The organism is Kineosporia sp. NBRC 101677 (assembly GCF_030269265.1).
Taxonomy (GTDB): domain Bacteria; phylum Actinomycetota; class Actinomycetes; order Actinomycetales; family Kineosporiaceae; genus Kineosporia; species Kineosporia rhizophila.
Map to the genome: position 1 here is coordinate 1 of NZ_BSTA01000009.1, position 115,343 is coordinate 115,343.

Consider the following 115,343-nt stretch of genomic DNA (forward strand, 5'->3'; position numbering starts at 1 on the left):
CTGCCCTGTTTCCAGGGGCAGCAGAGGCTCGATAACCGCCCACGCCTTATCCGTCAGTTCTCCACGTCCAACCACGAATCCATCATTTGCACACGATCATGAACAAGATCCGCAGGACACGCCCTAGCCCGGAACGACGCAGGCGGCACCCAAGCCCCCGGAAGGGATGAGTGCCGCCTGCGACGACCGGGCTGCGTCGACCGGGCTGTGCTGATCGGGCTGGGCCGACCGTCCAGCCTCGCCCGAGCGTCAGCTCGCGGTCGGCTCCGTCTCGCGCAGCGTGACCTCCACCTTGGCGTCGGCCTCGTCGACCGCCACCGTGACCAGCTCGGCCACCGTGCCCGCAGCCCGCAGGTCACCGATGACCGCCTGCACGGCCGTGATCCGGGCGGCGGTGTCGGACACCACGACCTTCTCGACCTCGGCGCGCACCGACTTCTTGGCGTCGGACTTGGTCTTGCGGATCTGACGCAGCACGTCGGCCGCGACCGCCAGCACCGACAGCTCGCCGGCGGCCGGTTCGTCCGAGCCCTTCAGCAGGTCACGGATCTCGACCGGGGCGGGCCAGCTGGACCGGTGGATCGAGCCGGCGCCGAAGCCCGGCAGCCGCTGCCCGGACCCGGTCGAGGCCATCGACCAGGCCTCTTCGGTGACGTAGGGCAGGAACGGCGCGAACAGCCGCAGCAGCACCGAGACCGCGGTGCGCAGCGCCGTCTGGGCCGAGACGGCCCCGGGGCCCTCACCGTAGGCTCGATCCTTCACCAGCTCCAGGTAGTCGTCGCAGAACTGCCAGAAGAACTCCTCGGTGAGCTTGAGCGCCCGCGAGTAGTCGTAGGCCTCGAACGCCGCGGTGGCCTGCTCGACCAGGGTGATCAGCTGGGCCAGCAGGGCCTCGTCGACCGGATCGGTGATCGCGCCCTCGGCCCCCGCGCCCTCGGCCGAGCCGAAGCCCAGCGCGAACTTGGAGGCGTTGACGATCTTCAGCGCCAGCCGCCGGCCGATCTTCATCTGACCCGGGTCGAACGCCGTGTCCACGCCCAGGCGGGCGCTGGTGGCCCAGTACCGCACCGCGTCGGCGCCGTGCTGTTCCAGCAGGTCGGACGGCACCACCACGTTGCCCTTGGACTTGGACATCTTCTTGCGGTCCGGGTCGAGGATCCAGCCGGACAGGTTGGTGTGCGTCCAGGGCAGGCTGCCGTGCTCGTAGTGGCTGCGCACCACGGTCGAGAACAGCCATGTGCGGATGATGTCGTGGCCCTGCGGGCGCAGGTCCATCGGGAAGGTGCGGGCGTGCAGGTCCTCGTCCTCGCTCCACCCGGTGACGATCTGCGGGGTCAGCGAGGAGGTGGCCCAGGTGTCCATCACGTCCGGGTCGCCGGTGAAACCGCCCGGCTGGTCGCGCTGTTCGGCGGTGTACCCGGCCGGCACGTGCGACTGCGGGTCGACCGGCAGCTGCGCGTCGTCCGGGACGATCGGCTTGTCGTACTGCGGTTCGCCGTCGGCGTCGAGCGCGTACCACAGCGGGATCGGCACACCGAAGAAGCGCTGACGGGAGACCAGCCAGTCGCCGTTCAGGCCCTCGACCCAGTTCTCGTACCGGTGCCGCATGTGCTCCGGCGTCCAGTGCAGGTCTTTACCGCGGGCGATCAGGTCGTCGCGGACCTGCTCGGAGCGGCCACCGTTACGGATGTACCACTGCCGGCTGGTGACGATCTCCAGCGGCCGGTCACCCTTCTCGAAGAACTTGACCGGGTGGGTGATCGGCCTGGGGTCGGCCAGCAGGTCGCCGGAGGACCTCAGCATCTCCACGGTGGCCTGCTGGGCCGCGAAGACCGACTTGCCGGCGATCTGGGCGAACGCCTCGCGGCCGGCCTCGGTGGCGAGCCAGGCCGGGGTGTCGGAGGTGACGCGGCCGACCTTGGTGATGATCGGCCGGGTGGGCAGATCCAGCTCACGCCACCAGATGACGTCGGTCAGGTCACCGAACGTACAGATCATGGCGATGCCGGTGCCCTTGTCGGGCTGCGCCAGCCGGTGCGCCACGATCGGCACCTCGACCCCGAAGACCGGGGTGGTGACGGTGGTGCCGAACAGCGGCTGGTACCGCTCGTCGTCCGGGTGGGCGACCAGCGCGACACAGGCCGCGAGCAGCTCCGGCCGGGTGGTGGAGATGGTCACCCCGTCGCCGGAGGCGCCCGAGACAGAGTGGAAACGCAGGTCGTGGTAGGCCGCCGGACGGTCGCGGTCTTCCAGCTCGGCCTGGGCCACCGCCGTCTGGAACGTGGTGTCCCACAGGCTGGGCGCCTCGGAGGAGTACGCCTCGCCGCGCTCGAAGTTCTTCAGGAAGGCTCGCTGGCTGATCTTCTGCGAGTACTGCGAGACCGTGGAGTAGGTCAGCGACCAGTCGACCGAGAGCCCGAGCGTGCGCCAGAGCTGCTCGAACACCTTCTCGTCGGTGGCGGTGAGCTGCTCGCACAGCTCGACGAAGTTGCGCCGGCCGACCGCCACGAAGTCCTGCCGCTTGGACGGGACCTTGGCCGGGGGCGTGAAGTCCTCGACGTAGGGCACCGACGGGTCGCACCGCACGCCGTAGAAGTTCTCCACCCGGCGCTCGGTGGGCAGACCGTTGTCGTCCCACCCCATCGGGTAGAAGACCTCGCGGCCGCACATGCGCTGGAACCGGGCGATCGTGTCGGTCTGGGTGTAGCTGAAGACGTGACCGACGTGCAGGGAGCCCGATACGGTCGGCGGCGGGGTGTCGATGGAGTAGATCTCGGAGCGCTCACGGGTCCGGTCGAACCGGTACGTACCTTCGCGCTCCCAGGTCTCGCCCCAGCGGGCTTCGAGACCGTCGACGGCAGATTTCGGGCTTCCCATGGATCCGACTCTATCGGTTCGGCGCGACCCCGTTTCCCGCCTGTGGACAACCCCGCTACGCCTCGCGGACCAGCAGCGTCGCGTCCGCGGCGATCGCGGCCAGGGCCAGCGTGCGGTATCCCACCTGCTCGAACAGCACGGTGATCCGGTCGGCCTCGTCGCGCATCACCACCCCGGGTCCCCACTCCCGGTGCCGGACGCGTTCGTTGGTGTCGAAGCGCACCGCCGCGATCTCCGGCGGCAGATCCTCGGCCTCGGCCTCCTGCTCGGCCACCAGACCCGACTTGCAGGTGTCGCAGTTGCCGCAGCCCGGCTCGTCCCCGGTGTCCAGCTCCTCACCGAAGTAGCCGAGCAGGAACTCCCGCCGGCACCCGGTGGTCTCAGCGAAACCGCGCATCATCTCCACCCGGGACTTGTCCATCCGGGTGTGCTCGGCATCCACCTCGGCCGCGGCGGCCACCGCGGCGGCCGCCGGGACGCTCACGTCCGTGTAGGCCAGCGCGTCGTCCTGCACCTGTACGGCCCCGGCCTGCTCGAGCAGGTTCACCGCGTTGGTGAGCTTGGTGTGGGTGAGGTCCAGCTGCTCGCGCAGCTCCCCCACCGGCACCGGGCCCTCCTTCTTGGTGTGCTTGCGCACCGCCCCGGCCACCTGCGTCAACGTGTCCTCGTCGGGGCCGCCGGAGGCGAAGAAGTTGCGCAGCGACAGGTCTTCGGGGCGGTAGTAGAGGCAGGCCAGCGCCGGGTCTCCGTCACGGCCGGCCCGGCCGATCTCCTGGTAGTAGGAGTCGATCGAGTCGGGCACGTCGGCGTGCAGGACGAACCGCACGTCCGCCTTGTTGATCCCCATCCCGAACGCGTTGGTGGCCACCACCACCTCGACCTCACCGGCCAGGAACGCCTGGTGCACCTCCTCGCGCTCGGCCACCTTCAGCCCGGCGTGGTAGGCCCGGGCGCTGCGGCCCTCGGCCCGCAGCGCCTCCGCGTACTCCTCGGTGGAACGCCGGGTGGCGGTGTAGACCAGCCCGCTGCCCTTCAGCTCGGCCACCCGCTCGACCACGGCCTTCTCCTTGTGCCGGGCCTCGACGAACCGCCGGACCTCCAGCTCCAGGTTGGGCCGGTCGAAACCGGTGACCAGCTGCACCGGATCGTTCATCCGCAGCCGTTCGGCGATCTCCGCCCGCACCGGCGGGGCCGCGGTGGCGGTGAGGGCGACCACCCGCGGCCGCCCGAGCGTCTCCACCACGTCACCGATGCGCAGGTAGTCAGGCCGGAAGTCGTGCCCCCAGGCCGACACGCAGTGCGCCTCGTCCACCGCCAGCAGCGAGACCTTCAGCTCGGCCAGCCTTTCCAGGACTTCCTGGTTGGCCAGCTGCTCCGGGGCAAGGAACACGAACTCCGCATCGCCCGTGGTCAGTGACTCCCAGGCCTCGTCGGTGCGGCCCCGGCTCTGCGCCGAGTTCACCGCCACCGCGCCGAGCCCCGCGTCCTCACCGTGCCGGGCCAGGTTGGCCAGCTGGTCGCGCTGCAGGGCGATCAGCGGCGAGACCACCACGGTCGGCCCGTCCAGCAGCAGACCGGCCAGCTGGTACACCGCCGACTTACCCGCCCCGGTGGGCATCACGACCATCACGTCCCGGCCGTTCGCCAGGGCCTTGACTGCCTCGAGCTGCCCGGGGCGCAGTTTGGCCAGGCCGAGCCGCGTTCGGGCCAGCTTACGGATGCGGGTCGAGAGGGGTACCAACTTCACACGCCTATCCTGGTGGAAACCGGGACGGAGGGCACGCCCGGCGCGATTCACCACCCACCGTGGTGCAACGGTCACGCTACCGGTCGCGGCAGATTCCGCCAGATCACTTGTCGCCGAGGACGGTTTGGCCCGAATGAGCTCGCCGTCCGGGCGCCACCGGAACGCGATCGAGGCCACGTCCTCCACCAGGCGGGCAGGTGTTCCCGCATGAGGCGGGTCGAACCTAGGGTGAGGCCATGCCCTTCCCCGCACCCCGCCGGCGTCCGACCTCTGGCCAAGGCCTCACCCGACGAGCCGGACTGGCAGCACTGGCCCTGGCGGGGTTGACCGCCTGCGCCGGAACCTCGCGCGCCGAGTCCACGCCTCCGGCCACCAGCACTCCTTCGAGTGAGCCGGGCCACATCAAGCACGCCGATCTGGCCTACGCCGAGGCGGTGGGCCGGGCGCACCTTCTCGACCTCTACGTGCCCACCGGCGTCCAAGGCCCCTTCCCGGTCGTGCTTTTCCAGGCCGGCTCGGCCTTCGGCAGCGACGACACCAAGTCCACCACCTCCGACCTGAGCGGCACCGTCGGCGCCGAGAACCTGGCCGGCCTCTGGGCCCAGCACGGCTACGCCGTGGTCGGCCTGAACGTGCGCAGCTCCGCCCAGGCCAAGTTCCCGGCCCAGGTGCACGACGTGAAGGCGGCGATCCGCTGGCTACGCGCCCACGCCGACGAATACGGCCTGGACAAGCAACGTTTCGCCACCATGGGCACGAGCAGCGGCGCGTGGGGCGCGGTCATGGCCGGGGTCTCGGCCGGGAACGCCTTCCTCGAGGGCGATCTGGGCAATCCCGGGGAGTCCAGCGAGGTCCAGGCCGTCGTCGACCTCTTCGGCCCGACCAACTTCCTGGCCATGGACAAGCACCGGCTTCCCGAGGGCCAGAAGCACAATCCGGGCTCGTCGCCCGAGTCGCAGCTCATGGGTTTCCCGATCCAGACCCGCCCCAAGGCCACCCGCCGCGCGAACCCGGCCACCTACGTCACCGCCGAGGCCCCGCCCATCTGGATCACCCACGGCACGGCCGACCTCCTGGTGCCCTTCAACCAGTCGCAGATCCTGTTCGGCGCCTACCACGACGCCGGTGCCCCAGCCACTTTCAGCCTGGTGCAGGACGCCGGGCACACCGATGCCTACCTGACCGGCTCCGCCCCCACCCCGCAAGTGGTCGTCCACACCACCGAGGGCGGCAACCTCACCCGCACCGACCAGCCCGCCCCGACTTTCGAGACAGTACGCGCGTTCCTCGACCAGAACCTCGCCCGCTGAGCTCAGTAGAGGCCGTGCTGGGCGTCCAGCGCGAGCATGTCGTCGATCAGCTTCGCCTCGACCTCGAGCTCGCGCTGGCTCTTGGCGATCTGCCCGCCGGTCGGCACGTCCCGGCGGCTGGGCCAGGTGGCGGCGTCCCAGAGGCTCGAGCGCACGAAAGCCTTGCTGCAGTGCGAGAACAGCTCCTCCACCGCCACCTCCACGCTCAGGTGGGGCGCGGATCCCTTCACCGTCATCCGGTCCAGGTAGGGCGCGTCGGTCACGATCCGGGCCCGGCCGTTCACCCGGATGGTGTCGCTGATCCCGGGCACCACGAACAGCATGCCCACCCGGGGCGACTGCAGGATGTTGCGCAGACTGTCCAGGCGACGATTCCCCCGCCGGTCGCCGAAGGCGATCGTCTTCTCGTCCAGCACCAGCACGTTCCCGGCCGGGTCACCGCGCGGTGAGACGTCGCAGGTTCCGTCCTCGGCGGTGGTGGCCAGCAGGAAGAACGGGCTGAGCTCGATGAAGCGCCGGGACTCGGGGTCGATCCGGCCCACCGCCTTGGAAGCGATGTCCGGATGCGGCAGCTCGACGATCTCGCGCAGCTCCGCCTCGTTCGTGATCACTCGGCTCATCTGCCGCGACACCGCACCGTCTCGTCGTCCACTGGTTCGCCCGCCAGGTTAGGCAAGCCTCAACTGGCGTCGCAACCAACCGTGTCGAGCACCACGGAAAATTGCGGTGGCGCCGGACCGGCCCGCTGTTGCACGATGTCCGACTGCCCAAAAACAGGGCACGGAGTGGAGGTCGTCGACATGGACGTTCGGGAGCTGCTGACCGAGCCGGTGCTGGAGTACGGGGACCGGACGGTGGCCGAGGCCGGCCAGATCCTGCGCTGCACGGTGGGCTCCGGGCTGCACGGCATCGCCATCGCCGGCACCGACGACCACGACGAGATGGGCCTGTTCGTCGAGCCTGCCCGCTGGCTGCTCGGGCTGGGCTACACCCGTGACAGCTACGTGGCCCGTTCCCAGGCCGAGGGAGCCCGGTCCGGGCCGGGTGACACCGACCTGGTCATGTACAGCCTGCGGAAATACCTGCGGCTGGCGGTGAAGGGCAACCCCACCGCGCTGCTGCCGCTCTTCGCGCCCGAACCGGATCTGCTGTTCTGCAACGAACTGGGGCACGAACTGCGGGCCCTGCGGCAGTCCTTCCTTTCGCAGGCCGCGGCCACCCGCGTCCTGGGGTTCATGCAGGCCCAGCGCAAGGCCCTGGTCAACGGCGGGCGGAAGGTGCCGAACCGTCCTGAGCTGGTGGAACGGTACGGATACGACACGAAGTACGCCTCGCACGCCCTCCGCCTGGCCATGCAGGGCCGTGAACTGGCGCAGCACGGCCGACTGACCCTGCCGATGCCCGAGGCCGAGCGGCAGCGGGTGCTGGAGGTGAAGTCCGGGCAGGTGAAAGAGCTGCAGACCGTGCTGGACGAGATCGACGCGGTGGCGGCCGAGGTGGTGCAGGCGCTGGAGTCCGGCCGCACTCCCCTGCCGCAGCGGGCCGACACGGCCACGATCGAGGAGTGGGCGGTCAACGTGCACCGCCGGTTCTGGGACTGGGCTTGAACTCCGGCTCGCTGGGCCCGATGCTCGCCCGAGGTGCCACAGCGGCGTAGACGAAGGGGAGACATGGCGGACGACAACGGCAAGCGCCGGTCCGGTTCGTCCCAGAAACCCCCTGACCCACGCGGCAGCTGGCCCGCTGTGTTCTCGGCGCTGGCTGTCGCGGGTCTGCTCTTCGCCGGGGCGATCGCCCTGCACTACGGCAAGCTGCCGGCCTTTCTGGTGCCAGCCACCGAACTGGGCGAGGAGGCGACGGTCGAGGGCCGGCTGACCCAGGGCCCGGCCTCGACCGCCGTCACTCTCGTGGTCTCGGTACCGGCCGAGGCCAAGGTCTCCGACCTCAAGGCCAAGACCGACCAGCAGGTGGCCACGGTGGCGGTGAAGGTGCAGAACACCTCCGACCGCCCCGTGCCCGTGCCGGGTGCCGACCAGTCCCTGCGCACCGACCTGGCCCGCTCCTACGACAGTCGCACCGACGACGCCGTCGAGGTGGCCGCGGGCAAGACCCGCACGGTCGAGCTGCAGTTCCTCATCCCGGCCGACGAGGAACCGGACACCCTGAACCTGAAACTGGCCGGCGAGACGGTGAAACTGGACGTGCGCTGAGCCGGTCCGTCAGATCAGCTCACCACCGGCCAGTTCGAGGAGTCCCAGGTCAGCCGGTTGATCCCGAGCTTGGCCACACCGTTGTCGGCGCCGTCGTAGTAGTGGTACACGAGCACGTCGCCGTCACCGTCCTGGATCAGCGACTGCCCGCCCGGGCCGACGATGCTGCCGTGCGTGCCCAGGATCTGGGTGCCCCCGCCGGCGGTGAGCAGCTTGCCCGGCCGGTCCTTGTACGGGCCGGTGATGGTCTTGGAGCGGCCGACCATGATCTTGTAGGTGCTGTCCTTGCCCTTGCAGCAGTTGTCCCACGAGGTGAACAGGTAGTAGTAGCCGGCGTGGTAGATGATGGCCGGCGCCTCGATCGCCGTGCTCCCGGTGCGGGAGGCCAGGCTGTGCACCGTGGAGCTGCTCGAGATCCGCTTGCCCGTGGTCGGGTTCAGCTCGATCATCTTGATCCCGGTCCAGAACGAGCCGAGCGAGAGCCACCACTTGCCCTGCCGGTCGACGATCAGGTTCGGGTCGATCGCGTTGTGGTTGCTGCTGGTCGTGGTGGAGTAGATCTTGCCCTGGTTGGCCCAGCTGCCGGGCTTGCCGGTGGTGCTGGTGGCCAGGAAGATCGCCGACTTGTTCTTCCCGAACGACGAGGCCGAGTAGTACAGGTAGAACTTGCCGTTGCGGTACGAGAGGTCCGGCGCCCACAGGTTGGCGTTCGACTGGCCGGTGTACTCGTCCGTCCAGGAGGCACCGTTGGGGAAGGCCAGCCCGGTGTAGGTGAACTTGGTGCGGTCGGTGGAGGTGCGCAGCGCGATGCCGGGGGCCGTGGCCGCCATCAGGTAGGTGCCGTCCGGCCCCTTCACCATGGTCGGGTCGTGCACCGCGATGTTGCCCGAGACCGCACCCGGGCCGGGGTAGTTGGCCGCACCGGCAGAACGAAGGTGCAGGGTCGCCGGAACGACCGCCGCGGTCACGACCGCGGCGGCGAGCAGCCACGCCAGCCGGATCCGGCCCTTCCGGGCTCCCGACCGCACTGAGAAGACGCTGGACATGGCACCTTTCCTGGTTCGACGGTGCCGGCGGGTCGCCGGCCGACGCCAGTGAGGTCGGTTCCGGGCGCTCTCAGGTTGCTTTCGGGACCTTCAAATCGAGGTCAAGTTCCCGGGGGCACGTCCGGCTCGGTCTTCTTTTGGACGATCGACGCGGCGGGCGAGGGAGCGTCGGTCCGGGTGGGGGCCGGGTTCTCGGAACGGGTGTACCGCGCGATCTCCTCGTCCGCACTGAAGATCAGCGTGTCGTCCTCGACCCGCACAGTGGTGGCCCGGTCGAGCACGTCGTAGTGCGGCACGTTGGCGCAGCCGATCTCGGTGGAGGCCATCTCCTTCTGCTCGAACGCACCGCCGGCGTCGAGGTCGTAGGTACCGCGCAGGCCGTTGCACCCGTCGCTGCCGGTCCATTCACCCTGGTCGAACTCCAGATAGGCATCGGCCCAGGAGTCCGCGAACACCGGATCCAGGCGGTACCCCTCGATCCGCAGCGGATACCACCGGCCCACGATGTCTTCGGCCACGTTGGACCCGACCAGCGCGGTCCCCTCGGCCACGGGCTCGCCCTGCTCTCCGCAACCCGTGACCAACAGGACGGGCAGGACCAGGCCGACCACCGCCGTCCTCAATTTCTGGCTCATCGAAATACCTCCCTCACCAGTGCCGAACCTTGGACGGCCCGCCGCCCGGATTGGTTCCCCATGCGGCCTTGACGGAGCGAAGAGCTTGGGCGACGCTGATGTTAATTGATTAACACCGTCGGGAGGAAAGATGGGACCGCGCCCCACCCTCAAGTCCGTGGCCGCCGCCGCGGGGGTGTCCACGGCCCAGGTCTCCTACGCCTTCAACCGCCCGGATCGGCTGTCTGCCCAGGCCAGAGTGCGCATTCTCGAGGTCGCCCGGCAGCTGGGCTACTCCGGGCCGAACGCCGCGGCCCGCTCGCTGCGCACCGGCAAGGCCGAGGCGATCGGAGTCCTGTTCACGGTCGGTCTTTCCCAGGCCTTCAAGGACCCCTATCTTCTGGCCATGCTCGGGGGTCTGGCCGAGATCACCGAGCAGACCGGGACGGGCCTGGTCCTGATCCCGTTGGCGGCCGCTGGCTCCGGCCCCGACGAGCTGCGTAAGTCGCTCGACGCCGTGCAGCGCGCGGTGATCGACGCGGCCGTGGTGGCCGACAACCTGACCGACGAGCATCCGGCGGTCCAGGTCTTGCGCGACCGCCACATTCCGATGGTGCGGGAGTCGATCAACGAGTCCGGACCGTTCGTCGCCATCGACGACCGTGCCGCCGCCCGCGAACTTGGTTCACATCTGGCCGGTTTCGGGCATCAAAACGTGGTCTTCGTGGTTTACAGCCTTCACCAACAATGGACGTCGGTGAGCCTCGACGACGAAAGTCACCTCACGCGCTACTCCAGATTGCGTCTGGCCGGGCTGCGCGAGGGCCTGGGCCCACGAGCTCGCGTGCGCGTCGTCAGCGGCGGCAAGAATTCGCCTTCGCCCGACGCAGCTGGGTTTTTCGACCAACCCGACATGCCCACAGCGATCGCCGCCGACAGTGACGTCATGGCCACCGGCGTCCTCAAGGTTCTTCAGCAGAGGGGACTTCGGCCCGGGCGCGACATCTCGGTCACCGGGTTCGACGACATTCCCTCCGCAGCCACCCTCGGGCTCACCACGATTCGGCAGCCGATCCACGAAAAGGGCCGCCTGATGGGCCGTCTGCTGCTCGACCCCACCTACACCGAGGAACAGGTAGTACTCCCGACCCACCTCGTCGCCCGTTCCAGCACCGGCCCCGCACCCCTCGTCCGCAATCATCGCCCGGAAGGAACCGCACCCGTGACCACCGAGTGGCAGAGCGAGAACCTCGATCTCGAAGCCTATCTGAAGCGAATCGGACACACCGGACCACTGGAGAGCGACGAGAAGACCCTGGCCGCCCTGCACCGCGCCCATGTGGCCAGCATCCCGTTCGAGAACCTCGACGTCATCCTGGGCCGCGGCATCGCCGTCGACCTGGAGCACGTGCAGGCCAAGCTGGTCGATCGGCAGCGCGGGGGTTACTGCTACGAGCACGGCATGCTGTTCGGAGCCGTCGCCGAACGGCTGGGCTTTCAGGTCACCCGCATTCTGGCCCGCGTCGGCGACCCAGCCGAAATCGTCCGCTCCCGATCCCATCTCGTGCTCCGAGTGGCCACCCAGGAGCAGCAGTGGCTGGCCGACGTCGGGTTCGGTTCCGGCCTGCTCACTCCCCTGCCATTCACTTCAGGTGCAGCGCAGCAGCAGGGCGTCTGGCAGTACGAGCTTCAGCAGACCCCGGACAACGTCTGGCACCTGCGTGAGTTCGGCAAGACGATCCAGACCTTTGCCGAAGAACTGCAGTACTTCGTCGATGTGGAGGCCGCCAACTTCAACACCTCGACCAACCCCAACTCCCCCTTCACCCATCGCCCCATCGTCGTGCGTAAAGACGAAACTTCGGTGCGGGCCCTGCGTGGCCGCACCTACAGCATCGAACGCCCCGGCCAACCCACCGAACAGCGCGAACTCAGCGACAGCGAGTTCACCGACCTCCTGCGCTCAGACTTCGCCCCCACCCTCACCGATGCCGAGATCTCCGCCCTGGTCGCGTCTCTTTCTCCCCAGAAGGAGGCCGGCCATGAGTGACCTGGGCCAGCTCGCCGTCATCATCGCCAGCGTGCGCAAAGACCGCCTCGGCCCCACCGTGGCCACCTGGTTCCTCGATCATGTCCCGCCCGGCACCGACGTCATCGACCTGGCCACGCTGGACCTCCCCGACCACCTGGCCGGCGGCGGCGACACCGAACTCTTCACCAAGCGCATCGAACGCGCCGACGCCGTCGTGGTGATCACGCCCGAATACAACCGCGGCTACCCCGGAGCCCTGAAGACCGCGATCGACACCGTCGTGGCCGAATGGCAGGCCAAGCCCATCGGTTTCGTCTCCTACGGCGGCATCTCGGGCGGGCTTCGCGCGGTCGAGCAGCTGCGCCTGGTCTTCGCCGAGCTTCACGCCGTCACCGTGCAGGCCGCGGTCAGCCTCCCCCATGCCTGGGATCGGTTCGACGAGCAGGGCAAGCTGCGCGAACCCCGGCATCCGGACTCGGCGGCCGCAACGATGCTGGGGCAGCTGGCCTGGTGGTCGGAAGCACTACGGCAGGCGCGGGCGACCAGCGCGTTCGCTCTCTAGTCGGCGTTCCGCTCATCCGGCCGCTCGAGCCTGGGCGATCTGGGTCAGGTTGGCGGTGACCACAGCCAGGTGGGTGGCGACATCGGCGTCCCGGGGCCGGGCTGCGACCTTCAGCCCGGTCCGCGGCACATCGCCGAGCGCCTTGACGGTGTCCGCGATCTCGTTCGGACCGAGGAGAGACGCGGCCGCCGAGGCCAGAGCGGCGTCCGAACCGTGGGCGGGGATGTGCATGTCGGTCCAGGCCGGCCCCCAGGCCGTGTCCTCACCGGTCGCACCGGAGAAGATGTAGGCCCGTAGCAACTCCGCCTCGTTGACCGCGGCGATGTGCTCGAGGGCGAGATCCGGGCCATGCCCCTCGATGGCCGAACGGCCCCAGTTCAGGCTCATTCCCAGCACGTCGGAGGGCAGGCCGAAAGACTGCACGGCCGCGATCTCGTCCGACAGCTGGAAGAACCCCTTGGCCGGAGTCTGATCCGGAACGTAGGCGTCGCAGTGCTCGACGAGCAGTTCGGCGCCGGCGAGATCCCATTCCAGGATCTCGGTGAGGGAGCGTTCGAACGCCGACCGGGAGCCACCTCGTGGCCCCGGAGCGCTGTGCACCTCGATGGCGGCGACCCGACGGGTGCCGTACTCGTCGGCCAGGGTGCGAGCCAGGTCGCGGGCCCGGGCGACGTCGGCGAGCGCCTCGCGGCGGTGGGTCTCGTCGTCGGAAGCCAGCCCGTACAACGGGTTCTGGCCCAGCGCGACCATCATCGAGGGCACCAGCGAGACCACCAGGTCCCAGTCGGGCCGGACGTGCTGCCGGATCCAGGCCGGTTCCAGGGTGCGCGTGCCGGCCGGGGCCAGGGCGAACTCGAGGCCGCTGAGCCCCAGCTCGGCAACGCCGTCGAAGAACGCGTCCTCCCCCGCCGGGTCGGCGGGTGCGGTGATGTAGGCGGCCAGGAAGAGCCCCTCGAGGCTGGTCATCTGATTCCTCCGTCGTAGCGCGTAACGGACCTTGCGGGCGATTTGTGGGGGTTGACGCATTTCTGGCGAGCAATTAAGTTCCGTCTAACGAAACTCGGTTCCATAAACAGTCTGACACCCGCGTAGGTGGCCCGGCAACAGCCGTCCCGAATTTTCAGCCCCCTACTGCAGGCGCCGTCCCGAACCGCTCCCGAGCAGCCCGCGCCGCTCGCCGGAGGTCTGCTTACGCAGCCCGAGAAGGAGTTTCACCATGATGCGAAACAAAGCCGTTTCCGTCACCGCCGCCCTGGCCGTCGCCGTTCTCGCCCTCACCGCCTGCAGCGCCGGTGACGGCACCCGCACCGGTGCCGCGGCCGAGAAGGAGTCCGGCGACAGCGCCGAGACGACGTTCAAGCTCGCGTTCAACCAGCAGCCGAACCATCCACAGTTCGTCGCGCTGGACGCCATGGGCGACCGTCTCAAGGAACGCACCGGCGGCAAGTACGACATCGAGGTGTTCCCGAACGAGACGCTGGGCACCCAGAAGGACACCATCGAGCTGGTGAAGGCCGGCACCATCGAGATGTCGATGGTTGCCGGGCCGCTGATGGAGAGTCTCAACCCCGACTTCGTCGTGTTCGACCTGCCGTTCACCTTCGACTCGCAGGAGCACCAGCGCACGACCACGAACGACCCGGCGATCGTCTCCGAGCTGTACTCCTCGCTCGACGACCAGGGCCTGCACGTGCTGGGCTCGTTCCACGGCGGGGTCCGGAACATGTACACCTCGAAGGGACCGATCACCAGGCCCGAGGACATGAAGGGCCTGAAGATCCGGGTCATCGAGTCGGACACCAACATCGAGATGATGAAGATGATGGGCGGTAGCCCGGCCCCGATGGGGATGGGCGAGGTCTACACCGCGATCCAGTCCGGAGTGCTCGACGGCGCCGAGAACAACGAGCTCACGTACGCCAACGTGAAGCACGCCGAGGTCGCGAAGTACTACAGCTACACCCGGCACCTGATGCTCCCGGACTACCTGCTGATCAACCCCAAGGTCACGGACGAGATGTCCGAGGAGCACCGCAAGATCTTCCTGGAGGAGATCGCCACCGCGATCGAGGAGGAGGGCGAGCTCTGGGAGCAGGAGATCCCGAAGTCGAAGGCGCTCGCCGAGCAGGCCGGCACCGAGTTCAACGAGGTCGACGCCGACGCCTTCACCGCCCTGATCGCCCCGCTGACCCAGAAGAAGCTCACCAACGACACCGTCCGCGACATCCACGCCAAGGTCCGGGCGGCGGCGGAGGGGCTGGAGCCGTGACCGCGCTGAAGAGCGTGCTGGACCGCGTCCTGACCTGGATCTGTGTGGTGCTGTTCGCGGCCCTGGTGCTCGACGTCGGCTGGCAGGTGTTCGCCCGGCAGGTGCTGAACGCGCCCAGCGGCTGGTCCGAGGAACTGGCCAAGTACCTGTTCATCTGGGTCGGACTGCTCGGCGGGGCACTGGTTTTCGGCGAGCGCGGGCACGTGGCGGCCGACCTCGCGGTGCAGCGGGCGCCGGAGAAGGTGCAGCGGGTCACCGCGGTGCTGGTCCAGATCGCGATCCTGGCCTTCGCGATCCTGGCCCTGATCTGGGGCGGCTACCGGGTGGTGCACCTGACCTGGGACCAGACCCTGACCGGCCTGCCGGTGAACGTGGGCTGGATGTACCTGGCCCTGCCGATCTCGGGCGTGATCACCGTGGTCTACACGATCTATCACATGATCCACATCAGCACGGGCGACGAGATCGCGATCGATCCCGACGCCGAGACCTCGCTCGCGTAGAGGGAAGGAGGAATCATGGACGCCGGAGTTCTTGCCGGGCTGATCCTGGTCGCCGGGATCGCTCTTCTGCTCCTGATCGGAGCCCCGATCAGCATTGCCGTGGGTCTGGCCTCGACGCTGGCCATGTTCGTCGTGGTCGGCGCCGAGAACGGGGCCCTCACCTCGGCGCAGCAGATGTTCCGGGGCATCAACTCGTTCGCGCTGCTGGCCATACCGTTCTTCGTACTGGCCGGGGTGATCATGAGTAGTGGCGGGATCGCCATGCAGCTGATCAACGCCGGCAAGGTGCTGGTCGGCCGGGTCCCGGGCTCGTCCGCCCAGACCACCGTCGCCGCCAACACGCTGTTCGGAGCGGTCAGCGGCTCCTCGATCGCGGCGGCCGCCGCGATCGGCACGACGATGGGTCCGGTCCAGGCCAAGGAGGGCTACGACCGCAACTTCTCCGCGGCCGTCAATGTCGCCTCCGCGCCGGGCGGGATGCTGGTCCCGCCGAGCAACCTGATGATCGTGTACTCGCTGGTCTCGGGTACCTCGGTGGCGGCGCTCTTCATGGCCGGGTACCTGCCCGGGATCCTGTGGGCCATCGCCTGCTCGGTCATCGTCTACCTCTATGCCCGCAAGCGCCCCGAACTGAAGGAGACCCAGCGGATCGGCTTCGCCGAGGGAGCCCGGATCCTGCTCGTCGCGACGCCGTCGATCCTGCTGGTCGCGGTGGTCATCGGCGGCATCCTTCTGGGGTACTTCACCGCCACCGAGTCGGCCTGTATCGCAGTGTTCTACGCCGCGATCCTGTCGGCGATCTACCGCACCATCAAGCTCCGGGACATCCCCGGGATCCTGATGGAGTCCACCCGGATCACGGCCGTGGTGATGTACCTGGTCGGCGTCTCGACCATCATGGGGTTCGTCCTGTCGTTCTCGAAGATCCCCGAACTCGTGTCCGACACGATGTTCGGGTTCAGCGAGAACCCGGTCGTGCTGCTGCTTCTGATCGCGTTGATCCTGCTGGTCGTCGGTTGTTTCATGGACGCAACCCCGGCCATTCTGATCTTCACCCCGATCTTCCTGCCGATCGTCACCAGTTTCGGGGTGGACCCGATCCACTTCGGCATCATGGTGATCTTCAACCTCAGCATCGGCACGATCACCCCGCCGGTCGGGACCGTGCTCTTCGTCGGGGCGAAGGTCGCGGACGCACCGATCGAGGGCGTCGTCCGTCAGCTGCTGCCCTTCTTCGGTGTCCTGGTCGGCACCCTGATCATCGTCATCTTCACCCCCAGCCTCTCGCTCTGGCTGCCCGAAGTCTTCGGCCTGATGCCCTGAGATCCGCTACGCCTGAAGGAGACCCATGGAACAGCGCTTCGCCACCAGTCCCGAGCACGTCCCCGGAATGAGCACCACCGAACTGCGCGACCGCTACCTGGTACCCGGTCTGTTCGTGGACGACGACGTCCAGGCCCTCTACACACATCACGACCGGGTGGTGGTGGCCGGCGTGAAGCCGGTGACCGGGCCGGTCGCCCTGCCGACGTTCCCCGAGATCGTCAGCAAGTACTTCTTCGAGCACCGCGAAGCCGGGATCGTCAACGTCGGCGGCCCCGGCACGATCACCGTGGACGGCACCAAGTACGACGCCGAGCACGGCGCCTGCCTGTACGTCGGGCGGGGTGCTGTCGACGTGGTGTTCGAGTCGGCCGACGAGACCGGTCCGGCCCGGTTCTACGTGTTCTCGGCCCCGGCGCACACCAGCTACCCAACGACGTTTGTCGCGCCCGGAGAGGGAACGGTCCGGGAACTCGGCGACCCGGAGCAGTCGAACCGGCGCACCCTCAACCAGTACATCCACGAGCAGGGGGTACGCAGTTGCCAGGTGGTGATGGGCGTGACCACCCTGCACACCGGAAGCATGTGGAACACGATGCCGGCGCACACCCACGCCCGGCGGACCGAGGTTTACCTGTACTTCGACCTGCCGGCCGAGGCCCGGGTGGTGCACCTGCTCGGCGAACCCGGCGAGACCCGGCACCTGGTGGTCGGCAACGAGGAGGCGGTGATCGCGCCGAGCTGGTCCGTGCACTCCGGGGTGGGCACCGCCAGCTACAGCTTCGTCTGGGCGATGGCAGGAGAGAATCAGTCGTTCGACGACATGGATGGTTTCGCCATCGCCGACATGCGCTGAGGCGCCCGCCTAGACAGGTAGATCCGACATGGCCGAGAAGACTGCCCAGCTGAGCCCGCCCGAGCCGCTGACCGGCGGCGCGAACGCGAGCGAGAAGACCCTGCTGGTGCTGGAGGCGGCCATGACCCACGGCCGGTTCTCGGAGGTCGTGGAGGCCACCGGTCTGGCCAAGGCCACCACCCACCGGATCCTGGCCACGCTGATCGAACGGCGGTTCGTCACGGTCGCCGCCGACGGCAGCTATCTGCCCGGGCCGAAGATCCTCTCGCTGGCCGGGCAGGCCCTGCAGCGGATCGACATCTCGGCGATCGCCCAGCCTTTCGTGGACGCGCTGGTCGACCAGGTGCACTGCACGGTCCACGTCGGCGTGGCCAACGGTGACGAGATCGTCTACCTGATCCGGGCCGACTCCGACAAGCCCTACCGGATGCCCTCGCGGGTCGGCCTGGCCATCCCGATGCACACCTCAGGCATCGGCAAGGTGGTGCTCAGCGGCTACACCGACCACGAGCTGGAGCGGTTCGTGGCCCGGGCCGGACTGCCGGCCCGGACCCCGAACACGATCACCACGCTGAGCGGGCTGCGCACCGAGGTGGCCCGGATCCAGCAGGTCGGCTACAGCCTCGACCGTGAGGAGAACGTGCCCGGCGTGACCTGCGTGGCGGCGCCGATCCTCGACTCCACCCGCCGGATCAAGTACGGGCTGAGCATCTCCACCCTGACCCTCGAGCACACCCCGGAGGAGGTCGAGCAGATGGCCCCACTGGCCATCGAGACCGCCGCTCAGATCTCGAGCGCCCTCGGGTACACCCCCTGAACCTTTCCGCACCCTTTCCGCACCACCAGGAGAGAGCCCCGCCATGACGAACCCTGCCACCAGCCCCGCCGCCTACCTGACCCGCAGCTTCACCTTGGAGGGCAAGCTGGCGGTGGTGACCGGTGCCAGGCAGGGGATCGGGCTGGCGATTACCGAGGCGCTCGCCTCGGCCGGTGCCGACATCATCGGCGTCAGCAACGACCTGCCGCTGGGAGAGAGCGCCGCCCGCACCACGGTCGAGCAGGTGGGCCGCACCTTCACCCCCCTGCGCGTCGACCTCTCGGTGCGCGACGAGGTGAGCAAGCTCGCCGCCGACCTGGCCGGGCGCCAGGTCGACATCCTGGTCAACAACGGTGGCACGATCCGCCGGGCCGCGGCCGCCGAGCACTCCGACGACGACTTCGACTACGTGATGGACGTCAACCTCCGCTCCACCTTCGTGCTCTCCCGCGAGGTCGGCCGGACGATGCTGGAGCGTGGCTCCGGAAAGATCGTCAATCTGGCGTCGATGCTCAGCTTTCAGGGCGGGGTCAACGTCCCCGGCTACACCTCGTCCAAGTCCGCCGTCGCCGGCCTGACCAAGGCCCTGGCCAACGAGTGGGCCGGCCGGGGAGTCAACGTCAACGCGGTAGCCCCCGGCTACGTCGCTACCGCCAACACCCACGACCTGCGGCAGGACGCGGAACGCAGCAAGGAGATCCTCTCCCGCATCCCGGCGGCCCGCTGGGCCGAGGCTGGGGACATCGCTGGGGCGGTGTTGTTCCTCTGCTCCAGCGCGGCTGACTACGTCAACGGGATTGTGTTGCCGGTGGACGGGGGGTGGCTGGCGCGCTGAGTGGACGATCGGGTCAGAACGGAGTCAGATGATGACACCGTGAACGGCCGGCACCGTTTCGCGAGGTGAACGCGAACGTCATTGACGGTCTTGGAACCGACGGTCAGGCAGCAGGACCGCTACCTTCGGGCGTCGACCTGGCGGCCAGCATCAGCTTGACCCCATACCCAATAGCGAACAGGGGGCCGAGCACGGGAATCAAAACGGCTGCGAGCACCACAGCCAGACCCACGCGGATCTGCTGCCCCTTGGCCAACACGACCAAGGCTACTGCGATCCCAGCGAAGGTGATTGCAAAGAAAGCAATCTCAAGTCCAGTGAGTGAAAACATTTCAGAGCTTCCACTTCTTGACGATCGTCCCGTTGCCGCTGATCTTCAGTCCCTGCACACCAGACTTCATGCTCTGCCCCGTGACCTTCAGCGTGACTTCGGTGCGGCAGGTGGCCGTCCCGTCGCTGTTCAGCGACTTGGTGTTCTTCGACGTGTACTTCCGCGTCGGAAGATCGTTCCCGATGTCGTTGCTGCATGAATTGATCTTGGTGACATTGTTGTGGTGATAGTTGACGTTGATCGTAGTGCGCACCGAAGCGTAGGTGACCATGAGGATCTTCCAGTCCTGCTGGTACCACACGCTGCGCTTGCCCTTCGTAGCCGCCGCAGCGAGGCTGAACATCCCAGCCCCCTGGACCTCCGCCGCTGAGGCGGTTGAAACCTGCTCCGTAACCTCGAGTTCGGGATACTGACGCTCGAGACTCTCAGCTGCGCCAGGAACACCGAACTTGGGGTCTTCAAGAATCTCGTTGACCGTGTCCTTCTGCTCCTCGGACAACGCATTCCAGATGTTCAACTCGCTCTTTGGCAAGTGCTCCGCCGCCTGCTCGGCGACAGTCGGCGCTTCATCATCGCCCGTTACGGCGTATGCGGGTGCTGCTGCGCCGACGACACCAAGGGCCAAGGCCCCGGCCAGTGCCGCGCGTGCCCATTTCCAGTGGTTCATCGACCTGTCCCTCACGTGCGGACCGCTTCCTGCGGGCCAAGCGTGACTATGTCAGCCATGATCCAGTCCCGTCAAAAGACTTCACATCCTATTGAAATCAATCCGGGTAACCACTACGTGCCGCAACGTAACTACTGAATGATGATCGACGGGCCTTGGTGACTTCCGGCGGGATGCCGCGTACCAGACAGGCCAGGACGCTGGACCCGCAGATGCCTGAGGGCCTCAGAGTGTTCTTGGCCAACCAGGACGCGCAGGCCAGGACGTGTTCGACAATCTCGCGGAACGGGAACCCTGCGTTGATCGCCCTGTGTACTCCACAGCTCACAGGCCATTTCCAAGGTGGGACAGGCGGGGTTCGAACCCGCGACCTACGGATTATGAGTCCGCTGGTTCGGCGGCAGATGTGGTGGCCCTGAGCTGGGAGGATGCGACGAGGGCATACTGAGTGTCCGGCGCTTGGGGGCATATTGGGGGCCAGTCAATGGGGGTTCGCGCTTGCGTACATGTCAGGCCGTTGGAGCAGCTCCCTGTGACCTGAGACAAGCTGTCCCGGATGCCCGACACCACTGCGTACGCGGCCTCGACACAGCCGGATGCTTTTCTACTAAAATGACATGCAAGCCACACGTGTGGGCAAAATGGCGCCATGACCCCGGATGACGTGACAGCCACGGCTGATGACTCGGTTCTGGACATCGACGAGGGTCACCTTAAGGTGCCGCTGCTAGCCGTTCTCTGGCTCTCCCCCGAAGACGAACACAGCCTCAGGCGTACCGCAAAAGCGCCGCGCACCCCCGTCCAAGATGCTCACGCAACTGACGGGCAACCGGGCGACGATGGAATCCCCACAATTTCGCTAATGGCACGCCAAGTACACGAGCACGCCTGGAAGTCTGGACAGAGCGCAGGCGCACTCCTTGTCTCCCCAGCACGGATCGGGGCCGCCGACACCAACCGCCTTATCGGTCTTGGGCGCATCACCGCTTTGCGGAAGGGGAACAACGCTGAGAAGCGGCGTCTCGTGATCGCACAGGCCGAACAGCTGAGCAACCCAATCCACTGGGACACGCTCGTCAGCCGGCTGGCGGAAGACCGTCGCGCCCAGCTCGCCGCCCTGGTTAAGGACGTAGTCCGACCCTTACCGCAGATCCTCACGCAGAGCCTCCTAGCTACCCTCACCCAACTGGACGGGGGTTACGCCCTTAGCCGCCTTCGAAAAAAGCTGTCTGAGGACGATGACGTACTGGAAGCCGCCGACCGGGATCGGCAAGACCGCGTCGCTACGAGCATCAAAATTTTCGGATTGAATTACGCCCGCAGCATGGCAGCCCCGGAGCTGGTCCCGGGGCATAATCTGCCCGACCTCATAAAGCGAACTAACTCTCTCTGGGAAACCAAAATAATTCGCACTGACAGCCGCCATCTCCTACCCGGCTGGGAGAGAAAAGACGCCGATGACGCCTGGTTTAGTTTCACCAATGGTGGTCGCCGCCTCTATCTTTTAGAGGCTCACGCAGACGTGGAGGAATCCAAGTTGGGTGGCGATCTGATTTATCTCCGCCAAAACCCTGATGCAATGGTCATTGTGCAGTACAAGCGTGCGACCATGGGCGCGAAAGTAACCGAGGCGCACTGCAAGGTCGATGACCGTTTCGCAGATCAACTCGCCCGCTTATCGCCCATTGATCAGATACGCGAGAATACGGCTAACTTGCAAGGGCGGGATTACCGACTCTCCTCTGGATCCGGCTACGTCAAACTCATCGAGGATCGACCGCGGGTGCGGGAGCCGGGACACGTTTATCAGGGCTACTACTTCCCTGTTGAATACTTACATCGCCTGCTTCGCGAGGCTGAAGGCACTCTGTCCATCGATCTCGAGAAGGATCGGTACCTTGATTCACAGACATTCATACGGTTGGCGGCGGACGGATGGATCGGCAGCTCCGGCACCGACACACACCATCTGCTCGATCAAATCAAAACGACAGGCATCCTTACGCTGGACGAGGACGTCACCATCGCGGTTGACACGCCGCTTTAAAGCGGTTTGCCTTGGATAAGAACATTTCAACCAGTCGCAGGCTGAATCCGACGACTTTTAAGAACAAGGTATCCAACTTCGTAGCGCCGACACTGCTGCAGCTGACACTCGCGACTGGTGGCTCGAGTCGACAACTCATGCTGTGACGCGGGCCCAGGTCGAAACGAGCGTTGGCAGGAAATGACCGGTGCCGTGACCCCCGGTTGCCGCGTCTCAGCGAAGCCGCGAGCAGTGGCCGACAGCTCCAAGGGAATGAGCTTTCATGCAGCCATTACTGTAGGGGCCACTGCCTGCTGAAGGCCCCCGGGGGCCATCTGAGCTGCGCGGACAAGTTCCGGTAGATCCGCTCTTCCGGGTGACAACCTGATGGCCTAATCACTTTGGCATGCGAGTGCCGAGGGAGACTGCATGCGGTCCGCCTCAGGCCCTCGGGCTCTATCCGACAAACCACTCCACTTGTGGACTCCCGGGGACCGTCTTCGGGTTTCCGAACTGGAAGAGTCGGCCATTCGAGCCTTCAAGATGAAAAGGTCCGGCATGAAGCTGTCCGAAATCGCCCAGATTTCCAAAGAGGAGGGCGACTTCGCCCAGTCTGAGACTGCTGTCCATTCTCATCATCGCCTGGGCCACTTCCTCTCCCTGCGAGGCGAACTGGATCACGCACAATTAGCCGTTATCTGGCGGAATAGTCACTCACGATCCGAAAGGCTTGGAGAAGGACTGAACCGAGACGAGTTCAGAGTTATCGATAAGCCGGCTGACTTCGATGTCACAACCCTCGATGCGAACCGGATTATTCACCTCTTGACAAAGAATCGTGCAACCAGTGACGTAGATCAGATCCTAGAATCTTCGAAATCGCGCGCCGAAGCCTGGGATAGGCTGGCTGCCCGAATGACCGGCGTCACCCCCCGGTCGGCAATGAAGCGGGTACCCGCGCCTCGCAGGCCCGACTCCCCGGCGCGACGCGGAGCGTGGGCAATCCTTGTTAGCTCGCCCGAAACTCATATCTTCGGACCATTCGAGACCCGCGACCAAGCCGCGGCTGCTGGTGCAAATCTCGAAGGTCGCATCTTTCTTATGAGCGAGTACCCGACGACGTGACAGGGACACTACCGGGCCCCAGCGAACCGATTTAGCACGTAGATTGAGGCAGCGCCGTTACGCACAACCTCGACTCGCCCGTAGCACTGCCAATTCATCTCGGGCACGTGTAGCAGCAACATACTCCAGTGAGCGCCGCCGAAGACTAAGATCAGCCTGATCCGCCGCGTCCAGCGCTGCCAGTCGATCGCGCTCGGCAGATGACATCACATCCAAGCCGTGCAGCATGACCCGTGAGAACTCCATGCCCTTGGCTCGGTGCATGGTCATGACCAGAGGCTTCCCGGCAGCGGGCCGTTCGCTGTCCACCGCCCTCACCTCGACGCCTCGTTCGGCCATGGCGGCCACGAACCGTTCGCGCTGAAACTTGTCGCGCACCAGCACCGCGATGGTTTCGGGTTTGTTGGTGTCCGACATCCAGTCCTTCAGGAGCGTAGCGGCATGGTCAAGCCGCCTGGATGCCTCAGGTTCCACGCAGATCTGGGGTTTGGGACCAAGCCGCGCCGACCTATAGGCGTGCTGCTCAGGCTGCTCCTCCAGGTCCAGGTACTCCCCGTCAGCCAGTAGTGCCAGTGCATATTGCAGGTTTTGTGCGGTAGTGCGGTAGTTCAGGGTCAGCCGGCGGGAGCGACCAACAATGTCGATTCCATACCGAGACAAAGGGAAACGGCCTCCGTAGATCCGCTGGTGGGAGTCCTCAGCGATGAACATGTCGTTGGGGCCCGGGCTGGCCAGCGCTCGCAGAAACTGCCATCGGGAGGGGCAGAGGTCTTGCCCCTCGTCCACTAGGACATGGTCAGCGATCGCGCCACATCGATCGGGGGCTAGACACTCGGCGGCGATGGCGGCGGCCTCGGAGTAGCTGAGCGTTCCGTCAATTCGGCTGCGAGCACGGTACGCCTCGACGAGCCCCCAGAGCCCTGTACGCAGTTGGCGGCTGAGAGCCAATCCTCGACCCGGTCGACGCACTCTGAGGTAATCATCGAGGGTCGTGATGCGCTGCGGGAGGATGACATCGGCATATTCAGCGGCTAGGAAAGTCTCGTTTGCGACGGCGGGGGGAAGCTCCGCAGTTGAATCTTCCAAAACCTCTCGCCAGAGGTTGTCCGCGTGCCGCTTGCCGATGTTGGCACGAGTCTCCCCCATGACGGCTTCGACCGCCCCACTCACATGATGGCCGGCCATGCGGAGGACATCAGCTACGAGCGCGTCCACTCCGGCCGCGTGCAACCCTGGATGCCCAAGACCTGCAGCAAGATCGAGGGTCGGATCCAGTTGGCGAACAGTGTCCTTGAGAGCGTCCGAAAGGTTTCGCGTGTAGGTCGTGAGTACGACTCGAGCTCTTGGGTTTTCGAGGATTAGCCTCCTGGCGCGATGTGCGAGTACCACTGTCTTGCCTGTTCCGGCACCTCCGGAGAGTCGGAACGGTCCCTTGGTCGCGACGTCGACGTAACGGCGTTGTTCGGGGTGGAGAAAGACCCTCCAGGCACCGAAATCGCCGGCCTCGATGACTCGCCGCAGTTCCTGCTGGTCATCGATGAAGACGAACTCCCCGCGGGCCGCGGGCTGGGTCAGCGCCTTCAACACTGAATCGTCGTCGGACCCTTCGCGGATGGCGGGAGCCAGCTCCAGTTGCGCCACCAGGTCATCCACCGAGGTACCACCCGCGAGGTCAACCAGCATCATTCCAATCCAGCCTTCGTAACGCGCTGCCAAATCGAGGATCTCGTCGGGGTTCCTTGCCTCCAGGGCAGCATTCACGACGTCGGCAGGCAGGCCCAGACGATTGGTGAGATCAGCTCCCGTGACCCCAAGATCAACGAGCAAGGAGGCCGCCGAAGCCCGGCGCGAGGGCCTGGATCGTTGGGGCGCTGTTCGAGCGCGCTCCCGAGTTAGTGCGCGTGGCACAGGGGTGTCTTCCACCTGGGGCAGCCCGTTGACTGGGTTGACTTTGAGAATCACGCGCCGGGCAACCGTGATCGCATCGTCGTGGGGCCAGACTCCGTGGAAGACGTAGCTGACCTCGCTGGCTCCGTCGATCCGGAACAACACAGCCCGGTAGAATTTGTCTACTCTGCCGGTGCGTACACGCCGGTCGGCGCTGCCGCTGATGGGTTCGATGTGCAAGCCAGGGCTGGTGTCGTCGTCGGCCAGCTTGCCCAGGAACGTAAGGACTCGAGCCTTGACGGACCCGTCCAGTTTGCTGGCCAGCTTGGACATAATGATGGGCATTAGCTGCTGCTCCCGCTCATGGCATTGGCGATGCAAGCAATGTCGGCTTCTACGACCGTCCAGCCCTCGTGCTGCAAATCGGCACGGTCTTGCTCCGTCATGCTGTCCAACGCAACAGCAAGGTGAATCTCCGGCCAGCACATGTCAATTGGAATGCCCTCCCGGCTCTCATGGCCGAGGGTAGGTATGCCGAGGGAACTTTCCGCCATCAGCGCGAGCAGGGAACGCTCCTCATTGGTCCGCGTCTGGTCGAACAGGGCCGTCCATGCGTCCGAAAGTCCCTCGGGTCGCTGCGGGGTTGCCGGTCGTGGCAGGGGTATTCCTGCTGTCACCGGTCCCACCTGGTCCTCAGCTGCCTGGAGTTGAGTGACTGTGGTGATGACGGTCGGCCAGTCGCGCAGGGCAAGCGCGTTCGAGAGCCGTAGCCACTCGCGCCAGGCCGCGGCGTGGGCTTGGTCGAGGCGGCCAGGTCGGTCATCAAGGACCAGAGCAATCCGTAGTTGTCCTTTGTACGGTTCGATGGCCGCTGCAAGAGCTCCAGACCTCCAGACGACAACGCGCCGCATCTCTCCACCGTCAGCAACCGGTGAAAGGTCATGGCCGGTGAGCTCCGCGGCCGCAACCATCGGCAGGCGGGTCAACGTGGGAACTTGCCGCCTGCTTGCCTGAGCGGTGGTCAGCATCAGAGGCACTGCTCGGGCCACCGCTGTCTGGTCTTGGGGGCGTGGGTCGGCGATCCACGCCGTGATCGCCTCGATCGGTCCGCTGCGCAGGAGGTCGTATGTCGCAGGCGATGCCTGTAAGCCCTCCTGCGCCATCGCGGTGCCGACGGCTTGCGCCGAGTACCAGTCCGGTGGGCTGATTGGTTCATCGCCCAGATCGGCTGCCGTCAGGCTAAGGACGTAGCGGCCGGTCTCGCGCAGCACGTTCCGCTTCTGCGCGTCGTCGCCGAGCCGGTTGCAGGCCTCGACCGCGTGGAATTTGCGCCCGTCCGTGAAGATGGCCATGGTGGGGATGGTCGAATCGCTGCTCTGAAGGACGAAGTCTGGCTGGGAGTTCTCCAAGCGTAACTGTGGCGTCAGCGTCCAGCGCCGAGGCGATCCCGGCAGGGTGATGGTGACCGTGGTACCCCACACTCCCGGCGTTTCCTGAAGAGTGGCGCCCGCCTTTCTCAGCCGTTCAAGCAGAACTGAGCGAAACAGCTGCTCGAGATAGGACTCCGGGTCCGTTGCCTGGGGCGGGATGGTGGTGCGTACCCATTCGTGTTCTTCGGGGTCTTCAGCCGTGCCCGAGGTCAGGATGAGTCGCAGGTGTCGTTCGGCAACGGCCCGCGAGACCGAGCGGGCGGGTTGTCCGGAGATGAAGGGCATCAGGCACTGGTGGCAGGCCAGGCGATCCTCTCCTGCACAGGGACAATCTCGGACGATCCGCCATGCCTTGAGCAGCAGGGAGCGTAGCCGTTCCGGATCGGCTAGCTCGGCCAGGTAACCGGTGCCGCCGGGCACCGTGTCGTGCAGCAGGAGCGCATCCAGGTTGTCGCTGCCATCACTGTCCGTTGGATCAATGATGGTGAGGACCCGGATATGATCGGGGTGCCCGCCAAGATGCTCACGCAGGCCGAGCAGGACCGCGGCGGACAGGCTGGGGATGGCGAACTGGTCGCCCAAAGTCATCGAGCGAGGCAGCCGGATCACCAGCCCTTGCGTCGTCAGGGTGCGTGTCAGGGCGACGGACAGGACTTTCTCGGTCTCGGCGGCTCTGTGAGCGCACCAGGGGCGGTGTTCGGCTTTCTTGTTGGTCCCGGCCGTGACGTCCAACTTTCCGCATTCGGCGCAGACACGGAACAGTGTCGCGGGACGCTGCACGCCTGCGATCTGCACGGTGCCCGCGTTGCCGGCCCGGCCCAAATTCACCCACCGAACGTCGACGCGATTCAGGTAGGTCACCCCGAAGGAGATCGCGGGTACGAACCACTGAACCAGCTTTTGGGCACGATCGATGTCCGCGGTCGGGATCAGGACAAATGGTTTGACCTCGCGCTCGTCGCTGCGGTCAGATATTCGGGATTCGTCGCGACGCAGTTCAGAGGTAACCCGCTGCAGTTCGACGACATCCAGGCGCTGGCGTACGTCTGCGAACTCCTGACTGCCGCACCGGGGACACCTGTCCGCGGAAGCAGCCTCGGGTTCCAGATCTGCATCCGCGCTGAAACCGCAGTGCGGGCAGAAGACCCGTGAGCGCACGGACATCTGGTCCACCCCGAGGTCGAGCGCGTCGATGAGAATCTCGAATCCCCTGGCGTAGAACGTCGCTCCGGGGGCGAATTCGGCGATGGCTTGGCTGGCCGAGCGGCGCATCTGCATCGTGTCGGTGTGGAACTCGTGCGTGTCGGGGTCCATCCAGCTCATCCCGACGTCGAGGCCGACCCCGTCGTCGAGCAGGGTGTAGTTGGGCAGAATGCCGTACTCCTCCAAGACAGCGATCCAGTGTTCGCCGCTGAGGTGGCCTTTCTGCGCCCGAGTGAGTTTCAGTGCGACCTGGGCTGAACGTAGCGCCTGCCGGTCATCATTGTCGGCTGCCGGGGACTCGGCCTGGGCCATGAGATCGGGCATTGCCGCCTCCAGCACCTGGATCCGCCGGGTAAGTCCTTCAATGGTGGTGTTCCAGCGGTGGCAGGCCTGATGTAGGTGGGCAGCGAAAGGGCTGGAGCCCGGACCCGCGCGACCGGTGACCCAGTCGTTCAGGGTCTGCTGCGCCTGCGGGGCCAGCTCGTCGCCGAAGGTTGCGATGAAATGCGCCAGGTGCTCAGCAGCGCGCTGGTCGATCTCGGCAATGAGGTGACCGAGGAAGCTGTCCGGGGTGGCTGACCCCAGAACACCCCGGGCCATGCGGGGACGTGGTCGCTCGGGTGTGCGGGCCATCTCGTCGACCAGATGGGCAGTGAACTGACGGCGCAGGATCTCCTCGGCGGACAGATAGGTGGCCGGCGGCCGGACGATGCCGTTAATGACTGACAGGGGTTCGCCGAGCTGGGGCAGCTGCGCACCGCGCCCCGTGACCAGGGCCAGGTTCAACGCGTTGCCCGTGAGCCGACCGGCGCGGCCGACCCGCTGGAGGTAGGAGGCGACGGTACGTGGGAGGGAACTGAGGACGACGGCCGACAGGTCGCCGATGTCGATGCCCATTTCGAGGGTCGGGGTGGCGACGAGGACGTTCGGAGCCTGGGGGTTGTCGCTCGCGGTCTTGAACCCGTTCTCGTACGCGAGGCGATCCTCGTCCGTAAGCAGGCTCGTGTGCTCGCAGGCCACGACGCGGCGCATCTGGCTCGTGGTGTACAGGCGGCGGTAGAAGCCCTCCTCCGTCCCTGCGTTGATGAGGGTTCCGTGGCAGCGAACCGTCAGGCAGGGGCCATCAGCGAGCTGCGCGACGGTGTCCTGGCTGCCGGGGACGATGCTGTGGCAGGTCGTGCAGGTGAGCTGATGGCGCCCGGCAGCAAGATCATCGGACCGGATCAACTCCAGCAGAACACGGCGGGGCGGGATTCCGTAGACACGCGCACCGCTCTTGCTCGTGGTGACCGACAGAATGTTGTCCTGCGCCAGAGCCTCGATCAGGAGCTTGGCCAGAATGCCGCCCTCGGCCCCGTTCACCTTCAGGCACTGGGCGCTCCACCGGGCGTACCAGGACTGGGGGGAGGTGACGGCGTCGAGCCCGTCCGACTTAGGCTCCTTCCCGCCCTGCCCGGTCGTTGTCTTGCCGATGCGGGGGTAGGCGGGAGCTGGCCGCCCGGCGGGAAAGGCCGGCATCCCCTCGTCCCGCGGCCGTCCGCCCCAGATGCTGTACCGGTTGCCGTCATCGGCCCGGTAACGCTCGAACCATGGATGATCGATGGCCCCCTGGGTGCGCATTCGCTCCAGGACGCCGCGCACCCAGCCGACCCGGCGCTCCTCGCCGATGCCGATGAGCAAGAGCTGGTCCAGGCCCTCGATGGCCCGGCGGGCCAGATGCTTCAAATTCGACGCCGGCCCTGCATCAACCTGCGCGGCCACCGTCCCGGTCAGTTCCAGGGTGCGGCCGGTGCGCGATTGCAGCCCGAACTCCAGCGCCGCATCTAGGTGCAGGCGGGTACTGGCTCGGCGTCGCACCTCCGGTGCAACTGATCTCAGGGTGGGGGTGGACCAGAATGGAGCGAAGGACGTGCGGTCGGCACAGTCTGGTGCGACCAGGCGGTATCGGGCGACGGAGTCGTCGCCAGCGTCCCGGATGGCCTCCTCCACCAGGTCGTCCAGGGCGATCCGCCCGGCGCGTACCGCCGCGGTCAGGGCCGAGCGCAGGCTCATCGTGTGCGAGCGGGCCTGGATGAAGCCGGCGCGGTGCGCGGCGTCCTGCACGCTGTCGGTAAAGACCAGAGCCTTCTTTTCCCGGTTGTCTAAACCCGGGGTCGCGAACACCGTCGATAGGGAGACCGACAGCAAGGTGGCGACCGCACTTCCCAGGAAACGGATCCCGTCGACCTGGCCACAGGCCGGGCAGGTATCGGTGGTGGAATCCTTAGCCGCGTCCTGGCCAGTGCTGGTCAGCACAGGCAGCACCCAGCCCTCACGCAGCTCCTCGTCGCTCTCGGCGGGGGCGTTGGTCAGCAGCGTCCGGTTGCGGACTGAGAACCAGTGCATCCCTTCCGCCTCTGGCTCGCGTTGCGACCAGTAGGCATCGGCCTCCGACGGAGCGTGGATCAGGGCACGGAACCGGTCATCGCGCTGCTTCTTCCGCTTGCGGATCGAAGGATCCTCAGGATCCAGATCCGGGCCGGACGGAGCCAACAGAACGCCCCAGCCCGACCGTCCGCAGTGCCGACAGTAGACGGCCGGAAATGAAGGATGGACGTCTGTGCCCTCACCGGTCGTCCGGTCGCCGTCGTCCCCCCAGGCAAAGGCTGTGGCCGAGCTCGCTACCCGGTCGATGCGGCTCAGTTCCCGCACCCACAGGTGCGCATCCAGCGACAACGCCCGCCGTCCGCACCGAGCCCGCACATGGCCCAAAAACGTGAGGGTATGGACGATCAGGGCGGCCCACCCCGGATCGTGATTACCGCCGACGGTCGCCGCCTCGCGTTCCGCCCCCACCAGCTGCGCCACCAGATCATCCACGGCGCAAGCCTGTTCGGTGGCTATTATCAGAGCGTGGACGAGTGGATGCGCCTTCGTCGCTACCAGCAGCAGGTCATCCCCTGCTGAGTCGAACCGACCCGTGGCGGGGTAGGTCTGCTCTCCGTCATCGCCGATGGACGCGTACAGGTAGGCCAGCACCGTGGCGCAGAAGGCATCGGCATCCAGCTCGTTCTCGGCCGAGGGAAGGTTGGCCAGAGCAGCGCGTAACTCGACAACGTCCAGCTGACCGACCGGGCGTGGCACGAGCCCTAGAACAGCGACTTCACCGGCAGCATCTGCGGCCCACTCGGCATACGTGAGTCGGGATTCCGTGATGACCGAGTCCGCATCGAACGTCTCACCAAAGACCGTCCTCGCAAAACCGAGCATGGCCGTGGGGTCCCCGCCGTCTCCGAGCGTTGCCGACGTGGCGACCGGAGTAACTTTCCCCAACGTGACATCTGAGCTTTCGACTGAAGTGCCCCGCTGTGCGGCCAATGCCAGCCCCAAACGGCGCAGGAGCATCGCCACGTCCGTGCCCTGAGCACCGTCGTAGGTGTGAAACTCGTCCAGTACAAGGTATTGCAGGCTGTCCGCACTGAGGCGCCAGAGATTCGCGTCGTCGGCCCGCAACAGCAGCTGATCGAGCATCTTGTAGTTGGTCAGGAGGATGTCCGGCGGACTCTCCCGCATGATGGCACGATCAGTGATGAGCCCCTCCACGCTGACCCGCGACCGAGGCGCCGTCTCCTGCCCGGTGTATAGGCCGGCGGTCACCGATCCCATCTCTGGATGCGCGGCCAGAATGGCTGCCAACCGTTGGGCCTGGTCATTCGCTAGAGCGTTCATCGGGTATAGGATCAGCGCCTTCATCCCGGTGACCCCGGCCAAACGCGCCCGTCGGACGTGATCGAGGATCGGGTAGAGGAACGCTTCTGTCTTGCCCGAGCCGGTCCCCGTCGTGACCAGCGTCGGCTGCGGCCGCCGTGGTTCACCCGTCGGCGTCCTGGAGCTCAACCGCGCGAACGCAGCCGCCTGGTGCCCGTACGGAGTCTGCCCAGCGTACCAATCGAAATGACGCTCCCAACCGGGCTCAGCCGACCGGAAAGGCAGACGCAGCCGTGCGTAAGGCCCCTTGAACATGCCCGACTCAGGATGGGACAGGAACAGATCTAGGGCATCGCGCGCGTCGGCATCCGACAACGCGAACGTGGTCAACAAATAGTCATGCACGCCATCCCGAATAGAACCGGCCTGACGTAGAGGCATTAGCTCGGTCATGGGACGCGAACATCCAGTTCGTCAGCGAACACCTCATAGGCCTTGCGCATGTCGGCCTCACGATCGAGGGTGATGAACGGCAACTCGTAGGTGTACGTGTTGCCGGCCTGGTTGGTCGCCGCACGCTCAACTTCGCTAATCCGATTCCCCTTCTTGCGCCAGACCGTCAGGACCGAGTTGGGAACTCGGCGGCCGTTGGCGTCGTAGAAGTAGGTGTTGCGGTCGTAGCCGTACAGGACGGGGAACTGGGTGCGGTAGATCGTGCAGAGTTCGTCAGCGGTCAGGCCCAGGCTGAGCGCTACCAACACGTCAATCTCTGTCTGGGCTTGACGTCGATCACACGCTCTACGAAGAGGACTTGCCTGGCTCCATTCTGCATCGACTTCGCCGAGAGGATTGCGCCCGGGGTACGCCATCCCTCCGACCCAATACTGCTTTTTCATATGCAAATTGAAGGCCTCACCCCAGAGGTCCGAATATGCCACAGTAATCGCGTTTAGCCGAAGCATTCGCAATGCGAAATGCTGATCGGTCGCTCCGGCCGCAAGACTAGGAAGACGATTCACCGCACTAGCTCGAATTGTCGACTTTGGCACTACCCGCACGACTGAATCCAAAACAAGCGAACCAAGAGACGCCGCAATAATGAGCAACTCGGTTGCTGTCGCTTGAGGCGCACAAGCCGTAACTACGCCGTCGACGTGAGCGCATCCCGGGGGGACGAGAGCCGGGATAAGGGTCCTTTCACCGGTGTTCGCAGCCATGCATCGCCAGGCGATCCGATAGTGATCACGCGCCGGATTCGGCTTCTCTGGCGTCCCCCAGTCAGTGTAGGCGGCATCGTATTCGTCTCTGCTACCGCGAGGCTTGTATGCGGTCACAGGTGTGGCGTCGGCGGGCAGGGTCTCGAGGTCTGTCGCCGACCAGTCCTGATTATGTTTCATGCTCTTGTTCGGATTCTTGTACATCGGGGTGTTCACGAAAAGATGAGGGCCTTGGAGGATCACGTCGTCCCAGGAGGACGGGCTCCCCCACTCGCTGTCGAACCTTCCCTTCTTTCGATCGATCGACTCATCCCAGCCGCGCGAAAACCGCAGCCCCAGACCGGCGATCCGCGGCCTCTTGGAAAGCTTGGCAAGAACCGACGCCGGCGCAGCGCTCACGGTGTACACCATCCGCGACGCCTCCACCGGGACCGTTTCATCCTCGAGGAGCTCGTGCCAAGTTTTCAGGGTGTCGGCATTGACGCGCAAGATCCTTTTTCCATGGGGTCGCTGATCCCAGTTCCCGTCCGGATCTTTGAGGCCAGGCTCATCTCCGGACCCATCATGATTCTCCGAACGGGTCACGGTGTCCGGGTGATAAAGACCAGCTGCCATCCTGAAGTCCACGATGCCTCGGTTCGCTCCGTATACATGCACCCCATACACAACCTGGTCATGAATTTCGAAAAGAAACAAAGCGTTGATGAATTGCCAGTGGCGCCGCAAACGTTTATATGTCTCCGTCCGCAAAACTGCGGCTTTTTCATCAGTAAAATGCGTTTCCGGATGAATGAGCCCGACCAGTCCGCGGGCCGACACATGTCGCCAGGTCTGCTGCATGAAGCAGCGATAAAGGTCCGGTTGCAGGCCAGCAGAGAAGACATACTGAGCTGGCGATGCGACGAACGCTGCGACGCAGGCGGACTCCACGGTCCCCTCAATGACCTGGTCCCGAAGATCTGGCAGCGTTAGCGTGGTTTCGCGTTTCGCAGCAATCTGCGTCTGCGTGGGTTTGACCGCGAGCTTGAACCACGGGTCTCCCTCGGAAAGCAGGGCATCCACGTCGGACCGAGGCCGCACCCACGGCGGATTCCCAACCTGCAGATCAAACCCACCGCGTGCCATGACAGGCGCAAAGTCCAAGTCCCAGTGAAAGAACGCGCTGTTGCGCGACACGCGCTCGCAGATCTGCAGCCACGGATACCGTGTCAACACGTCCTCGATGGGTTGGGCGCCGGCCAGCTCAAGATCGATTCTTTCGGCCAAGCCGAGGTCCGCCCAGGCCACGGTTCCGGTGGCAAGTGTTGGCTGGCTGTGGTCCATCAGGCCAATGCCGAGCAGAGCCTGAAGCGCTGAAATCCACTCGCTCAGGCTTGGCGGGCGCGCCTGACCGACGCCTCCGTCAACGGCCAGCTCCCGCTCGGTCAGGGGCCAGAACCACAACGCGGTCCAGGCGTCCATGACCCGACGCAGACGACCGTAAGCCCCGTCGGGATCGTGCAGGGCTGCCTCGATGTCGGCGCGTTGGATGTCACCGCCGGCAGGCAGGCTTGCGCCCCAGACCTCGATGTCCCGGCGGATCTCGCGCTCGGCGATTCTGAGCCGCTGCAGAGCGAAGGCCCACAGCTGCTCGACCCGTCGTCCTAAGGCCAGCAGGTCTCGGGTCTGCTGCTGTGAAGGAGCGACGAGGACGCTGCGGCGCCATTCTTGGAGGAGGGCCTGCTGAGCTTGCCCGGCCAGCGGTTTGGCCTCCTTGGCGTCCACGGCCGAGCCCCAGCCCTCGGTGGGCAGGAGGAAGTGATGGATGACGCCGCCGGCTTGAGTCCCCACTTGGCCGGAGTCCAGTTCGCTGGCTAGGCCGCTGAGTGGTAGGTCCTCGGGGACCGCGCTCAGCCACGCCTTCTTCGTCAGGTCCTCGGCATGAAAAGCTGCACGCCGGGCGCCGATTAACGAGTTGCCACGGCGCAGGTGGAGTCCGAACCAGGGGGCGGGTAGGCCGGGAACCATGGTGGCCAGCCAGATGGTGATTTCGGCCAGTTCGATCGCGGTGGCGTTCAGGTCGACGCCGTACACGTTGTGCAGGGCAAGATATGCCTTGACCTGCTGCGGGCCCACTCCAGTACGGGATGCAGTGGAGCTAGATAATGCGACTCCGGCCAGATGCAATCGCTTTGGTCGTCCAGGGCTGCGGCAAGCTGCTGTTCGCCGCGTTCTCGGGTCGTGGCCAGCTTCAGCAAACGGGCCACGTGTCGCTCGCTCAGGTAGTCCTGGGGCAAGACCTCCAGGCGCTGTAGGAGATCGTGCGGGGGCACCAGCTCGGCGACGCCGTGATTGTCATGCCGGCGCCAGGCGACACCGGAGTTGTCGGCCGGGCTACCGGGGTTGGTGTATGCCTCGTGCAGGGCCTCGTCGAGAAAGGTCAGCGTGTCGGCATACAAGCCGGTGCCCTGCCATTCTGGCGCGAGCGCACCCACCGCCGGCTCCCGCGTGGCCTTGGTTTCGTCATTTTCTTCAGCTACGCGCCAGAAGAAGGCGTCGAAGTCGTCCCCAGCGAGCACCTCATCCGGCGTGCGGACAACGTCCTCTAGCTTCTTCTCACCAGCCAAGACACGACGGATCATCTCTTCCTCGGCTTCGACGTTGTGGGCGCCGATCAGCGAGGCGGCATCGCCCAAAGCGCGGTGTGCCTCGTGCTCGCGTTCGATGAGCTTGGCGAGGATGCGGACATCGCCAGCGAACTGCTCGCCAGAGGGGTCAAGAACCAGAGTGGTGATGCGAGGGGGGATCTTCTGTCCGTAACGGTCAATGCGGCCGTTGCGCTGCTCGATCCGGATCAAGCTCCAGGGGATATCGAAGTGGACCAGCTCGTGGCACTGCAGATGAAGGTTGACACCCTCAGAAGCGACGTCCCCGGTGACCAGCACCCGGATGGGTGAGGACTCCTTCTTGAACGACTTCACCAGGTCCAGTTGCTTGTGGTCTGGCAAGCCCCCGTGCAGGACGGCAACTGCCCCCTCGCCCAGCCGCAGATCCTTCTGAATCTGCTTGCGGAGCCACCCAAGAGTCTTGACCCGCTCGGCAAAGACCACGACACGCATCGAGGAACCAGGCCCGACCCCGGTGTCGCTCAGATGCCGCAACAGCGCCTTGTACTTGCCTGACGGGCTGGCCAGCGCCGTCGTGGTCAGACCGAGGAGCCTGTCCAGGGCTTCCAGCTCAGCCTCACTACCGGGCGCGTCAGTCGCGCTGACGCGCTTCATCCGCTCCTGGATGGTCTCGGCAAGGGCAGCTGGCGAAGACAAGAAAGCCTTGGCCAGCGTCCAAGGAAACAAAGATGCGGTCTGTCCGCTGTAGGGGCTACGCCCCTTCCCCGGATGCAGCCAAACCCGTTCCAGCTCGTCAGCCACGGCGTCCTCGGCCGGGCTGGGCTTGACCGGAAGAAGCAGTGGATCCCGGCGCTCGGCCCAGTCCGCGCCGACGACCTGGGCAACTTCGGGGCTGCTGCGGTGCCGCCTAATCACGAGGCGCTTGACCTCGTCCTCGATGAGACTTCCGTCAGGGTGCACCGCACTGGGGTCGAGCAGCCGGATGAGTTCAGCGAAGGATTCGGCGCGACCGTTGTGCGGGGTCGCAGAAGCCAGGATGAGCGCGTCGCTGGTACGAGCCAGAAGCCGCGCCAGCCGGTTGTTCAGCGTCGCTGTGTTCGTGAGGTTGTGGGACTCGTCGATCACCACGGCGTCCCACCGGTGCTTGGCCAGAAAGGCCACGTACTTGTCAGACTTCAGCGTGTCGATCGAGATGATCGCGCGCTTGAAGTAGGCGAACGGGTTGCGAGTGGCGGGTAGCTTCTGGCGGACCCGCTGGATCCCTGCGGAATCCAGACGAACGAACGGCAGAGCAAAGCGTGACCAGAGCTCATGCTGCATCTGCTCTAGGACATGCCGGGGTGTGACCACAAGAATCCTGTCGCCCCGGCCACGACGCACCAGTTCGGACAGAATCATCCCGATTTCGAGGGTCTTTCCGAGCCCCACCGCATCAGCCAGCAGGATGCGGACTCGAAGGTTCGCCGGGTCGAGAGCTTTACGTACGGCGCTCTGCTGGTAGGCCAGCGGCCGGGCCAGCCCCTGCGTGGAGGCCGTGAGCGCCTCTTCGGTCATCGCGACCGCGGTCTTGCGAAGAGTGGCTTCCAGCCAGAGCCGAGATGACCTGTAGCCGGGGGAACCGTCAGCGACCACTGTCGCGGCCGCTGGATCCAGCACCTCGATGCGATCAAGAGAGGTGTAAAAGCTGGCTTCGACCTCACGGACAAGTTCGCTCAGTCCTTGAACGTGCAGCAAAGCGCCGCCAGTCGTTGGTTCGGTGGCGGTGACAAGCCACTCCTCGTCGCGAACCACCACGATCGAACCAGGTGCCGCACCTACAACTGCTGTCGCCCCCATGAGTCCTCCGGTCGCATCTTGCCGGAAATTACCAATAGGTCATCGGTATTCGACCGAATGGCTGGATGATGCGACCGAGCGACAGAGGGGCCTAACGCGACACACGGTCAGTCAACAACTGCAGGATGGGTTGGGCCGAGAGAGTGATTGCACGCTCTGAGGCCCGCACTAGGTTCCACTCTGTAGCGACCCTTGCGAGGAACGACTGTCCTCAAGCCTCAAAAACCAGTTCAGACCATTAGCGTTGCTTGCATTCGACCCGACGATACTAGCGAAATATGACTGTAGCTGACTTAATCTACGTCTTATCAGAGCTGACGCAGGGGAACTCCAGTGACTAAGAATCCAGGCGGTCGTCGAAGCATCAACGACTGGTACGCCGCGCACGACTCCCGCACCACCAATTCCGGTCCGGTCGACTGGGGCAGCGACGACCGGCCCGACCAATCGGTGACGTCTTGGGCGGATCAACGCCAGACCTCTCCAAGGCCAAGGGATCGCACGGACAAGGGACCTCGGTCAAAGAGCCGCAGGAAGCGTTCAGCCATCCAGACAAAACTCGCACAGCGGTACGAACCCCGCATTCTGGCGGATACCGCACGCCGCCTCATGAGCGAAAGACAGAGCGACGGTCCCGAACAGATCGCTCAACACCTTCGCAGGCAAGGTTACGCGGTCAGCACAGACGACGTGGTGGAAGCCCTTCAGAAGTTCCCCCAAGGCGACCAGCATCCTTCCAAAGATGCACACCGCAACGCCTCAGACAGAGCGACACCGAATCCAGCCGATCTCACGACCACACGCAAGCCTCTTTGGGCATGGCGCAAACCAACAAAGTTTCCGCCTCTCGCACCGTTACCGGCACCCACAGCGAAACGAGTTTTTAAACGCGGGCGCGTGGCCGACGCCTCACCGGAAATGAACGTCGATGAGAAGTACACGGCACACGCTCATCCATCACTGTTGCGTGAGACCGTCAAGAAACTTCAGGCCAAATATCCAGCGGTCTCGTGGGACTCGATAGTACAGAAGTTGCGTGCTCAAGGCTGGGCCGAGCTGACCATGTCCGACCTTCTACGAGTCATGCGCCAACGCGCGGAGGCATCGCAAACTGTCACTGCACCAGTAAGAAAGCGAACACAAAAGCGAATCAGGAAGAGTCGAACGTTCGCTCGTGAGGCCGACGTGGCATTCTGCGCCGCCTGCGGCCTCCCGGTTACCGCGTCGGGTCTCTGCGATTGCTCCTGACTCCAGGGCAACCAGTGAGCTGGCAGCTGTCAAACGGCGGTGAGGCTTTCTGGCCCAGACACGAGCATTATCGGACCGACACATGAACGTGATCGAAGTGCCCGCCCGTCGCGGCTTCTGGGTTGTACACGCCACCACCGTCGTACGTGCGCCAACCCTCATCGTGTCTCGACTTAGACCAGATCTTCCCGTCGAAGATTACGTAACTGACCCAGAGCGCATCCGAAGAGACGCGCAGCCATTCTGCAAGTAGCCATCCCCGTTCTTGATCGGCTGGATCGGGAAAAGCTCCGAGCTTTCCGACGGTGTAGTCACAAGCTCGCCCTTGCGGGTGGTCACTGCTTGGGTTCCAAGCATGTTCATCCCAGCACGCGACGCCCCAGGGCCATTCGAAATGTTGCTGGATCTCGTTTAAGACGTGCATCATTCGGAGAGTGATGAATCCGGATGATGTCGGGTCGTCGACGTAGCCGTCCTGTCCGGCGAACGGCCGCGCCGATCCAGCCCCAGGAAGATCACAGCCAGCCAAACACAGGTTGCCATCGTCCACCGACCAGGCCATCCCCAGACCAGCGATGAGAGCAACGGGTACCAGGATCAAGATGGCGAGAGCACTGAGAAGTTGCTTCATGCGGAATCTTCGACCGCCGATCGGATGCGCTCAGCATGGGCGCCGGCCATCCACGGCACCAACCGCACCAGCGCCGGCCGGATCCCCGTGGCCAACAGCAGGGCGGTGAACTTGGGCAGCGCCCGGACCTCGTCCGCCGGCAACACCCGTTCGCGCCGGCTTGATCGCGAGGTACCGCCCGATCCTCCGGAGCTGCGGGTAGTGACCAGCACGTCCTCTTCACCGACGAGTTTGGATAGCTCCTCAGCAAAGCCCTGCTCATCCACGCCGGCCCCAATGAGCTTGATGGTGGCAGCGCCGAAGAGTTCGGCCATGCCGCCCTCGCCCCAAACCCGCTGCCCCTGAGAACGGCTCTGCAGAATGGTCAGCGGCACCACCCCGCGCGAGCCGAGGTGCGAGTACAGGCGGGGTAATTCGGTGATGCGGCAGACGTTGGCCGCCTCGTCCAACACCGCGACCATCGGCGGGTCGAGCCGTCCGCCAGGAGCCAACTCGGCAGCAGCAACAGCTTCAAGCATGACCCGGTCAGCGAACGCAGCCACGAGCGGAGCGGCCGACCCGGCCCCGTCCTTGGAGAGCAGGTACAGCGTCTGCCGGGAGACAGCGAACCGTGCCGGGTTGAACAACGCGAGACCCGGACTCGGGGTTACCCAGGCCATGATCGCCGGATCCGACAGGCAGGCTGCAGCGGCTCGGGCGGTGGCGTAGACGCCTTCGCGGGTCTCGACGGCGCCCTGGGATCGGCCGGTCATGACGTCGGCGAGTTGGGCGAAGCCGTGCTCGGCGAGGATGTTGCGCGGCTGCACGGACGAGGTGGAGGTCAGCCACGCTCCGACCTGGGTCAGGGAGAAGCCGCCGAGCGCGGCGGCCAGGAGAAGGCCGGTCAGGAGGTCTTCGGCGTCGCGGTCCCAGAAGTCTCCGGCGTCCTTGGTGCGGCGGACTTCCTGGATGAAGTGGCCGGCCAGCCGCCGCGCGTCGGCGACGGTGCTCACGCCGTCCAGGGCGTTCCAGACGAACGATTGCGGACGTCGGGTGATGCCTTGGGGGTCGAAGGTCCAGACCTGCTCGCCGGTGTCCTCCGCTCGCAAGCCAGCCGTGTACGTCCACAGGTCGGCCTTGTTCGAGGTAGCGAGCACTGGGCCGGGTGCGTCGAGGACGGCGGGGACGGCCAGGCAGGTGGTCTTGCCGGAGCGGGGTGCGCAGATGGCGAGGATGACGTCTTCCCAAGTCGCCCGCAGTATTCCGCCGCGCTGGCCGATGCGTCCCAGCGGCACACCGCGGTCAGCGTCCGGCAGCTCGCGCACACGGAGCCCCGGCAAGCCAGACCGCAGCCGGCGAGCCTTCGACCAGCCCGCACGGCCAGGAAGCAGCTCGGCGAATTGTCCAGCGCCGGCGAACCCGTCCCGGCGTGGATGGGTAGCCACCCAGCGCAACGCCACAGCGACGATGGCCACCATGAGCCCAACAGCCACGAAGGAGGCAGGGAACAAGACCAGGGCGGGAGCGAGGGAGGGCCAGACGGCGGTCAGCCCACCTTTCAACAGCAGGCGCCAGGCGTCAGACACACCCGGTCCGCTCCCCTCCCCCGTGAGCAGCGAAAGCCCCGCTCCCACGGCCCAAATCAACAGTCCGCCAGAAGCCAGGAGCCCAAGGAGAACAGCAACGACGATCAGCGCTTCCGTCCACGGGTCGGAAGGGCCGGCTGAGGGAGTGCGCCGCCGGGTCATCGCAGCGATCCAGGGTCGGTGTTGTAGAGATCGGCTTCGTCGCCGACCAGGGTCATCTCAACGGGGATCCCGGTACGGTCACCGGCCTTGATCAGGTACTTCCCGCGTCCGTAGTGCTGACCGCCCGGCTGCCAGGAGGTTGAGGAGGACCAGGACTGGACGGTGGCGATCTCGGCCGCGGTCAGATGCCGCAGCCGGCTAACCTCGAGCAGTTCGCGCTCGGACATGGCGGTCAGGGCGGTGATGCCGCAGCGGTCGAGGAAGCCGCGGGCCTTGGCGCGGTCAGCGTCGGTGCCGACGGCGGCGAGGTCGTCGAGGGAGTGGGTGAGCATGAGGTGTGCGATGGACTTGTGCCGGTAGACGCGGGTCAGTGCATCGGCCTGCTCGACCAGGGCAGAGGATCCGCGCAACGCGCGCCACATCTCGTCCAGCACGGCCAGGAACGAACGAGACGGTCCGCCGGCCCGGGTGGCAGCCATGGACGCCTCGATCATGGCGTGCCCGTACGACCAGGTGGCCAGCATCGAAGCCGCCATCAGCGAGTCCCCAGCCCCAGTGATCGCCGAAAGATCAACGACCACGGCAGGCGCATCCAGATCCAGCGGCGTCGAGGTGGGTCCGTCGAACACTCCCTTTAAGGGCCCCTCGATGAGCCCGAAGAGCGTGCGCCGTAGCGCCGTCGTCTCCTCCTCGAACCGGTCGTCGGAGACCTGCGCCGCCTGCACAAGCGTCGAGGGCCCGACGGTCAGAACATGAAGGACGTCGGGAACGGTGGGTTCGGGTGCGCCAGGACGGGTCAGGACATCGACGGCCGCACCGACCACGGCGGCTTCCCAGTCCGCGAGCCCTTCGGAGCGGATCAGCGCGCAGAGTGCGAGCAAGGCGTTGAGCCGTTGCCCTCGAACCTCGGCAAGCAGAGCTTCACGCGCGGAACCCGTAAGCCGTGGGAGGACGGAACCGAGCGGGCCGGCGTCCAAAGGATTGATTCGATCGAGTCCGCGACCAACGCGCACAACCTGACCACCAGCAGACTCCACGACGCGCACGTACTCGCCCTTGGGGTCCCCGAGGATCAAAGCGGTGACGCCGCAGGCCATCAGACCCCGGATCAGCCGCTTGGCCAGGCTGGTCTTACCCACACCGGGCGACCCGATGATCATCATGCCCAGGTTGGTGACCAGCCCGGCCGAGTGCCAGGCGAAAGGATCGCAGCAGGCGACCTCCTGGCTCCCCAGATGCCGCCCGACCGGAATCCCGGCGGCGGGGGCGCCGGAGCCAGCGCCGAAGGGGAAGAGCCCAGCCATCTGCGTTGTCGTTCCTGCGTAGGCCCAGTTCATCGAGACCACCTCCGAGCGAGTTCGGTCAAGGAAAGGCCCACCGGGAGTCCAACCAGGAAGCCCGCGGCCTGCAGCTCGTACAGCCGCCGCAGCCGTAGCTGGGAAGCGCCGGCCGCGTGCTCCAGTTCGGCGACGGCGGAGGGTAGAGCGTCGGGGTCGAGCACCGTGACGGTCGCGGTCACCGTGGCGGAGACCCAACCGGCACCGGCGGCGACTTCGCGGGTGGCCTGCTCAGCGGCTTGGGCTTCACGGTCGTCCGCCGCTGTGGTGGCGCGGCCAACGATCGGCAGGCGGGCGATCATCTGGGCGAACCAACGCCACCGCACCTGAGCTGTCGCGACGTCCATCGCCTCATGGGTAGGCGTGGCTACGTAGGTGACGGTGACGCGCTTCCGGCACTGGCCGGGCCGCATCAATGCGTCCAGCACGCGTGAGGTGACGAGCTGCTGCGGCGCCTGTGCCCACACGAAGCTCACCGACGTGGCGCCGTCATGCACGTAGTGGTCGCGCATCTCGTAGGCGTAGCTGGGGCCGGCCATCTCCCACCGGGGCAGCTCGCGCTCCCCTGTCGCCAGGGCCAGTTCGATCTGCAGTTCAGCTGATGGATCGAAGGCCGCGCGCACGAGACCACCCAGCACGTCCGCCGATGCAATCCTGAGAACGCTTACGCCGCAACCGTTCAATGATGCGGCCAGGCTCGTGATGCTCCGGTCCAGGACGGGTAGGTAGGAGGTGATCCCCTTACGTCGCCCGGCACCACCGACCTGGGCGTCCCAGGCCCGCAGGTCGAAGACCACCGTGAGACGGGTCGTGGTCTTGGCCGCGACGGTTGGCGATACCTCGGCGAGGCGGCGCATCAGGTCGGTGCAGTCGGTGGGCCCAAATAGCGAGAGCCGTCCATGGATGTTCTCGCGCAACTGTCCGCCCATCGACGGCGAGGTCTCCACCGTGACGTTCACCCAAGCGATCTCCGGTCGTCGCCCCAGCCCTTCCAGCCAACGTTCCCAACGGCCGACCGACAGGTCGTGGTCCTGCTGGTCGGTGAGGTCCGCTGCGGTTGAGGCCAACTCGAACGTGACCGCGATGCGCCGGGCACGCGCATCATGAACGGCGCCGTACGAGCGACCGGCGATCTCGACCGGCACCATCTGCGTGCCGTGCAGTGCGCCCGGAAGCGCCCACGAGCCCGACCGGACGGCCAAGAACCGAGTGCTTGAAGACGTTTGTGCCCACCACCAGCGTCCCTTGCCAACCAGGGTCTCCCCCAGCCCCAAACCGTTGACCCGGATCGCAGCAACGGAGGTAACCGCCAGGCACGCGAGCAGGAGGGACAGCCCGGCCTTTGGCGCGGATTGGAGCAGCGCCAGGCCGAAGAAGTACGACCCGACGACGGCCAGCAACCCACGCCAGCCAAGGCCCCGAACGTTCAAGGTCTTCGGTCGTAGCCAGTTTCCGTACAGTCTGGTCGCGGTCATGGAACCCTCGCTTCCTGTGCGGTGGTCGCAGGATCACCAGCAGCAGCCGCCGCTCCCCCATTGGCCCCGGGCCCCGGTGGCTCAGCACCAGGAGGCTGAGCCCCGACCGGCTGAGCGCCAGGGGGCGGCGCGGCGCCGGCGACGCCCTGGAGGGCTTGTGCCTGGGTGGCAGAGACGGCCAGGCCGGCAACCGAGGCAGCGCTACCGACCGCCGTTGAGTTCATGGCTGGCGGTGAGGCGGCGAACGAGACCAGGCTGAGCATGGCGGGCAGGGCGAAGATCGCTGCGAGCATGGTGCAGATGGCGGTGGCCAGGCTCTGCATGCCCTGGCCCTCGGCCATGATCTTGAAGCCGATGAAGTAGACGAGCGCTGCAGCGGGTTTGAAGAAGACCAGCGCGATCAGCCAGCCCAGAACTTTCGGCAGCCAGAGCATGCTGCCCCGGCTGAACTGACCGGCCGCCGCGAGCGGCAATACGGCGGTCAGGACCAGTAGCGCCCCGTCGCGGAACAGCATCAGCAGATATTGAATAATCGCGGCGATCAACATGATCAAAGCCCAGAGGGAGCCCAGCAGCGGGGCTCGAACGCCGGCAGTGCTGATCACTGATAGGTAGCGCGCGCCCACGCCTTCCGTAGGGACGGCGCCGAGGAAGCCTGCCGACAGGGCGTCTGCCCACGACTGGAGCCCGTCGATGATGGGCAACGATCCGGCCGCGACAACCCCGAAGATCAGCAGTCCACGGGCGACATCGGCTCCCCAGGCCAGTCCCCCGCCCAGGACTCCCCACGCAACAGCGGCGAAGATGGCCAGCACCGCAACGGGTATCGCGATCCAGGCAGTCACGTAGCCTTGGGCCTGGCGGATGTAGAGGGCTTGGACGTCGAGCGAGGGTGTCTCGATCCACCAGCCGAACAACGTCGTGAGCATCTCACCGGCAGCCGTGTTGATCGCGCTGGACAAGCTCCCCCAGAACGAGTCGGTGACCTTGTCCAGGCACCCCATCGGCGTAAGGCAGGGAGCGCCCTTCATGACGCCTCCCGCAGATTCGCGGTGATGTCGTCGTAGCTGCGGTAGCTCGTGGGGTACGGGAACTCCACCGGCCGGGCGACGGACCCCCAGTCACCCCAGCGGGGTGCCTCGATCCGCCAGTCGTCATCGATCCACTGCAGGTCGACGGTGTACTCGGTGTACCCCAGAGTTTCGCCGCTGCCCTCGACTAGGACCTGAACCGTGCGGGCCCCGTCAGACGACTCACGTACGCCGCTGACCATGCGATACGCCACGATCCAGCCCTGGCCCAGCGGCAGGGGTTCGCCCACTTCTACGCCGTCCATCCCCTTGAGCGAACCGTCGTAGGCCGACTGCGTCCGCGCCGCGAGCTGCTCCCTGGCGGTACCAGTGACCTGCTCGCGGATGGTCGGCACGAACGAGTCGCTTCCTGCTCCGGGGAAGGCCCTCACGAGAATGTGAACGGCAGCGAGGGCAGCGCCGGCATCGTCCCGGGAAAAGCCGAACGCTCGCGTCGGGGTCAAGACGTAAGGGCCAGCGCTCGCCGACACCGGCAGGTTCACGTTGGCGAAGTCCTGCCACGTGACGTCTGGCTGCGTCGGCGCCCATTCCTCAACCGTGATCCCTGGCTCGCGTGCCGTGGTTTCGGCGACCGCTGGCGGAGGTTCGGCTGCCGTTTCGCGCTCGGTGGCGAACCAGCCGATGAGCACAAGGGCGAGAAGAACAATGGACGCGGCGGTCCAGCGAAGTGGGCGATGCTGGGTCAGTTTCGTAAGGCCTTCGTGCATCAGGACACCGCCGCGTTCACGAGGGTGACGGCGCCCGAGACGACGCCTGCTCCGACGAGGGCCATGAGTAGCTGGCGAGCTGCGTCGCTGGAGGCGCCGTGCTGGCGCACCTCGATGGCGCATCGGGCGCCGGCCGCGATGGCGGCCAGACCGCAGACGGCATAGGCGATCCAGCGGCCGTAGCCGAACACCACGCCAACGGCGTGTGCCACGCCGGGAGGCGCTTCGGGACCGGGGTTGGGGATAGCTGCGAGTAGTTCGAGTGCGATCATTTCAACTCCCATGACTGAGAGGACCGTGAGGTATGTAGTATTAATACATGCCGGATCGGCCGTTGGCGATGGTTTCGGGCAAGACCGTTCCCGAACAGGCGAAGGGACGTCGCAGTGGAGGACCACGAACAGATCCAGGCTCTGACCCTGGCCGTCGAGGAACTGAGGGCAGCCCGCGAGGAAGACCGGGTGCTGATCGAGCAGCTTCAGATCTCTGCTCTCGTCAGCAGGGCAGGAGAAGCGGCCATCAGCACGGCGGACACGGTCTACCCGGGCTGGACTATCTGGGTCGACGAATGGCTCACCGTCCGGATCTCGCGACGTCAGCAGCGGATTCGCTGGTGCCTGAGGTACGCCGAGCACCCGGAACCGGCCGACCGTCTAGAGGCGCTCTGGCGGTCCTGGGAAGCCCAGTGGCCCGATCCGGAGATGCGCCTGGCCTGGTTTCGCGACGGGTTCGATCACCACTTCGCCGTCATCACGGCCGAAGACGGGCCACTGCGCGACTGCTCGGCCTTCGAGGGCGTCCACAGCCTGCCGCCGAGCATCCAGGAGAAGAGCTCATGAGGAGGACTGATGTGCATCGATGAGGACTACTGTCCGGGCCGACGTCTCCACGACCAACTGCGCTGGCAAAGCACGCTGTCGCCGGTCGACGGACTGGCAGTCACGCAGCAGGCGATGACCCAGGTTCAGGCGCTAACCGGTTGGGACAGCGCGAGCTTCGTCTCAGCGCAGTGGATGCTCCAGTCCGTCCACGTCCAGCTTCGAGGCGAGTCCGCCGGCCGGGACGTCGCGAAGCTGCTGCTTCCCCAATCCCCCTGCGTCGAGTCGTATTTGCACGGCGACAGGCATTGGACCACCTGGCGCGGAACATTCGCAGAGACAGCCATGCTGATCAGCACCAGCTGGCCGGCTACGCCAACGGTTGATCAGACAGCAGGGCTACGCCTCCAGCGCCAGCCGTCACGACGCCAGAGCTACGGACCCCGGCGAGGCTGAGAACGAGGCACAGAACGAGGAGAGCCACCTCGCCGACCATCCCCGTCGAGTCGTTGTTGCCGAACAACGCGATGGTGCAGAACGGCAGCCACGGAATCTGCCGACCCCACCTCGCGGGACTCAAACGCCACGCGCAGCACGTCGACTGGGTCACGGCCCGCCTGAGCCGCTTGCTGCAGCTGAGCCACTAGGGCAGAAACCGCCGGATCCCGCAGAACCACATCCACCCACTGAGCAGGCAACGCTCGACGAATCTGCTCCACCGCGACGGCATCCAACAGTCGTGGCTGAGAACGGAGGCACTCCGCAGCTGCCCGAGCAGCAGACCCACGGCCAACCTGCGCTCCCGGCTGCCGAGCCAACCGCTCCGCAAGCCGAACCACGTGCGCTACCAGGACCACCGCGTCCTTCATTTCCCCCGCAGTCAGATCCCCGAGGAGGTAGAGCGAGCTCGACACGTTCCGGAGGTCGTGAACGCCAGCGACAGCGGGACGCTCACCACAAGGACGACGAACCGCCCGGGCAAGCTGGTCCGCGGCTCGCGTCAGCGCTCCCGGCCGGCCCCGCTCGATCAAGTCCGCCAGAACGCTGGCCGCCTCCGAAGCAGCAACCGCCGCACCAGCCCCGAGCTGCCCTCGACCGGCCAACCGCAGCCTGGCGTTGGCCTCGGCGAACACCCGCCCGCGCTGGTCCTGAGCCAGACGAGCGCGCTGTCCGAACCCCGGCGTCATCCCCTCCCGCCAGCGCGCCTCCAGCTTCGGTAGCGAAAGATCCGGCGCCAGCTTCGACCCAGAGAACCAAACCTGTTTCCCCGAGCGATCCACATCGCCAACCCGTCCGACGCTGTACCCCGTCACCTCCCCCGGCGTCCGCGTCGACCCCCGCCACTTCACAACGACGCCCTCACGCCGCGCCAACTCCCGAGCAAATTCCTCTCGGGACAACGTCCCGGCCGCGACCACCCGAACCTCGCGCGCCAACCACGAACGCGGCGTCTCCCGGGAACGCAGCCGCCGAGCCTTCTCCTGCTCACCCCGCGACGGCGCAACTGTGGCCGAACGATCCGGCGACTCCACCGTCACCAACCCGAACCGCTGCTCCACGGCCCGAGCCGCGGCGTGCACTTTGGGCCAGTCCCGGAAGACCCGCACCTGATCACCGTCCTGGCGTGCCAACGTCACCACGATGTGGATGTGGTCCTCGGCATGACGGACCGCCACCCACCGGCATCCGCCCGGATCCCCGGCCGGCGCGAAGCCCGTCTGCTCAACCACTTCGCGCGCAACTTGCGCCCACTCCTCGTCCGTAAGTTGGCGGTCGTTCTCTGCGAGTCGCATCGAGCACTGCCAGACGTGCTTGGCCGGCTGATCCGGCAACAGCTGTAACGGCAGATCCAGACGAGCAGCAAGAAGAGCCAAAGGACGCCTGCCACCAGTCGGCTCCAAACGGTCCAGTACGGGGCGGTCGTCTCCCAACCAAGAGGCGACCAGGTGGGCGTCCTTATGCTCGTTCGTCTTCCCTGGCCCGTACAGGTAGCGCAGTAGGCCCGCGGTGTTCGCGCCCCGCGTCACCTTGCCGATCAAAGCGACCGCTCGGCCTTCTCAGCCAGCCGCTGGAGAGCAGTCCGTGCGCGCTCCACCTCACCGACCGTGCCCACAGGGCGCTGACCAGTCGCGTTCTTCTCCCGAGCCAGCTGATTCAGGTTGTTGCCGACGCGATTGACCGCAGCCACCGCGTCCATGATCTCTGCCAGAGCCAGTCGGCTGGGCGCAGCCGCTCGCGACGCAGTCCTTGGCTCGCCGGCAGCAGTGAGAGCGGCTTCGGTGATGAACCGCGCCAGCGAGACCCCACGCCCCGCTCCCCCGGCAGCAGCCCTGAGCAGCGCCTGGTACTCCGCTTCGGTCACTCTGATCTCGACCCGGCGACGAGCCGGTTCCTGCCCTCGACGCCGGCGATGTGGCCCAGCCATCTGGCCCTCCCCGGTTCGCCCGCGCCCGGTCGAACCGTCGCCCGCCCCCGCCGGGGCGGACGACCACCAGGCCATAGTCCGGAGCGTAGCGCCGGTGGTACGTCTAGCTCGCTCCCGTTCTGCAGCAATGATTCTCAGCGGACTGACCGAGCCAAAACGATCCGGCCTGGACGATCGATGCCCAGGCTCCTACCGTGAATACACGGGCGACAAGAACAGGGGGACGCGGAGCATGTGCATGGTTGCCGGCTGTCCCAACACGCACCTCGCTCCCTGGTGGCGCCTGTGCACCACCTGCACCCTGCCCCTGCTGAAGAGCCCAGCCACAAACGTCAGCCAGCATGACCAGGCCATCGCAGCCGGCTGGGACTCGCTCACCTGGGCTGAGCGCATCGCCCCCAACCACTGGGGGAGTGCCCGCAGCAGCGATCCCTGGATCCAGGCACAGCGCTGTCTGGTCTTCGCCGCCGGAGTGACCGGCCACGGCACCGGATGCCCACACATCGCCACACCGCAGATCCCCACCCCCGTGATCTGCGTGGCCCGGAACATGGACCACCAGGCCTGTCCCCTCTGCGCTGAGCCACACGTCGCGCACAACGCTTCGTTCCCGGGCGCCTGCGACCGCTGCGGCCAGCGTCCGGTGCACCTGGCGGACCGATGCGCCCTGACAACGGGGACGTCGCTGATCATCGTGGCGCAACTGTGCAGCACCTGCCGCTCCCAGGTCTTCGAACTGGCCGACGAACTCCATCCCGACGGCCTCACGTAGGCACCGTCACCGCGAACCGACGTAGCACCGCCCAACCGACGCCGGACCGGCACCGCAACCACAAGACGTCCCTAGACGTCTCGAGAAGTCCCTGACCGTCATCTGGCGTCCCCACCCGCCGTGACGCAGGCTCCTGGAGTGACATCAACCAGCGACGCCCGCGATCTTGCCGACCACCTTCTGGCCGCCGCGCTCCCCCGACGCTGGAACCACACCCAAGGCGTCGCCGCCCGCGCCGCCACCTACGCCCGCGCCCTCGACATGGACGTCGACACCTGCGAAGCCGCAGCCTGGCTGCACGACATCGGCTACGGCCCCGAGGCCGCCGTCACCGGCTTCCACCCCCTCGACGGCGCCCGTCACCTCCGCGACAACGGCTACCCACTCCTCCTCTGCGAGCTCGTCGCCCACCACTCCGGCGCCCTCACCGAAGCCGAAGAACGAGGCCTGGCCGACCTCCTCGTCGACGAGTTCGGCCCCGCCGACCGTCACCGCGAACTGCTGAGCTTGGTCACTGCGGCTGACATGACCACCACCCCGGACGGCAATGAGGTAGCTGTCGAGACCCGCATCTCCGAGATCCTCGCCCGTTACGAAGCGGGCGACCCCGTACACCGTGCCGTCAGCCGCTCCGGGCCCGAGCTGATCGCCGCCACCAACCAGATTCTCGAAGCCGTGCGCAATACGACCAGACCTTGAAAGTCACCATTAGAGGACGATTGTGGGCCCGTTCCGGCGTCCCGAACCGTCCGCAGTTCGCGGTTCCATAGACCCTCGAATCCCTCGACCCTGGCTGGAACATCACCAATCACTCCTGCCGGAGGGATCACATGCGAGAGGTCACGCACGAACCGGACGACATGTGGGCCACCACATCAGTGGTCGACACGGAGGCCATCGACCACGAACGCATCATCGCCAGCATCGAGGTCTGCAACGACCAGGTCGAAGTCCGCATCGCCCAGCGCATCGACTTCGACCTGCTCACCGACCCGATCACCGTGAAAGCCAGCCGACCCCGCGCCACGCTCGGCCAGATGTACGAAATGAACTCCGCCCAGGCCCGCGAGATCGGCGAAGCCCTCCTCGAAGCGGCTAAGCGGCTGCAGGAACTCGAAGCCATCGCACCTGACTGGCTACAGCGAGCCTCATAGCGAACCCGCACTCGGCCTGAGCCTCGCGCGAGTGGGGCTCAGGCCTTGGCCCCGTTCAGCACAGCCGCTGAGTCCCAGACCCGCTCGAAACTATCGAGATAGGTGCCAAAGAGTTCACTCTGCCCGCCCCGCCGCAGGTGCAGTACCGGGGCATGCGCGGCGGCCAAGCCGTACACGTGCTGATTCACGAGCATCTCGTCGTCCGCCCAGTAGAGCGAGTTGTACAGCACAGTTCGATGCAGCCGCGTCTCAACGCTTTCCAGCTCCCGCAGCGGTCGATAGAGCACCAGCGCATTGCGGATCTTCGCGCTCATTGCGTTCGCAATGCCCTCCTCGACGCCACGGCGTGCCACGTTTGTACAGTCTGGGTCACCGAGTAGCAGCCGAACCTTCACGCCGGCTCGCGCCCGCTCAACCAAGATCCGCATCAGCTCGATGTCCTCGGCCAAGAACAAGCCGCTGTAGACCAGGACGCCGATCTCCTGCTCTGCGCTGCCGAACAGGTTCGACCAAACCTCATGCGGCACAACGCTTCGGTAGTCGTAAGTACCCTGCAGCTCGGGCGCACTCTCGCTGGCGCCGGCCAACTGTGGCCAGAGGTCAAGTTCGTTCGCACCGAGCAGTTCCGCCAACTGCACCCTGAACCGCGCCTGCGGCATCCTGCCCTGCAGCCACCGACTGACCGTCTTCGGATCCGCCTGCAGTTGCACCGCGATGTCTATTTCTCGCAGTCGCGCATCCGAAACGGCCCGACGTAGTGCATCCCGTGACTTCGCATCATGCGCCATGCCGCCTCCCCCCCCGTGGACAGAACGAAAATAACACAAGACGTCCCAAGACGTCCCGGCTGCTGTTCCACTCCCTGGTCATGCCGTCGCCACGAGGCCCCGCTCACACCACACACCCCCTCAAGCGTACGGGTGCCCTACCCGCGTGTTCTGCGCCGACGTATGGCAGTTGCGCAGGCCGGTCGAGCGGCCTCGAACAAGCGAATCAACTCAGTAACAGCCCTGCCGTAGAGAGTTCGACAGGTTTCGGGAAGCCTGGAAGGAACGCGCATTGTCGCGAACAAGCAAATTTCTCCATCTAGATCCTAGATTTAGTGTCATCGCAAGAGGCGAGCGTCGACGAAGGAGGGCGCGTGTCCGAAAAGATGGACGCTGCGGTTCGCTACCTGACCGAGGGAGCCTTCGGGCTCGCCGAACGCGAAGCTCGGGATGCGCTGTCCCGGGGGGAGGACGAGGGTGGCTGGTTGGTCCTGCTGGGCCGGGCTGAGTTTGAGCGTGGCCGTCTGCGGGCCAGTTTGGAGCAGTTCGAGAAGGCGCTCGCAGTCGATCCGGAGCGGGCCGAGGCATATGCCTGGAAGGTGGCGGCGCTTGATCAGCAGGGTCGAGATGATGAGGCCATAGCGGTGGCCGAGCAGGCCTCGCAACGTTTCCCGGAGCATGCCAAGGTGCAATTGGCGCTGGCACGGTTGTACGACAATCATCTAAATCGGGCGGCTGCTGTTCGCCAGGCGGAGCGTGCCGCTGGTGTGATCCCGAGCGATCCCGTCGCTCGCGAGTGGCACGCGACGTTGCTCAGGGCCGCCAACCGGCATGAGGAAGCCGAGGCCGTCGTGGAGGGGGCCCTCCTTGACCACGCACAGTCTGCCCGATTAGTCGCGGAGCGTGGTCACAATTTATGTCGCGCCGGTCGGCATGACGAAGCACTTGATCAGTATCAGGCGGCCTTGGCAATGGACAAGTCTTCTCGCTACCTCCTGAGCTGTCTTGCTAGCGAGCTTATCGAGTTGGGGCGGCTCGATGAGGCAGAGCGCCTGATCTTGCCAATGCGACGGCGGCATCCGAACGAGATATGGCCGATTCTGCAGCTAGCCGAATTGGCGTATGCAGGCTACCGCTATACCGACTGTTTAAGCCTTTATGACGATGCACTGCAGCACGAACCATACAATACAGAAGCCTTAATTGGTGCCGCATTGGTTCAAGAACAGCTGGGGCGCTCAGATTACGCTGTTCAAAGTCTTTCTGCCGCGTTGCAAAGAGACGAGGTTGAATGCCGCCCCCGCCTTCAGATGGCGCAAGCCAGTGCCCTGATCGAGCTCGAGGCGTGGGACCAAGCCCGGGTATTGCTTGAACACGTGCTCGACAAGCATCCCTATTTTATTTGGGCAATGCGGTTGGAACATAGCTGTCTCAACGGGCTGGGGCTTGCCGGTTTGGCTGAGAGCACTCTACGACAACACGTCGTACGTTTCCCCGAGGTCGATGAATTGAGGGTAGACCTGGGCTGGCATTTACAGGGCAGCGGAGACCGCCCAGCGGCTCTTCGTGAGTTTACCGCAGCGATGAAAGCTGATCCGTTATACCTCTGGGCGATGTGCAGCCGCATCCGGATGCTTGCCGAGATGACACGCACGGAGGAAGCCCTGGCTGAGGCCGAGGAAGCGGTACAACGCTGGCCGCAAAGTAGCTACCCGCTGATGGAGCTGGCATTTATTCACTCCGAAAATGGTCGCGATGCGCAAGCTTTGGATTTGGTGGAGCGCGCGGCGACAGTGAACCGGGCCAATGCCCACATTATGACATGGCGGGTGTTTCTGCTGAAGCGGATGACTCGCTGGGGAGCCGCGGAGGCAGCGGCGGTCGACGCAATCTCCCGATGTCCAGACGTAAATTTTGCGCTAGAGCAGTACCTCGACCTGTTAGAACGGCGAGGACGTTCTCGTGAGGTGCTACCTCTGTTGCAGCGCACCCTCGATCGCCGTCCCGATGACCTTGGTCTCCTTCTGATCATGGAGCAGCGTCTGCGTGCCCGCCACCGCTATGACGAGGCACTCACACTTCTTGATGATCTGGAGACGCGTTTCGCCAGCCCGCAACTGTGCACAAAAAGGGCCCTGTCGCTCGTCGCTACCCGACGCTTCCGAGACTGCGAAGCTTTGCTTGAGGAAGCAATACACTGCTACGGCCAGCTACCTTCACTGGTGCTGGCCCTGGCCGATCTCAAGGCTGCGACCGGCAGGCCACGTATAGCGGTCACATTGTACCGGGAAGTTTTGGGCGCCGATCCTGATAATTTGAGGGCATCGTTGGGAATGAACGCAGTCCTCGTCCAGGAAGACGAGCTCGAAGAAGCCGAGGCCCTGGCCCGTGTCGAATGCGCCCGACGCCCATTCGACTCGTCATACCGGGTGCAGCTGGCCACCGTTTACGAGGCGAGGGGACACTACGAGGCGGCACTACAAGAATATCAGATTGCTACGGAACTAGCGCCCGACGCTTTCTGGTTGACCAGCGGCGTGGTGCGCATGCTGCTTACTCAGCAACGGCTTGATGAGGCCGAGGCGAAGGTTGCTGAGGGACGGGGACGCTGGCCGCACGTGCTAGAGATCCAAACAGAACTAGGCATCGTCCACGATCAGCAGGGTCGATACGAGGATGCGCTGGCCGAGTTCGACGCGGTGCTGCGCGTGGAGCCCTTCGACGCCCCTACCGCAAGGGCGAAGTCCGCCACGCTACGGTCGATGCGTCGTTTCGCCGAGGCAGAGAACCTGCTTCGAAGTGTTCAAGCCGATCAGCCGCACAATCGTGACCTGATCGAGGAACTAGGTTGGATCCACCGGGATCGGCAAAATATGACGGCTGCCGCTTCAACGTTCCGGACTCTATTCACTAGCGCGGACACGCCTGCCGAGCGTTCGGTGGGCCTCTGCGGACTGGGATGGACCAGCCTTGAGCAGGGCGACCCGAATGCTGCTGAACAGTATTTCCGCCGGGCGGTGAAGGAACGGCCCCACTCAGCCGAGGCAATGTTGGGGCTGGCTTGGGGGCTGGTCCGCCGCAAGGACAGACAGTGCGAAGAGGAGGCCGAGCGCCTGTGCTTTGAGGTTACGGCCCTGCGACCGTTCGACCACAATGCTTACACTTGCTTGGGAGTGCTCAACTTTCAGCGCGGACAGTTCTCAGCCGCTAGCTACAACCTGCGGCGGGCAGTTGAGATCAGCCCCCTTCAAGGAAGTCATGTTGACCTAGGAGCCCTGCTGACCCAACTCGACCGGCTAGATGAGGCAGAGAGCACTCTGCGGAGGGCGCTCGAACTCGATCCGGACGATGCTCAGGCACACATTGAGATGGGGAACGTCTATCTGCACCGGGTGGCGGCGGCCCAGGAAGAGGCGAAAGACCATGCGAACCGAGCCGCTTACCACTTTGGGCAGGCCCGGATCACCCAGCCGGATAGCCGCACGGCAGCACTCGGGCTCGCGCTGGCGTGTGCAGGAGGCGGTCCAGGCGGGATGTCTGCCGCCGAACGTACGCTCCGTCATGCGCTAACCCTCCCGCCCGGCGACCTTCCAGTTGTCCAATTGCGCCTTGCCCTAGCCAGGATGCTTGTGCAGCAAGGCGACCTTACGCAGCGCCCCGAATTCTTCGACGAGGCGCTGGACCTAGCGGTATCGGTGATCTCCGAGGCCCCCGGGGACGCAGCGGGTCATTTCGTAGCCGGCATTGCCGAGTTCAAGATGGCCGAGAGTGAGGAGGCAATACACTTGCGTCCGTGGCGGCGACACCGGGCCAGGGTCTTTCTACGTCGGTGCGCGGAACTGGACAGCAGCCAGGTTGAAGCTCGCCGGACGCTGAGGGCACTCGATCGGGCCGCCCGCCTAACCCGCCCTGTCGTCTTCGGCAGCTCAGTCCTCGCACTTCTAGCGACGGCCGTCGTCGTAATGATGTGGCTCGGCTTGGCGGGTATCGGGCCAAAGGTCAACGAGACCACGGTCGCTGCGCTCACGCCAGTGATGATCGGGCTGGTCGCGCTAAGCCTTGTCCTGCCCGCCATCGTGCGACTGCGGCTGCCCGGAGGAGTCGAAGCCGATCTTTACGCCAGTCTGAGTCAGGTTTCCGGTGGCCCGACTGGCACCGAGAACGCGATCGGGATGGGTCCGGACCGGTTGAGCCCGACCAGGACAGGGGTGGGTAATGGTCCTCACGGTCGACATTCGCGCTTTGGATCGTCTAATTGAGATTGGGCTGGCCCCGGTCTGACGGACATTTGAGATCAGGAGGCGTGAGCCGCTCCGGCGTGTCCGGACACTCACGCGGTTGACGGCATCAGCGTAGCAAGGCCGGGTGGGTGCCGTGGTAGATCTGCTCGTACTCGGCTGGCGGCAGGTCGTAGCAGGCGGAGTGAAGGCGCCGGTGGTTGTGCCAGTCTACCCATTCCAGAGTCGCCAGTTCGACGTCGTCCAGGCCCTTCCAGGGGCTGCCGGGATGGATGAGTTCGGTCTTGTAGAGGTCGATCTCGGTCTCGGCCAGGGCATTGTCGTGGGCGTCGCCGACCGACCCGACTGAGGCGCTCACCTCGGCTGCGGCGAGGCGTTCGGTGTAGGCCCGGGACAAACACTGGGACCCGGCATCGGTGTGCTGCGTCAGCCCGGACAGGTCTTTCACGCCCTGGCCGCCACGGGTCCATATAGCGTGCTCCAGAGCGTCCAGGACCAGTTCGGTGCGCATGTTCCTGGCCGCCCGCCGGCCAAGGATCTGCCGGGAGAACGCCGTGATCACGAGGGCCCGTAGACCGTCCCCGACCAGGTCGGGCACTAAGTGAAGCCCGCCACCCACAGTCGGTCCGGCCGAGAGGGCGTGGACTATCGTTGGACCAGGTCAGCAGGCCGTTGCGCACTCGGGTTAGCGATCGTGGTTCGGCGTTTCTTCCCGCCACGCCGGGCGCCCTCGATCCCGAGGAGGCGCATCAGTCGCTCGACCGTGCAACGGGCCACGCGGATGCCTTCACGGTCCAGTTGGAGCCAGACTTTCTGGGACCCGTAAACCTGGTAGTTCTCCGTCCAGACCCTGTGAATCTCATTGCATCGCAGTGCGTCCTGTCATTCGGCGTCGGTCAGGGCGCCGTCCATGACGCGGGCGCGCTGCTCACAGTAGGTGTCCGGGGCGGTCGGCGCGCCGCAGTCAGCCAGCACGGCGCAGATCGGTTCGACTCCCAGCGCAAACCAGCGGCCGGGCTACCCTCGACCTGGGTGACCCGACCAGCATGTTCGGCGATGAACCTGACTAGAGGAAGTCGAGCGAGCCGCGTTCATCACGCGCCCACGAACGCCCGCGGCTGTCGGTAAACTCAACGCGAACCGGTTCAGGAGCGAAGTAATCCTTGAGCCAGTCTTTGGGCGCCGGCCGCTGGACGGTCTCTCGTGGCGGCACCAGACCAATGAACTCAGCCTCGGGCGTCAGGCCATCGCCGCTGGGGCCGAAGCCGGGCAGCGAGACCTCGTAGATCGGCATGTCGCTGGCGTTGCGGACGAAGAAGTACACGTTGCGGCCGCCATTCACAGCCGTTCGGGCTTCCAACCACGCACTGACCTGGGCCGCCTGCGCCCGCCGTTCGTCCTCACTCCGCGCGGCCTCGCGGTGCTGCTCCTGCTTGAGCAGATAGAGGGAAACGCCGAAGGCACCTACGGTGCCGAGAGCCGCAAAGACGTCTGCAGCGTCCCCAACCGAGATCATTTACTTCAGCCGAGGTAGGGGTGAGGAGCGGAGTCCAGCCAGTGCTGTAGGCGGAAGCGCATGGACCGGTCCATCTTCAGACTACCCAGGTCGCTGCGAGGAACCCAGAGCACCTCTCGGGACTCCGAGCTGCTGGTGGGGGTGCCGCCGAGAGGTCGAGCGGTGAAGAGTACGGAGAACTCCTGCCGGACCTCGCCGTCGCTTGTGTACTCGATGACGTGCTTGGGGTCAGTGAAAATGCCGACGAGACCCGTGATCTCGCACTCGATACCGGTCTCTTCGCGGGTCTCTCGCACGCCACAGTCAACTAGGGACTCGCCCAGGTCCATCGCGCCACCGGGCACGGCCCAGTTGTCGTTGTCCGCGCGGTGGATGACGAGCACGCGGTCCTGGTCGTCGACCACGATGACGTTGGCCGAGGGCACCAGGCTGTTGGCGGCCGGCGCGTTCGGGTCATCGTAGTAGTCGATGCGCTTACCCACGTGTTACCCCTGTTCCGGCAGTGCCCGGGCTGATTCCCAGACCCGCTCGAAGCTCTCCTGGTACGTCGAGACCATGGTGCCGCCGACGACCTGGCGCAGGTGCATCACGGGGGCCTGCGGCGCGCCGACTCCCCAGATGTGCGGGTTCACCAGCACCTGCTCGTCGGCCCAGAAGATCGAGTTGTAGAGCACCGTCGAGTGCAGCCGAACCTCCACGCCGTCTACGGTGGACAGGGGGCGTAGGAGCGCGATGACGTTCGGGATGCGGGCGACGAGTGCGTCGCCGATGCCCTCGCTGAGGCTGCGTTCCTTCACTTCCCGGCTGTCGGGGTCACCGATGAGGATGCGGACGCGACTGCCGGCCTCGGCCTTGGAGCGCAGCAGGGTCAAGAGGCCGGCGTTCTCTGCGATGAAGTAGCCGCTGTAGACCAGGATCCCGATGTTCTCTTCGGCAGTGTCGAAGACCTGGCCCCAGAGCTCCGCAGGCACGGCGTAGCGGTGCGGGAAGACCGTGACGATCTCGCTCTCGGCGATGGCGAGGCTGTCGCGAATTGTCTGGTCGCCGGGCCACAGGTAGGCCTCGGTGACCTTGAGGTGCTGGGCGACGGTGAAACGCGTTCGGCGGTAGGGAACCCGGCCGGCCAGCCAGCGTTCGACGGTCTTGGGGTCGACCTCGGTCAACTCGGCGATCTCTACCAGGGAGACGCCTTGTTGCATCATCGCCGCGCGTAGGCGCTCGTTAGCCAATCCTCCACCTTGGGACTACCGAGCAGCGCTCGGGACGTCTCGGGACGAAAGCACCTTAGTCCGGACGTCCTCGTACCGTCCAGTGACGCGGTGATCACGTCCAGTGCTCTCCGGCGACGCTTCTGGCATGAACACGAGAACAGCAAAGGACGCCAACCGGGCCGGACGCTCCCATCGCTCGGTTGAGATGTCGAAGACGACCGGAAGGGGCCCGCGATGAACGAGCAGCTTTCTCTTCTGCTTCTGATGTTCGTTCTGGCTATCGCTCTGATCGCCTACTGGCGCGTGGTCCTGATGGTGACGCTGGCCGCGGTGCTGAGCGTCTTCGCCGTCGGCGTCATCAACATCGCCAGCTGGTTCGGGGCGCTGACGTGACCTGGAAGCGCCGACGCTGCTGGCTACTGGACTGCGACCGGTGTCGAGACGGGTGGTCGGCCTACGAGGATGAGCCGCACCTCGAGACGCGGGAGGCGCTGCAGAAGTACGCCGAGAGCCAGGGATGGGTCTTTACCGGAGACCGAGCGCTCTGCAGCGACTGCGTGAAGGTGGAGACCTGCGCCCTGACCGGGCATGTCTGGGGAAGGTGGGGCTTGCTCACAAAGGTCGAGCGCATCGGCGAGGAGCCCGAACTGACCTGGTCTCGGTACTGCAAGGTCTGCACGACCGGGGAGTTCGACCCACCGCTGAAGAAGCGGTGACCGTCGTCTATTTTCCGTTGAGCAGGCCCTTGGCCTTGGCTCGGTGGAGCTGGCCGCGCACGGTGTTGAGGCTGACGTCCTGGCCCTCGTTGACCAGAGCCTGGTGAACGTAGATGGAGGGACGCCGGGCACCGTCGCCGCCGGCGGCCACGATCTCGTTGTAGATCGCAGCCACGCGCTCGAGTTGTGAGCTGGCCGGCCGGGCTCCACCCGCTCGGGCACGCTGGGGTGCGGTGAGCTGGTCGAAGCGATGCTTCGCCTGCTCCCGCCCCTCAGCCCCGAGCTTGCGGGAACGAGCCTGCGCGGCCAGTTCGGCGGCCAGATGAAGCCGCGCGGCCTCGGCGATCTCACCGGCCCTCAGCGAGCGCAGCATGGGGTGGTTGACCTCGGACAATCCGAGAGGACCGGGCTCGAGGCCTTCGGGACCTTCGATGAAACTGCGGATGTCCAGGCCGACCAGGGTCGAGCGGCCATCCACCTGAGCAAGGTGGCAGGTGAGCAGGAAGGGTCCGTTCTCGTCGGGCCAACGCAGCACAACAGGTGTGCCGTCAGGGGTAGGCGTCAGCCACTCCACCTCGTCCGGCACCGATGCTTGCGAGTCACGCTCATCCACGCTTCGAACGATACCGAGACCAATGCACAAAATCTAATACCAGACTAGTACGGACCGCTTTACTCGTAGTAGTTTGACTAGATGAAGAGACCGTCTACGGATCGGTCGCTTCCGGATCCAGACGTCGAACCGACCATCCCGATCCAGCGGGCCGGACGGATCCTCGGCATCAGCCGCAGCTCGGCCTACAAAGCGGCGCGCGAGGGGCGGCTGCCGCTGATCCAGGTCAGCGCCAGCCGCCAGGTGGTGAACACCGCCGAGTTCCTCGACCGCTATGGGCTGAGGCGCAGCCGTCCGCTGGAGAAGGAAGCCCGGCCCGATCGCCCACTAAGGAATGGGAGAGATCTGCGATGACACCTTCCCCACGCAAACTCGATCTAACAGAACTGATGACGGCACTCGAGCAGGGATGCACCGCTCACGCCCTGCCACCCGGTGAGACCGCTGCCGTGCACCTTCTGATCGCCCACCGACTTTGGCTGCGCCGCAGCGAGGTCCGGGACAAGGCCGAGGTCCACAAGGAGAACGGACAGGTCACAGCCTGGTTCGACTGGGAGAGCATCACGAACGGATGCGACAACAGCCCGGCCTCGACCGGCGAGGTCGCCCTGCTGCGCTTGGCGTGCCACCTGACCGGGCACCTCCCAAACTCTGTTCACGCCGACTGGGCGCTCGACACGATCCTGACCAGTCTCGATGCCCCCACGCGCATGCTCGCCACCCGCGCTGTCGCCATGGCGGCGCTGGGCCGGGTCATCGTCCCCACCTTGCGGTGAACGCTCCCCGCCTACTCCGTGAGGCCGGCGGCTGGCAGATGCGCTGGCCGCTGTACGCCGGCATGGGCGTAGCGGGAGCCGCCGCGGTCGTAGCCAGCGCCTCAACGCTCGCATCCCTGGCCAGGTCGGCGGGATGGTCGAGCTGGACGCCATGGCTACTGCCAGCCGCAGTGGACATTGGCGGCAGCGCCGGTGGCTGGTGCTGGCTCCGGCCCGGGATACCCCACCGAGCCAAACGCTTTGGTGCCATCGTCGCCATCACCAGCGCCGCCGCGTCCCTTGTTGGAAACGCAGCCGGCCACCTACTGGCTGCCGGCTACCTGACCACGGGCCCGGTACTCATCATGATCGTCGGAGCGATCCCCGCCATGGTGCTCGTGGCCCTGGCGCACCTCGCAGCCCTGCTCGGAGAACCGATTTCAATTGAGGACGAGGAACAGCCTGAGCCGGGCGCCCCGCCGTCCGACCAGTCCCCTGAAGCCGAAAGTGCATCCGATGGGGAACAGGACACCCGGACGCTGGTCCTGGAGCTGATCGCCGAGCATCCGCGCACCGTGGGCGAACTCGCGCACCTCACGGGCAAGGCCCGCAGCACCGTCACCGGTCACCTGGCAGCCCTGGCCAAGAACGACGCCGTCGTGCGCGACCGGGACAAGCGCTACCTGGCTCGGCCTCGTCCCTCTGCTCTTCCTGCCGACGAAACCATCCGTGATGAAGGCGAGCCCGGTTATGCCGAATGAACGCGTACAGCCCGATCCCGGCCGCCTGATGCGTGCGGCCCTCAAGCTGGCCGAAGGCGGGATGCAGGTCTTCCCCTGTGCGCCCGGTACGAAGCGCCCGATGACCGCTCACGGGTTCCTGGACGCCACGAGCGATCGCGATCAGATCCGCTCCTGGTGGTCGGCCAGCCCCACAGCCAACCTCGCCATGACCACCGGGTGGGGCTCATTCGATGTCCTCGACGTCGACGTACGCGCCACCGGCAGCGGATACCCCTCGCTGTGGCGCCTGGCCGAGGCCGGGATCGTAGAAGGTCACCGATTCGAAGTGCAGACCCCCTCGGGCGGGCTGCACCTGTACTTCACCGGCACCGACCAACCCAGCGGCCGCCTGGCCGAGCACCACCTCGACTTCAAAGCCAACGGCGGCTACGTCCTCATGCCACCCTCCGTCATCGACGGCGCCCAATACCGACTGACCTACCGCAGCGCCGCCCGCCACACCACCACCCTGAACTGGCAGGCCGCACGCCAATTCCTCCAACCACCCGCTCCCCCACCCAGCCCCCGGGTCGTTGCTCGCCAGCAAGCCGCAGACATTGGCGCCCTCAGCCGATGGGTCTCCCGCCTCCCGGAAGGGCATCGCAACTCCGGGCTGTTCTGGGCCGCTTGCCGGGCGGCCGAACACGGCATCGACGACCTCTCACCCCTGGCCCAGGCCGCCATGGACGCCGGACTACCCATGCGAGAAGCCACCAACACCATCGCCTCAGCCCTGCGCCGGATCGGAGGAACCGCCCGCGGACACCCGGACTATCCACGGCCCGCCCCCAAGCCCACCTCCCAGCTGTACGTCCCCCGACCGCGACGTCTCCGCTGACCAAAGCCGCCTCGTCTTTCCACAGGGGTCCGCACACGTCCCTAGTTATCCACAAACCCCGGTCGGCCGCCTGCGCCTGAACCGACGCTCGGACAGGCTCGAACCGTTGCTCGTCTTCTGGAGGTGCCCATGTCGTACGTGCGTGAGGTGACCGTCGTCGCTGGCGCAGTCGACACGCTGCTGAACGACCCGACCGTCCTGGATGCCTCAGAGACCGAGCTGGCCCTGGCCGGCCACGGAGCGCTGATCCAGCTGTTGAGCCAGACGACCTCCGCGATCATGCACACCAACGTCGAGGCCCGCCATTACGGCATTCCCAGCCTCGACCGTCACCCCGTCGCCTTGCTGGAACGGCACCTGAAGAGCCACCCGCAGATCCGGACCGAGAAGGTCACCACCTTGATGGAGACCGCGCCCGTCACGCCCAAAGGCCAGGCGTGGCAGACCGTTCTCATCTCCTCCATGCGCGCACAATCAGCCTGGTCCCAGACCCCACGCTCCCTCAAACCCGTGGGCGATGAGATCTGGAGCCATCTGGCCGACGTCGCCGAGATCAGCGAAGCCCTCACCCTGCTCGACATCGACCTGGCCAACCACCTGACCACCCTCAAACGCTCCAACGACGCGGGACGACTGCGTCTGGGAGCACGATCCGGGATCGCCATCGCCGCACGCGAAGTGCGCTACGTGACGGCCGGCGGGGAACTGCCCTACATCCAGGACGACAGCAGAGAAAGTCTGCGCGTCCTGGCGAACCCGAAACCTGCGGACTTACCCGAGGCCCTGTCCCGGATGGGGCATCGACTCGCCTCCGGCGGCCCCACCACACCACGCGCCTTCCTCGCCGCAGCCATGGCCACCGCCATGAGCGCCGAGGCCGCTGCCAAAACGCTCCATGCAGCGGGCATCGAGCAGACAGCCGGACGCCTGCAGAGCGTGGTCAAGGACCTGAAGTACCTGCAGCGGCTCAGCAAGTTCGTCGCCACCGCCGGCCCCACCACCCCAGCCAGCCTCGAGCAAGCCCGCCACATCCAGCAACTGCTGCTCGGCATGCACCACCGCAAGGAACAACTCCCCCTGCTCGACGCCCTGGCCGCAGCCAAGGAGATCCCGTCCGCGCTGGCCCGGATGCGCGACGCCGCAGACCAGCAACTACGCAGCGGCCACTGGCTCGTCATGGGTGAACTCAAAGGCGCCAAGGCCTGGGTGCGAGCCGACATGGCCGGACCCGCCCCCGTCTTCCTCGAACGCATCCAAACCCTGGCCAGCCGCAGCGAACCCCTGTCCGCCGTTCTCCGCGATGTCCAACCGCGGTGGCAACCCGCACCCGCCCCAACACCCCGGGACATCGTCCGCGCCGCACTGAACCGCCGCGGACCACCTCCGCGCCCGGGCCTGCCCGGGCTCGCGCGCTACGTCAACCGCACCACCAGGACCTGACCAAAAAGCGAAAGGAACACTGCGATGACCGACTTCAACGCCGTTCAGCCGGCGCCCGAGCACCTTCGCGCAGCACGCGCCGCGCTGGAAGGTGCTCTGCTCGACGACACCATGAACACGTACGACTTCGCCGCCCTCAGCGAGGCGCTTGGGGAGCTCACGGAGCTGTACCCGTTCCAGACACCCAATCCGGATCCGGAGAGCCGCCGCACGTTCCGGGCCGGGCTGACAGAAGCGCTCGCAGCTCTTGCGTCCGCCGCCGAAGCGGCAAAGACCCCGGGGGAACGTATCCGCATCGGGCTCATCCGGCGCGGGCTGCACGACGCACTCGCCTGCCATCGACCGTGACTAGTACAGACCCAACGCCATGTCCCGGATCGAAAGGTCTTCTTCCGAGGCCAAAAAGAAGCTCACTCTGCGCGAAGTCTGCGTTGAACTGAACATTTCCCGCTCCACCTTTTACGACTGGCGTGCCAAGGGACGGGCACCACGATGCATCAAGCTGCCCAACGGCGAACTTCGCGTCCGCCGCAGTGAACTCGATCGCTGGCTGTCTGCGCGCGAGGACCAAAACTAACGTAAGAAGGACGAAGCAGCGCCGGACGGGACGAATCTCGGCGTCTCCGATTCGCGGTTCCGCTGTCACGTCGCCTCGATGACCCTGTAACCACGGACCGGCGGATAAGTAGGGAGCCTGGTGAACAGCGGATTGGTAGCACCTTCGGGTCGGCGGAGCACGACCTTCGAGGTCCGGGTGTTCTCGACCGATAAATACGAGGGCCAGAACGTAACGACCTACCGTGTCCGTTGGAAGGTCGGCGCCAAGCGCTGGAGCAAGCCGTTCCGTCGAGCCGCCCAGGCTGAAAGCTTTCGGTCCCAACTGGTCAGCGCCTCTCGCGTGGGAGAAGCGTTTGACGTCGCTACCGGCTTACCCGTGTCACTGGCACCCGAAGTTGTGAGTCCAACGACCTGGTACGACTTCTGCTGCGAGTACGTAGACATGAAGTGGGCATCGATCTCGGGGAAGTACCGGAAGGGTGTCGCCGAAGCTCTAGTCTCTGCAACACCTCCCATGCTTACGACGTATCCAAATGATCCGTCGGAAGCTCGCGCCCTTCGTTCTGCCTTGCAGAACTGGGGCTTTAACAAGCTCCGACGTGATTCGGCTGCGCAGCCCGAGGAAGTCACGACACTCCTCCGTTGGGTGAGCCAGCACAGCCGCCCCCTCGCCGACATTGAAGACCGCGCCGTTCTCCGAGACGTCCTCGACGGCTGCGCCACTCTCCTGACCGGGCAGCGAGCCGCCGGCCGCACTGCCCAACGCAAGCGAGTCGTCGTCCACAATGCATTGGCATACGCCCTCGAGAAGGGCTACGTCACCTCAAACCCGGTCAGAGGGCTGAAGTCGTCCGCCCCAAGGGTGTCGACGGGAGTGGACCGGCGCACCGTCCCCAACCCGACCCAAGCAAGGAACCTCATCCGAGCGCTCCGGACGATTCAGCGAAGCGGTCCGCGTCTCGAGGCGTTCTTCGCAGTCATGTACTACTCGGCTCTCCGGCCCGAGGAGGTCGTCAATCTCCGGCTCAGCAACCTCGAACTGCCGTTCGAAGGCTGGGGCTGGATCACGATCGACCAAGCAGCACCCGACACGGGAACTGCCTGGTCCGAATCCGGCCGCCAGCGCGAGCTCCGCGAGCTGAAGCACCGCGCCCGGGGTGACGCACGCCGGGTACCCTGCCCACCGGAGCTGACAGCCCTACTGCATCGGCACCTCTCCGTGTGGGGAGCCAATGACAGCGGTCGTCTCTTTCGGGGAGTCAATGGCGATCAAGTTGCCACGGTGACGTACCTTCGCGTTTGGGCCAGAGCACGCGCCTACGCGCTCACTCCAGATCAAGCGGCCACAGCGTTGGCCAAGCGCCCATACGACCTGCGTCATGCAGCCGTTTCCACCTGGCTGAACGGCGGCGTGGCTCCAACGCAGGTAGCTGTGTGGGCGGGGCACAGTGTCGATGTGCTACTGAAGATCTACGCCGAGTGCTTGGACGGCCAGGAGGCCATTGCACTCGCCCGGATCGATGCCGCGCTGGAACACGGAGAGCCGTGACCCAAGCCTGCGGTTCCCCCTCACACGGTGCGTTGCGACGGCTGTGTACAGAACTCCTAACCTTTTGATCGGAATCCGGGGTTGCTGGTGACACGTTGTGGTGTCGGTTAGTTGCCGCTGACCTGGTCAGGGATGGTTTGGACCTCCTGACGTCTGCCGTTGGCTTGCGGCTTCTGGCGTTGATTCCTGCAGGTAAAGCGCGGGTGGCTCCGTCTACGCCAGGTTCAGCTCAAGCTGGATGAAGACCGGGAGCGTGGGCTTGCGGACCTTCGGCTGGCGCTTTGCTGGGTGCTACGGCTCGGCCGAGGCTGGCGAACCGCCCACGCGCATCGCGCAGCAGCAGGACGAGAATCCAGAAGGGGAGCGCGACGTCGGGTCATGGCCTTTACCTCCCGGGGTGGACCTGCGGTGGGGTCAGCTGTTCTTGCTGGCTCCGCCGTGGGAGATAGAGACCGCACCCTGCGAGGCTCGCAAGCAACCCCGCCCCGCCCACTCGGGTCTCCGCGCGCCTGCAGACCTGGACCATCCTGGGACTGCGGGGTTGCTTGTGAGTCAGGGTGCGGTATCAGAAGGTGGGCCGGGAGACATCGGTGATCGGCTTCGCTCTGTCCCGGCTCTGAACTACCGTGGTGGACATGTCTGTGACTGCTTCATCGGGATCGGACCCCGTCCTGCCCCTGAGCGGACGTCTGGCGCCTCGATCGATCCGCGACCGGCTCATCCCCGAAGAGGTCGGCGACTTCGACCGTGAGTACCGCCGCGTCATGGCTGAGGCAACGGAGACGCTGGACCTGACGCCCGTGCTGGACATGCTGACGCGCTGGGAGCGTGTGGCCCGTATGACGGATCGTGATCCCGATGGGCACCGCCGGATGCTGCGCACGGTTGAGCGGCTGAAGGAAGGTGAAGAGGTGCCCACCGTGCCTTGGGAACAGGTGAAGCGGGGCCTGGGCCTGTAGGTGTATCGGCTCGAGATCCTGCCCGAGGTTCAGGAACAGCTCGACGCGCTGCCCAAGGAAGCTGTCGTTGCGTGCGCCGAAGTTTTCGTGATGCTCGAGGTCACGCCTTGGAGCGGTGACCCTTACAGTCGTGAGCATCTCGACGGAAGCTCCCGGGCCATCGCGTTCGGGCCGGATGGCAACGGCTTGCTGAGCTACTTGATTCTCGAGGATCAGCGCCGGGTGATCTTGCTGATCGTTATCTGGGCTGGATAGCCCGATTGTCAATGATCTTCAAGACCGTACTTGGCGCGTCCTCGACCTGAACCTCCTTGTAGTTCTGTCCAGGTCGACGACACGCCGACGACAGATTTAGAGCTCACTGTCCCGACGCACGGTTTTCGAAGCGAAACTGATCTTGGGGCCTGAGCAATCTAAACGCATGAACTCTATATGCATCATGGGTACGGATTACGTGGGCGCTGCGTGCATCCGCAAGACTACGCGGCCTGAAGTTAAGTAATAATGTCCGCACCCGGTGCCCTAGCCGTTAACAGTCTTGCAATCACTATTTTTTTCCTGGCTCCATGAATTCAATCCTAAACCGACTTGCTTCAGTTGACTTTCCCTTAGCGTCGTAAGATGCGCCTATTATATATTCGCGAAACGCCCACAATCTGGCCGCGAAGGCCGCCGCATCATAGGATCTAAGCACTAGGCCAACTCCCTCCACCTCCTCAGTCCTAGTCTCCTCGCCGGCGGCAGCCAGCAGCGAGACTACGTTCCTACACCGCATATCGAAAGTAGGGTGACTGGCCAATGCATAGATACCATTATTCACTGGCGAGATGGACTCTGGGCGTGAACTGTCAGAGATTGATTCTCGCAACGATAGCGCGGGCAACGCCACAAAAGCTCCTGCAGCAGCCTGATGGTCCATCAAAGGAGGCCATTCCTTAAGTACGGTCGGAGAGTGTTTAGGCATCAGGAAACGCACGGCCAGTGAGTCTGCCTCAAGTTCACGTCGCTGCCGAGAGTTTGCAACCTCAGGGAGCTCGTAACCGAACTTAAAACCATCTAACCAATCGTACAGAAATTCACGACCTCGAATGACAAGAGGGTCCCCCGGCCGAGCTGTGTGATCAAGCAAGTGATGAGCTACCTCATGAGCAATGACGAATTGTATGGCGGCTATCCAGTAAGGTCCGGCTTCTTCAGCAAGAGGACGGATGCTGGAAAGATGCTCTCGCGATGGATTATTGAAGTGTTCATCCAGCAGTTTGCTAGCTTTCAGGAGAGGCGCACTTGCTTTAGTCGCCAATCTGAAGTCGCGCGCTTCTTGAGCAAGAACGTCCAGCAACTGATCATGTTGAAAGTATCTCTTGGTGAAACTTTTTCTTTGTTCCGTCCGCCAGCTTGAAAAGTCATCCATAAATCCTTGAATTGCAAATCCAAAGGCTGCATACGTGGCTATCAATCGCAGATCAAGCTCAATGACTCGGACATTCCGCGAAAGTCGGTAGGCCCTCGCATTCAAATCCCCCGCGCGCGAGGCAACTATAACGATTTCTTTAGCTAATCCCTGAAATTCCGGCGGAACCATATCGATGGCCATCGATATCCAATAATTAAAGGGTTCCCCTATTCCGTACCACTCCAAGAAACGCTCTAGGCTCCAGCTGCGTTCGACCTGTCGGCGGCGAACATACAATTCCAACCGGCCAGCTTCGGAATCCCATTTGGGAAACTCCATGCGTCACTCACTTTCATCGATGCCGTCGGATGGCAAATTCTCGCGAATCGACGCATCTCGATTGACTCGGTCCACCAACTCTTGCAGCTCTTTGCTTTCCAGAATATCTTGTGCGGCCTTCGCCGAGTACCCTTCGATCCGCACACCCTCAAGATCTATTGTTACGAAGCTTCCATTGTTTCGATTTAGAAAAGCAACGATAATTTCCTTAAGTGTATTGGCATTGATTGCGACACTGGAAGCCGCTATTGCAATACTAGATAGTGTCAGAATGTCTTGTGTGAGTCCTGCTATTTGAGACGTTTCGAAACCAGAATCTTCTAGGACCTCGAGCAGTTCATCTTCATGGTCCGGGGAAACGCCGATAACCATAGAACCGTCGCGTCGCTGCACAAAGGTGAGATGCAACGACTGAAACTTAGGCGTCTTCTCTGTCGTCATCGCCCCATGATGCCCTTTGCAAGCCTGTATGGCACGTCGTTCCTGCGAATCTCTCGATCCAGAAGAGAGTAATTCGGCAGTGCGCGAGAGTCGCTGGCGTCGAGCTGCTGGGTGCCCCGTCGGGTCGGTGCCGCAGGTGCCGCATGCCCGGCGGGGCATCCCAGCCTGACCTGCGCTGAGCTGACCTGTCGTTGCCGCCGGTCGCTCCCGCTGCGATCAGAGCGTGTCCCGGTTGTTCGGCAACTGGTCCGGGAGCATGAGCTGAGGGCAGGAAGCATGCGGCTGGTGCCTCCTGCCCTCGCCGCTGTCAGGTGTCTGGTTCAGAAAGTCGTGGGTCGTCGGAGAGTGATCGGAGCTCCGTCGCCGCCGATGGCTGGACCGGTCGGCCATAGTTCGGCAAGGTCTGCCGGGGTGAGCGGGTGGTGGTAGGCCGTGCGGAGGACCGTGTCGATCGTGGCGGCGTCGGCTTGTTCGGCAAGGTTCATGAACCAGTCGGTGCCGGCCGGGTAGGACCATAGGTAGGACCGGAGCATGGGCTCGGTGCCTCGATCGGAGAGCAGGTTCCCGATCTCGTGGGCGGACATCCACGGGACCCGGGCGCGGGCGTGGTCGGCGCATTCGCTGACGCTGTGGCCGGCGTTGATGGCGCGGTGCAGCTCGGCCCGCACGAGGTGGGTGTAGTGCGTGACCCGCTGATAGGTCATCAGCCGCTCATCATCCGGCGTGGTGAACATCGGCCACACCGTGGCCAGACCTTCCAGGAGGGACTGGTACGGCAAGTAGGTGGTCAGGGTGCGGACCCAGGGCACGTCTTCGGTGGTGCCGGTCTGGCTGAAGCTGGAGCACTGCAGCGCGTGGCCCAGGAGCTCGTGCTGGGCGAAGGATCGTAGGCGAGTCTCGGTGAAGCTGGCGGTGCGCTTGTTGAATCGCAGCCGTGCGGCGGTGCCAGCGCCGTCGACCCAGAACGACCAGTAGTCGTCCACGTCGACGACCTCGATCTTGACCGTGAACGGGGCGGTGGTGCCGGTCAGCTCCCGCACGATGGGCTCGACCTTGGCGGCTTCCTCGCCGACGCGCTCGCCGGCCTCGTCGAGGGTGATCGGCCCGTACAGCTGGTGCAGCTCTTCGCCGGTGCGGGCGTTCCAGCCAATGCCGTGGCCGGCCAGGGCCTGCCGAGCGCGTTCGGCAAGCTCGAGGATGTACTCCTCCGACCAGCCGGCGGTGCCGCATCCCTGGGTGGCTCGCATGTAATCGTCCAGCTCGGGGCGCTTGCCCCGGACGCTGCCGAGGTAGGCCAGGTGGGCGCGCACGGTGCGCTCGACCGCGGCGTCTCCATCGGCCTGGGCATGCTGCTGGTAGGCGGTGAGTTGCTCGAACACGTCCAGGCGGCTGCTGGCCGGGGCTACGGGGTGTTCGGGTGGGCGCAGTCGTAGTCGATGACCTGGCGTCCGCCTCGGGCTGCCTCGTGGGCGTCCCCGGCTCGGACGGTGGCCTCGACCTGGTCACGTAGTCGCACGGGCAACGTCCCAGCGCAGGGTAACGGTCTGGTTAGTCCCCAGGTTGCGGCCTTACAAAGCGCTGCAGCAAGCCGCGGTTTGCGGATGTTGACGCCGAAGCGTCGACGGAGCTCCACGCCTGCATGCTCTCCGACCAGACCGCGGATCGCATGAGGCGTTAGCGAGGCTGGACTGCTCGCAGATGCACTCAGCTTGGACCAAGAACTGCTCAGGAACCGATCGCCAAATCTGGGGACGTATTGGGGACAGACAGCCGCCAACAGCCACCCACAGCCGTAGTCATCCGGACATCCCGCAAATGACCGCTAACGCTATCCGCCCAGTTCAGAAGCGGCTTGACGCGAAAACCAAGGTGGGACAGGCGGGGTTCGAACCCGCGACCTACGGATTATGAGTCCGCTGCTCTAACCTATTGAGCTACTGTCCCGCACCCTGCATCACGCCGCTGTGAGCAGGCAGCACCCGTGGGTACCAGAGAGCAAGATTACCGGCAGCGGGAGTGCCATGTGGCCGGTACCTCTCGGTTCGCGATAACCGCAGGTCAGACGCCCCGCCCAACGCAGATGTGGGACGGCCTGGACGCGGCCGCCCCACACCGAGGGTGGTTCAGGTGCTCGGGCAGGTGAGGTCCTTCTCCGGGAGCTTCCCGGTCAGCAGGTAGCTCGTGGTCACGTTGAGGGCGCAGGCGTTGCCCCCGAGCACGTACACGCCGTGCCCGCTGCCCTCGACGGTGACCAGCCGGGAACGCTTTTCGAACCGGTCACGCAGCAGTTCCCCTCCGGACAGCGGCGTGACCGGGTCGTGGCGGTTCTGCAGGATCAGAACATTGGCCGGGCCCTGGTCGTTGATCTGTACCGGCGCCTTCGTGGGGCCCAGCTTCCAGTACGCGCAGGGCACGATGTTGGCGGCGGCCGGGCCGAACAGGGGGTAGCGCTCGCGGTCCTCGGCCACGGCGCGCTGATAGGTCTTCAGGTCCTTCGGCCACTCGACGTCGTTGCAGGTCACGGCCAGGAAGACGCTCAAGGCGGTGTTCTGGGGGTTCAGCGGCGCAGCCTTCGTCGATGCCACATCGCCGGGCGGATCGATCGCCCACTGCCAGAGCTGGGCGGCCCGACCGTAGGAGATCGGGCTGTAGGTGGCAGCGAAGACGGCCTGGCGGAACAGGGCCCCGGTGATTCCGGGGGCCGGGGTCTTGTCGAGTTTCTCGGCCGTGGCCACGAAGTTCTTGCGCACCTCCGACGGCGTGCGCCCCAGCCCGTACGCCTCGTGCCGGGCCGCGAGCCAGGCGGCGTAGTCACCGAAGGTCTCCTCGAAGCCCTCGCCGAAGCGTCGCAGGCCGGCCTGGTTCAGGTGGGTGTCCCCGACGTTGCTGTCCAGGACCACCCGGTCGGTGCTCTGCGGGAACATCGACGTGTAGGCCGCGCCCAGGGCCGAGCCGTACGAGGCTCCGTAGAAGCTGGCCTTCTTCTCCCCCAGCGCGATCCGGATCTGGTCCAGGTCACGGGCCATGTTCGCGGTGGTGAGTTGTTCCAGCGCCGCCGCGTCCTTGCTCTTCGCGCACTTGTCGGCGGCTGCCTCGACCACCTTCGCGCGGGCCGTGACGGCCGCCTCGTTCACCGCGTAGGGCGGGATGTTGCTGTTGTACGGGTCGTCGATGGTGAAGCCGCAGCCCACCGGCGAGGACTTGCCCACGCCCCGGGTGTCCATCCCGATCAGGTCGTAGGCCTCCATCACGCTGGCCGGCAGCCCGCGGCTGACCATCAGGGCCGGCTGGCCCAGGCCCGGACCGCCCGGCCCACCCGGGTTGAACAGCAGGATGCCCCGTCGCTTCTCCGGCTTGCCGCTGGCGATCCGGGAGATCGTCAGGCTGATCTTCTTGCCCTTGGGCTTGTCGTAGTTCAACGGCACCTTCACCCGGGCGCACTGCACCGACGGCAGCTCCGTAGCCGGGATGTCAGTGCCTTCCGGGCAGGCCGTCCACTTGACCTTCGCGGCCGCCGACTTGCCGGCCGTGTCCGCCGCAGTCGCGACAGGTGTCATGGCCAGGCTCGTCAGCAACCCGATCGAGATCGCCAGTCCTACGTATCTTCCCGGCATGGTTCAGTCCCCCTTCGGACCAGGAACGGCTCAGGCTCGGGTGAGCGTGGCCTTCGGGCGCAGCGGCGCCAGGGCACCGCTCCAGGCGATGAGCTGATCGAGCAAGACCTTCATCGTCATCTCGTGGAAGGGCTTGGGCTGCAGGGTCTGGTAGTTCTCGAAGTCCGTCATCAGGGAGAACGTGACCTGCTGGCGCACATCGGCGATCTGCAGCTCTCCGGCGATCAGGCGCAGGTGCTCGGCGGCCCGGGCGCCACCGACGCCCCCGTAGGAGACGAAACCGGCTGCCTTGTTGTTCCACTCGGCGTACAGGTAGTCGATGGCGTTCTTGAGCACACCGGACGTGCTGTGGTTGTACTCCGGCGTGACGAAGATGTAGCCGTCGAACTGGGCGATCTTGGCGGCCCACTGCTTGGTGTGCTCGTTCTGGTACTCCCCCCGGCTCGGGGTCACCGCCTCGTCGAGGTGCGGCAGCGGGTAGTCCCGCAGGTCGATCAGCTCGAACTCGGCGTCGTCGTGCTGCTGGGCCTGGTCGAGCACCCAGCGGGCGACCTGCTCGCCGTTGCGGTTCGGGCGGGTGCTGCCCAGGATGATGCCGATGCGGGTCATGGATCTCTCCTTCGATTGAACAACATTCAGACCGAGCGCACGATGTATCCGATACCGCGCACCGTCTCGATGAGCGGATCACCGGCGGCGCTCAGCTTGCGCCGTACTTGGGAGACGAACTTCTCTGCGGAGTTCATGCTGCGCGGGATCTCGTCTCCCCAAACCCCCAGCACAAGATCGTCTTTGGTGACCACCTTGTCCACCGACGACATCAGCTGTCGCAGCACCTTGAACTCGGTGGTGGTCAGGCCGAATCCGTGGCCATCACGAGTGAGTTCGTGGCGCGAGAGGTCCAGGACGAAGTCCTTGACGGTCAACCGGCTCGCTCCGTCGTCGTCCGGCTCCGGGATGGCGACCTGGTGAGAACTCATCCTGCGGTGCAGAGCGCCGACCCGGGCCACCAGTTCCGCAACCTTGAGCGGCCGGGGAACCACGTCGTCCGCACCGACCGCGAACCCGTTCAGACGATCCTCCAGACTGTCGCCGTCGGTGACGAACAGCAGGCCGACTGCGCCGCCGGAAGCCCGCAGTTCAACGGCCAGATCCAACCCTGATCCGTCCGGCAGAGCGGTCTTCAGCACGATGACCGAGGGTCCCTGCCGGGCCGCCACCCGGGCGGCCGCCGAACTCCCCACGACCATCACCTCGAACCCGGCGAGCTGCAGCGCCCTCGCGATGAGTTCGGCCTGCTCGGAGTCGTTCTCGACGAGGAGCACCAACCGGCGCCGCAGAGGAGGGCGATGACGGCTGAGGGCCAGGGCCGTCATGGGGTCGGATGGGACCGGCCGCCGTTGGCCAGACGCATCAAGTCGTTACTGAAGTCGACGTCGTCCACCGACTGTTGCGAGCGGGTGGCGTTGCCGGCGAAGCGGTGCTGGTAGCCGTCCCAGCCCGAATCGGCGATGCCGGCGCCGATCCCGGCCTCCACCAGGTGGGCCAGTTCGGCGGCGGCGCGCTCGATGCGTCGTCCGAAGGCCGGTGAGGCCCAGTCGCTGGGGGCGGCGAACAACGACGTCGGTACCGGCAGCGCCCGCAGAAAGGCGAACAGCGGACGCATCTGCTCGTCGACCACCATGGCGTGCCGTTCGCTGCCGGCCGTGGCCGCGAGAATCACTGGGGTGGCGATGATCAGGTCGTCGTCGAGGATGTCGACGAAGGCCTTGAACAACCCGCTCACCCCGGCCTTGTAGACCGGGGTACTCACGATCAGACCGTCGGCAGCGGCGATCTTGTCCACCGCCTCCTGCACCGAGTCGTCCAGGTGGCCCGACACAAGGGCGCGTGCGATCCCCAGAGCGATCGGGGCCAGTTCGACGACCTGGGCGGTCACCTCTCCGCTGCGTTGCAGCGCCTGCAGGGCTTTTCCCGCCGTGCGATCGGCGAGCATCCTTGTGCTGGAGGGATCACTCACACCCGCGCTCACCACGACCAACCGACGCACTCGATCGTCCATCGTTGTCATCTCACTCGTCCCGAAAGTGTTCATGCGGACGGGTACCGGACCGACACCGAGGGGTCGCTGTCCTGGTACGGGGAGTCTCCGGTCAGGTTGTCGCCCCGGTGCGCATTGGGCCGGGGCTGACGTGGCTCGGCCTCGCCGTACTTGGCCCGCACGAGCGTCTCGTGGGTGGGTGCGTCCGGGATGCCCGGTGCCCGCCGGGCGGCCATCTCGCGGCGCAGCACCGGGACGACCTCGGTGGCCAGGAGCTCGATCTGCGTGAGCGCGGACTCGATCGGCAGGGCCGCGCTGTCGAGAACCCAGAGCTGGCGCTGGTAGTCGCCGAACCCGGTCTGGAAGGTCAGGGTCTTGTCGATGACCTCCTGCGGGCTGCCCACGCTCAGCGGCGTGCGGTGCGCGTAGTCCTCGAGCCGGCTGCCCCGGAAGACCGGGTAGTTCTCGAAGTAGGGCCGGAACGCGTCGTAGGCGTCCTGCGACCGCCGGGCGATGAACGCCTGTCCCCCGAGCCCGATGATCGCCTGGTCCGCGCGCCCGTGCCCGTGATGCTCGAACCGCTTGCGGTAGAAGTCCACCAGGGGTTTGAAGTGGAAGTCGGGCGCCAGGATGTGGTTGGCGAAGTAGCCGTTGCCGTAGTAGGCCGCCTGTTCCGCGATCTCCGGCGTACGGATGGCGCCGTGCCAGACGAAGGGCGGCACGTCGTCCAGAGGCCTCGGGGTGGCGGTGAATCCCTGCAGGGCCGTGCGGAACTTCCCCTCCCAGTCCACCACGTCCTCACGCCAGAGCCGGTGCAGCAGGTTGTAGTTCTCCAACGTGAGCTCGACGCCCTGGCGGATGTCCTTGCCGAACCAGGGGTAGACCGGCACGGTGTTGCCCCGCCCGATCATCAGGTCCAGGCGTCCTTCGGCCAGATGCTGCACGGTGGCGTAGTCCTCGGCGACCTTGACCGGGTCGTTGGTGGTGATCAGTGTGACCGCGGTGCTCAGCAGGATCTGGTTGGTCACCGCCGCGATGTGCCCCAGGATCGCCGGCGGCGAGGAGGGCACGAAGGGCGGGTTGTGGTGCTCGCCGAGGGCGAAGACGTCCAGGCCCAGTTCGTCCGCGTGCTGGGCGAGGCGGACGATGTTGCGAATGCGTTCGGCCTCGCTCTGGGTCCGGCCGGTGACCGGGTCGGGAGCGATGTCGCCGACGGTGAAGATGCCGAACTGCACGGGTGTGGTGGTCCTCTCCGGAGGTTGATGACCAGGCTTGGGACCGGTCGCCCGAGACGCTATGGGCGCCTGCGGCGCCGCGAATCGGTCAGGCAATCGGTAGCCCGCACTGCACCCGGTGAGCAGCGTGGAGACGAACCGACGTGCGGTCCGCCCGGCACCCGTCAGAGTTTCGACGTGCGCACAACGTCCCGAAGTGATCTGATCCACACCACTGACTCAGAGCGCTCCTTCGTGCAACGGGAGGCGGGGGCGTCGGCGTCTGTTGGTCTGGAACCGGCGGACGACAGATGGGAACGATCGGTACGGGTGAACGCTCGACGGCGCAGCACGATGGTGGTGGCCAGCGGAACGGCCCTGTTCGCAGCGGCAGTACTCACCGGCTGCGGCAGCGATCCGGAACCGGATCACCAGGCGGTCTGCGTGAACCAGACCACCCAGACCCGGGTGGACGACGACGACTGTGACGACAACGGCGGTGCGCGGGTCGGCGGCGGTGGCGTGAACACCTGGCTGCTCTACGGCTCGGGCCGGCGGTACCCGCCGATCGGCGGGAAGATCGCCAGCTATCCGGGCGGCGTGACCACCCTGCCTTCCGGGCACGCCGGGGCCTACGGCGGCGCCGAGGCCAAGGGCGGCACGGTCAGCAAGGCCAGCGCCAAGACGGCGATCGAGCGCGGCGGGTTCGGCAAGACCAGCCGCAGCAGTGGGAGCGTGGGCGGTTGATCAGGTTGCCGCAGACTCCGCGGCCGAACGCGTACCAGCTGGTCGAGGAGGAGGGGCTGGCCTACGCCCGCGAGCGCAACGACGGGCCGGACGAGCTCCCCTACTGGTTCGAGGGTGCCGCCTACCGGTTCACCGAGGCGCAGGTCGACGAGCTCGAGCGGGTCACCGACGAGCTGCACGCGATGGCCATGCACGCCACCCGGGTGATGTGTCACGACACCGCCACCCTGCGGCGGCTGCGGATTCCCGAGTACGCGTGGCCGCACCTGCGCCGGTCGGTCGAGGAGAACTGGACGCTGTACGGGCGTTTCGACCTGCTGTGGGACGGCAGCGGGTCACCGAAGATGCTCGAGTACAACGCCGACACCCCGGCCGCGCTGGTGGAGACCGCGGTCACCCAGTGGTCGTGGCTGGAGACCGTCCAGCCCGACCGCGACCAGTGGAACATGCTGCACGAGCGGCTGGTGCGCACCTGGCAGAAACACCTGGGCGACAACGAGTTCGTCCACCTGGTGGCCGGGGTGGCCGAGCCGCTGGAGGACTGGAACACCATCGCCTACCTGGCCGACACGGTGCGCGAGGCCGGTGGCCGGCCGATCACCCTGCCGATCGACCAGATCGGTGTCACCGGCGACGGCCGCTTCGTCGGGCTCGAGAACGACCCGATCCGGACCTGTTTCGCGATGTACCCGTGGGAGTGGATGCTGGCCGAGGACTTCGGCCGCCGCGCGGTCGAGTCCGGTGTGGTCTGGCTGGAGCCGGTGCACAAGGTGCTCACCGGTTCCAAGGCCGTCCTGGCCACGATGTGGGAGCTGTACCCCGATCACCCGAACCTGTTGCCGGCCTACTGGTCGCCCGACCGGCTGGGGCCGGACTACGTGGTGAAACCCGTGCACGGCTGGGAGGGCGCCGGAGTGAAGGTGGTGCGCGACGGTCGCACCGCGGCCAGCGTGGCCGACCGGCACACCGCCGGCCAGGAGGCGATCTACCAGACGTACCAGGAGATTCCGCGGATCGGCGACTGCCTCCCGGTGCTGGGTACCTGGGTGGTCGGCGGGCACGCAGCCGGTCTCGGGATCCGGGAGACCGACGCAGGCCGGCTCATCACCGACACCCAGGCCCGCTTCGTCCCCCATTTCATCGACGCTCCCCGATCCACCCCGCAAGAGGTGCAGGGCTGGATCGACGAGGCCGAACAGAACTGATCAGAACTGCTTGAGGACGTCGGTGAGCGGCCACGGTGCGGCCGCTCACCTCAGGCGGCGGCGGGCTCGCGCAGCAGTGCTTCCACCGAGCGCGCGGCGAGCATCGCCACCTCGACCGGGTTGCGGGCGTCCAGTTCGTCGGAGAGCACCTCGACGGCGAGGGGGAGCTGCACGCCGACCTCGTTCAGGGCTCCGAGGAAGCCGGTCAGGTCGACCACGCCCGCGCCGGGCAGCAGGCGGCCGTGCCGGCCCTCCTGCCGGAGGTCTTCGTAAGGCGTTGCCCCCGCATCGCACAGCTGGACGGCGAACACCTCGGAGGCCGAGAGCGTGCGCAGCTCGTCGGTGGTGCCGCCGGAGCGGTGCCAGTGCCACGCGTCGAGCATGAGCCCAGCGTTGCCGGTTCCGGCCTGGGACACCAGTTCTCGGGCATCGTTCAGGGTGCGCAGGGAGCTGTAGGGCATGAATTCCAGTGCGATCCGCACACCGTGGTCGGCGGCCCGGGTGCACAGGCGGCGGAACTGCTGTTTTTGGACGTCGGTGGGCACGTCGGCGAAAAGGCCCACGTTGATCTGGGGCACGCCGAGCAGATCGGCCAGATAGAAGAGCAGGTCCTCCTCGAGCCGCACGCCGCGCACATCGGCCTCACGCCACCAGTCGGTCAGGAACTCCAGCTCCACCACCCGCAGGCCGTGGCGGGCCACGTAGTCGGCCAGCTGCTCCTCGGAGAACTCCGAGCGCCGGGCGTCCAGGTAGTCGACGGCCCCCAGGCCGATCCCGGTGAAGCCTGCGGCGGCCGCGGCCAGCACGCGGTCGGAGAACGAGGCGTAACGCAGAGTCATGGCCGAGAGGTGCAGGTCCACCGGACTGGTGCGAACGGGAGTACGGCGGGTGGACCAGGGGCCCGGGGCGTCGATCATGCGTTCACCCTACGAAACGAATTCTTCAGCTGTGGTGCTTCTCCGATTTCTCTCAGCCGTATGCGTCTATTGTAATGATGAAATTCCCTCCTTTCCACCGCGAACCGGTACATATCGCCCCGCCCCGGGTCGGCATTGTTAACACCACAACGGGCGCGTAACCCGGATTCCTTGGCATATTGGAGTGCCGACGGACAGAAGTCTCACGCTGCGTAATGGATCACCATTGACGCCCGCGCGTGGGGAACAGGGAGGGGATCATGACCGCGCAGACGGTTCACACCGGGCGCCGCGCCGATCCGTTGACTTATGCGGATGTCGAAGCAGGCACCATTGCCCGGCTACGTCACGTAGTCATTGCCCAGCCCGATGCAGTGGCCGTCCACGACGGCGACCTGAGCCTGACCTACGCCGAGTTCGCCCTCCGCGTCGCTGCCGTGCGGCGCCAGGTGTTCGCCGCCACCCACGGCCCGGCCGGCTCGCAGGACGAGCGCCCGGTCGCGCTGCTGTACTCGCACGGCGCCGCCGCCGTGGCCGCGGTGTGGGGCATCATCGCCTCCGGCCGGCCGATCCTGGTGCTCGACCCGCGCACTCCCCCGGCCCGGCTGCGCTCGTTCGTCGAACGGGTCGACGTGCGCCTGTGTCTCACCGACCAGGCGAACGCGGCCACCGCCGCCGAACTGGTGGAGCAGGTGCTGGTCGACGCCTCGGCCGAGGAGAGCGGCAGCCCGGCCGATCTGGACGCGCTCTGGGGCACCGCCCCCAGGCCCACCGACGCAGCGGCCTACGCCTTCACCTCGGGCTCCACCGGCCGTCCCAAGGTCGTCGTCAACGATCACCGCATGCTGGTGCGCGACGCCTGGGCCAACGCCCGGGCCACCGACTGCTACGACGTCGACGACGTGGTGGCGCACACCCTGCCGATGGCCTTCCACGCCGGCCTGATGGCCACCTGTGCCGGCATTCTGGTGGGCACCACGATGGCTCTCTACGACATCCGCTCGCGGGGTATCAACGGACTGCCCGCCTGGATCGAGCAGAACCAGATCACGATCGTCCAGGCCAGCCCCGCGATTCTGCGCAACCTGGTGGGCATTTCACCGGATCCGCGGCTGCTGGCCCGGCTGCGCTCGGTCACGATCGCCGGTGAGGCCGCCTACGGCCCGGACATCGAGGCCGCCCGGGCCCTCTTCCCGGCCGGCTGCACGCTGCGCAACCGCTACGGCTCGTCCGAGACCAGCCTGCTCACCGAGTACCAGGTCGACAGCGAGCACCCGCCGCTCGAGGGCCTCCTCCCGGTCGGCCGGCCCATTCCCGACATCGAGCTGAGAATCGTCGACGCAGAAGGCGTTCCGGTCCCGGTCGGCGGTTCCGGCACGGTCACGCTGACCGGTCGCAACCTGGCCACCGGCTATCTGGGCGACCAGGCGGCCACCGACAAGGCCTTCACCCCCGACCCCGCCACCGGCGGTCGCACCTACCGCAGCAGCGACGTGGGCACGGTCGGTCCCGACGGAGCACTGCGGCTGCTCGGCCGTCGCGACCACAGCGTGAAGATCCGCGGCTACCTGGTGGAACCGGGTGAGGTCGACGCCGCGCTCTCGTCGATGGAAGACGTGCGCGAGTCGCTGACCGTGGGGGCCGAGAAGGGCGGCGACAGCGGCGGCAAGCGGCTGGTCTCGTACGTCGTCTCCACCGCCGACCGGCCCAGCGCCGCCGCGATCCGCCAGCACCTGGCCGGTGTCCTGCCTTCGTACATGGTTCCCGAGAGCATTGTCTTCCTCGAGGCCCTCCCCCGCACCGACCGCGGAAAGCTCGACCGCAACGCCCTTCCCGAGCCGCCCGAGGTCACCGCCGGCCGGGGCGCCGAGCACCTCAGCGAGTGGGAAGAGGTGGTGCGGGCCCTGTGGTGCAGCGTCCTCGCGCTGCCCGAGGTGGGCCTGGAAGACGACTTCTTCGAGCTCGGCGGCGACTCGCTGGCCGCCGAGAGCCTGATGAGCCGGATGGCCTCCGAGCTCGGTGTGCCCACGGCCGAGGCGCAGACCACCGTGCTGGTGCAGGCGCCCACCCTGGGCGAGTTCGCCGAGCGGGTCACCCGCAAGGTCGACGTCGCCAACCAGACGCTGGTCCCGTTGCGCGGCACCGGTTCCCGCCCGCCGCTGTTCCTGCTCACCGGGGGCGGTGGCCTGGGCGTCACGCTGGTGCCGCTGGTCCGGCACCTGCCCGAAGACCAGCCGGTCTACGCGCTGCAGGCCCATGGGCTGGAGGCGCGCGGAATCCCCGACTGGAGCGTTGAGGCTTCGGCCCGCCGCCACATCAAGACGCTGCGCACGATCCAGCCGGTGGGGCCCTATTTCATCGGCGGGCACTCGTTCGGCGGGGTGCTGGCCTACGAGGTGGCCCAGCAGTTGCGCGAGGCTGGGCAGCAGGTCGAACTGCTGGTGGTGATGGACTCGTTCCCGCCCGACGGCAAGTCGCACGCGCCGCTCGAGGGCACTCCGGTGCAGAAGCTGAAGACGGCGCTGGGCGTGGCCACCACGGGCCTGCGCGGTACCCCCGGAGACGACCAGTACTGGCGTTTCTGGCGGCAGAGCAACTATCTGCACATGCGTTACCGGGCGCGCCCCTACGACGGGGAGACCCTGGTCATCGTGGCCGCCGACAGCGAGGAGAAGGCCGAGCGCCGCTCCTGGGCGTCCTTCCTGACCGGCACCTGGCGGCTCACCCACGTTCCCGGTGACCACATGTCGATCCTGCGCGACCCGTACGCCCTGAAGACGTCGCAGCTGATCTGGGAGCAGCTGGAACCGGCGCAGCGGCGCGAGCCCAGCGACCCGCCCCAGCGCCGGGAACGCTCCCGCCCCCGGCTGTTCCGTCGCAGCAAGGCGTGGCCGGACCAGTTCTGAGATCCGAACGGTTCAGCGGTAGCCCGCGGCGCCGGTGATGGTCGACTCCTCACCCGGCTCCGCGGCCCGCGGCGAAAGCCCGGCCAGCAGGTCGTCGTAGGAGGTCTTCAGCGCGTTGGGCATCCGCCAGCCCCAGACGCCGTAGGGCTTCCACACCGCCTCGACCAGCAGCATCCGGCCCTCCACAGGGATGAAGGTGGCCCGCACCCGGGCGTTGTTGGTGATCTGGGTGCACTCCCGCGTGGAGGAACGCACGCTCGTGCGGTAGATGCTGGTGTTGTCCGGGTCGTCGCCGTTCCAGCCACAGAACAACGGCAGCCGGGCGTAGCGGCTCTGCGGTTCGGCCATCGACGAGCGCCGGTAGTCGATCTGGGTGGCGGTACGCCCGTCCACCTCGACCGTGCGCACGCCACTGATGAACACGTCGGGGTGACTGCGCAACCAGCCCGCCGGATCCGGGGGCATCGGGGCCCGCAGACCGTTGGGGGTCACCACCTCTTCGGGAACGGTCACCAGAACCCAGCCCCCCGAGGCGAACTGCACCCCCACATAGCTTTCGTCGGCCGTGGCCACCGCGCCCTCGGGCAGGTTCAGCGCCACCGGGGCAGTGAGATGCCGGCCCAGCACGACCGTGTCCCCGGTGGGCTCTTCTTCACCGGCCAGGATCCCGGGGATGGACAGCCCGGCGACCACGGCGGCTAGCACAGCCGCTGCGAGCACGAACACCTTGCGCCTACGGGGATCGGGCGGGGCTGCCTTGCCGCCCTCGTCCACCCACCCGTCAGGCTGGTCGAGATCGGTGGCCCAGTCGGAAGCGTCTTCAATTGGCGCCCTGCTGGTATCGGTCGCCGGGCGCTCACCGAGGTCGTACTCCCAGACCCCGCCCTGCCCATCGATCGCTTCCGCGGCAGGGGCGGCGCCACCGGTCTTCTGGACAGCAAGAATGGGGGACGACGATGGTGGCGTACCCAGCGTGCGTACCGTTGGGGAGGGCACCAGTTCGGGAGCCCGAGCATCACTTCCCGGCGCCCAGGAGGACGCTTCGGGGGCCGCCGGACTCTCGTCCGGCTCAGGCGGGGCAGTCTGCCGGGGCTTGCTACGAGCGGTGGAGATGATCACCGGCTCCTGCCCCGGTGGACCCCACAGAGCTGCCGACTCCTCGGGCGACATCTCTCCCGAAGCCTGCGACACCGAACCCGCCATTGCCGACTCCTCGTTCACTTCACGCCTACCCGGAACATTGTCACATCCCGATAACGATTCGGCCTGTTGGGTGACAACGGCGAGTCCGATCGGGTGGTTCCCAGATTTCAAGGCAAGTGAAGAGACCGGGCCGACACCACCCGTCCTCAAGTTCGAAACAGCAGTTCAGACGCCCGACGGCCCGCCACGATCAGGTGGCGGGCCATCGGCGTTCCGATCGACTCTGACTCAGGCCACGCTCAGGAAGGACGACTCGCTGGTGCCGGGGCTGCCGTCCTCACTCTGTTCCGAGTCCTCGCCCCGCTCTCCCGGGCCCCAGTGGTCGAAGCGCGGCCCCTCGCCGTCCAGGCCCTTACGCAGCTCACCCGGAGCAGGCAGCTTGGGCAGGCCCTCCTCGACCACCTCACGGATGCGCTCCTCGAGGTTCTCCTTCACCTCGGCGGCGTTCTCCTCGGAGATCCGGCCGGCCTCGACCGCCTCGTCGACCTTCTCGGTGGCCGCCGCGACCAGCGCGTCCACCACCTCGTCGACGCTCTTGCCCTTCTCCTCGGCCAGCTCCTTCAGCGACTTGCCGTCGGCCAGACCGCTCTCCACCTCGTCCCGGGAGAGCCCGAGCGCCTCGGCCACCTCGTCCAGGGCGACCCCGAACGGGCCCCCCATCCGAAGGTGCATCCCCGGCCCGGCGAAGTCGGCGTCCGACAGCTTCTCGGCCACCTTGTCGGCCTGCTCCTGAGTGAGTGTGCCGTCCTCGACCAGGCCCTTCAGCGCCTCCTGAATCCGCGACTCCCCCCGCTCCTGGCGCTCGGCGGGCTCGCCGGGCTCGGCGCTCGCCGAGGGCGAACCGCCCGGCGTCTCGTCGGCGAAGGCCGGATAGGCCGCGAACCCCGCAGCTCCCAGAGCGATGGCCCCGGAGGCCACCACCACCGTCAGTCGTCGTGTGCGCATGCTTCGGTTCCCCTCGTTCGGGGCCGCCCCCGCCAAGTACCCCCGGACCTGAACCGGGTCGGGCGCCGCCCTCCACCCTCGACGCTGATGCCGCCCCCTGTGGCCGGCCTTGGCCGCACCTGGCAGTTCCCTGTGAAGCTGTGCGCCACCTGTGCCACCCCTGTGACCCAGCTCCCAGTCACTCCTGCGCCACACCGGGCCGGGGATGGTCACGAGCACTGCCCCGGCTGCGGTAGAGTTTTCCGTGCCGGAGGGAACTCCGGAGAGCACGATCCCCCGTAGCTCAATTGGCAGAGCATGCGACTGTTAATCGCAGGGTTACTGGTTCAAGTCCAGTCGGGGGAGCTTCCACTCCTGGTCAGAGGCTTTTAGCCTCCCAGGGAGTGCGGGTCGAAGTCATCTTTCCGACCGTTTTCCCCCACATAAGCGCCGCTCGCACGAGGGTGGGGATATTCGAGCTGCGGTGCACTCACCTCGTCCAGCCACTAGAGCTGCTGCGTCGTGATCTTCAGACCGGCAGCCGCGAGGTTCGAGGCAAGCTGATCCACGCTCCTCTGGCCGACAACGGGAACAATCCCCTTCGACATCGCCCAGTGGATCACCATCTGCTCCTTGAGCCTTGCATCGGTCTGCCATGGGCAGCCGACTTTCGCGGCAGTAGCCCAGCTTTCTCACCGCTGGCCGTACGATCCATAACGTGAAGTGGGGTAATTCTTCATACATCGTCCAGCTCCGCGAACGTTCTTGATGCGCCGGCCTCCATCCACAGGGCGCTGTCACTGGCCCGCCCTGAAACGTCGCCTCTGTCCCGCTCCACGCGAGGGCACCACAGGCCTGCGCCGTGCACACCAACCCGCGTCGGCTCTGACCTCTCACCGAAGGCTCAACCGCACAGCCCCTTTCCCCGCCCGCTTCGCCTCGTACATCGCCTGGTCGGCCGCGTGCAGCAGCTCCGGCCCGGTGTCTCCGTCGACCGCCACCGCCACGCCGATGCTCGCGCCCACCCGGGCGCGGGTCTCGGACAGGTCGAACTCCTTGGAGAGCACGGCCAGCACGCGGCGGGCGGTCTGCAGGGCAGTCTCCGCGTCGGGGATGCCCGGGCAGAGCACCGCGAACTCGTCGCCGCCCAGCCGGGCCACCACGTCGGAGGCCCGCACCGAGGCCGCGATCCGGTCGGCCACCTGCACCAGCAGTTCGTCGCCGGCGCCGTGGCCCTGGGTGTCGTTCACCGCCTTGAACCCGTCCAGGTCCAGGTAGAGCACCGCCACGTAGCCCGAATGCCGCTCCCGCAGCTCTCTTTCCAGCTGACGGTGCAGGTGGAGGCGGTTGGGCAGGCCGGTCAGGGAGTCGTGGGCGGCCTCGTGCTGGAGGCGGTCGGTGAGTTCCTTGCGGGCGGTGATGTCCTCGATCAGGAGGATCAGGTAGGGCTCGCGGTCGCCGCCGGGGCGCACCGCCGAGGCGGAGACCCGGCCCCAGCGCTCGGCGCCGTCCGGGCGGTTCAGCCGGCGCACCGTGGTCACCGTGTCGAGCTCGCCGCTCTTGAGCCGCAGCAGGTTGTCCTGTGACTGCTCGTAGTGCTCGGGGTCCTCGAGCAGGTCGCCCACGGTGGCGCGGAGCAGCTCGGCCGGGCCCATTCCGGCGAACTCGGACAGGGCGTCGTTGACCCGAAGGAAGCGTCCGGGCTGAGTCGACGAGAGCGAGACCATCGCCATGCCCATCGGGGCCGTGTCGAAGGCCAGGCGGAAGCGTTTCTCGCTCTCGGCCAGCTCCTCCTGGGTCCTCAGCACGCTGGTCAGGTCGGTGACCACGCCGATGAAGCCGATGAGTTTCCCGTCCGCCCCGTCCTGCGCGGTGACGGTGAGCTGGCCGGGGAAGGTCGAGCCGTCCTTGCGCGCGAAGATCCGCTGTCCGCTGTAGGTCCCGTTCCTCTCGATCCCCGCCGCGGTCAGCCGCCGCGGGTCCGAGCCGCCCAGGACCTTCTGGTCGTGCAGCTCCAGGGTGGTGATCTTGCCGATCACCTCCTCGGCCCGGTAGCCGAAGAGCCGCTCGGCCCCCACGTTGAAGAAGCTGATCTTCCCGTTCTTGCCCTCGGTCCCCAGGATCGCCGTCCCGGTCACCGCGTTCAGCACCGCGGTCAGCTCGGCGTGGGCCTGACTCACCCGGGCAGCGGCCGAGCGTGCCTCGGTCACGTCCTGGACGGTGAAGAACACGTACTGCAGGCCCCCGGCGCGATTGCGTTCGGCGATCATCCGCAGGACCACGTCCCGGACTTCGCCGTCCGGCCGGACGATGCGGTACTCGGTGGTCTGGGCCCGGCCGTCGTCCTGGGTCAGCGCAGCAATGTCGGCGGCCACCCGTTCCCGGTCCTCGGGATGCACCCGTCTCATGTAGGTCTCGGTGCCCGGCACGTCCTTCTCCGGGTCGGTGCCCAGGACCAGGTGCAGGCCGTCGCTCCAGGTGGCCCGGCCGGTGGCCGGGTACCAGCGCGAGGAGCCGAGCCCGGCCAGCCGCTCGGCCTCGTTCAGGTCGGCCGTCCTCTGCGCCAGCAGGGCCACGGTCTGTTCGCGCAGGCGCGCCGAGATCGTCGTGAAGATCACCGCCAGGGCCATCACGGCGACGGAACTCTGCAGCGTGATCAGGCCTTCGCGGGAACTGTCGAACGCCGCGATCCGGCCCATCCCCCGGTTGGTCCCCACGGTGATGATCAGGGCCCCGACCAGCAGGCTGGCCGTGGAGCGCAACGGCCCCAGGCGAAGAGCCCCCCAGATCAGCGGCAGCACCAGCAGCATCGAGGGGAACAGGTGGTCGTTGGTCAGGAAGAGCAGCGCGGACAGGACGGTGGTCGCGCCCAGCTGGAGCAGCCATTCCAGGTTGCGGCGGAACTCACGCAACTGCCCGAGCAGTTCCCGGCGGCTGATGTAGACCACCAGGCATGGACTGACCAGCAGCAACGCCAGCAGGTGGTTGCGTACGAACTCGCCCCACAGGCTGATCGCGGCGCGCTCGCCGGAGGCACCCCCCGCCACTGCGAAGACCACCGAGGCCAGCATGCTCGCGGCGAGCACGCTGGCCAGTACCCGCGGCGTGTCCATCAGCCGTTCCTCGAGCGCGCTGCGAGGTCTGAGCCGGCGCAGCAGGAGCGCGACCAGCAGGCTCTCGCACAGGCCGGCTGCCAGTCCGGCGAAGTTGACCGGGGTCTGGGCGATCCCGACCACCACGGCCAGGGTCCCCGTCACCAGGCCGATCACGACCGACGGCCAGAGCTTCGGCGACAGGTAGACCAGCGCTACTGCACCGAATCCGGCCAGAGGCCAGAAGACGGGCTCCCCGGCTCCGGGATGACGGAGCGGGTCGTGCCCGAGCCAGGCCAGGAATCCGGCCACCACCGCAACGATCAGGAACACGAGGATGCGCGCTCCCGATCTCGGCACGCCCCTCGCCTCCCGCTGCTGTAGCCCTACGTTCAAGTACTCGATCGGGGGACGAGGGCCCGCGCCTGAGCGGTCCGGCGCAGCTCACCCGGTCGGCTCAGAAGGGCGCCACACAGAGTCAGAGCATCCAGAAGAGCACCAACTATGGACGGATGCGGCCGCCTCGGTCGCCCGGTCCCGGAACGCTCGTGCGGGGTTTCGTACCATTGCGCATGACCATCTCACCGCCGCGCTCCGCCCGACCGCTTCCCCCCGTCGAGGCCGACGTGGTGGTGATCGGTGGTGGGGTGATGGGCCTCAGCACGGCGTACCACCTGGCCGCGGCCGGTGTGGACGTGGTGCTGCTGGAGGGGCGGCAGCTGGGCAGCGGCTCCACCGGCAAGGCCGCCGGCGGCCTGCGCACGCTGTTCGCCGACGAGGTGGACGTGCGGCTCGCGCAGCACGGCCGGGAGGCCCTGCACCGGTTCGGCCGGGATCTCGGCAAGGACGTCGAACTCCAGGTCAGCGGGCACCTGTTCCTTCTCGACGACGCGGCTGACGTGGCGGCCTTCGAGGCCGCCGTGAAGGTGCAGAACTCCCTGGGTGGGAAGAGCCGGATGATCGATGCCGAGGAGGCTCGGCGGCTGGCACCGTTGATCAGTACCGAGGGTCTGCTGGCGGCGGCCTACTCACCGGAAGACGGGTACTGCTCGCCGGAGGCGGTGGTGGCCGGCTACACCGGCGCCGCGCGCAAGCTGGGGGTGGAGATTCTCACCGGCACCCCGGCGACCGGAATCCACGTCGAGAACGGCCGGATCCAGGCGGTTCTCAGCCCCGCCGGGCGGATCGCCACCAGCACCGTGATCTGCACGGCCGGCGCCTGGTCGGGCCGGATCGGGGAATGGGCCGGGGTGGAACTGCCGGTCCGGCCACTGCGCGTGCCGACCGCGCTCAGCACGCCCGTCCCCGACCTGCCGGCGGGCCTGCCGTTCACCGTCGACCTCGGCACCTCCTTCGCCTTCCGGCCCGAGGGCTCCGGCCTGCTGCTGAGCGCCGCCGAGCAGCAGGAGAGCTGGGCCTTCGACCAGAACCCGGCCGAGAGCTGGCTCGACGACCTGGCCCGGGCGATGGCCGTGCGGGTGCCCGGGCTGGGCGAGGTCGGCGTCCGCCACAGCCAGGCCGGGCTCCACGAGATGACACCGGACCGCAACGCCCTGATCGGTGAGGCCGCCGACGTCTCTCGTTTTCTCTACTGCACCGGCTTCTCCGGGCAGGGCCTGGCGATGGCGCCGGCCGCCGGCGAGGTGATGCGCGACCTCTACCTCGGGGCCACGGCAACGGTGGAAGTGGGCAGCCGGTCCGCCGAGCGCTTCGGGGCCCGTCCGAGCTACGAGCTACCGGCCATCAACACAAAGTAGCCAATCTACTCCGCGCAGTCATATACCGGCATAAGCCCATCCAACCCCTGGGGGTTGTCCCTAGAATCCGTCCCGATGTCCCAACCGTCCGCACCCACCGAAGAACCGGCGCCCGAAGGCAGCCGGGTGGCGAGCCGTCTTCTCGAGCAGCCACTGCGCAACCTCGGCGTCGGAGTCACCGCGATCGTGCTGGGCACGACCGCGGCTTTCGGCGGCCTGGAGGAGGCCCAGGGAAGCGCCGCCTCCACCGACGTCGTGGTGGGCAGAACGATGACCGCGGACCCGTTCGACATCACGATCCGGCGCCTGCTCTGGGTGTCGGAACTTCCCGGTTTCCCCACCAGCGCGGAGGGGAACCGGTGGCTGGCGATCGTCGCGGACGTGAAGAACACCTCGGACGAGACGCTGCTGCCCTACTACGCGAAGGAGGCCCTCACCGTCAGCGACGTGGAGGGCCTGCCCAAGCCGCCGGAGATGGACCTGACCACGACCATCGAGGACGACCGCACCGACCGGGTCGGTCCCGACCAGCTGGTGCACTTCCCCGACAGCACCCAGCTGAGCCCACTGCAGCCGGGAATGACTTACCAGGCCGTGTACCTGTACGAGCAGAAGGCGGACGCCGAGCCTGCGCAGAAGGTCACGGTGCAACTGGTCGCGCACACCCTGCGGCCGAACTCCTTCGACCAGGTGGAGATGTGGCTGGACCCGGTGGTGAAGGCCGAGTCGAGTCTGGCGGTGCTACCGCCGGAGAAGTCGGCTGACGCGCAGGACGACACGAACGAGGAGACAGAGGCGGCGGCCGGGTGAGCAACGAGAACGACCACGGTAGGCCGACACTGGTGACCGGGCCGCAGGACCGGTCCGAGCCCGAGGAGCTGGCCAAGGCCCGTCCGGGCAAGGAGGGCGAGGTCTGGCCCCCGCCGGTGTACCGCGACGTCACCGGGCGCCCCATCCCGCTGGCCGCCGGCTGGGAGGCCCCGGAGGGCGAGCGTCCGCGCGACCACGCCCACCAGCGCTGGGCCGGAGCCGCCGAGGCCATGAAGGAAGAGGCTGCCAGCCTGTTCGCGGCCGATTCCCGGCAGACCCAGGCTGACTACCGGCCGCCGGTGTCCTACCCGGCCACGGCCGGGGGCAGCGCGTTCTTCACCGGTGCCCGTCAGGCTGCCAACGATCAGCAGACCGGTGGTCAGGCTCTTCGCACCGGCGGTCAGTCGGTGCGCACGGGTGGCCAGGCTGTTCGTACCGGCGGTCAGGCTGTTGGGACCGGCGGTCAGGCTGTTGGGACCGGCGGTCAGGCTGTTGGGACCGGCGGTCAGGCTGTTGGGACGGGCGGCCAGTCCACGCGCACCGGCGGCCAGAGCACTCGAACCGGCGGTCAGGCATCTCAGCCGCGGGAAGAGCAGCCGACGGCCGCGCCGTACGCCGACCAGGCGGCAGAGCGCGCCGAGGCCCCCCGTCGGCCTCTGCGCGACTACCAGCAGAACTACCCGCGTACCTCGCCCGGCGGTTTCCAGCAGCCGCTCGGTGACGACTACGCCCCGTTCGAGGACTACCAGCCCGGGCAGACCGGCGCTCAGCCGCAGATCCAGGGTGAGGCGCCGGGGTGGGACGACCCTCGGTACCAGCAAGGGCGCTCGGCCACCGGTGAGCAGCCGTCCGGGTGGCAGCAGGTGCAGCCGTCGCAGCAGCTCAACCGCTATGCCGGTGGACCGGCCGAGAGCTACTCGGAGAACTACGCCGAGCAGGACGAGACCCGGCGTGCAGCCGACGGCCGGAATGCCGCGCAGGAGAACTGGAACACGCCCCAGGGCGGCTACGCCTCTCAGGACGAGACCCGCCGCGCGCCGGACGGCTGGGGCAGCCGCCAGGACAACTCCTCCCGGCAGGACGAAATCCGCCGCGGACCCGACAGCTGGAACGCCCCCCAGGACGACTACCAGTCCCAAGACGAAACCCGCCGCGCACCCGATGGCTGGGACAGCCGCCAGGACAGCCCCTCCCGGCAGGACGAAACCCGCCGCGCACCCGACGGCTGGAACGCCCCCCAGGACGACTACGCCTCCCAGGACGAGACCCGCCGCGCACCCGATGGCTGGGACAGCCGCCAGGACGCCCCCTCCCGCCAGGACGAAACCCGGCGCGCACCCGACGCCCGAAATGGCCAGCAGGAGAGCTGGAACACGCCCCAGGGTGGCTACGCCTCCCAGGACGAGACCCGGCGCGCACCGGACGGCTGGGACAACCCTCGGGACGACTACCCCTCTCAGGACGAGACCCGCCGGGCACCCGACGGCTGGGGTAACTCATCCCGGCAGGACGAAGCCCGCCGCGGACCCGACGGCTGGGACGACCCCCAGGACGACTACCCGTCCCAGGACGAAACGCGGCGGGCCGGCGAGGGCCAGAACGCGGCGCAGAACTACTCCGCGCAGGACGAAACTCGCCGCGCACCGGACGGCTGGAACGCACCCCAGCAGGGCTACCCCGGCCAGGACGAGACCCGCCGGGCGCCCGAGCGCGCCCGGGGCTGGGACTCCCCTGGCGACGAGGTGCCGGGCTGGGGTCCGCAGACCGGCCCCACCCAGGGCGGCAACAGTGGCGGCCAGGGCTGGGCGGCCCCGGCCCGCCAGGAGCCGTACCAGCGCGACGACTACGAGTCCGAGTCCTACAGCTCCGGCTCGAACTCCGGTGCCAACCCCGGCTCCAACGCTGGGTCCAACGCTGGCGCCCGTGACCAGTACCGCGGCCCCGAGCAGCCTCGTCAGGGCGGTTTCCCCGACCCTGAGCACGAGTACGACCAGATCCGTCAGCGCGGAGGCCGTCTGCTCGGCGGGCCGTGGCCCGACGACCCCGGCTACGGCGACCAGAACGACTGGGACAACCAGGCTGGGTACCGAGGCGCCCACGGCCGTCCTCCGCGCGGGCACGGCAACCCGCCCCGCGGCGGCCGGAACGGCAAGCGGCGGGTCAGCTACCGCACCCGGGCCGGAGTGGCCGTCCTGATCATCGTCGCGCTCGCGGTGGGCCGATTCGTCAGTCAGTACTCCGACGACGTGCTCGGCCAGACCCGTCCGTTCCTGCGCGAGGGCACCGTGGGCAAGCCCGTCGACCTGCGCTACGCCCAGGTGACGGCGACCGACGCGCAGGGCTCGGCCTGTGTCTCGGCCGGCTTCAACGGCACCTTCCGCTCCCCCGGCGTCTTCGTCGTGGTGCCGGTGAAGATCGTGCCCAAGGGCCGCGCCGCGCAGTTCCAGTACGCGGCGATCGAGGACAGCGAGGGGCGGCTCTACACCACGTCGACGCTCGGTCGTTCCTCGTTCGACATGGGCTCGGCCCAGGCCGGGGTGGCCCGCTACGCCACCGTGATGATCGAGATGCCGAAGGAGCGGGTGGCCGGCGCCCGGCTCCGGCTGGCCCTGAACGAGCTGTACACCAAGCAGGACGACATGACCGACATCGACCTGGGCATCAGTCAGAAGGACGTGGACGCCTGGGTCAAGAACGCCGAGACGATCACCGTCGGCGAGTCCTCGGACCTCCCGCCCGGCCAGAACCAGGAGGCGGCAGCCGAGGCCGAGGCCCCCTGTGAGGGCCCGGTGGTACCGGAGTGAAGTCCTTCGCCCGGCACTCCAACCGCCGGACCGGCTGGCTCTCCCGCAACCGCTGGGGTCTGGGCCTGATGCCGCTGGCCACCGTCCTGGCTCTCGCGGCCAGCTCGGACCGGGTGAAGACGTACTGGTGGGAGGCCGACCTGCACGATCCGGTGGTGGCCGAGCAGGGCGAGTGGTTCGAGTACTCGCAGCCGTACGAACTCGACGACGGCAAGCACGTCATGTCGCTGCGGGTGCGACTGGACTCGGTGCGCACCATGACCGACGCCGAGGTGTCGGCCGGCTCGCTGGGGACCGAACTGCCCGAGGGCACCAAGGCGGTCGAGGTCAGCCTGTCGGTGGCGGCCGACCCGAACATGCCGCTGGCCGGGTGCCAGGGGATGCTGCGCGGCGACGACGGCACCCAGTACGCCTACCAGCAGAGCATGGTGGGTGAGATCGAGGCGGGCTCGGTGTGCACCCCGGTGAGCACTCCCGGTCCGATGACCTTGTTCGGCAAGCTGGAGATGCCCGGCCCGGACGAGGAGCCGCGGCCGAAGGAGTACTCGCTGAAGCGGGCCTGGGTGATCCCGAAGGACGCGGTGGTCAGCGAGTTCGACCTCTGGTGGGAGATCCCGGAGTACATCGCCTTCCGCGCCGGCTCCTGACCGGTCCCTCGTCCAGAGGTGGTCAGGCCTGCTGACCGGTCGGTTCTTCCTGCTGGTCCTGCTGGTCCTGCGCGCCTTCCGGCGTCGCCCCGCCGGTGGCCAGGACCCGCTCGACCGCGGCGGCCAGCAGGCACACGGTCACGGTCAGGCCGACGGCCCGGGTGATCGTGGTGATGTGCGGGGTGAAGGCCAGCCACGGGGAGGCCGCCTGCGGGCCCACGATCCAGCGGGCCAGCTCGTTCAGGGCGTCTTCCAGCCGCTGGGCGGCCAGGAAGGCGAGGGCGAAGATCAGCATCGGCGCCAGACCGGCTACCGCCAGCTGACGCAGCCCTCCGGTGAGGCCGGTGAAGCGCTCCTTCACCTCGCCGGTGAGCTCCCCGCCCCAGCGCTGCACCGGGCCGGGCACCATCCGCAGGATGCGTGGCTGCGGCGGGGGCGGCGGCTCGACCAGCTTGTGCCCGTAGACGACCGCTCCGACGGTGAGCCAGGCCACCGGCAGCACGACCAGCGAGTCCACGCTGCTGAGGATCCCGATGACGAACGCACCGGTGGCGTCGACGGCGTCGGCGAACGGGCCGAGCTTGTCCAGCAGCGACTCCCAGCCCTCGATGAACATCTCCAGGCCGCGCCGGCTCTCGGCCCACGTCCAGCCGATGTTCTTGAAGTCGCGGAAGTGCGCCGCGATGGCGACCATCCAGACCGCCTCCACGTAACCGCCGAGCAGGCCCAGACCCCACAGCGCCTTGCGGCCCTCAAGCTTGGCCAGGCCGAACTTGAGCACCACGGCCACCACGATGACGGCCACCAGCACCCAGCCGCTGCCGATGTCGAAGCGGGAGGTGTCGTTGCTGACCCCGGAGGCGCCGCCGAAGTAGTCGTTCTGCGCGAACTCCTCGCCGAACAGCGAGTTGAGGTACCGGTCGATGTCCTCTTTGAGGAACCCGTAGGTGGCGTAGACGGCCAGGAACGGCACCAGGACGCTGGCCAGCATGTCGAGCAGCCGGCGTTCCCGATGGCGGATCGGGTCTTCCGGGCCGACGGTGTCGGCGGCCTGGGCGAGCGAGGGCAGCGAGTGCCGCAGCGCGTAGAGCATCAGCACGATGCCGGTCACCGCCGAGAGCGGGGCCAGCACCAGGGTGAGCACGCCGAGGGTGTTGTAGATGTCGCTCATCCGCACGGCCGCCCAGATCGCGCCCATCCGGGCCGCCAGGGCGAACAGCGCGATGGTGAGCAGGACCGGCCAGTGCTGCAGCCAGAGCTTCGCACCGGCCCCCACCACCACGAACGCCTCACGGACCGCTTTCAGCACAGCAGGACAATAGGCGAACGATCCGGCGTCGAGCCCGGCTTACGACGAATCCGGGTGAATCTGGGCACGATCAGTCACGAAAGTTCACGGGCCCGGGCCAGCAGCGCCTCGCGCTCGCGGGCGTTGGTGGCCATCGAGGCGGCCAACCCGAACTGGGCCCGGGCCTCGTCGGCGCGGCCCAGCCGGGCCAGCAGGTCGGCCCGGACGCCGGGCAGCAGGTGGTAGTCGCGCAGGGCGGGTTCCTCGGCCAGTGCCTCCACCGCCTCGAGCCCGGCCTGCGGGCCCAGGGCCCGGCCGACGGCGACGGCCCGGTTCAGCGCGACCACCGGTGAGGGCAGCACGGTGAACAGGACCTGGTAGAGCGCGGCGATGCGCATCCAGTCGGTCTCCTCCGGGCTGCGGGCGCGGGCATGGCAGGCCGCGATCGAGGCCTGCAGCACGTACGGCCCGAAGGTGCCGCCCAGCTCCTGCGCCTTCTCCAGTGCGGCCAGGCCGCGCCGGATCAGCAACTGGTCCCAGCGACCCCGGTTCTGCCGGTCCAGCGGGACCGGCTCACCATCGTCCCCAGTTCTGCTCGCCAGCCGGGAGGCCTGGATCTCCATCAACGCGACCAGCCCGTGCACCTCGGGCTCCTGCGGCATCAGCCCGGCCAGGGTGCGGCCCAGGTGCAGGGCGTCCTGGCAGAGCGCGGGGCGCAGCAGATCGTCGCCGGAGCTGGCCGAGTACCCCTCGTTGAAGATCAGGTAGGTGACCTCGAGGACCGAGGCCAGCCGGGCCGGGCGCACGTCCGGGGCGGGCACCTCGAACGGCACCCGCTGCTGGGCGAGCGTGCGCTTGGCCCGGCTGATCCGCTGCGCCACCGTGGCCTCCGGCACCAGGAAGGCGCGGGCGATCTCGGCCGTGCTCAGCCCGCCGAGCAGGCGCAGGGCCAGGGCCACCCGGCCCGGGGTGGGCAGGACCGGGTGGCAGGCGACGAAGATCAGCCGCAGGACGTCGTCCTCAATCGCGTCCGGATCGATCGGGAGGCCCTCGTCGTGGTCCTGGATCCGGTGGCCCAGCTCGGCCAGGTTCTCGGCGAGTTTCGCGTCCCGCCGGATCCGGTCGACGGCCCGGTTACGAGCGGTCGTCATCAGCCACGCCGCCGGATTCTGCGGCGTACCCCGGACCGGCCACTGCTCCAGGGCGGAGACCAGGCAGTCCTGCGCGATCTCCTCGGCCACTCCGACGTCGCGCACCAGACGGGTCACGAACGCGACGATGCGGGTGGCCTCGACCCGCCAGACACCTTCGATCAGGGCGTGCGGGGACGGCTCGGCCATCCCCGCACCCAACCACTAGCCGGGGAAGTTGGTGAAGTCCTCCGGCCCCATCACCCGACGGATCTCGGAGCTACCTTCCCAGCCCGGCCAGAGCTCCTGATGGCAGCGCAGGAACCGGCTGGTCCACTCGACCGCCTCCTCCTGGCTGCGCAGCTCGTACATGGCGTAGCTGGTGATCGTCTCCTTGGCCTCGGTGAACGGCCCGTCGGTCACCGTGATCTTCCCGCCCTCCAGCCGGACCTCGGCGCCGGCCGACACCGGGGTCAGTCCCCCGGTGTCGAGCAGTACCCCGGCCTTGGTGGCCTCCTCGCCGAGTTTGGCGATGGCGGCGAACAACTCCGGCGGCGGGTTACCGCCCAGCTGGTTCTCGGCCGCCTTCAGAATCACCAGATAGCGCACTTGGTCGTTCCCCTCGTCGTCACGGATCCGGCTGTTCTCAGCCTTCACCGAACTCGACGATCGGGCGGACGGGTTCTCGACAAACGTCCGTAAGAAAGTTCTTGGCTATCCCAGACGCCAGCTCAGGAACGCGGACGAGCCGAACGCGGCGGCAGCCGGAAAGAGCAACAGGCAGGTGGCGGCGAAGGCGGCGCCGGACTCACCGGGGCGGTGCCGGGCCGTGACCACTGCGCCGATCGCGACCAGCACGGCGACCGGGATCAGGGCCAGCGGCTCGATCAGGACCAGCATGCCGAAGATCAGGCCGGCCAGGAGCCCCTCGGCGGTGGAGCCGTGGATGGTGAACCGGCGCAGGGCGCGCAGCAACAGGAAGACCAGGACGGCGCCACCGAAGACGGCGAGCCAGAGCTCCAGGTGCCGGGGTAGGTCGAGCGGCAGGTCGCCGATCACAGCGGCTCCGGGTAGACGATGCGCGGCGGGGTGCGCTGGTAGGGCGCGGGTTTGGGGGTGCGAGTGCGCAGACGGGTCAGGGCCCGGGTGAACAGGCCTACGGAAGCCTTCTCGGTGTCGGCGGTCGAAGCGGCTGTGGTGCCGGTCGCGGGCGTGGTTGCGGCGGGCGAGGCCGGGGTTGCGGCAGCCGGGGCTGTAGATACGGCGGTGAAAGCCTCGGCTGCGGCAGTCGGGGCCGTAGTTGCAGCGGTCAAGGCCACGGCTGCGGCAGTCGCGGCGGTAGTTGACGCCGCCGGGGCGGCGATGGCGGTCGGGTCGGCGGCCGCGAAGTCGGTGGGCGAGGCGGCGGTCGGGGCCGCAGCGGTGATGGGGTGGGCCGAGGTCTGGGCAGGCACCACACCGGAGACCGGAGAAGGGGCGGGCGTTGCTGCGAGAACCGGAGCCGTTGCCGGAGCCACAGCCCCGGACGCCAGCAGCGCGGTCTGCCCGGCGGGAGCCGGCAGCGCAGCGGGAGCCGACAGCGCAGCGGGGGCTGGGAGCGCAGCGGGAGCTGGGAGCGCGGCAAGGGCTGGGTCGGCGGCGGGAGCGTGGGCGCCCGACAGGCCGTGGGTCGTCTTCTCCCAGTAGTGCGGCTTGGTGATCAGCTGCCAGAGCGCCTTGTACGCCGACACCGAGTGCATCATCCAGTAGACCGGGTTCAGCAGCGCCCAGGGCACCAGCCGGTAACGACGGCGCTTGAAGGCGCCCATCATCGTCACGTAGATCATCATCGCGTTGCCCAGCAGCAGGTTGGCCAGGCTGATCTCGAGGATCGGCGAGGGGAAGATCGCGCTCAGCGCCTCGATCGGCATCACCAGGCTGGTCAGGAACAGCGCGTACAACGGTGGCGAGAGCAGGAACGACAACGGTGTGCCGCCGACCAGCAGGGCGAAGGCCAGGGCCTGCACGGCGCCGGCCTCCCGCACCAGCCGCACCGGGTGCCGGGTGTGCACCAGCGTGGTCTGCAGGTAGCCCTTGATCCAGCGGGAACGCTGCCGGATCCAGTTGCCGTAGGCCCGGTTGGCCTCCTCGTACGTGGTCGAGTTGATCACGCCCACGGTGTAGCCGAGCGAGGCCGCCCGGATGCCCAGGTCGGCGTCCTCGGTGACGTTGTACGGGTCCCAGCCGCCCAGGTCGCGCAGCGGCTGGGTGCGGAAGTGGTTCGACGTGCCGCCCAGCGGGATGGGCAGCCGCAGGGCCTCCAGACCGGGCAGCATGTAGTCGAACCAGAAGCTGTACTCCAGAGTGAACATCCTGGTCAGCGCGTTCTCGTCGGCGTTCCAGTAGTTCAGTGCGGCCTGCACGCAGACCAGCTTGTCGTTGTCCTGGGCCTGCGCCCGGCGGAACGCGATCACCGCCTTCTTCAGCTGGTCCGGCTCCGGCCGGTCCTCCGCGTCGTAGATCACCAGGAACTCGCCGCGGGCGAAGAACAGGCCGATGTTGCAGGCCTTGGGCTTGGTCTGCGGCCCGCCCTTGGGCACCACCACGAAGGTGATCGTGCTCGGGCAGTCGGCGGCCGCGGCGGCCCGGCGGGTCTCCTCGTCCTCCTCCTCCAGCAGGAGCAGGATCTCCAGCTTCTCGGCCGGGTAGTCCAGCCCGCCGAGGTTGCCGATCAGGTCGGCCACGATGTTGGCCTCGCGGTAGACCGGCACCAGCACCGTGTAGACCGGCAGTTCGTCGTCGGTGAGCGCGGCCACGTCCTCGTCGGTGATCGGGACCGCGGCCTCCCGGCGGGCCCCGACCACGCAGACCACGAACTTGAACACCACGCCGACCAGGAAGAAGACGGCGATCAGCATGGACAGCACGAGCAGCGAGACCATCGGGGCGAAGACCGCACCGAGCACGGCGACCGCGATCGCGGCCACCCCGGCCACGGCCTGCGCGGTGGACAGCACCGAGCGGGCCGAGGCCGCGGGATGGCGCTGCCACAGCCCGTTCGCGGCCTCGTCGATCAGCTGTTCCCGGAAGACCTGACGCATGGCCAGGGCGATGTCCCAGTCCGAGGTCACCATCAGCCGGACCGGGCTTCCCACCCGCTGCTCGATGTGCCCGCACCGGGCCGCGCTGGGTTCCTCGGCGGTGGCCACCACCAGCACCCCGTCGGGGTCGCGGCGGACCGGGATCCAGCCCTCGTCCACCAGGGTGCGCGGTTCCAGCCCGGCCACCAGCTCCGGGTCGATCACGGTGTGCGCCACGTCGACGAACTCGCTGTCCCAGACCTGGGCCAGGGTGCGGTACAGGTCCAGGCGGCGCACCAGACCGGAGGCGATCAGGATCGCGCCGAGCCGGGAACCGGTGCGCTTCTGCACGTCGAGCGCCCAGGCCAGGTCACTCGCGGCGAGCAGCCCGCGCTCCACCAGCACGTCGCCGAGCAGGTCGGACTCCGGGGCCCGCTGCTGCGGAACCCGCCCGACCACACCTCCCGGCACCGGCTGTGAGCCGATCGGGTCGATCGCCGCGCTACTCGTCACACCCTGCGACGTCGGCGGGACCTGGACGGTGTTGAGCGAGTGTCACCAGATCGGGCGCAGCGGCGGAACTTCACTTCCGGCCTGGGACCGGACCAGCTGGGCGAGGCGGGTGCGCAGCTCGGTGAGCCCGTTCCCGCCGAGCCACTCGGCCAGCCGGGCCTCCTGCCGGGCCTGGACGTAGCCGGCCGCCCGGAGGTGCTGCTGGGCCTTGCTGGTGATCACGTAGTGCGGGTGCCGAGGGCCGCGCGGCCCGGGGATGCGCCGCAGGTAGCCGCGCTTCTCCAGCTCCTTGGCCAGCTTCACCGCCTCCGGCGTGGCCACCCCGATCTCCTCGCCCAGCTCGTCGCTGGTGCAGCCGCCGCGGGTCTGCAGCACCGAGAAGGCCAGGTCGTGCAGCGGGCCGAGCTGCTCGTAGCCGGCCGCGGCCAGCTCGGTCATCGTCTCGGCCCGCACCGTCTGCAGGGCCAGACGCAACAGGTGGGTGAGGTCGGAGTCGGCCAGCGGATCGGGCTCTTCGGCAGTGACGCTCTCTTCGGCCGGCTCGGCATCTTCAGGCTCTTCAGGCTCTTCGGCCGACACCGCTTCAGGAAAAGGCGAAGGCTCGGGGAAGGGCGCCGGCGGAGCCACAACCGGAGGATTCGGAACGGCCGCAGGGGCTTTCGGGACAGGCAGGGCCCGGGCCGAAGGCTGAGAAGCACCCCACAGATCCTGAGGTTCCGGCTCGCTCAGGGCTTCCTGAGAGGACGGCTGCTCGACCCAGGCGTTCTGAGACTGACCACCGCTCCAGGCGACCTGAGAGGACTGCCCGCCACGGGCGTCCTGAGTCTGACCAGCCCCTGAGGCGCCGTGAGACGGCTCCTCAACCCAAGCATCCTGAAACTGACCACCACGCAAGGCACCCTGAGGCGTCTGCTCACCCCAAACGTCCTGAGACTGACCAGCACCCAAGGCACCCGGAGACGACTGCTCGACCCAGGCGTCCTGAGTCTGACCAGCTCCCAGGGCGCCCGGAGACGACTGCTCGACCCAAGCGTCCTGAGACTGACCACCATCCCAGGCGACCTGAGAGGACTGCCCGCCCCAGGCGTCCTGAGATTCACCACCGCCCCAGGCGCCCTGAGACGGCTCCTCGACCCAGGCGTCCTGAGACTGCTCGACCATCCAGGCATCCGGAGACGAAGCGCCGCCCCAGGCGTCCTGAGGCTCTTCAACCGACTCGACCGACTCGACCGGCTCAGCAGGCTCAGCCGGTCGCCCCGGCGGCCGGGCCCAGCTGATCGGGGCAAACCGGAAGTCGTCCTCGCCGCTCACCCCGTCTGCGCTCCCCATCATCACCATGGTCTACAGCACCGGAGGAGCGCCGGCGTTGAGCCCCTGCTCGCCGGCCTCGGCCCAGAGATCGGCCAGAGCCTGGTCGATCACCGGTTTCACATCGGGAGCATCAGCCTTGAGCCCCGGGGGCAGCAGCGACTGGGCGACCAACCGACCCTCCGGATCGCGCCGCAGCGCCACCCGTGCCGGTTTGCCGCGTGGCATCGGCACACTCGCCGTGAGCACCACCGACGACTGCACCCGCTCCCGCACCACCTCGGGCAGGCGGCCGATGTCGTCCTGGATCTCCAGAGGCGTGGTCTTGCGCGTACCCACCCACCAGATCACCAGCATCGCCGAGTCCTGGTCCCAGACCGCGTGGTCCACCTCGCTCCAGCTGCGCACGATCCGCTCCCCGCGCGGGGTGACGATGCGCAGGTCACGCACCGTGGCCGCGGCCGCCCCGCCGCCGACCAGCACCGACCAGGCCAGCAACCGGGGTTGCCGGGGTTGGTCCAGGCCGAGCGCCTTCTCGGTCTCCGGGGGCATGGTGACCCGCTGGGGAAGCTTGATCAGGCGGGGCAGTCGCGGAACCAGACGCATCTCAGCACCCACTCGACTCGGGGACGTTCCAGCAGCAGATCACATGGCACCGTGCTTACGCTCGAACAGGTCACGCTTACGCATCTGCAGCTCCAGCAGACGCATCCCGACGTCCTCACCCTGCTGCAGCGCCGCCCGCAGATTCATGATCTCGCGGCCGACCTGCGACTCGGCGATGTGCAGGACGATCCCGGCCGCGTACTTGGCCAGGGCCACCTCGTCCTCCAGGGTCGGCAGCGGGGCCACCGCGAGCTCGGTGATCATCGGGACCACCGGGTCGGGCGCGTAGTCCTGCACCAGGGCCACCCAGGCGCCCGGGTTCATCCCGACCGCCACGGCGATGCCACCGGCTCCCCGGATCGCCTCGTGGATGGCCCGGTAGAGCGGCGTGGCGAAGGCGTCGGCGGGCAACTCGTCGGTCTCCACCGAAGGCACCAGCCGGGGCACCTGGAGCATGCACTCCAGAGCCTGGCGCTCCACCGCCGCGACCGGGTCGTTGCGGTTGGGGCGCTCCAATTTAGGACGCTCGAAGCGCCTCGGCGGCGCAGGTTGCCTTCCAGCCTGGTCGCCCGGGTGCGCGGCGACCGCGTCGGCGTACGCCTCGTACGGCGGCTCGTCTTCCGGCGGCGGGGGCATGTCGTCGGGCGGGGGTTCGTCGTGGTGCCACGCCTGACCGTTATTGGCACTGGCACCGGCGCCGGGGCCGCCCGCGTTGTTCTGGCTCTGGTGCTGGGCCCGCCAGTCGCGGTTACCGCCCCCGAAACTGCGGCCCCCCTGACCTTCTCCGCGCTTCCACTTCTGCTTCGGCTCCGCCGGGGGCAGGTGGTACGAACCGTCGGGCAGCAAGAACGAACCGTCGGGCTGGCGCACACCACCCGCCGGGCCCTCGTTCCTTCGCCCGTTACCCGAGAACGCGCTACCGGGACCGGACTGACCCGGTGCGTCCCTTCGTCCTCGATCGGCGCCGGAAGGAGTACCGGAGCGCAGGTCGCGCAGCGCCCGGTTGACCGCCTGCTTGACCGGCTCGACCTCCATGCCCAGCCAGCCGGCCAGTTCCCGCGCGTACTCCGGGCGCAGCGCCGGGTCCTTGATCCCGGCGACCACCGGGGCGGCCAGCCGCAGACCCTGCACGCGCCCCTCGGCGGTGGAGAGGTCGACCTCCTTCATGATCGACTGGATCTTGAACTCGAACATCGGCCGGCGCGTGGCGATCAGCTCGCGCACCGCCTCGTTGCCCTGCTGAAGGCGCAGGTCGCACGGGTCGAGCCCCTTGGGGGCGAGGGCGATGTAGGTCTGCGCGACGAACCGCTGATCTTCTTCGAACGCCCGCAGCGCGGCCTTCTGCCCGGCCGCGTCCCCGTCGAAGGTGAAGATCACCCGGCCGCCGGAGTTACGGTCGTCGCCGATCAGCCGTCGCACGATCCGGATGTGGTCGGTGGCGAACGCGGTGCCGCAGGTGGCCACCGCCGTGCCCTCACCGGCCAGGTGGCAGGCCATCACGTCGGTGTAGCCCTCGACCACCACCACCTGGCGCGACTTGGCGATCTCACGCTTGGCCAGGTCGACGCCGTAGAGCACGTGCGACTTCTTGTAGAGCACGGTCTCGGGGGTGTTGAGGTACTTGGCCTCGATGCCGTCGTCGTCGAACAGCCGGCGCGCGCCGAAGCCCAGCGTCTCGCCCGTGACGTCGCGGATCGGCCAGATCAGCCGGCCGCGGAACCGGTCGTACAGGCCGCGCCGGCCCTGCCCGGTCAGGCCCGCGGCGACCAGTTCGTCGCTGGTGAACCCGCGGCCGATCAGGTGCCGGGTGAGCACCTCGCCGCCGCGCGGGGCGAACCCGACCCCGAAGTGCTCGGCCGCGGACTGGTCGAAACCGCGGTCGACCAGGAACTGGCGGCCCTTGGAGGCGTCCGGCGCGGTGCCCAGCTGCTCGGCGAAGAACTGGGCGGCCGCCCGGTTGGCCTCGAGCAGCCGGCGCCGCTGGTTCAGGCCCTCACGGGGCTTCTGGCCGTCGTTGCCGCCCTCGTCCTCGTAGCGCAGCTCCATGCCCAGGCGCTGGGCCAGCCGCTCGACCGCCTCGGCGAAGTTCAGGTGGTCGATCTCCATCACGAAGGAGATGACGTCGCCGCCCTTGTCGCAGCCGAAGCAGTGGTAGTAGCCCACGGTCGGGCGCACGTTGAACGACGGCGTCTTCTCGTCGTGGAACGGGCACAGACCCTTGAGCGCCCCGACCCCGGCCGGCCGCAGCGTGACGTGCTCGGAGACGATCTCGTCGATCCGGGACCGCTCACGGACGGCTTCTACGTCCTCCCGGCGGATCCTCACCCAGTGATTCTAGGTCGTCCCGGGCACTGTGGCGTCGGGCAGGTCGCCCGAGGACGAACTGGACACCGGCGCCCACTTCACGGTGATCCCGTCCAGGGTGCCGCTCGGCCCGGCCAGCAGCCGCAGCCCGAGCACGGTCAGTAGTGCCACGGTGACCAGCACCCCGATCAGCGCGAAGTAGACGGCCACGCTGATCTTGAACGCGCTGCCCCAGGTGATCGTGCGGGGGGCCAGCACCGGCGCGGCCGCCGGGCGGGTGTTCAGGGAGCCGGTGTCGGACAGGGAGCCCTTGACCCGGGCCCGCTCCCGCGGGCTCTCCAGCCGGCGCCGGGCCTGCTCGAAGCTCTCGGCCCGCTCCTGGAAGAATTCTGTGTTGCTCAACGCTCGCTCACGCCTCGCTGTCCCGTCCGTCGGCCCGATGCCGGATAGTGACAGCGCTCCATGTCAGCGAGTGCTTCGGCAACCGCAAGAACGCGTCAAATCACCGGGCGTGAAGTGGGCTCACCAGTTCGTGGTGCCAGCTCACCGCGCGGGTGTCGGTCAGGCTGGCGGCCTGGTCGATGACCGCCCGCAGACGCCCGGCGTCGTCCTTCGCCGCCTCCCAGGCCGCGGCGAAGGGCACGTCGAGAACCTTGGGCGCCCGGTCCTCCAGGGCCTGCACCAGTTCCATCAGCAGTTCGCGCTGGCGGGTGTAGAGCGGCTGCCGGTCCTCCACCGTCATCACGTAGACCGCGGCCAGGCCCTTCAGCACGCCGATCTCCACGGCCGTCTCGCGGGGCACCACCAGGTCGGCGCCGTACCGGGTCAGGGGTTCCTCGGGGGCCGGGTCGCCGTTCAGAGCAGAGCGGGTGGCGGCCTCCACCGAGCGGATGAAGTCGCCGATCAGCTGCGAGGTCATGTTCTTCAGGGCGGCCAGCGAGGCGTAGTCGCCGACGAACGAGGTGACCCAGGCCGGCCCCTGCCGCAGGCGCAGCAGCCCTTCGGCGATCTCGTTCTCCGACACGTCCGGCAGGTACCAGGCGCGCACCTGGGTCACGATCCGCGCGGTCTCGTCGGGGTCGGACAGCAGCCGGGGGTCGAAACGGGCCGACACGATCGCGTCTTCCACGTCGTGCACGCTGTAGGCCACGTCGTCGGCCAGGTCCATCACCTGGGCCTCGATGCAGCGGCGCCCGTCCGGCGCCCCGGCCCGCAGCCACTCGAACACGGCCAGATCGTCTTCGTAGACGCCGAACTTGGGCGTCTGCGGGGAGCGGCGCCAGGGGTACTTCGTCGCCGCGTCGAGGGTGGCGCGGGTCAGGTTCAGCCCGTGCCCGCGGTCGGGCCCGGTCACCTTCGGCTCCAGCCGGGTGAGCAGCCTCAGGGTCTGCGCGTTGCCCTCGAAACCGCCGATCGGGGCGCAGATCTCGTCCAGCGCGGTCTCACCGTTGTGGCCGAACGGCGGGTGCCCGAGGTCGTGCGCCAGGCAGGCCGCGTCGACGATGTCCGGGTCGCAGCCCAGGGCCGCCCCCAGTTCCCGGCCGACCTGGGCCACCTCCAGGCTGTGGGTCAGCCGGTTGCGCACGAACTCGTCCGAGCCCGGGCCGACCACCTGGGTCTTGGCCGAGAGCCGGCGCAGCGCCGAGGAGTGCACCACCCGGGCGCGGTCGCGGGAGAACTCGCCCCGGCGCGGGTCCTTCGGGGGCTCGGGGAACCAGCGCTGCTGGTCCTCCTCGCGGTACCCGGCCTCCGGCCCGCGGTAGAACCGGCTCAATTTCTCCTCCTGCACTTACGGCTGTTCGGACCGGCCGCGCCGGACCAGTACGCCCAGACCGCCGCCGAACAGCATCACGCCGACCAACTGCAGCAGCACCTCGAGCAGGGTCGGCGCTCCCTCGGGCAGCAGGTAGAAGGCGATCGCCACGACCACCGCGGCCAGCCAGAGCAGGACCACCGGACGCAGACCGCCCCGCACCGGGGGCACCGGCTCAGCCACCGCTGACCGACAGTTCGGCCTCACGCAGGATCCCGGCCAGCTCGCCGTCGATCTCCCGGCTGTCCAGCCAGCCGGCCGGCAGCGAGACCGACCGCGGCGAACCGGCCCGCCCGCGCGGGCCCTCGGCACCCTCGCCCGGGTAGGGCTGGCTGCCGTCGAGCCGGCCGGCCAGGTCGTCGAACTCGGCCAGCGAGCTGATCATGGCCAGCCCGGCGCGGGTCTCCTTGCCCACCACGTACCCCTTGAAGTACCAGGCGATGTGCTTGCGGAAGTCGCGGCAGGCGCGGTTCTCGGCGTTGCTCTCGGCGTCCCGGCCGGTGTGCTTGAACGGTTTGTCGTAGCCGTCGTAGTGCTCGATGAGCAGCTGGATGTGCCGGCGCATGGTGGTCAGCACGTAGTCGAGGCCGGGCCGGCGGCGCTCGGTGCGCCCGTCCATCGCGGCCGCCAGGTCGGCGAACAGCCAGGGCCGGCCCAGGCAGCCGCGGCCCACCACCACGCCGTCGGCGCCGGTCTGGGCCATCATCCGCACCGCGTCGTCGGCCGACCAGATGTCGCCGTTGCCCAGCACCGGGATGCTGGTGACCGTCTCCTTCAGCCGGGCGATGGCCGACCAGTCGGCGGTGCCGGAGTAGTACTCGGCCGCGGTTCGCCCATGCAGCGCAACCGTGGCCACCCCCTCGGCCTCGGCGATCCGCCCGGCGTCGAGGTAGGAGAGGTGGTCGGCGTCGATGCCCTTGCGCATCTTGACCGTGACCGGCACGCCGTAGGGGGTGGCGGCCTTCACCGCGGCCCCCACGATCGCCGCGAACAGACCGGCCTTCCAGGGCAGCGCCGCTCCCCCGCCCTTGCGGGTGACCTTCTGCACCGGGCACCCGAAGTTCAGGTCGATGTGGTCGGCCCGGCCCTCGCCCAGCAGCATCGACACGCAGGCGCCGACGGTGGCCGGGTCGACGCCGTACAGCTGCACGCTGCGCGGGTTCTCGTCCGGGTCGTGCTTGATCAGCCGCATCGACTCGTCGTTGCGCTCGATCAGCGCCCGGGAGGTGACCATCTCGCTGACGAACAGGCCCTGCCCGCCCTCGGCCGCCATCTGCTCACGGCACAGCCGCCGGAAGGCCGTGTTGGTGATCCCGGCCATCGGGGCCAGGACGACGGGGGTGGCGATCCGGTGCGGTCCGACCTGCAGTGCTGTCACGGGGACCATTCTCCCCCAAGGTTCGGCTCGGGATGCGCGCCCGCCCCGAGAGGGAAGGCTGGGCCGGAACCCTTCCGACAGGAGGCACCGAAATGCCCGAGTACCAGCGCTCGCTGACCATCGCCGCGGCCCCGGACGAGCTGTTCGACTACCTGTCCCGGGTGGAGAACCTGCCCAAGTACTTCTCCGGACTCTCCGAGGCGCACGGGGCCACCGGCGGGGAGATCCACGTCACCGCAGTGGAGCCGCCCGAGGCCACCGAGAGCGGGAAGCCGGAGAAGGTCGAGTCCAACGCCTCCTTCGAGGTCGACGCCGACCAGCGGGCCATCCGCTGGGGTACGCCCGCGCTGAACGACCACGACTACGGCGGACGTCTGCAGGTCACCCCCGAGGGTGACGGCGCCCGGCTGGCCGTCACGCTGCACACCGAGCACGATGCGCCGGACGTGATCAACGCCGGCATCGACGAGACGCTGCGCAACGTCGAGCGCCTGGTTACGCAGAAGCCGGACCTGCAGAACTAGGTCGTGCGTACCCCGCTCATGTCCTCACCTCGTTCGGGTAAGTGTCCCCATTAGCGCTGTAAACTCCGCTTCTTCTGGCGGCGGGCACCTAGGGGTGGGGCATGAGCTACGTAAAGGCAGATCTGGCTTCGCTGGAGCAGACGGCGCTGCGGCTGGGGCAGGTCGCCAGCACGCTGGCCCAGGCCCGGTCCGGGGCGGACAGCGACGGTGCTCTGGTGGGGCAGGCCGACCTGGCGGGGGCGCTGGGCGACTTCGCCGACAACTGGCGCATCCGCCGCGAGCGGCTGACCAAGGCGGTCGAGGGGGCTCACACCTTCGTGTCCGGCGCCGTCACCGCCTACCGCGACCTGGACACTGCGCTGGCCGAGGCCTGCACGCCCGAGGGGCAGGGCAAGTGAGCCGGCCGCTCGACTGGGCCCCGCTGGCCGACTCCGACCCGATCCCGGGCGACGAGGCGCAGCTGCGGGCCAGTGCCCGGCGGTACCGCGATTTCGCCGCCGAGCTCGAGGAGCAGGCGGCCGTCCTGAACCGGGTGGCGCACGCCGAGGGCTGGGACTGCGGGGCGCAGCGTGCGTTCTCCGCGACCGCCGTCGAGATCGCCGGTCAGCTGACCAAGGTCAAGGGTCGCTACCAGACCGTCGGCGAGGCCCTGGACACCTACGCCGGTGAGCTGGCCCACGCGCAGGCGGAGGCCGATGCGGCGCTGCAGGAGGCCAAGCAGGCCGAGCAGCAGGTCAAGGCGGACGCCGCCGCCCGGGCGGCGGGCACCGGGCCGTCCACCCCCGCCCCGGCGCCGGGCGCGCCCGGCGCCGACCTGGCCGAGGCTCTGATCGGGCCCCGGAACCGGCTGAACCGGGCCCGTGACCAGCGGGAAGATGCCGGGCGCCGGGCCGCCGACCGGGTACGGGAGGCCATCGACAACGACGGCCTCGAGGACAGCTGGTGGGACGAGGTCTCCAACTGGGCCGGCCGTAACTGGAACTCCTTCATGGACTGGGTCCACGAGCACGCCGAGCAGATCGACGGCATCGCCGACGTCCTGGGGAAGATCTCCAGCGTGCTGGCCGTCATCGGCACGGTGCTGGCCTGCATCCCGGTGGTCAATGCCCTGGCCCCGGCCTTCTTCGCGGTCGGGGCGGGCCTCACCGTGATCAGCCTGGGGCTGCACCTGATGACGGCGATGTCCGGCGACGGTTCCTGGGTGGCGGTCGGCCTCGACGTCGTCGGCCTGGCCACCTTCGGGGTCGGGCGCGCCCTCACCGGCGGGGTCCGGGTCGCCCAGACCGCCCTGCGGGGGGCGGCCAAGAACACGGCGCTCACCTCCGCCACCGCCTCCCGGTTCTCCAGTCTCAGCCGCGGCTTCGCCAACGCCCAGAACGCCGGCCGCGGACTCACCACCGAAGCCCGCACGGTCGCGCAGAACGCCGCTTCCCGCATCGCCGAGACCCGCTCCACGCAGGCCGTCAACTCCGCGGCCAACCAGTACGGCAAGGCCTCCCAATGGGTGTCCGACAAGCTCACCGGCACCAAGGTGGAGACGTTCGTCAACTGGGCGACCAAGGCCCAGAGCCCGATCCGGCAGAAGGTCCTGGGCCTGGACGCGGAGGTCGTGGTCGACACCGCCGGGCACCGCGCCCTGGCCGATCTGGCCGGCCGCACCGACGAGGTCAACGCCGCCCTGAAGACCGCCACCACGAAGGCCAACCTCGGCGGGATCGTCGACCTCGTCGGCCTCTACGGGGACGTCGTGGACAAGTCCAAGGTCACCGACAAGATCGGCCTGGACGACAAGCTGACTCAGGGATTCGGGCGGTACGTCAACCAGTGAACCCGACCGAGACCGCGGGAGACCCCGCCGGCGTCACTCCCGCCTGGTCCTTGCTCCTGCCCAGCGCCTGGTCCCGGGTCAGGCTCCGGACCGACCGTCGCGAACAGGTCCAGGCGCTGGTCGCCCGGGCGTTCGCGACCGTGTCCCGCGACCAGGCCGGCGAGGTCCGGCGATCGCTGGAGAAGGACCTCCTGGGCATGGCCGAGAAGGCCTTCCGGAACGGGGGGCGTGAGCTCTACCTGCTGTCGGAGGTGCGGCGCGGCCTGCCGCTGGCCGCCAGTTGTGTGGTCTCGGTGCATCCCGAGCCGCTGCCGGCCGACGTCTCGCCCGAGATCCTGGCCCAGAGCCTGGCCGGCGGGTCCAGCGAGGCCGCGGTGATCCTGGTCGACGGCGAACCGACCGCCGCGGTCCGTCGCTCGGAGGCCAAGGTCTTCCAGGCGGCCCTGCCCGAACTCGAGCCGCCCCGGCTGAAGTTCACCGGCCTGGACGTGTACGCGCCGTTCCCCGACCGGTCGCAGCTGCTCCTGCTCAGCTTCCGCACCCCGGTCGAGCCGATCGCCGACTCCATGATGATTCTCTTCGAGGCGATCGCCGGGTCGCTGCGCTGGCAGGAGGCCTGAGATGCCGCACATCCGGATGGACGCCAGGCCTGCCTGGGTCCCGGCCGACCTCACCGCCGATCCGGTGCAGTGGGCCCGGGCGACCGTGCGCGAGCGAGCCGGGGCCGAACAGGCCGACCTGTCCGACGAACGGGCCGGACTGCTCGCCGAGGTCCTGGTCCCCGCCCTCAGGGCCGCGGCCGCCGAAGAGGCTCCGCCGGTCATGCTCCTCTTCCTGATCCCGGAGGCCACCGAACCGTCGGTGTGCAGCGTCAGCATCCGGGTCGAACCGGTCCCGCCGTCGGCCACGCCGCAGAGCCTGCTGGAGGACGTGCGGCTGCCGGAGCCCATGCTGGAGCGGCCCGCCGAGGAGGAGACCGTCCCGACCGCCGCCGGCCCGGCCACCCACCTGGTGCAGCGCTACCGGGTCCCGGTCAGCCCCGAGTACGAGATGGTCCAGGAGCACGAGCTCTTCCTGTGGCGCATCGCCACCGAAGAGGGAGTCCTGGCGATCTACCTCTCGACCAGCTACCTGGACCTGACCGCGGCCGGGCAGTGGCGCCCGGAGCTGGTCGCCCTGGCCTCCGGTCTCGACGTGGTCGTCGACGATCCGGTCCTCGAGGCCTAGACCGCCCGGGAGTCAGAGGTCCAGCAGCTCACTGAGGCTGCTCAAAACCCGGTGCGGCCCGCTCGGGTGCGGGTCGTCCAGGTGGTACCCGAACGGGTCGTGCAGCAGCGGGGTCAGCCCGGCCGCGGTGGCGGCGCGCACGTCGTAGAACACCGTGTCACCCACATAGGCAATACGTGGGGACGCCGGTAGCCCCAGAGCGTCGAGAGCGTGCAGGAAGATCGCGGGGTCGGGTTTGGAGACGCCGACCACGTGCGAGTCGACCACGCACACCACCCGGGCCGCGCCCGGGGTGTCCACCCCGCAGATCCCGAGCATGGCCAGGTCGCCCTCGACCTGCCCCTCGGCGTTGGACACGATCCCGATCGGCACGCCCCGCTCCTCCAGGGAGAGCAGCGTCCGGGCCGCGTCGGGCACCGGCTCGCGCCACATGGTCTGGTTGAAGCCCTCGAAGAACGCCTCCAGGGCTTCCTCGTGCCGTTCCTCGGCCACCCCGGTGGTGCGCAGATAGGCCCGGGCGTAGGCCTCCCAGTCGGACTTGTCGCCGTCGGCGCGGGCGTGGTCCATCGCGTGCGCCCCGGCGAAGTGCGCCTTCTGGTGCACCTCCCGCTCGCTCGAGCCGCCGAACCGGGCCACCACCGGGGCCAGTCCTTCCGGGCTCGGAGTGACCAGCACTCCCCCGGCGTCGAAGAGGATGGCGTCGAACTCTCCGCTACGCGTCATACCGCGCATCATCCATCGGTGCGCCCCCGGAAGGCCACGTCGGCGAGGATCCGCACCAGGTACGCGTCGGTCGCGATCTCGTCGGCCGCGCTCGGGATCCGCTCGTCACCGCAGATCAGCGGCTCCAGCGCTTCGGCCACCCGCGGGTGCAGGTCCGGGCGCAGCACCAAGGCCCGGTCGAGCAGCCCGGCCACCACCGGGGTCACCCGCACCACCCGGCCGCTGCGGGCCGCCTCCGCCTCCACCGCCAGGGCTCGCTCCACGGCCTCCTCGGCCGTCATCTCGTTCTCCTCGAGCAGGTGCGCCAGGGCCACCGCGGTGGCCACGTGATCCGGTTCCGACCAGGTCTGGCGCCCGTGGTCGGCGATGTCCCACAGCTGGTCCAGCCATTCCGGGCCGAGCTCGGGAACCAGGTGCACCATGCGCCCGGCGATCGAGGCCGCCTCGGCCAGCGGCTCACCGGCCCGGTCGATCACCGCCTGCACCGTCGGCCAGGCGGCCCGGATCCGCGCCGGGTCACCGGTGCCGAGCATGACCGAGGCCGCGACCAGCTGAAGATGCCGGTCCGGCAGCGAGTCCCGGGCCCACCCGGTGAACTCCTCCTGGGCGGCCCGCAGCAGGGCCGGGGAGGGGAAGTGCGACCAGGCTCGCAACAACTCGTCGGCCCCGAACCGGCGCCCGGCCAGTTGCCAGACCCGGTCGAAGGTTTCGCCCGGGTCGGAGCTGGCCGGGTCGAGCCAGGTCTGCAGCGTGAGAAGCCAGGCGCCGGCCTCGTTCTCGGCCGGAGGCAGTTCGCGGATCCGGGCGCGGGCGGCCTCGGTGAAGACCTGCGGGTCGACCACCGCCAGCTGGGTCAGCGCCTTCAGCACCACCGGCTCGGGCGAGGGCTGCGGGGTCGCGGCGAGTGCCTGCAGAAGCACGTCGACCACGGCTTCGGACGGCGGGAGCTGGCTGAGCACCTCGGCCCACGATCCGTCGGCGGTCGGCCGGGCGGCCAGGGCGGTCCGGGCCACCTCCGTCAGATCGGCCCTCGCCCAGGCCACCGGGCGCGACGCGGACACCCGGGCGAGCAGCACGGGCAGGCTCGTGCTGCCGTTGAGGCCGGTGCTGACCATCAGGTGCTCGCCGGTGGCGACCGCCTCCCGGGCGGGCGCGGCCCAGCGGGGGTCTTCCAGTACGAACAACAGCGAAACAATGGACGCTTGTAGCGCCAGATGAGCACGAACGTCCTTGGGTTCGTTGGTGCTCACGTTGTCGAGAAGGTGAGCGAGGACGTCCGTAATCGAGCTTTTCTGCTCCTCGGCGGCCGGCAGCACCGCCGCGAAGGCCGCCACGATCTGCTGGGCCGCCTGTACGTCGGGCGATTCTTCCCGCTGGGCGAGGTCGATCAGCGCCTGCACCGCGGAAGGGGTTGCTGAACGCGAGATCTGGGCCACGTCGCACCAGGCGTAGGCGAGATCCCCCACTCCCACACCCATCTGCGCTCCGGTTTCCGTCTCGAGTCGTTCGGCCAGCACCTCGAGCAGCGGCAGGGCCCGGGGACCGGCCCGCTGCACCAGCAGAGCCAGCGAGTTGGACGCCCCGAGACCGGGATAGTGGGCTGCGTGCGAGGGCCACAACCGCACGAGATGCTCCAGCACCGAAGGCATTTCAAGATCCACGGCGAGCGCGCACCAGACCGCGGCGAACAGTACGTCGTCCTGCCCGGTTTCGGTCAGCGTGGTCAGATCGGCCGGCCCGAGCACCCGATGCCGGGCCATCGGCTCCATCAGGGCCACCCGCGCCCTGAGATCCGTCTCCGCCGCGAAACGCGCCCGTAACATTCGCCCGACCGACTGATCGGCTCCGGCGTCCGGCCAGTAGCAGGCGCACTCGTACACCCCGGCCCGGACGTCCGGATCAGGATCCTCGGCCAGCGGTGCCAGCGACCGGGCCGAACGATCAAGCCCTGCGCGTGCTTCGGCCTGGAACGACGGATCTTCCTGACCGGCCCCGGCAGCCACCGACTGCCCGTAGAAGTACAGCAGCTGCAGGGCCCCCAGCCGCCCGGGAGCCTGATCGTCCAGAGCCACCTCGACCAGGAACGGAAGCGCCGCCAGCGTGGCCGGGTACACCCCGCCCTGGTAGAGGATCGACCCGAGCAGTTCCTCGACGGCCTCCGACCAGTCGTCCTTCCTCAGTTGCCGGACCAGACCAGGGGTGTCACCGGCGTTGCCGTAAGCGTGTTCGAGGCGGGACCAGTCGATCTCGTCGAGCGAATCGATCATGACCGCAGAGTAGCGAGGCGACAGTCAAGGCTTGATGCACCACGCGTACCAAGCTGGTATCGGTCTGACTACTGTGACGTTCCGGGGTCAGGTGGGCACATTGAGCTGTGGTTTTTCAGAGCGCTTTCTCAAGTGTCCGGACAAGATACGAGTCCAGAGTTATGTCTCCCGGTGCCAGGACCCGCTCGTCGCAGTCGATCAGGGCGGTCAGCGATCCGGCCACCCGGGGCCGCAGTTCGGGACTCTCGGCCAGAGCCCGGTGGATCACCCGGGCCGCGGCCGGCACCGTGTGAATCCCCTTCCGGGTCCCCGCCAGGGCCTGCAGATCGGCCAGCACCTCGACCACCGCGGTCTGCGGATCAGCCGCACCGAGCGCCTGCAGTGCCTCGATCGCGACCGCCCCGGCCGGACGCTCCTGCCCCACGAGATCATTCAGCCGCGCCACCCATTCGGCCCTCCACTGCGGCCGGACGGTGACCAGCCGGTTGCCCAGCTCGACCGCCGCCCCGAAGCACACGCCCAGCTGCGGCGTCAGCGAAAGCAGCACCTTCCACAGGGTTTGCACAGGATCCGGGTCGGCGTCGCGGCCGGAAAGCACCGGGGCGAAGAGGATCTGCAGGGCCGCCACCTGGACCGCGCGGCTGCGGTGGGTGCCCCAGGTGGTGCGGGTGGCCAGGTCGAGGCAGACCTGCTCGAGCTCGGCCGACGGGTGGGTGGCCCAGATCCGCAGCAGCTCGTCCTCCCCCGCCCCGGACTCGCTCATCCGCCAGGCCCGGGCGAACGCCGCTGCGTCGCCGGAACCGAGCAGGGCCTGAAGCACCAGCAACCAGGCCCCGGAATCACCGGCCGAGACCGGAAGTTCCTGCACCACCTGATAGGTCGCCACGTCGAAGACCCCCGGCCGCTCGGCCGCCGTACGGGCCAGCAGCCGCAGCGCCGCCTTCGACGGCACCCCGCCGCTCAACAGCACCTCGACCAGATCAGAGGACGGCGGCAGAGACTCGAGCAGTGCGGTCCAGGCATCAGCGGTGCCCGGCCAGGCAGTGATCGCAACTTTCACCAACTCGAGCAGACCGCTGTGGGCCCACGGGCCCACACCCGTCCTCTGTTTGAAAGACTCCAGGGCGGAAGCGAACTCGACCGACTGCGCGCCGACTGCGATCCACGGCGGCTCGCCCCGCGTCGCAGCCAGGGCAGGGCCGGACCAGCGGGTGTCCCGAAGAGCGAAAAGGGCCGTGGCGAAAGCAGCCAGCAGGTCGGACGCCGGGTCGGCACAGCGTTCCAGCAGGCCGTACACCGCATCGGCGGCTTCCTGCCGGTCTTGGGTTTCCGGCAGCAGCGGCAGCATCGCGGCCAGCAGATCCGCCGCATCCTCCTGCCCGGCCCGGGCGATCAGGCCGAGCAGAGCCCGCGAGGCCGGCGCGTACGCCGAGCGGGCGAGCACCGCTGCGTCGTGCCAGGCCCAGGCCAGTTCGGCCAGGGAGACGGCCTGCGTCTCGCCGAGGCGGTCCAGCAGCGCAAGCGCCCGCCCGGAGACCTTCTCGACCAGGTCGCAGAGCGGATAGCCGTCACCGGCGCCGTAGTTCACCCTGGCCTGCGCGCTCCACAACCGGGCCAGGTACTCGATCGCCTCCGGCGACTGCGAACCGGCCAGCATCATCGCCCAGGCCCCGCTGAAGACCACCTCGTCCTGCCCGCGGGCCGCGAAGGTGTCCAGGTCGGCCGCGGTGAGCACGCCCCGCCGGGCCAGCGCGGTGACCAGGTCGACCAGCAGCTCTGCATCGGCCTCGGCGTCGAGCCGGGCCCGCAGCAGCGACACCGGGTCCGGCCAGTCGGGGGCCGAGCCGTAGACCGCCCGGCGCACCTCGGGCTCGGGATCGTGCACCAGTTCGGCCAGGTCGCGAGTGGCCCGTTCCAGCGCGGCGACGGCCTGAGGCCCGCAGTCGGCGGCGAATCCGGTGTAGTGGTCGATCAGCTGCAGCGCCCCGAGCCGTCCCTCCGACTCCCGGTCCAGCGCCACCTGCACCAGGAACGGCAGCGCGGCCAGGGTCGCCGGGTGCGCCACCCGGTCGTGCATCAGGGCGACGTAGAGCTCGTCCACCGCATCGTTCCAGTCGTCCCACTCCCCCTCGCGCAACCGCGTGAGCAGCAGCGGCACGTCATCGGCCTCGCCGTGGGCATGGGTCAGCCCCGACCAGTCGACGGCATCCAGGTTGAGCACTGGCGAAATGTACCGGAACAGGTGTTCGACTCCGACCGGAGGCGAACCGGACCGGCCGCCGCGCAGGCACTTTGCGCGACGGCCGGTCAGCGGAGCGCAGTCTCAGCAGCCCGGGAGGCGGGCGCCCAGCCAGGCGGTGACCCCGTTCAGCGGCACGCGCTCCTGCTCCATCGTGTCGCGGGAGCGGATCGTGACCGCCTCGTCCTCGAGGGTGTCGAAGTCGACGGTGATGCAGTACGGCGTACCGATCTCGTCCTGGCGGCGGTACCGACGGCCGATGGCCTGCGCGTCGTCGAAGTCGACGTTCCACGAGCGGCGCAGCTCGGCGGCCAGGTCGCGGGCCTTGGGCGAGAGGTCGGCGTTGCGCGACAGCGGCAGCACCGCGGCCTTGACCGGGGCCAGCCGGTGGTCGAGCTTCAGCACCGTGCGCTTGTCCACACCGCCCTTGGTGTTGGGCGCCTCGTCCTCGGCGTAGGCCTCGACCAGGAACGCCATCAGCGAGCGGGTCAGACCGGCCGCCGGCTCGATCACGTAGGGCAGGTAGCGGGTGTTGCTGGCCTGGTCGAAGAAGCTCAGGTCGACGCCGGACTTCTCGCTGTGGATCTTCAGGTCGAAGTCGGTGCGGTTGGCGATGCCCTCCAGCTCACCCCACTCCGAACCGGTGAAGCCGAAGCGGTACTCGATGTCGACCGTGCGCTTGGAGTAGTGCGAGAGCTTCTCCTTGGCGTGCTCGTACAGGCGCAGGTTGTCCGGGCTC

At 67.4% G+C, this 115,343-nt stretch carries 98 protein-coding genes, 2 tRNA genes and 1 pseudogene (1 of these 101 running past the window's edge); 43 read left to right on the plus strand and 58 right to left on the minus strand.

Annotated features, from left to right (window positions below):
- Positions 1-249 precede the first annotated feature (249 nt).
- Complete coding sequence (gene valS / locus QSK18_RS24490) at positions 250-2,877, minus strand: valine--tRNA ligase (protein ID WP_285623757.1); 2,628 nt, start codon at positions 2,875-2,877, stop codon at positions 250-252.
- 55 nt (positions 2,878-2,932) lie between these two features.
- Positions 2,933-4,624 (minus strand): RecQ family ATP-dependent DNA helicase, encoded by a 1,692-nt coding sequence (locus QSK18_RS24495; RefSeq protein WP_232813473.1) that lies wholly within the window; start codon positions 4,622-4,624, stop codon positions 2,933-2,935.
- Positions 4,625-4,860: 236 nt separating this feature from the next.
- On the opposite strand from QSK18_RS24495, the gene QSK18_RS24500 reads away from it, so the two are divergent.
- Complete coding sequence (locus tag QSK18_RS24500; protein WP_232813474.1) at positions 4,861-5,934, plus strand: alpha/beta hydrolase; 1,074 nt, start codon at positions 4,861-4,863, stop codon at positions 5,932-5,934.
- Positions 5,935-5,936: 2 nt separating this feature from the next.
- Here QSK18_RS24500 and QSK18_RS24505 read toward each other — a convergent pair whose 3' ends face one another.
- The gene (locus QSK18_RS24505; protein WP_285623760.1) at positions 5,937-6,554 is read right to left on the minus strand and encodes an MSMEG_1061 family FMN-dependent PPOX-type flavoprotein; all 618 of its coding nucleotides are present in this window, start codon (positions 6,552-6,554) and stop codon (positions 5,937-5,939) included.
- Positions 6,555-6,734: 180 nt separating this feature from the next.
- On the opposite strand from QSK18_RS24505, the gene QSK18_RS24510 reads away from it, so the two are divergent.
- Both QSK18_RS24510 and QSK18_RS24515 read left to right on the plus strand, forming a co-directional pair.
- Positions 6,735-7,541 carry a nucleotidyltransferase domain-containing protein gene (locus QSK18_RS24510; protein WP_285623762.1) on the plus strand — a complete coding sequence of 269 codons (807 nt, stop codon included), beginning with the start codon at positions 6,735-6,737 and terminating at the stop codon, positions 7,539-7,541.
- 63 nt (positions 7,542-7,604) lie between these two features.
- Entirely contained in the window at positions 7,605-8,144 is a 540-nt protein-coding gene (locus QSK18_RS24515; protein WP_232813477.1) for a DUF4352 domain-containing protein, read from the plus strand.
- Between the two features lie 14 nt (positions 8,145-8,158).
- Here QSK18_RS24515 and QSK18_RS24520 read toward each other — a convergent pair whose 3' ends face one another.
- On the minus strand, positions 8,159-9,190 hold the full coding sequence (locus QSK18_RS24520; RefSeq protein ID WP_285623765.1) for an arabinan endo-1,5-alpha-L-arabinosidase: 1,032 nt from the start codon (positions 9,188-9,190) through the stop codon (positions 8,159-8,161).
- A gap of 101 nt (positions 9,191-9,291) precedes the next feature.
- The gene (locus tag QSK18_RS24525) at positions 9,292-9,825 is read right to left on the minus strand and encodes an META domain-containing protein (RefSeq protein WP_285623767.1); all 534 of its coding nucleotides are present in this window, start codon (positions 9,823-9,825) and stop codon (positions 9,292-9,294) included.
- A gap of 130 nt (positions 9,826-9,955) precedes the next feature.
- Between QSK18_RS24525 and QSK18_RS24530 the strand changes: the two genes are divergently transcribed.
- Complete coding sequence (locus QSK18_RS24530; protein WP_285623769.1) at positions 9,956-11,854, plus strand: arylamine N-acetyltransferase; 1,899 nt, start codon at positions 9,956-9,958, stop codon at positions 11,852-11,854.
- A complete protein-coding gene (locus QSK18_RS24535; protein ID WP_232813481.1) occupies positions 11,847-12,398 on the plus strand; it encodes an NADPH-dependent FMN reductase in 552 nt (183 codons plus the stop codon). Before QSK18_RS24530 ends, QSK18_RS24535 begins: the two co-directional genes overlap by 8 nt.
- 12 nt (positions 12,399-12,410) lie before the next feature.
- On the opposite strand, the gene QSK18_RS24540 is transcribed toward QSK18_RS24535, so the two are convergent.
- The gene (locus tag QSK18_RS24540; protein WP_285623772.1) at positions 12,411-13,364 is read right to left on the minus strand and encodes a DUF4862 family protein; all 954 of its coding nucleotides are present in this window, start codon (positions 13,362-13,364) and stop codon (positions 12,411-12,413) included.
- Between the two features lie 250 nt (positions 13,365-13,614).
- Between QSK18_RS24540 and QSK18_RS24545 the strand changes: the two genes are divergently transcribed.
- The 6 genes from QSK18_RS24545 to QSK18_RS24570 are packed head-to-tail and all read left to right on the plus strand — an operon-like array spanning position 13,615 to position 19,001.
- Positions 13,615-14,667, plus strand: coding sequence for a TRAP transporter substrate-binding protein (locus QSK18_RS24545; protein ID WP_285623774.1), 1,053 nt, complete (start codon positions 13,615-13,617; stop codon positions 14,665-14,667).
- Entirely contained in the window at positions 14,664-15,170 is a 507-nt protein-coding gene (locus QSK18_RS24550) for a TRAP transporter small permease (RefSeq protein ID WP_285623776.1), read from the plus strand. Before QSK18_RS24545 ends, QSK18_RS24550 begins: the two co-directional genes overlap by 4 nt.
- Before the next feature lie 15 nt (positions 15,171-15,185).
- The gene (locus tag QSK18_RS24555) at positions 15,186-16,493 is read left to right on the plus strand and encodes a TRAP transporter large permease (protein WP_232813484.1); all 1,308 of its coding nucleotides are present in this window, start codon (positions 15,186-15,188) and stop codon (positions 16,491-16,493) included.
- A 25-nt stretch (positions 16,494-16,518) separates the two neighbouring features.
- The gene (gene kduI / locus QSK18_RS24560; protein ID WP_285623779.1) at positions 16,519-17,349 is read left to right on the plus strand and encodes a 5-dehydro-4-deoxy-D-glucuronate isomerase; all 831 of its coding nucleotides are present in this window, start codon (positions 16,519-16,521) and stop codon (positions 17,347-17,349) included.
- A 28-nt stretch (positions 17,350-17,377) separates the two neighbouring features.
- Positions 17,378-18,166, plus strand: a complete 789-nt coding sequence (locus QSK18_RS24565) for an IclR family transcriptional regulator (protein ID WP_232813486.1) — start codon at positions 17,378-17,380, stop codon at positions 18,164-18,166.
- 43 nt (positions 18,167-18,209) lie between these two features.
- Entirely contained in the window at positions 18,210-19,001 is a 792-nt protein-coding gene (locus tag QSK18_RS24570; protein WP_285623781.1) for an SDR family oxidoreductase, read from the plus strand.
- Between the two features lie 103 nt (positions 19,002-19,104).
- On the opposite strand, the gene QSK18_RS24575 is transcribed toward QSK18_RS24570, so the two are convergent.
- Positions 19,105-19,332: a hypothetical protein gene (locus QSK18_RS24575; protein ID WP_232813488.1), complete on the minus strand. Its 228-nt coding sequence runs from the start codon at positions 19,330-19,332 to the stop codon at positions 19,105-19,107.
- Position 19,333: 1 nt separating this feature from the next.
- The gene (locus QSK18_RS24580; protein ID WP_285623785.1) at positions 19,334-19,999 is read right to left on the minus strand and encodes a hypothetical protein; all 666 of its coding nucleotides are present in this window, start codon (positions 19,997-19,999) and stop codon (positions 19,334-19,336) included.
- A gap of 649 nt (positions 20,000-20,648) precedes the next feature.
- Between QSK18_RS24580 and QSK18_RS24585 the strand changes: the two genes are divergently transcribed.
- Both QSK18_RS24585 and QSK18_RS24590 read left to right on the plus strand, forming a co-directional pair.
- A complete protein-coding gene (locus tag QSK18_RS24585; protein ID WP_285623787.1) occupies positions 20,649-22,046 on the plus strand; it encodes a hypothetical protein in 1,398 nt (465 codons plus the stop codon).
- Positions 22,047-22,583: 537 nt separating this feature from the next.
- Complete coding sequence (locus tag QSK18_RS24590; RefSeq protein WP_285623790.1) at positions 22,584-23,150, plus strand: hypothetical protein; 567 nt, start codon at positions 22,584-22,586, stop codon at positions 23,148-23,150.
- A gap of 57 nt (positions 23,151-23,207) precedes the next feature.
- Here QSK18_RS24590 and QSK18_RS24595 read toward each other — a convergent pair whose 3' ends face one another.
- The 12 genes and pseudogenes from QSK18_RS24595 to QSK18_RS24650 all read right to left on the minus strand — a co-directional run bounded on the left by QSK18_RS24595 (position 23,208) and on the right by QSK18_RS24650 (position 45,444).
- Positions 23,208-25,382, minus strand: a complete 2,175-nt coding sequence (locus tag QSK18_RS24595) for a UvrD-helicase domain-containing protein (protein ID WP_285623792.1) — start codon at positions 25,380-25,382, stop codon at positions 23,208-23,210.
- Positions 25,382-31,810 carry a DEAD/DEAH box helicase gene (locus QSK18_RS24600; protein WP_352396639.1) on the minus strand — a complete coding sequence of 2,143 codons (6,429 nt, stop codon included), beginning with the start codon at positions 31,808-31,810 and terminating at the stop codon, positions 25,382-25,384. Before QSK18_RS24600 ends, QSK18_RS24595 begins: the two co-directional genes overlap by 1 nt.
- Positions 31,807-34,680 (minus strand): annotated as a pseudogene (locus QSK18_RS36305) (class I SAM-dependent DNA methyltransferase); the annotation flags it as partial. The gene QSK18_RS24600 and the pseudogene QSK18_RS36305, both read right to left, overlap by 4 nt.
- Positions 34,629-37,016: an SNF2-related protein gene (locus QSK18_RS24610; RefSeq protein ID WP_502894260.1), complete on the minus strand. Its 2,388-nt coding sequence runs from the start codon at positions 37,014-37,016 to the stop codon at positions 34,629-34,631. The pseudogene QSK18_RS36305 and the gene QSK18_RS24610, both read right to left, overlap by 52 nt.
- Positions 37,017-37,556: 540 nt before the next feature.
- Positions 37,557-37,748 carry a hypothetical protein gene (locus tag QSK18_RS24615; RefSeq protein ID WP_285623798.1) on the minus strand — a complete coding sequence of 64 codons (192 nt, stop codon included), beginning with the start codon at positions 37,746-37,748 and terminating at the stop codon, positions 37,557-37,559.
- 583 nt (positions 37,749-38,331) lie between these two features.
- Positions 38,332-38,895 (minus strand): VldE C-terminal domain-containing protein, encoded by a 564-nt coding sequence (locus QSK18_RS24620; RefSeq protein ID WP_285623800.1) that lies wholly within the window; start codon positions 38,893-38,895, stop codon positions 38,332-38,334.
- The gene (locus QSK18_RS24625) at positions 38,892-40,460 is read right to left on the minus strand and encodes a TraM recognition domain-containing protein (protein WP_285623802.1); all 1,569 of its coding nucleotides are present in this window, start codon (positions 40,458-40,460) and stop codon (positions 38,892-38,894) included. Before QSK18_RS24625 ends, QSK18_RS24620 begins: the two co-directional genes overlap by 4 nt.
- Before the next feature lie 158 nt (positions 40,461-40,618).
- Entirely contained in the window at positions 40,619-41,959 is a 1,341-nt protein-coding gene (locus QSK18_RS24630) for a putative type IV secretion/conjugal transfer ATPase (protein ID WP_285623805.1), read from the minus strand.
- Entirely contained in the window at positions 41,956-43,434 is a 1,479-nt protein-coding gene (locus QSK18_RS24635) for an SCO6880 family protein (RefSeq protein WP_285623808.1), read from the minus strand. The genes QSK18_RS24630 and QSK18_RS24635 overlap by 4 nt, the downstream gene beginning before the upstream one ends.
- Positions 43,431-44,465, minus strand: coding sequence for a hypothetical protein (locus QSK18_RS24640; protein ID WP_285623811.1), 1,035 nt, complete (start codon positions 44,463-44,465; stop codon positions 43,431-43,433). The genes QSK18_RS24635 and QSK18_RS24640 overlap by 4 nt, the downstream gene beginning before the upstream one ends.
- The gene (locus tag QSK18_RS24645) at positions 44,462-45,232 is read right to left on the minus strand and encodes a DUF8175 domain-containg protein (RefSeq protein WP_285623814.1); all 771 of its coding nucleotides are present in this window, start codon (positions 45,230-45,232) and stop codon (positions 44,462-44,464) included. The genes QSK18_RS24640 and QSK18_RS24645 overlap by 4 nt, the downstream gene beginning before the upstream one ends.
- Positions 45,232-45,444 carry a hypothetical protein gene (locus tag QSK18_RS24650; RefSeq protein WP_285623815.1) on the minus strand — a complete coding sequence of 71 codons (213 nt, stop codon included), beginning with the start codon at positions 45,442-45,444 and terminating at the stop codon, positions 45,232-45,234. Before QSK18_RS24650 ends, QSK18_RS24645 begins: the two co-directional genes overlap by 1 nt.
- A 174-nt stretch (positions 45,445-45,618) precedes the next feature.
- Between QSK18_RS24650 and QSK18_RS24655 the strand changes: the two genes are divergently transcribed.
- Positions 45,619-46,071, plus strand: a complete 453-nt coding sequence (locus QSK18_RS24655) for a DUF4913 domain-containing protein (RefSeq protein WP_285623818.1) — start codon at positions 45,619-45,621, stop codon at positions 46,069-46,071.
- A gap of 413 nt (positions 46,072-46,484) precedes the next feature.
- Here QSK18_RS24655 and QSK18_RS36310 read toward each other — a convergent pair whose 3' ends face one another.
- Both QSK18_RS36310 and QSK18_RS24660 read right to left on the minus strand, forming a co-directional pair.
- Positions 46,485-48,077: a relaxase/mobilization nuclease domain-containing protein gene (locus tag QSK18_RS36310; protein WP_502894265.1), complete on the minus strand. Its 1,593-nt coding sequence runs from the start codon at positions 48,075-48,077 to the stop codon at positions 46,485-46,487.
- Positions 48,078-48,085: 8 nt separating this feature from the next.
- Positions 48,086-48,412: a hypothetical protein gene (locus tag QSK18_RS24660; protein ID WP_285623821.1), complete on the minus strand. Its 327-nt coding sequence runs from the start codon at positions 48,410-48,412 to the stop codon at positions 48,086-48,088.
- Positions 48,413-48,713: 301 nt separating this feature from the next.
- On the opposite strand from QSK18_RS24660, the gene QSK18_RS24665 reads away from it, so the two are divergent.
- The 3 genes from QSK18_RS24665 (at position 48,714) to QSK18_RS24675 (ending at position 50,401) form a co-directional block, all read left to right on the plus strand.
- Positions 48,714-49,247: a hypothetical protein gene (locus tag QSK18_RS24665; protein WP_285623824.1), complete on the plus strand. Its 534-nt coding sequence runs from the start codon at positions 48,714-48,716 to the stop codon at positions 49,245-49,247.
- 138 nt (positions 49,248-49,385) lie between these two features.
- Positions 49,386-49,946, plus strand: a complete 561-nt coding sequence (locus tag QSK18_RS24670; protein ID WP_285623827.1) for an HD domain-containing protein — start codon at positions 49,386-49,388, stop codon at positions 49,944-49,946.
- A 131-nt stretch (positions 49,947-50,077) separates the two neighbouring features.
- Positions 50,078-50,401: a hypothetical protein gene (locus QSK18_RS24675; RefSeq protein ID WP_285623830.1), complete on the plus strand. Its 324-nt coding sequence runs from the start codon at positions 50,078-50,080 to the stop codon at positions 50,399-50,401.
- A 38-nt stretch (positions 50,402-50,439) separates the two neighbouring features.
- On the opposite strand, the gene QSK18_RS24680 is transcribed toward QSK18_RS24675, so the two are convergent.
- On the minus strand, positions 50,440-51,189 hold the full coding sequence (locus tag QSK18_RS24680) for an XRE family transcriptional regulator (protein WP_285623833.1): 750 nt from the start codon (positions 51,187-51,189) through the stop codon (positions 50,440-50,442).
- 353 nt (positions 51,190-51,542) lie between these two features.
- Here QSK18_RS24680 and QSK18_RS24685 point away from each other — a divergent pair, with 353 nt between their 5' ends.
- Positions 51,543-55,427, plus strand: a complete 3,885-nt coding sequence (locus tag QSK18_RS24685; RefSeq protein ID WP_285623836.1) for a tetratricopeptide repeat protein — start codon at positions 51,543-51,545, stop codon at positions 55,425-55,427.
- A gap of 88 nt (positions 55,428-55,515) precedes the next feature.
- Here QSK18_RS24685 and QSK18_RS24690 read toward each other — a convergent pair whose 3' ends face one another.
- The 5 genes from QSK18_RS24690 to QSK18_RS24705 form a co-directional block, all read right to left on the minus strand.
- On the minus strand, positions 55,516-56,004 hold the full coding sequence (locus QSK18_RS24690; RefSeq protein WP_285623840.1) for a DDE-type integrase/transposase/recombinase: 489 nt from the start codon (positions 56,002-56,004) through the stop codon (positions 55,516-55,518).
- Between the two features lie 47 nt (positions 56,005-56,051).
- Positions 56,052-56,279, minus strand: coding sequence for an IS3 family transposase (locus tag QSK18_RS36020; RefSeq protein WP_352396646.1), 228 nt, complete (start codon positions 56,277-56,279; stop codon positions 56,052-56,054).
- Between the two features lie 193 nt (positions 56,280-56,472).
- Entirely contained in the window at positions 56,473-56,922 is a 450-nt protein-coding gene (locus tag QSK18_RS24695; protein ID WP_285623843.1) for a hypothetical protein, read from the minus strand.
- Between the two features lie 5 nt (positions 56,923-56,927).
- Entirely contained in the window at positions 56,928-57,404 is a 477-nt protein-coding gene (locus QSK18_RS24700; RefSeq protein WP_285623846.1) for an NUDIX hydrolase, read from the minus strand.
- Between the two features lie 3 nt (positions 57,405-57,407).
- Entirely contained in the window at positions 57,408-58,151 is a 744-nt protein-coding gene (locus QSK18_RS24705; protein ID WP_285623849.1) for an XRE family transcriptional regulator, read from the minus strand.
- A gap of 216 nt (positions 58,152-58,367) precedes the next feature.
- Here QSK18_RS24705 and QSK18_RS24710 point away from each other — a divergent pair, with 216 nt between their 5' ends.
- Both QSK18_RS24710 and QSK18_RS24715 read left to right on the plus strand, forming a co-directional pair.
- On the plus strand, positions 58,368-58,526 hold the full coding sequence (locus QSK18_RS24710; protein WP_285623851.1) for a hypothetical protein: 159 nt from the start codon (positions 58,368-58,370) through the stop codon (positions 58,524-58,526).
- Entirely contained in the window at positions 58,523-58,849 is a 327-nt protein-coding gene (locus QSK18_RS24715) for a hypothetical protein (protein ID WP_285623852.1), read from the plus strand. The genes QSK18_RS24710 and QSK18_RS24715 overlap by 4 nt, the downstream gene beginning before the upstream one ends.
- A gap of 7 nt (positions 58,850-58,856) precedes the next feature.
- Here QSK18_RS24715 and QSK18_RS24720 read toward each other — a convergent pair whose 3' ends face one another.
- A complete protein-coding gene (locus tag QSK18_RS24720) occupies positions 58,857-59,462 on the minus strand; it encodes a hypothetical protein (RefSeq protein ID WP_285623854.1) in 606 nt (201 codons plus the stop codon).
- Between the two features lie 81 nt (positions 59,463-59,543).
- Here QSK18_RS24720 and QSK18_RS24725 point away from each other — a divergent pair, with 81 nt between their 5' ends.
- From QSK18_RS24725 to QSK18_RS24770, 10 genes are all read left to right on the plus strand, one after another.
- Entirely contained in the window at positions 59,544-59,816 is a 273-nt protein-coding gene (locus QSK18_RS24725) for a hypothetical protein (RefSeq protein ID WP_285623855.1), read from the plus strand.
- Positions 59,817-59,851: 35 nt separating this feature from the next.
- The gene (locus QSK18_RS24730) at positions 59,852-60,238 is read left to right on the plus strand and encodes a hypothetical protein (RefSeq protein ID WP_285623857.1); all 387 of its coding nucleotides are present in this window, start codon (positions 59,852-59,854) and stop codon (positions 60,236-60,238) included.
- Positions 60,239-60,408: 170 nt separating this feature from the next.
- Complete coding sequence (locus tag QSK18_RS24735; protein WP_285623859.1) at positions 60,409-60,978, plus strand: ArsR/SmtB family transcription factor; 570 nt, start codon at positions 60,409-60,411, stop codon at positions 60,976-60,978.
- A gap of 28 nt (positions 60,979-61,006) precedes the next feature.
- Positions 61,007-61,837: a bifunctional DNA primase/polymerase gene (locus tag QSK18_RS24740; RefSeq protein ID WP_285624326.1), complete on the plus strand. Its 831-nt coding sequence runs from the start codon at positions 61,007-61,009 to the stop codon at positions 61,835-61,837.
- 129 nt (positions 61,838-61,966) lie between these two features.
- Positions 61,967-63,277 carry a hypothetical protein gene (locus tag QSK18_RS24745; RefSeq protein ID WP_285623861.1) on the plus strand — a complete coding sequence of 437 codons (1,311 nt, stop codon included), beginning with the start codon at positions 61,967-61,969 and terminating at the stop codon, positions 63,275-63,277.
- A gap of 24 nt (positions 63,278-63,301) precedes the next feature.
- Entirely contained in the window at positions 63,302-63,625 is a 324-nt protein-coding gene (locus QSK18_RS24750) for a hypothetical protein (RefSeq protein ID WP_285623863.1), read from the plus strand.
- A 19-nt stretch (positions 63,626-63,644) separates the two neighbouring features.
- Positions 63,645-63,854, plus strand: coding sequence for a helix-turn-helix transcriptional regulator (locus QSK18_RS24755; RefSeq protein ID WP_285623865.1), 210 nt, complete (start codon positions 63,645-63,647; stop codon positions 63,852-63,854).
- A 120-nt stretch (positions 63,855-63,974) separates the two neighbouring features.
- Positions 63,975-65,384, plus strand: a complete 1,410-nt coding sequence (locus QSK18_RS24760) for a tyrosine-type recombinase/integrase (protein WP_285623867.1) — start codon at positions 63,975-63,977, stop codon at positions 65,382-65,384.
- Between the two features lie 635 nt (positions 65,385-66,019).
- Positions 66,020-66,343: a DUF6247 family protein gene (locus QSK18_RS24765; protein ID WP_285624329.1), complete on the plus strand. Its 324-nt coding sequence runs from the start codon at positions 66,020-66,022 to the stop codon at positions 66,341-66,343.
- Entirely contained in the window at positions 66,344-66,598 is a 255-nt protein-coding gene (locus tag QSK18_RS24770) for a hypothetical protein (protein ID WP_285623869.1), read from the plus strand.
- A gap of 292 nt (positions 66,599-66,890) precedes the next feature.
- Here the strand turns inward: QSK18_RS24770 and QSK18_RS24775 are convergent, their stop codons facing one another.
- From QSK18_RS24775 to QSK18_RS24815, 9 genes are all read right to left on the minus strand, one after another.
- Positions 66,891-68,075 carry an ImmA/IrrE family metallo-endopeptidase gene (locus QSK18_RS24775; protein ID WP_285623871.1) on the minus strand — a complete coding sequence of 395 codons (1,185 nt, stop codon included), beginning with the start codon at positions 68,073-68,075 and terminating at the stop codon, positions 66,891-66,893.
- 3 nt (positions 68,076-68,078) lie between these two features.
- Positions 68,079-68,516 (minus strand): hypothetical protein, encoded by a 438-nt coding sequence (locus QSK18_RS24780; RefSeq protein WP_285623873.1) that lies wholly within the window; start codon positions 68,514-68,516, stop codon positions 68,079-68,081.
- Positions 68,517-68,836: 320 nt separating this feature from the next.
- Positions 68,837-69,895, minus strand: a complete 1,059-nt coding sequence (locus QSK18_RS24785) for a hypothetical protein (protein WP_285623875.1) — start codon at positions 69,893-69,895, stop codon at positions 68,837-68,839.
- 491 nt (positions 69,896-70,386) lie between these two features.
- Positions 70,387-70,460 (minus strand) — tRNA-Ile (locus tag QSK18_RS24790).
- A 179-nt stretch (positions 70,461-70,639) separates the two neighbouring features.
- Positions 70,640-72,073 (minus strand): alpha/beta hydrolase, encoded by a 1,434-nt coding sequence (locus QSK18_RS24795; protein ID WP_285623877.1) that lies wholly within the window; start codon positions 72,071-72,073, stop codon positions 70,640-70,642.
- An 87-nt stretch (positions 72,074-72,160) separates the two neighbouring features.
- Entirely contained in the window at positions 72,161-72,739 is a 579-nt protein-coding gene (locus tag QSK18_RS24800) for an NADPH-dependent FMN reductase (RefSeq protein ID WP_285623879.1), read from the minus strand.
- Between the two features lie 26 nt (positions 72,740-72,765).
- Positions 72,766-73,506, minus strand: coding sequence for a response regulator transcription factor (locus QSK18_RS24805; protein ID WP_285623881.1), 741 nt, complete (start codon positions 73,504-73,506; stop codon positions 72,766-72,768).
- Positions 73,503-74,192, minus strand: coding sequence for a CE1759 family FMN reductase (locus tag QSK18_RS24810; RefSeq protein WP_285623883.1), 690 nt, complete (start codon positions 74,190-74,192; stop codon positions 73,503-73,505). The genes QSK18_RS24805 and QSK18_RS24810 overlap by 4 nt, the downstream gene beginning before the upstream one ends.
- Before the next feature lie 29 nt (positions 74,193-74,221).
- Positions 74,222-75,406: a CE1758 family FMN-dependent luciferase-like monooxygenase gene (locus tag QSK18_RS24815; RefSeq protein ID WP_285623885.1), complete on the minus strand. Its 1,185-nt coding sequence runs from the start codon at positions 75,404-75,406 to the stop codon at positions 74,222-74,224.
- Between the two features lie 309 nt (positions 75,407-75,715).
- Here QSK18_RS24815 and QSK18_RS24820 point away from each other — a divergent pair, with 309 nt between their 5' ends.
- The gene (locus QSK18_RS24820; protein ID WP_285623887.1) at positions 75,716-76,132 is read left to right on the plus strand and encodes a hypothetical protein; all 417 of its coding nucleotides are present in this window, start codon (positions 75,716-75,718) and stop codon (positions 76,130-76,132) included.
- Entirely contained in the window at positions 76,129-77,337 is a 1,209-nt protein-coding gene (locus QSK18_RS24825; protein WP_232813801.1) for a glutathionylspermidine synthase family protein, read from the plus strand. Before QSK18_RS24820 ends, QSK18_RS24825 begins: the two co-directional genes overlap by 4 nt.
- A gap of 50 nt (positions 77,338-77,387) precedes the next feature.
- Here the strand turns inward: QSK18_RS24825 and QSK18_RS24830 are convergent, their stop codons facing one another.
- Positions 77,388-78,254 carry a sugar phosphate isomerase/epimerase family protein gene (locus QSK18_RS24830; RefSeq protein ID WP_285623889.1) on the minus strand — a complete coding sequence of 289 codons (867 nt, stop codon included), beginning with the start codon at positions 78,252-78,254 and terminating at the stop codon, positions 77,388-77,390.
- A gap of 260 nt (positions 78,255-78,514) precedes the next feature.
- On the opposite strand from QSK18_RS24830, the gene QSK18_RS24835 reads away from it, so the two are divergent.
- Entirely contained in the window at positions 78,515-81,160 is a 2,646-nt protein-coding gene (locus QSK18_RS24835) for an AMP-binding protein (RefSeq protein ID WP_232813799.1), read from the plus strand.
- Between the two features lie 12 nt (positions 81,161-81,172).
- Here QSK18_RS24835 and QSK18_RS24840 read toward each other — a convergent pair whose 3' ends face one another.
- Both QSK18_RS24840 and QSK18_RS24845 read right to left on the minus strand, forming a co-directional pair.
- Positions 81,173-82,363: a hypothetical protein gene (locus QSK18_RS24840; protein WP_232813798.1), complete on the minus strand. Its 1,191-nt coding sequence runs from the start codon at positions 82,361-82,363 to the stop codon at positions 81,173-81,175.
- 228 nt (positions 82,364-82,591) lie between these two features.
- Positions 82,592-83,308, minus strand: coding sequence for a hypothetical protein (locus tag QSK18_RS24845; protein WP_285623896.1), 717 nt, complete (start codon positions 83,306-83,308; stop codon positions 82,592-82,594).
- 272 nt (positions 83,309-83,580) lie between these two features.
- On the opposite strand from QSK18_RS24845, the gene QSK18_RS24850 reads away from it, so the two are divergent.
- Positions 83,581-83,653 (plus strand) — tRNA-Asn (locus tag QSK18_RS24850).
- Between the two features lie 527 nt (positions 83,654-84,180).
- Here QSK18_RS24850 and QSK18_RS24855 read toward each other — a convergent pair.
- A complete protein-coding gene (locus QSK18_RS24855) occupies positions 84,181-86,739 on the minus strand; it encodes a sensor domain-containing diguanylate cyclase (RefSeq protein ID WP_285623898.1) in 2,559 nt (852 codons plus the stop codon).
- A 212-nt stretch (positions 86,740-86,951) separates the two neighbouring features.
- Here QSK18_RS24855 and QSK18_RS24860 point away from each other — a divergent pair, with 212 nt between their 5' ends.
- From QSK18_RS24860 to QSK18_RS24875, 4 genes are all read left to right on the plus strand, one after another.
- On the plus strand, positions 86,952-88,136 hold the full coding sequence (locus tag QSK18_RS24860) for an NAD(P)/FAD-dependent oxidoreductase (protein WP_285623900.1): 1,185 nt from the start codon (positions 86,952-86,954) through the stop codon (positions 88,134-88,136).
- Between the two features lie 75 nt (positions 88,137-88,211).
- Positions 88,212-88,946, plus strand: a complete 735-nt coding sequence (locus QSK18_RS24865; protein WP_232813794.1) for a hypothetical protein — start codon at positions 88,212-88,214, stop codon at positions 88,944-88,946.
- Positions 88,943-91,750 carry a TrbL/VirB6 family protein gene (locus QSK18_RS24870; protein ID WP_285623903.1) on the plus strand — a complete coding sequence of 936 codons (2,808 nt, stop codon included), beginning with the start codon at positions 88,943-88,945 and terminating at the stop codon, positions 91,748-91,750. Before QSK18_RS24865 ends, QSK18_RS24870 begins: the two co-directional genes overlap by 4 nt.
- Entirely contained in the window at positions 91,747-92,397 is a 651-nt protein-coding gene (locus tag QSK18_RS24875; protein ID WP_232813792.1) for a hypothetical protein, read from the plus strand. The genes QSK18_RS24870 and QSK18_RS24875 overlap by 4 nt, the downstream gene beginning before the upstream one ends.
- A 22-nt stretch (positions 92,398-92,419) precedes the next feature.
- On the opposite strand, the gene QSK18_RS24880 is transcribed toward QSK18_RS24875, so the two are convergent.
- From QSK18_RS24880 to dusB, 12 genes are all read right to left on the minus strand, one after another.
- Entirely contained in the window at positions 92,420-93,706 is a 1,287-nt protein-coding gene (locus tag QSK18_RS24880) for a hypothetical protein (RefSeq protein WP_232813791.1), read from the minus strand.
- A gap of 74 nt (positions 93,707-93,780) precedes the next feature.
- Positions 93,781-95,025 (minus strand): RNA polymerase sigma factor, encoded by a 1,245-nt coding sequence (locus tag QSK18_RS24885; RefSeq protein ID WP_269810893.1) that lies wholly within the window; start codon positions 95,023-95,025, stop codon positions 93,781-93,783.
- A 15-nt stretch (positions 95,026-95,040) separates the two neighbouring features.
- A complete protein-coding gene (locus QSK18_RS24890; protein WP_232813790.1) occupies positions 95,041-95,472 on the minus strand; it encodes a YciI family protein in 432 nt (143 codons plus the stop codon).
- 57 nt (positions 95,473-95,529) lie between these two features.
- Positions 95,530-95,874, minus strand: a complete 345-nt coding sequence (locus QSK18_RS24895) for a hypothetical protein (protein WP_232813789.1) — start codon at positions 95,872-95,874, stop codon at positions 95,530-95,532.
- The gene (locus QSK18_RS24900; RefSeq protein ID WP_285623911.1) at positions 95,871-98,387 is read right to left on the minus strand and encodes a glycosyltransferase; all 2,517 of its coding nucleotides are present in this window, start codon (positions 98,385-98,387) and stop codon (positions 95,871-95,873) included. The genes QSK18_RS24895 and QSK18_RS24900 overlap by 4 nt, the downstream gene beginning before the upstream one ends.
- Before the next feature lie 42 nt (positions 98,388-98,429).
- A complete protein-coding gene (locus QSK18_RS24905; RefSeq protein ID WP_285623912.1) occupies positions 98,430-98,966 on the minus strand; it encodes a MarR family winged helix-turn-helix transcriptional regulator in 537 nt (178 codons plus the stop codon).
- A 762-nt stretch (positions 98,967-99,728) separates the two neighbouring features.
- Positions 99,729-100,301, minus strand: coding sequence for a hypothetical protein (locus QSK18_RS24910; protein WP_232813786.1), 573 nt, complete (start codon positions 100,299-100,301; stop codon positions 99,729-99,731).
- Positions 100,302-100,340: 39 nt separating this feature from the next.
- The gene (dnaG, locus tag QSK18_RS24915) at positions 100,341-102,626 is read right to left on the minus strand and encodes a DNA primase (RefSeq protein WP_285623915.1); all 2,286 of its coding nucleotides are present in this window, start codon (positions 102,624-102,626) and stop codon (positions 100,341-100,343) included.
- Between the two features lie 9 nt (positions 102,627-102,635).
- On the minus strand, positions 102,636-103,007 hold the full coding sequence (locus tag QSK18_RS24920; RefSeq protein ID WP_232813784.1) for a hypothetical protein: 372 nt from the start codon (positions 103,005-103,007) through the stop codon (positions 102,636-102,638).
- A gap of 100 nt (positions 103,008-103,107) precedes the next feature.
- Positions 103,108-104,379 (minus strand): deoxyguanosinetriphosphate triphosphohydrolase, encoded by a 1,272-nt coding sequence (locus QSK18_RS24925; RefSeq protein WP_232813783.1) that lies wholly within the window; start codon positions 104,377-104,379, stop codon positions 103,108-103,110.
- Positions 104,380-104,394: 15 nt separating this feature from the next.
- On the minus strand, positions 104,395-104,601 hold the full coding sequence (locus tag QSK18_RS24930; protein ID WP_232813782.1) for a hypothetical protein: 207 nt from the start codon (positions 104,599-104,601) through the stop codon (positions 104,395-104,397).
- Positions 104,594-105,805 (minus strand): tRNA dihydrouridine synthase DusB, encoded by a 1,212-nt coding sequence (gene dusB, locus QSK18_RS24935; protein ID WP_352396640.1) that lies wholly within the window; start codon positions 105,803-105,805, stop codon positions 104,594-104,596. The genes QSK18_RS24930 and dusB overlap by 8 nt, the downstream gene beginning before the upstream one ends.
- A gap of 83 nt (positions 105,806-105,888) precedes the next feature.
- Between dusB and QSK18_RS24940 the strand changes: the two genes are divergently transcribed.
- The 5 genes from QSK18_RS24940 to QSK18_RS24960 all read left to right on the plus strand — a co-directional run bounded on the left by QSK18_RS24940 (position 105,889) and on the right by QSK18_RS24960 (position 109,375).
- Positions 105,889-106,320: an SRPBCC family protein gene (locus tag QSK18_RS24940; RefSeq protein WP_285623925.1), complete on the plus strand. Its 432-nt coding sequence runs from the start codon at positions 105,889-105,891 to the stop codon at positions 106,318-106,320.
- A 101-nt stretch (positions 106,321-106,421) separates the two neighbouring features.
- Entirely contained in the window at positions 106,422-106,718 is a 297-nt protein-coding gene (locus QSK18_RS24945) for a hypothetical protein (protein WP_285623927.1), read from the plus strand.
- Complete coding sequence (locus tag QSK18_RS24950) at positions 106,715-108,148, plus strand: putative T7SS-secreted protein (protein WP_232813778.1); 1,434 nt, start codon at positions 106,715-106,717, stop codon at positions 108,146-108,148. Before QSK18_RS24945 ends, QSK18_RS24950 begins: the two co-directional genes overlap by 4 nt.
- Positions 108,145-108,768, plus strand: coding sequence for a hypothetical protein (locus tag QSK18_RS24955; RefSeq protein WP_232813777.1), 624 nt, complete (start codon positions 108,145-108,147; stop codon positions 108,766-108,768). Before QSK18_RS24950 ends, QSK18_RS24955 begins: the two co-directional genes overlap by 4 nt.
- A gap of 1 nt (position 108,769) precedes the next feature.
- A complete protein-coding gene (locus tag QSK18_RS24960; protein ID WP_285623931.1) occupies positions 108,770-109,375 on the plus strand; it encodes a hypothetical protein in 606 nt (201 codons plus the stop codon).
- Between the two features lie 12 nt (positions 109,376-109,387).
- Here the strand turns inward: QSK18_RS24960 and QSK18_RS24965 are convergent, their stop codons facing one another.
- From QSK18_RS24965 to QSK18_RS24980, 4 genes are all read right to left on the minus strand, one after another.
- Complete coding sequence (locus QSK18_RS24965) at positions 109,388-110,098, minus strand: HAD family hydrolase (protein WP_285623935.1); 711 nt, start codon at positions 110,096-110,098, stop codon at positions 109,388-109,390.
- A gap of 8 nt (positions 110,099-110,106) precedes the next feature.
- A complete protein-coding gene (locus tag QSK18_RS24970) occupies positions 110,107-112,365 on the minus strand; it encodes a hypothetical protein (RefSeq protein WP_285623938.1) in 2,259 nt (752 codons plus the stop codon).
- A 115-nt stretch (positions 112,366-112,480) separates the two neighbouring features.
- Positions 112,481-114,586 (minus strand): hypothetical protein, encoded by a 2,106-nt coding sequence (locus QSK18_RS24975; RefSeq protein WP_285623941.1) that lies wholly within the window; start codon positions 114,584-114,586, stop codon positions 112,481-112,483.
- Positions 114,587-114,688: 102 nt separating this feature from the next.
- Positions 114,689-115,343, minus strand: the final stretch of a protein-coding gene (locus QSK18_RS24980) for a glycine--tRNA ligase (protein WP_232813772.1). The gene runs 734 nt beyond the window's last position; the window shows 655 of its 1,389 coding nt (coding positions 735-1,389); its start codon lies off the right edge, out of view; it ends in the stop codon at positions 114,689-114,691.

Coding starts and splice junctions, on each gene's coding strand:
- QSK18_RS24755 (WP_285623865.1), top strand. CDS start 63,645: ATGTCCCGGATCGAAAGGTCTTCTTCCGAGGCCAAAAAGAAGCTCACT.
- QSK18_RS24580 (WP_285623785.1), bottom strand. CDS start 19,999: ATGAACCACTGGAAATGGGCACGCGCGGCACTGGCCGGGGCCTTGGCC.
- QSK18_RS24830 (WP_285623889.1), bottom strand. CDS start 78,254: ATGATCGACGCCCCGGGCCCCTGGTCCACCCGCCGTACTCCCGTTCGC.
- QSK18_RS24730 (WP_285623857.1), top strand. CDS start 59,852: ATGACGGCACTCGAGCAGGGATGCACCGCTCACGCCCTGCCACCCGGT.
- QSK18_RS24575 (WP_232813488.1), bottom strand. CDS start 19,332: ATGTTTTCACTCACTGGACTTGAGATTGCTTTCTTTGCAATCACCTTC.
- QSK18_RS24800 (WP_285623879.1), bottom strand. CDS start 72,739: ATGACCCGCATCGGCATCATCCTGGGCAGCACCCGCCCGAACCGCAAC.
- QSK18_RS24885 (WP_269810893.1), bottom strand. CDS start 95,025: ATGGCCGAGCCGTCCCCGCACGCCCTGATCGAAGGTGTCTGGCGGGTC.
- QSK18_RS24845 (WP_285623896.1), bottom strand. CDS start 83,308: ATGCGCACACGACGACTGACGGTGGTGGTGGCCTCCGGGGCCATCGCT.
- QSK18_RS24665 (WP_285623824.1), top strand. CDS start 48,714: ATGGTTGCCGGCTGTCCCAACACGCACCTCGCTCCCTGGTGGCGCCTG.
- QSK18_RS24810 (WP_285623883.1), bottom strand. CDS start 74,192: ATGGACGATCGAGTGCGTCGGTTGGTCGTGGTGAGCGCGGGTGTGAGT.
- QSK18_RS24520 (WP_285623765.1), bottom strand. CDS start 9,190: ATGTCCAGCGTCTTCTCAGTGCGGTCGGGAGCCCGGAAGGGCCGGATC.
- QSK18_RS24680 (WP_285623833.1), bottom strand. CDS start 51,189: ATGGCGCATGATGCGAAGTCACGGGATGCACTACGTCGGGCCGTTTCG.
- QSK18_RS24780 (WP_285623873.1), bottom strand. CDS start 68,516: ATGACGACAGAGAAGACGCCTAAGTTTCAGTCGTTGCATCTCACCTTT.
- QSK18_RS24740 (WP_285624326.1), top strand. CDS start 61,007: ATGCGTGCGGCCCTCAAGCTGGCCGAAGGCGGGATGCAGGTCTTCCCC.
- QSK18_RS24835 (WP_232813799.1), top strand. CDS start 78,515: ATGACCGCGCAGACGGTTCACACCGGGCGCCGCGCCGATCCGTTGACT.
- QSK18_RS24965 (WP_285623935.1), bottom strand. CDS start 110,098: ATGACGCGTAGCGGAGAGTTCGACGCCATCCTCTTCGACGCCGGGGGA.
- QSK18_RS24565 (WP_232813486.1), top strand. CDS start 17,378: ATGGCCGAGAAGACTGCCCAGCTGAGCCCGCCCGAGCCGCTGACCGGC.
- QSK18_RS24510 (WP_285623762.1), top strand. CDS start 6,735: ATGGACGTTCGGGAGCTGCTGACCGAGCCGGTGCTGGAGTACGGGGAC.
- QSK18_RS24840 (WP_232813798.1), bottom strand. CDS start 82,363: ATGGCGGGTTCGGTGTCGCAGGCTTCGGGAGAGATGTCGCCCGAGGAG.
- QSK18_RS24630 (WP_285623805.1), bottom strand. CDS start 41,959: ATGAACTGGGCCTACGCAGGAACGACAACGCAGATGGCTGGGCTCTTC.
- QSK18_RS24795 (WP_285623877.1), bottom strand. CDS start 72,073: ATGACACCTGTCGCGACTGCGGCGGACACGGCCGGCAAGTCGGCGGCC.
- QSK18_RS24940 (WP_285623925.1), top strand. CDS start 105,889: ATGCCCGAGTACCAGCGCTCGCTGACCATCGCCGCGGCCCCGGACGAG.
- QSK18_RS24585 (WP_285623787.1), top strand. CDS start 20,649: ATGACCCCGGATGACGTGACAGCCACGGCTGATGACTCGGTTCTGGAC.
- QSK18_RS24635 (WP_285623808.1), bottom strand. CDS start 43,434: ATGACCGCGACCAGACTGTACGGAAACTGGCTACGACCGAAGACCTTG.
- QSK18_RS24725 (WP_285623855.1), top strand. CDS start 59,544: ATGAAGAGACCGTCTACGGATCGGTCGCTTCCGGATCCAGACGTCGAA.
- QSK18_RS24765 (WP_285624329.1), top strand. CDS start 66,020: ATGTCTGTGACTGCTTCATCGGGATCGGACCCCGTCCTGCCCCTGAGC.
- QSK18_RS24515 (WP_232813477.1), top strand. CDS start 7,605: ATGGCGGACGACAACGGCAAGCGCCGGTCCGGTTCGTCCCAGAAACCC.
- QSK18_RS24530 (WP_285623769.1), top strand. CDS start 9,956: ATGGGACCGCGCCCCACCCTCAAGTCCGTGGCCGCCGCCGCGGGGGTG.
- QSK18_RS24500 (WP_232813474.1), top strand. CDS start 4,861: ATGCCCTTCCCCGCACCCCGCCGGCGTCCGACCTCTGGCCAAGGCCTC.
- QSK18_RS24535 (WP_232813481.1), top strand. CDS start 11,847: ATGAGTGACCTGGGCCAGCTCGCCGTCATCATCGCCAGCGTGCGCAAA.
- QSK18_RS24570 (WP_285623781.1), top strand. CDS start 18,210: ATGACGAACCCTGCCACCAGCCCCGCCGCCTACCTGACCCGCAGCTTC.
- QSK18_RS24540 (WP_285623772.1), bottom strand. CDS start 13,364: ATGACCAGCCTCGAGGGGCTCTTCCTGGCCGCCTACATCACCGCACCC.
- valS (WP_285623757.1), bottom strand. CDS start 2,877: ATGGGAAGCCCGAAATCTGCCGTCGACGGTCTCGAAGCCCGCTGGGGC.
- QSK18_RS24610 (WP_502894260.1), bottom strand. CDS start 37,016: ATGGGGGCGACAGCAGTTGTAGGTGCGGCACCTGGTTCGATCGTGGTG.
- QSK18_RS24745 (WP_285623861.1), top strand. CDS start 61,967: ATGTCGTACGTGCGTGAGGTGACCGTCGTCGCTGGCGCAGTCGACACG.
- QSK18_RS24860 (WP_285623900.1), top strand. CDS start 86,952: ATGACCATCTCACCGCCGCGCTCCGCCCGACCGCTTCCCCCCGTCGAG.
- QSK18_RS24710 (WP_285623851.1), top strand. CDS start 58,368: ATGAACGAGCAGCTTTCTCTTCTGCTTCTGATGTTCGTTCTGGCTATC.
- QSK18_RS24555 (WP_232813484.1), top strand. CDS start 15,186: ATGGACGCCGGAGTTCTTGCCGGGCTGATCCTGGTCGCCGGGATCGCT.
- QSK18_RS24775 (WP_285623871.1), bottom strand. CDS start 68,075: ATGGAGTTTCCCAAATGGGATTCCGAAGCTGGCCGGTTGGAATTGTAT.
- QSK18_RS24620 (WP_285623800.1), bottom strand. CDS start 38,895: ATGAAGCAACTTCTCAGTGCTCTCGCCATCTTGATCCTGGTACCCGTT.
- QSK18_RS24595 (WP_285623792.1), bottom strand. CDS start 25,382: ATGCCCATCATTATGTCCAAGCTGGCCAGCAAACTGGACGGGTCCGTC.
- QSK18_RS24590 (WP_285623790.1), top strand. CDS start 22,584: ATGAAGCTGTCCGAAATCGCCCAGATTTCCAAAGAGGAGGGCGACTTC.
- QSK18_RS24640 (WP_285623811.1), bottom strand. CDS start 44,465: ATGAAGGGCGCTCCCTGCCTTACGCCGATGGGGTGCCTGGACAAGGTC.
- QSK18_RS24675 (WP_285623830.1), top strand. CDS start 50,078: ATGCGAGAGGTCACGCACGAACCGGACGACATGTGGGCCACCACATCA.
- QSK18_RS24695 (WP_285623843.1), bottom strand. CDS start 56,922: ATGATCTCGGTTGGGGACGCTGCAGACGTCTTTGCGGCTCTCGGCACC.
- dusB (WP_352396640.1), bottom strand. CDS start 105,805: ATGGTCCCCGTGACAGCACTGCAGGTCGGACCGCACCGGATCGCCACC.
- QSK18_RS24645 (WP_285623814.1), bottom strand. CDS start 45,232: ATGCACGAAGGCCTTACGAAACTGACCCAGCATCGCCCACTTCGCTGG.
- QSK18_RS24600 (WP_352396639.1), bottom strand. CDS start 31,810: ATGACCGAGCTAATGCCTCTACGTCAGGCCGGTTCTATTCGGGATGGC.
- QSK18_RS24750 (WP_285623863.1), top strand. CDS start 63,302: ATGACCGACTTCAACGCCGTTCAGCCGGCGCCCGAGCACCTTCGCGCA.
- QSK18_RS24865 (WP_232813794.1), top strand. CDS start 88,212: ATGTCCCAACCGTCCGCACCCACCGAAGAACCGGCGCCCGAAGGCAGC.
- QSK18_RS24525 (WP_285623767.1), bottom strand. CDS start 9,825: ATGAGCCAGAAATTGAGGACGGCGGTGGTCGGCCTGGTCCTGCCCGTC.
- QSK18_RS24960 (WP_285623931.1), top strand. CDS start 108,770: ATGCCGCACATCCGGATGGACGCCAGGCCTGCCTGGGTCCCGGCCGAC.
- QSK18_RS24545 (WP_285623774.1), top strand. CDS start 13,615: ATGATGCGAAACAAAGCCGTTTCCGTCACCGCCGCCCTGGCCGTCGCC.
- kduI (WP_285623779.1), top strand. CDS start 16,519: ATGGAACAGCGCTTCGCCACCAGTCCCGAGCACGTCCCCGGAATGAGC.
- QSK18_RS24910 (WP_232813786.1), bottom strand. CDS start 100,301: ATGCGTCTGGTTCCGCGACTGCCCCGCCTGATCAAGCTTCCCCAGCGG.
- QSK18_RS24505 (WP_285623760.1), bottom strand. CDS start 6,554: ATGAGCCGAGTGATCACGAACGAGGCGGAGCTGCGCGAGATCGTCGAG.
- QSK18_RS24970 (WP_285623938.1), bottom strand. CDS start 112,365: ATGATCGATTCGCTCGACGAGATCGACTGGTCCCGCCTCGAACACGCT.
- QSK18_RS24805 (WP_285623881.1), bottom strand. CDS start 73,506: ATGACGGCCCTGGCCCTCAGCCGTCATCGCCCTCCTCTGCGGCGCCGG.
- QSK18_RS24615 (WP_285623798.1), bottom strand. CDS start 37,748: ATGCTGGTCGCCTTGGGGGAACTTCTGAAGGGCTTCCACCACGTCGTC.
- QSK18_RS24945 (WP_285623927.1), top strand. CDS start 106,422: ATGAGCTACGTAAAGGCAGATCTGGCTTCGCTGGAGCAGACGGCGCTG.